The sequence below is a fragment of the Pseudomonas putida genome, assembly GCF_004357765.1.
Lineage (GTDB): Bacteria > Pseudomonadota > Gammaproteobacteria > Pseudomonadales > Pseudomonadaceae > Aquipseudomonas > Aquipseudomonas putida_U.
In genome coordinates this window covers 55,711-167,278 of sequence record NZ_SMTE01000003.1, presented here as the reverse complement: position 1 = coordinate 167,278, position 111,568 = coordinate 55,711, and the positions used below count along the sequence as shown (strand labels likewise).

Here is a 111,568-nt window from a genome sequence, read left to right as displayed (position 1 = left end):
CATCGAGCGGGCCAGTCTGCACAAGGTGTTCGAGAAAGGCATCAACCTGCCGGCGTCGTTGTTCGCCCTGGATATCAACGGCTCGACCGTGGAAAGCACTGGCCTGGGCCTGGACATCGGCGATGCCGATCGCATCTGCTTCCCGATCCCTGGAACGTTGTCGGACGAACCCTGGCAGAAGCGCCCCACCGCCCAGTTGCTGATGACCATGCACGAACTGGACGGCGCACCGTTCTTCGCCGATCCGCGCGAAGTGCTGCGCCAGGTGGTGAGCAAGTTCGACGACCTGGGCCTGGACATCTGCGCGGCGTTCGAGCTGGAGTTCTATCTGATCGACCAGGACAACCTCAACGGGCGTCCGCAGCCGCCGCGCTCGCCGATTTCCGGCAAGCGCCCGCAGTCGACCCAGGTCTACCTGATCGACGATCTCGACGAATATGCCGACTGCCTTCAGGACATGCTCGAAGCGGCCAAGGAGCAAGGCCTGCCAGCCGACGCCATCGTCAAGGAAAGCGCCCCGGCGCAGTTCGAAGTGAACCTTCATCACGTGGCCGACCCGCTGAAGGCCTGCGACTACGCGATCCTGCTCAAGCGGCTGATCAAGAACGTCGCCTACGACCATGAGATGGACACCACCTTCATGGCCAAACCCTATCCGGGCCAAGCTGGCAACGGCCTGCACGTGCACATCTCGCTGCTCGACAAGAAAACCGGCAAGAACATCTTCGCCAGTGCCGACCCGCTGCAGAGCGATGCACTGCGCCACGCTATCGGCGGCGTGCTGGAAACCATGCCGGCGTCGATGGCGTTCCTCTGCCCGAACATCAATTCGTACCGTCGTTTTGGCGCGCAGTTCTATGTCCCCAATGCGCCGAGCTGGGGCCTGGACAACCGCACCGTGGCCGTACGTGTGCCGACCGACAGCAGCGACAACGTGCGCATCGAGCACCGCGTGGCCGGTGCCGACGCCAACCCGTACCTGATGCTCGCCTCGATCCTCGCCGGTATCCATCACGGTCTTACCAGCAAGATCGAGCCGGGTGCGCCGATCGAAGGCAATTCCTACGAGCAATTGGAGCAGAGCCTGCCGAACAACCTGCGCGACGCCCTGCGTGCATTGGACGACAGCGAAGTGCTCAACCAATACATCAGCCCGGACTACATCGACATCTTCGTGGCCTGCAAGGAGAGTGAGCTGGCCGAGTTCGAAGTGTCTATCTCCGACCTCGAGTACAACTGGTACCTGCACACGGTGTAAGCCCATGAGCGCAATTGCGGTCCCCTTGATCGGTGTCAGCGCCTGCCGTCAGCAGGTCGGCAAGAACCCGTCGCACACGGTGGGCGACAAGTATGTGGAAGCGGCGGCGTTCGCCGGATTGCCGGTGATCCTGCCGGCCCGCGATGGCGGCAGCGATACCCAGGCGTTGCTGGCGCGGCTCGATGGCATTCTTTTCACCGGTTCGCCTTCCAATGTCGAACCGCATCACTACAATGGCGCCCCTAGCGCGCAAGGCACCCGGCACGATCAGGCGCGTGACCTGCTGACCCTGCCGCTGCTGCGTGCCGCCATTGCCGCCGGCGTGCCGGTGATGTGTATCTGCCGTGGTTTCCAGGAACTCAATGTGGCCCTTGGCGGCAGTTTGCACCAACGCGTGCAGGCGCTACCGGACTTCTTGGACCATCGCGAACCTGAGGATGCACCCCTGGAGGTGCAATATGGCCCTCGTCATGCCGTCAGCGTCGAAGCTGGCGGCCTGTTCGAGAGCCTTGGCCTGTCTGAGCGGTTCGAGGTCAACTCGCTGCACAGCCAGGGCATCGACCGTTTGGCCCCAGGCCTGCGCGTCGAGGCGAGGGCCCCGGATGGCCTGATCGAAGCGGTGTCGATGCCGGATGCGCCGGGCCTGGTGCTCGGCGTGCAGTGGCACCCGGAATGGCGTTTTGCCGACAACCCGGTCTCGTTGCGCCTGTTCCAGGCGTTTCGCGAGGCCTGCATTGCCCATGCTGCGCGGGTCGACCGGGCAGCGAGCCATCAATGAGTGGAAGCGGGTCTCCTCGTCGAGGTCCGTGAAAACAATTCTAATAGTTACGGTTTACTCATGAGCGATTACACAGAAGCCGGCCGCCCACCCGATGCGGCCGACTCGGGCACTGTCCCGCGCAGCAAAGGCCTGGCCAAAGGACGTCTCGGCCTGCTGGCCAGCGTGGTGCTGGGCATTTCCACGATTGCCCCGGTCTATACCCTGACCGGCGCCCTTGGCCCCACCGTGCGCGAGGTCGGAGCGCACCTGCCGGCGGTATTCATCGTCGGCTTCCTGCCCATGCTGTTGGTCGCCCTCGGCTACCGCGAGCTGAACGCGGCGGAGCCTGACAGCGGCACCTCCTTCACGTGGTCGGCGCGGGCCTTTGGCCCAATGATCGGCTGGATCGGCGGCTGGGGTTTGGTGGTCGCCACCACCATCGTGCTATCCAATTTGGCGGGCGTCGCCGTCGACTTCTTCTACCTCTTCATTGCCCAGATCACGGGGCAACACGAACTGGCGGCGCTGGCCGATAACCTGTTGATCAACATCATCACCTGTTGCGTGTTCATCGCCATGGCGGTGTGGATCTGTTGCCGCGGCATGGCCACCACCATGACCGTGCAATATGGTCTGGTCGCCTTGCAGTTGCTGGTGCTGATCGGCTTCTCCTTTGCCGCTTTCAGCGAAACCACCGCGCCGCCGCCGTTGGCCTTCGACCTGGCCTGGTTCAACCCATTTGGCGTCGAGTCGTTCTCGGCCTTCGCTGCTGGACTGTCCTTGTCGATCTTCATTTTCTGGGGTTGGGATGTGTGCCTGACGGTCAGCGAAGAGTCGATCGGTAGCGACGAGGTACCAGGCAAGGCAGCCACCTGGACGGTGCTGCTGATCCTCGGCCTGTACCTGGTGACCGCTATTGCCACCTTGCAATTCGCAGGTATCAGCGAGGACGGCCTGGGCTTGAACAACCCACGTATCCAGGAAAACGTCTTTGCCCATCTGGCCGGCCCGGTCATGGGGCCGTTGGCGATCCTGATGTCCATCGCGGTGCTGGCCAGCACCGCAGCCTCGCTGCAGTCGACCTTCGTCTCGCCGGCCCGTACCCTGCTGGCGATGGGTTACTACGGCGCCGTGCCTCAGCGTTTCGCCGAGGTTTGCCCGCGCTCGCAGACGCCACGCTACGCGACGATCTGCGCCGGTGTGGCAGCAGGCCTGTTCTACGTGACCATGCGTACCCTCAGCGAAAACGTGCTGGCTGACACCATCACCGCATTGGGCATGATGATCTGCTTCTACTATTCGCTGACGGCGTTCGCCTGCGTCTGGTATTTCCGTCACAGCCTGTTCGACAGCGTGCGCCATTTCTTCATGCGCGGATTGTGTCCGCTGCTGGGTGGGGTGATCCTGTCGGTGATCTTCGTGCGTACGGCGATCGACAGCGCCTCGCCGGAGTTCGGCAGCGGTTCGCACGTGGCGGGCGTGGGGCTGGTGTTCGTGATCGCGGCGATCATCTCGGCGCTGGGGATCGTGCTGATGATGCTTTCGCGGATGCGGGCGCCGGCGTATTTCCTCGGGGCTACCTTGCGCCAGCAGGCGACCTTGCAGTTGCAGGAGTGAAGCTTGGGGCTGCGTTGCCGCCCTTCGCGGGACAAGCCCGCTCCCACAGGTACAGCGCCGGTTTCGGATTCAGCGCTGTACCTGTAGGAGCGGGCTTGTCCCGCGAAGGGCCGCAACACGGCCTCATACGATGCCTCAGGAAAGCAGTTCCTTGAGCAGCGCCCCATGGCGCTGCTGCTGCTTCTTCAGCAGCAACCGATTGGCCACGAAAACCGCCTTCAACTCCTCAAGCGCTGTGCCGAAGTCGTCGTTGACGATGACGTAGTCATATTCGTCGTAGTGCACCATCTCGCTGACCGCTTCCTTCATGCGCCCGGCAATGATCTCGTCACTGTCCTGGCCGCGGTTGTCCAGGCGCTCGCGCAGGGCCTGCTGGCTCGGCGGCAGGATGAACACCGACAGTGCCTCGGGCATCAGCTCGCGCACCTGCTGGGCGCCTTGCCAGTCGATTTCCAGGATCAGGTCATAGCCCTGGTCGAGGGTCTGCTGCATCGCGCTGCGCGAGGTGCCGTAGAAATTGCCGAAGACCTCGGCATGCTCGAGGAAATCGCCTTGCTGGATCAGGCTCTTGAATTCCTCGTGCACGACGAAGTGGTAATTCACCCCGTGCTGTTCGCCTGGGCGCATGGCGCGCGTGGTGTGCGAGACCGACACGCGGATCTGCGGGTCGGCCTTGGTCAGTGCCGTCACCAGGCTGGTCTTGCCGGCGCCAGAGGGGGCCGAAACGATGTAGAGGGTGCCGCTGCTGTGGTTCATGGTAGGGGTGGCCTTACTCGATGTTCTGTACTTGTTCACGCATCTGTTCGATCAACACCTTGAGGTTGACCGCCGCTTGCGTGCTGCGCGGGTCGAATGCCTTGGAGCCCAGGGTGTTGGCTTCGCGGTTGAGTTCCTGCATCAGGAAGTCCAGGCGCCGGCCGGCGGCGCCACCGGACTTGAGCACCCGGCGGACCTCGGTGACATGGGTGCTCAGGCGGTCGAGCTCCTCGGCCACATCGCTCTTCTGCGCCAGTAGGACCATCTCCTGCTCCAGGCGTTGCGGGTCGAGCTCGGCCTGCATGTCGCCGAAGCGGTCGAGGATCTTCTGCCGATGGGCGGCGAGCATCTGCGGCACCAGGGCGCGCAGGGTGGTGACCTCGGTGGCCATCGCGTCGAGGCGTTCGTTGATCAGTCGAGCCAGCTCCTGACCTTCGCGCAGACGGCCAGCCTTGAGCTCGGCCAGAGCCTCGTCGAACAGCGCCATGGCTTCGGCATTGAGGGCCTGCGGGTCGCTGGCGTCGGCCACCAGCACGCCGGGCCAGGACAGCACCTCCAGCGGGTTCAGCGGCGCCGGCTGCTTGATCAGGCCAGCGACTTCCTCGGCAGCGGCCACCAATTGCGCGGCGCGCTCGCGGTCGACCTTGAGCGGCTTGCCGTTGCTGTCCTCGTGCAGGCGCAGGGTGCATTCCACCTTGCCGCGCGACAGGCCCTGGCGCAGCCCTTCGCGCACCGGCCCTTCGAGGTCGCGCAGGGCATCGTGCAGGCGCAGGTGCGGCTCAAGGTAGCGATGGTTGACCGAACGCAGCTCCCAGACCAGGGTGCCTTGGCTGCCGGCGCGCTCGACTCGAGCAAAAGCGGTCATGCTGTGCACCATGGGGAGTACCTCGCGTTGGATGATGTGAACGGGGGCAGCCTCAAGGCTGCGAGGCGCAGGATTGTAGCGCAGTGGCTGCGTCACGCCCAATCCGCCCATGTTACAGATACGTCCGAAGGTGTAGGGAAAAGTCGACAGGCGTGGCCGGCTACGACGATAGGCATGTCTTCATGAAGCCACGGGCTTTATAATGCTCGGCAGATTCGAAATCCCGGTACAGGTATCCCAGATGAAACGTCCAAGTGGTCGCGCCGCCGATCAGCTCCGCTCGATCCGCATCACCCGCAACTACACCAAGCACGCCGAAGGGTCGGTACTGGTCGAGTTCGGTGACACCAAGGTCATCTGCACGGTCAGTGTGGAAAACGGCGTCCCGCGCTTCCTCAAGGGTCAGGGCCAAGGCTGGTTGACCGCCGAATACGGCATGCTGCCGCGCTCCACTGGCGAGCGTAACCAGCGTGAAGCCAGCCGTGGCAAGCAAGGGGGGCGCACCCTCGAAATCCAACGTCTGATCGGCCGTTCGTTGCGCGCCGCGTTGGACATGAGCAAGCTCGGCGACATCACCCTGTACGTCGACTGCGACGTGATCCAGGCCGATGGCGGCACCCGCACTGCCTCGATCACCGGCGCCATGGTCGCCCTGTGCGATGCCCTGGCGGTGATCAAGAAGCGCGGCGGCCTGAAGGGCGGCAACCCGCTCAAGCACATGATCGCCGCTGTGTCGGTGGGCATGTACCAGGCCGAGGCGGTGCTCGACCTCGACTACCTGGAAGACTCCGCGGCAGAGACCGACCTCAACGTGGTCATGACCAGCGCTGGCGGTTTCATCGAAGTGCAGGGCACTGCCGAAGGTGCGCCTTTCCAGCCGGAAGACTTCAACGCCATGCTGGCCTTGGCGCAAAAAGGCATGAACGAAATCTTCGAGCTGCAACAGGCGGCACTCGCCGACTGACCCAATCAAGGAGGTGCGGGGCATGAGCGATTCGAACCTGTCGATCACCCCGCCCAACGCCGACGTGCGGCAATGGGCGATGTTCTGTCACCTTGCCGCGCTGCTCGGCCTGGTAGTGCCCCTAGGGCACCTGCTGGGCCCGCTGGTGCTGTGGCACCTCAAGCGTGAGCAAGATCCCTTCATCGATGTCCAGGGCAAGGAGGCGCTGAACTTTCAGATCAGCGTGACCCTCGCCGGGTTCGTCTGCTTTCTGCTGATGTTCGTGTTCATCGGGCTGGTGCTATTCGCCATGCTGATGGTGGCGGTGCTGGTCCTGATCATCATCGCAGCGGTGCGCGTCAATGAAGGCAAGCCATATCGGTATCCGCTGATCTGGCGGCCCATCAAATAGCATTGGGGCCGCTGGGTGCCCATTCGCGGGACAAGCCCGCTCCCACAAGATGTATGCATGGCTGGAAAGGTGCACAAATCTTGTGGGAGCGGGCTTGTCCCGCGAATGGGCTGCGCAGCGCCCCAATGCTTTAGATGGTCAACGTCCAGTCATAGTCGACAATCAGCGGCGCATGCTGCGAGAAGCGCGGCTGACGCGGCAGACGGGCGTTGCGCACGAAGCGACGCAGGCCCGGGGTGAGGATCTGGTAGTCGAAGCGATAGCCAAGGTTGAGCATCTCGGCCTGCTCGTTGTCCGGCCACCAGCTGTACTGGTCGCCCTCGCGGCTGACTTCGCGCAAGGCATCCACGTAGCCCATGTCGCCGGTGATCGCATCCATCCAGGCACGCTCTGGAGGCAGGAAGCCCGGGGACTGCTGGCTGTCACGCCAGTTCTTGATGTCGAGTTTCTGCTGCGCCACGTAGAACGAGCCGCAGTAGATGTATTCGCGACGCTTGCGACGCTGTTTGTCCAGGTACTTGGCGAAGTCGTCCATCAACTTGAATTTCTGATTCAAGTCTTCGTCGCCGTTCATGCCCGAAGGCAGCAGCAGGCTGGCAATACTGACTTTGTCGAAATCTGCTTGCAGATAACGCCCGTAGCGATCGGCTGTCTCGAAACCCAGGCCGGTGATGACTGCCTTGGGCTGCATGCGCGAATAGAGGGCCACGCCACCTTGGGCGGGAACCTCCGCGTCGCAGGCATAAAGGAAATAGCCATCGAGCTGGAAAGCTGGGTCGTCGAGTTCAAAGGCCGAGGCGCGGGTGTCCTGAAGACAGATGACGTCGGCATTCTGGGCTTGCAACCAGCTGAGCAAACCACGCTCGGCCGCAGCCTGAATGCCATTTACGTTCACACTGATGATCCGCATAAATGGCCCCATAAATCTCGTGCGTGTATGATACCCGAGCTCAACCCATTTAGCTAAATCCGTGGTGTCCGGGACTTTCCATGCAGCCGTATCAGCGCGACTTTATCCGTTTTGCCATCGATCGCGGGGTCCTGCGTTTCGGTGAATTCACCCTGAAATCGGGGCGTACCAGCCCGTATTTCTTCAATGCCGGCCTGTTCAACACCGGTTCCGCCCTGGCCCAGCTGGGGCGTTGCTACGCGGCAGCCATCGTCGACAGCAAGATCCCGTTCGACGTGCTGTTCGGCCCCGCCTACAAGGGCATTCCCCTGGCGGCGGCGACAGCGGTGGCGCTGGCCGAGCAGCATCAGCTCGACGTGCCATGGTGCTTCAACCGCAAGGAAGCCAAGGATCACGGCGAAGGCGGCAGCCTGGTCGGCGCTCCGCTGGCCGGTGACGTGTTGATCATCGACGACGTGATCACCGCTGGCACCGCCATCCGTGAGGTCATGCAGATCATCGATGCCCAGCAGGCCAAGGCCGCTGGCGTGCTGATCGCGCTGAACCGCGAGGAACGCGGTAACGGCGAGCTGTCGGCGATCCAGGAAGTGGAGCGCGACTTCGGCATTCCGGTGGTCAGCATCGTCTCGCTGACCCAGGTGTTGGAGTTCCTCGCCGACGATCCGCAGCTCAAGCAGCACCTGCCGGCCGTTGAGGCCTATCGGGCGCAGTACGGGATCTGATCCTGGCCCGGTAATGAAAAAGGCGACCTCTGCAGGTCGCCTTTTTCGTATCGTCTGTCCTGGCCTCTTCGCGGGCAAGCCCGCTCCCACAGGGTCATCCCTGCCCTTGAGTGCGGCGATGTCTCTGTGGAAGAGGTCTTGCTCAGTCGGTGCCGTACTTCGGCGATCGTGGGCCATACAGCAGCCCGCCGTTGGCATGGGGCGTCAGCAGTCGGGCGCTGGTCACGCCCGCGATCGGGTAGCCCGCGTCATCCTGCACGCTGCTGATGATCTGGTTCACCGCCGCAGTGATCAGCATGCCGATGATGCCGCCCTGGTTCTGCTGGTTCTCCTGGCTGGAGGCCGTGGCACTGCCGGTCCACAGGGTGGTGCCGGTCTTGAGGTCGATCAGCTTGGCGTTGGCAGTAACGATCGTGGCGCTGCTCAGCACCATGTAGCGCGTGCCATAGTCCGATACCGTCACGTACAGCCCGGCGTCGGCACCGAAGATCTCGCGCAGCTTGGCCGTTGGCAGCTGGTGGATGTCAGCCGGGGTGGTCATGCCGTTCTGGCGGAAGGTTTCATCCACCAGCGCCACGGGCATCACGTAATAGCCCGCTTCGGCCAGTGGGTAGGTGACCTGCGACAGCATGCTGTAGGTCGCCTTGACGTCCGGCGACTCGTTGAGCGGTGGCAGGATCAGGATCGATTTGGGGCGGGCCTGCTTGTAGGCCGAATAATCGATGGTCTTGCGCTCGGCGCAGCCCGCGAACAGAGCCAGCACGCAGGCGCCGACCAGCAATTGGGTGAGGCGTTTGATCATTGCTTGGCCCCTTTGCTGGCGTTGCTCATCAGAAAGTCCATGTACGCCGCCGATTCCGGGAACAGGGCTTTTTCGGTGCGAAACTGCTGCATCATCTGGTCATCCTTGCCCAAGCTGGAATACAGCAGGCCCAGTTGTGCGTGGTAGCCCGGCGGTACGGCGCCATTCTTGGCCTTGATCTTCTCCAGATCGCGCTCCAGCGCTGTGACCTGTTCCTCTTTCGACTCGCCCTTGAGGTAGCCATAGACCTGGGGCTGATAGCTTTCCCACTGGTACAGGGGTTTGGGCGCGTTGCAGCCGGCCAGCAGCAGGCTGCCCAGCAGGAGGCCGGCGCAGGCGCGCTTGGCCGGGAGGGTAATGCTCATGGGATGTCTTCCTTGAACAGGTGACTTAGTGCAGTTGCGGTTTCCATTGGCCGCTTTCCACGGCGCCGACCAGCTTGTTCACCGCCTCGCGCATGGCCAGGTCGAGGACCTTGCCATTGAGGGTCGAGTCATAGCTGGCGGTACCGCCGAAGCCGATGATCTCGCGGTTGGAGAGGGCATACTCGCCAGCACCCTGACTCGAATAGACGACCTCGGAGGTGCTGATGTTGACGATGTTCAGTGCCACCTTGGCATAGGCGATCTGGGTCTTGCCGCGGCCGAGGATACCGAACAGCTGATGGTCGCCGACTTCCTTGCGACCGAATTCGGTGACATCGCCGGTGACCACGAAGTCGGCGCCTTTGAGGCGTTGAGCCTGACCTTTGATGGCGGCTTCCTGCTGGATCTCGCTCATGTTGTCGCGGTCGAGCACGTTGAAGCGGTTGGTCTGCTGCAGGTGGGTGATCAGGATGGTCTTGGCCTGGCCGCCGAGGCGGTCGACGCCATCGGAGAAGATCCCACGCATGTAGCTGGAACGGTTGTCGAACTTGCCCACGGCGATGGGGGCACGCACGCCGCTGTAAGGGCGGTTGACGCTTTCGACCTGTTGCACCGCGACGGCAGTGGAGGTTTCGGTAGCACAGCCGGCGATCGACCCGAACGCAACGGCAGCTGCCAGCACGAGTCCTTGTGAAGCGTATTTCACGCGATATCTCCAATTAGGTAGATCTGGGTGTTGCGGGCAGGCATTTTGCCATGTTTGGAGCAAAAAAAACGCCGACAAGCCAACTCCGGTTTGTAGGAGTCGTCTTGCCGGCGATTGGGAATGGTGTCAGCTCGAGGGGTCAGCGCGGCTTGCGGTTGGTGATCAGAGTGCCCACGCCGCTGTCGGTGAAGATCTCCAGCAGCACCGCGTTGGGGACGCGACCGTCGATGATGTGCGAGCTGTTCACGCCGCCCTGGACGGCTTCCAGTGCGCACTTGATCTTCGGCAGCATGCCGCCGTAGATGGTGCCGTCGGCGATCAACTCGTTGACCTGCTCGGTGGTCAGGCCGGTCAGGACCTGGCCCTGCTTGTCCATCAGGCCGGCGATGTTGGTCAGCAGCATCAGTTTTTCGGCCTTCAGTGCCTCGGCCACCTTGCCCGCTACCAGGTCGGCGTTGATGTTGTACGACTCGCCGTCGGCACCCACGCCAATCGGCGCGATCACCGGGATGAAGTCGCCCTTGACCAGCATGTTGATCAGGTCGGTGTTGACGCTGACGACCTCGCCGACGTGACCGATATCGATGATTTCCGGTTGGGTCATCTCCGGGGTCTGACGGCTGACGGTGAGCTTGCGCGCACGGATCAGCTCGGCGTCCTTGCCGGTCAGGCCGATGGCGCTGCCGCCGTGGCGATTGATCAGGTTGACGATGTCCTTGTTGACCTGGCCGCCGAGGACCATCTCCACCACGTCCATGGTCGCGGCGTCGGTGACGCGCATGCCATCGATGAAGTGGCTCTCGATCGACAGACGGTTGAGCAGGTCACCGATCTGTGGGCCGCCGCCATGCACCACCACCGGGTTGATGCCCACGGCCTTCATCAGCACGATGTCGCGGGCGAAGCCGGTCTTGAGCTCCTCGCTCTCCATCGCGTTGCCGCCATACTTGATCACCAAGGTCTTGCCGACAAAGCGGCGAATGTAAGGCAGTGCTTCGGACAATACCTCGGCTACATGGGAGGCGGCATCGCGATCGAGGGTCATGCAGGGGCTCCTGTAAGGAACAGATAGTCGGTCAGAACGGCAGTTGCAGATCAGGGGCGACCCGCAGCAGCTGTGCGCGGAAAACATCCTGGATACGTTGCAATTCGGCGTCGCTGTCGGCCTCGAAGCGCAGCACCAGCACCGGCGTGGTGTTGGAGGCGCGTACCAGACCCCAGCCATGGGCATAGTCGACCCGCACACCGTCGATGGTGGTCAGGTTGGCATCGCCCCAGTCGGCGTCGCGTTGCAGTGCATCAATGATGCTGAATTTACCCTCGTCGGTCACATCAATGTTGATTTCCGGCGTGGAAATGTCGTTCGGGAACGCGGCGAACAGGCTTTCGGCGTCCTGGCTGGCCTTGCTGAGGATCTCCAGCAGGCGTGCGGCGCTGTAGATGCCGTCGTCGAAACCGTACCAGCGTTCCTTGATGAAGATATGGCCGCTCATCTCGCCGGCCAGCAGCGAGCCGGTCTGCTTCATCTTCTTCTTGATCAGCGAGTGACCTGTCTTCCACATCAGCGCGCGGCCGCCATGCTGCTCGATCAGCGGCGTGAGGCGACGGGTGCATTTGACGTCGAAGATGATTTCCGCGCCTGGGTTGCGAGCCAGCACGTCCTGGGCGAACAGCATCAGCAGGCGATCGGGGTAGACGATGCTGCCGGTGTTGGTCACGACGCCGACGCGGTCACCGTCGCCATCGAAGGCCAGGCCGATATCGGCGCTGGTTTCCTTGACCTTGGCGATCAGGTCTTCGAGGTTTTCCGGCTTGCCCGGGTCCGGGTGGTGGTTGGGGAAGTTGCCGTCCACCTCGCAGAACAGCGGGATGACTTCGCAACCCAGAGCCTCGATCAGCTGCGGGGCGATGACGCCAGCGGCGCCGTTGCCGCAGTCGACCACGACCTTGAGCTTCCTGGCCAGCTTGACGTCACCGACGATCTGCTGGAAGTAGCGGTCGAGGATCTCGACCTTTTCCACGCGGCCTTCGCCACGCGGCACGTCGTTGGTCTTGAGCCGGGTCAGCAGTGCCTGGATCTGCTCGTTGGCCAGGGTGTCGCCGGCGATGACGATCTTGAAGCCGTTGTAGTCCGACGGGTTGTGACTACCGGTGAGCATCACCCCGGACTTGCCGGCCAGCACGTTGGCTGCGTAGTACAGCGCGGGAGTCGGTACCAGGCCGACATCGCTGACCTGGCAACCGGCATCGGCCAGGCCCTTGATCAGTTGTTCGACCAGCATCGGGCCGGACAGGCGGCCGTCTCGGCCTACAGACACCTGAGGCTCACCCTGGGCCAGGCTTTGCGCGCCGATGGCGCGGCCGATCCAGTAGGCGGTTTCGCCATGCAGCGTCTTGCCGACCACGCCGCGGATGTCATATGCGCGGAAAATGCTGTCAGGCAGTGCGGGTACCAGCTGGGCCATGTCGTTCATCTCTTGGGGAGCTCCATTAGTCAAGGGCTGTCTGGGCAGGCGCAAACTGCACGCTTGGACGATGGTTTCGCCAGAGAGTTCGCCATCCATGACCCGAACGGTCGCTCGATCGGCTCAGTGGCTGCCGGAGTGACCGAAGCCGCCGGTGCCGCGTTGGCTCTCGTCGAACTGCTCGACGATGTCGAAGTGCGCTTGTACCACCGGTACCAGCACCAGCTGGGCGATGCGCTCGCCGACGGCGATGGTGAACGGCGTGGTCCCACGGTTCCAGCACGACACCATCAGTTCGCCCTGGTAGTCCGAGTCGATCAGGCCGACCAGGTTGCCGAGCACGATGCCGTGCTTGTGGCCCAGTCCCGAGCGCGGCAGGATCATGGCGGCCAGGCCCGGGTCGCCGATGTAGATCGACAGGCCGGTGGGGATCAGCAGGGTCTGGCCTGGCTCGAGAACGGTGTCTTCCTTGAGCAGGGCGCGCAGGTCTAGGCCTGCCGAGCCTGGCGTGGCGTACTGCGGCAGGGGGAATTCGGTACCCAGGCGCGGGTCGAGGATCTTGGCTTGAAGAGCGTGCATGTAACTATTGAACCTGGTTGAGCCGTTCGGCGATGAAGGCAACCAGCTGGCGGGCGATCTTGCCCTTGCTGGTCTGCGCAAAGAGGGTCTGGTGTTGCTCGCGGTCGATCACGGTCAGGGCGTTTTCCTCGCTGTTGAAGCCGATGCTGGGGTTGGCCACATCGTTGGCGACGATCAGGTCGAGGTTCTTGTCCTTGAGCTTGCGCGTAGCGTAATCGAGCAAGTGTTCGGTCTCGGCGGCGAAGCCGACGCTGAACGGGCGATCGGCACGGCCGGCAATGGTGGCAAGGATATCGGGATTGCGCACCATCTGCAGCAACATACCGTCACCGGTCGTAGGGTCTTTCTTGAGCTTTTGCGGGGCGACTACCTCGGGTCGGTAGTCCGCGACCGCCGCCGAAGCGATGAACAGGTCGCACGGCATGGCGGCTTCGCAGGCCGCGAGCATGTCCCGCGCGCTGACCACGTCGATACGGTTGACCCGATCGGGTGTCGGCAGGTGCACCGGGCCGGTGACCAGGGTCACCCGAGCACCGGCCTCGGCGGCCGCCTCGGCCAGGGCGAAGCCCATCTTTCCGGAGCTATGATTGGTGATGTAGCGCACCGGGTCGATGTTTTCCTGGGTCGGCCCGGCAGTGATCAGCACGTGCTTGCCGGTGAGTGCCTGGCGCTTGAAGCTTTCCGCAGCGCACCAGGCCAGGTCGGTGGCTTCGAGCATACGCCCCAGGCCGACGTCGCCACAGGCTTGGCTGCCGGACGCCGGGCCGAACACCTCAATACCACGGCTTTTCAGCAGATCGAGGTTGGCCTGGGTGGCCGGGTCGCGCCACATCGCCTGGTTCATCGCCGGGGCTATGGCCACGGTGGCGTCGGTCGCCAGCACCAGGGTGGTCAGCAGGTCATCGGCCATGCCTTGGGCAAGGCGCGCCATAAGGTCGGCGGTGGCGGGGGCGATGAGCACCAGGTCGGCCCACTTGGCCAGTTCGATGTGACCCATGGCCGCCTCGGCGGCAGGGTCGAGCAGGTCCATGTGCACCGGGTGACCGGACAACGCCTGCAGGGTCAGCGGGGTGATGAACTCGGCACCACCGCGGGTCATGACGACGCGCACCTGCGCGCCGTGCTCCAGGAGTCGGCGGATCAGCTCGGCGCTCTTGTAGGCGGCAATGCCACCCCCTACGCCGAGAACGATGCGCTTGCGATACAGCCGCTGCATAGGCTTGCCTTTTTCCAGTGAGAGCGGGCGGCGACGAAAGAACTGCCTGCGGCAGAACGTCGCATGTACGAGGCGAAATAGATTAACACAGGGCCCAAACGTGCCGCAGCAGGACCAGGGAGCAGGGGATGAATATCAGAGAATGGCCGGTTGAAGAGCGGCCGAGGGAGAAGTTGTTGCAGCGTGGGGTGGCGAGTCTTTCGGACGCGGAGTTGTTGGCGGTGTTTCTTGGCTCAGGAGTGCGCGGTCGCAATGTGGTGGAGCTGGCGCGAGGGCTGCTGGTGAAGTTCGGTGGCCTGCGCCAGCTGCTCGAGGCCGATCGGCAAGCCTTTCTCGGCGAGCTTGGCCTGGGGCCGGTGAGGTACGGCCAATTGCAGGCATTGCTTGAGATCGGGCGCAGGCACCTTGCGACCACCATCGAGCGCGAGTCGGTCATGGACAGTCCCGAGGCCGTGCGGCGGTATCTGAAGGCGATGTTGCGACACGAGGCCAGCGAGGTATTCGGCTGCCTGTTTCTCGACACCAAGCACAGGCCGCTGACGTTCGAAATCCTGTTCAGAGGCACCATAGACCGGGCCAGCGTCTATCCACGGGAGGTGGTGCGGCGTGCGCTGCTGCATAACGCGGCGGCACTGATCCTGTGTCACAACCATCCCTCGGGCAATAGCGAGCCGAGCCAGGATGACGTGCAACTGACACTGTCGTTGAAACGGGGGTTGGGGTTGATCGATGTGCGGGTGCTCGATCACATCATCATTGGGGATGGGGAGCCGTTGTCGATGGTCGAGCAAGGGTGGGTGGTGGCCTAGGATCTTACGCGATCTGAGCCGGCCTCTTCGCGGGCAAGCCCGCTCCCACAGGGACAGCAAGGCGGGTGCGGTACCTGGGGGAGCGGGCTTGCCCGCGAAGAGGCCGGTGCAGGTTTCAGCGGGTTGTCGAAACCTTGCTCAAATCCAACCGCCCGAACGGACTCACCTGATACCCCTCGACCCCCTTGCGCAGCAACGTCGCGGCAGTCGGGTGCGCCAGCGGCACCCACAGCGCCTGCTGCTGGATCAGCGTCTGGGCTTGCTGGTACAGCCGGCTGCGCACGCTCTGGTCATTGGTCGTACGCCCGGCGCTGATCAACTGATCCAGGCGACTGTCGCAGAACCGTGCGAAGTTGGTCCCCGACTTCACCGCTGCGCAGGAAAACTGCGGGCTGAGGAAGTTGTCCGGGTCGCCGTTGTCACCGGCCCAGCCCATGAACAGCAGGTCATGCTCGCCGGCCTTGGCGCGGCGGATCAGCTCGCCCCATTCGATCACACGGATTTCAGCCTTGATACCGATCTTGTCCAGGTCCGCCTGAAGCATCTGCGCGCCCAGGCTAGGGTTGGGGTTGAGCAGGCTACCCGATGGGCGGGTCCAGATCGTGGTACTGAAGCCATCGGGCAGACCGGCCTTGGCCAGCAAGGCCTTGGCCTTGGTCAGATTCAGCGGGTAACCAGGCAGGTCCTTGGCGTAACTCCAGGTGTTGGGCGGATAGGGGCCGTTGGCTGCAATGGCCTTGCCCTGAAACACGGCCTTGAGGTAGGCGTCCTTGTCGAAGGCGAGGTTGATCGCCTGGCGTACCTCGGGCTTGTCCAAGGGTGGATGTTCGCTGTTGATGGCGACGAAGGCCGTCATGAAGGCCGGGGTCTGGGCGACCTTCAGGTCGCTGTCCTTGGCGGCCTCCGCGATGTCCAGCGGCTTGGGCGAAAGGGCCAGGTCGCATTCGCCGCGCTTGAGCTTCTGCAGGCGTACATTGGCGTCGGTGGTGATGGCGAAGATCAGGGGGTCGACCGCCGGCTTGCCGGCGAAATAGTCCGGGTTGGCGCGGTAGCGCACTACCGCGTCCTTCTGGAAGCGCTGGAAGACGAACGGCCCGGTGCCCACTGGCTGGCTGTTGAGCTTTTCCGGAGTGCCGGCCTTGAGCAACTTGTCGGCGTACTCGGCCGAGTAGATCGAGGCGAAGCCCATGCTCAGGGTGGCGAGGAAGGTGGCGTCGGCATGGTTCAGGGTGAATCGCACGGTCTGCGGGTCCGGCGCTTCGATCGCCTTGATCAGGCTGCCGAGTTGCAGCGACTGGGCATGGGGATAGCCACCGGGTGCGGTCTTGTGCCAGGCGTGGGCCGGGTAGAGCATGCGCTGGAAGCTGAACAGCACGTCGTCGGCGTTCAGTTCACGGGTCGGCTTGAAATAGCCGGTGGTGTGGAATTTCACCCCGTCGCGTAGCTTGAAATCATAGGTCAGGCCGTCGGCGGAGACGCTCCAGCTCTGTGCCAGGCTCGGCACCACCTTGCCTTGGGCGGCATCGAACTCGACCAGGCGGTTCATCAAGACGTCCGCCGAGGCGTTGGTGGTGGTCAGCGAGTTGTACTGGACCACGTCGAAGCCCTCGGGGCTGGCTTCGCTGCACACTTTCAGGGGGGCGGCCTGGGCGATGCCTGCGGCGAGCAACGAGGTGAACAATAAGGAAAGGGCGGCGGCGCGCATCGGAGCTCCTTGGTGGGTCAGTGACCTATCTGACCGGTGCAGTCGGTAAACGTCCTACCCTAGTGTGGGATAAGGCAAATGACCACATCCTTTTTTACGAAACTGGCGACGAGTGGTCGACTCTTGGGGAGGCCTGCCGCTATGCTGGGCGGCGCGTTCGACCTGCGGGCCGGGATGCCGGAAATGGCAACGGGCAATATCACGACATGTTGTTGTGGCGTAGTCTTTCTGGTATAAAGCAGCGCTCTTTTCTAGGGGCTCGGCCTGTCGCATCAGCGGATCCGGTCGGTAAGACCTCCAGAATCACGGCGCCTGGCGCCAAAGACTGAGAGATTAAGCGGCCAACCCATGCCGGGTTGGGCATGTGGTTTTAGAGGGCTGAGTCATGTCGAGAGTCTGTCAAGTTACTGGTAAGGGTCCAGTAACCGGGAACAACATTTCCCACGCAAACAACAAAACCCGTCGTCGTTTCCTGCCGAACCTGCAGCACCACCGTTTCTGGGTTGAGTCCGAGAAGCGTTTCGTGCGTCTGCGCGTTTCTGCCAAAGGCATGCGCGTCATTGACAAGCGTGGTATCGACGTAGTGCTGGCCGAGCTGCGTGCTCGCGGCGAAAAGTTCTAAGGAGAACGTCATGCGTGAATTGATCCGTCTGGTTTCGAGTGCTGGCACTGGCCACTTCTACACCACCGACAAGAACAAGCGCACCACTCCGGACAAAATCGAGATCAAGAAATACGATCCCGTTGTTCGTAAGCACGTGGTGTACAAGGAAGCCAAGATCAAGTAATTGATCGGCGACCTAAAAAAAGCCCGCATCCGCAAGGACGCGGGTTTTTTTTTGCGCATGAAAAAGGCGCCTCGAAAGGCGCCTCTTCGTCCCGGCGGGGACTTATTGGATTTTCAGGCCGGTGATGATGCCATTGTCATCGACGATGATCATCACGCGATCCCCGCGGATGTCACGGGTGGTGATGTCGTTCGGGCCTGCAGCCGTGGCCAGCCCGGTCAGCTCGAGAATGTAAGGCTTGACGGTTTCGACGTAGCAGCTGGCAATGACGTGACGGGCTGGGGCGAGGATATCGGTGGTCATGGTGTTTCTCCTTGAGTGGTGTCCGAGATGGACGCCACGATGATCCAGTGACTGCCTCGCTGCCTGGCGTTAACCGGATACCGCCCCGCCGATCGATCATTTGCTCTCGAACATCACATAGATCTTGCGGCAAGGCTCCAGCACCTCCCAGGTGCCCTTGAAGCCGGCCGGGATGACAAATCGATCGCCCGCGCGCAAGGTCTTGGCGTTGTCCTGCTCGTCGCGCAGCACGGAGACGCCCTGGACGATCTCGCAATACTCATGCTCGGTGTAGTTCACCGTCCATTGGCCCACCTCGCCTTCCCACACGCCTGCAGCAAACTGACCGCAGGGGCTCGAGTAGTGGTTGTAGACGGCCTGGTCAGGTTCGCCCTTGAGGATTTTTTCTGCCGCCGGCCGGTAGCGTTCGGCTTGTGTCAGGACCTGGGCGAAGTCGATGATGCTGTCGATACTCATGGTGCGGCTCCTGTTGATTGTTTAATAAAATGCACATCAGTAGGCTTTTGAGCCGTTCGTGTCAAATATATTGATAGTTTACACAGGCTGGTTTAGGGTATCGCGTGCCAGTGTGCGCTCGTCGCCCGGCCAGAATTCTGACAACGCCTGTGAGTCCTCAGTGCGGCGTTGCACCTAAACAAGAGGAGGAGTTTCGTATGACCACCCTGACTCGTGCAGACTGGGAACAGCGTGCCCAGCAACTGAAGATCGAAGGCCGTGCCTTCATCAACGGCGAATACACCGATGCCGTCTCCGGTGAAACCTTCGACTGCCTGAGCCCGGTCGACGGACGCTTCCTGGCCAAGGTCGCCAGCTGCGACCTGGCCGATGCCAACCGGGCCGTGGAAAACGCCCGTGCCACCTTCGACTCCGGCGTCTGGTCGCAACTGGCACCCGCTAAACGCAAGGCCAAGCTGATTCGTTTCGCCGACCTGCTGCGCAAGAACGTCGAAGAGCTGGCGCTGCTCGAGACCCTGGACATGGGCAAGCCGATCAGCGACTCCTCCAGCATCGACGTTCCGGGCGCGGCCAACGCCATTCACTGGACCGCCGAAGCCATCGACAAAGTCTACGACGAAGTCGCCCCGACCCCACACGACCAGCTGGGCCTGGTCACCCGTGAAGCGGTCGGCGTGGTCGGTGCCATCGTACCGTGGAACTTCCCACTGCTGATGGCCTGCTGGAAACTCGGCCCGGCCCTGGCCACGGGTAACTCCGTGGTGCTCAAACCGTCCGAGAAATCCCCGCTGACCGCCATTCGCATCGCCCAGCTGGCCATCGAAGCCGGCATCCCGGCGGGCGTGCTGAACGTGCTGCCAGGCTACGGCCACACTGTCGGCAAGGCCCTGGCCCTGCACATGGACGTCGATACCCTGGTGTTCACCGGCTCGACCAAGATCGCCAAGCAACTGATGGTCTACGCCGGCGAATCGAACATGAAGCGCATCTGGCTGGAAGCCGGCGGCAAGAGCCCGAACATCGTCTTCGCCGACGCGCCGGACCTGCAGGCCGCTGCCGAAGCCGCTGCCAGCGCCATCGCCTTCAACCAGGGCGAAGTGTGCACCGCCGGTTCCCGCCTGCTGGTCGAGCGCTCGATCAAGGACAAGTTCCTGCCCATGGTGGTCGAGGCCCTGAAAGGCTGGAAGCCAGGCAACCCGCTGGATCCACAGACCACCGTCGGTGCTCTGGTCGACACCCAGCAGATGAACACCGTGCTGTCGTACATCGACGCCGGCCACAAGGATGGCGCCAAACTGCTGGCCGGTGGCAAGCGCACCCTGGAAGAAACCGGTGGCACCTACGTCGAACCGACCATCTTCGACGGTGTGACCAACGCCATGAAGATCGCCCAGGAAGAAATCTTCGGCCCAGTGCTGTCGGTGATCGCCTTCGACACCGCCGAAGAAGCCATCGCCATTGCCAACGATACCCCGTATGGTCTGGCCGCAGGCATCTGGACTTCGGACATCTCCAAAGCCCACAAGACTGCGCGTGCCGTGCGCGCGGGCAGCGTCTGGGTCAACCAGTACGACGGCGGCGACATGACCGCGCCGTTCGGCGGCTTCAAGCAGTCGGGCAACGGCCGTGACAAGTCGCTGCACGCCCTGGAGAAGTACACCGAGCTGAAGGCGACCTGGATCAAGCTGTAAGTCGCTGGGGCCGCTTTGCGGCCCATTCGCGGGACAAGCCCGCTCCCACAGGTTCTCCACGACTTTCGATGCCGGTGGTAAATCTGTGGGAGCGGGCTTGTCCCGCGAATGGACCTGGAAAAATCTGCCTGGGAGGCCGCTATGCGTTGGGGAACCTACTTTGCCGTGCTGGCGTCGGTGCTCAGTGTCGGGCTCGCGCTCGGCGTGAGCATGCCGCTGGTGTCCTTGCGCCTGGAGGGGTGGGGCTACGGCGGGTTCGCCATTGGCGTGATGGCGGCGATGCCGGCCATCGGCGTGCTGGTCGGTGCCAGCCTGGCCAGCCGCCTGGCAGGTTGGGTCGGCGTGCCTGCCGCGATGCGCCTGTGCCTGTGGGGCGGGGCGCTGTCGATCGGCCTGCTGGCGTTGCTGCCGAGCTACCCGCTGTGGTTGGCGCTGCGCCTGCTGATCGGTATGTCGCTGACCGTCGTGTTCATCCTCGGCGAGAGCTGGATCAACCAGCTGGTGGTCGAGCAATGGCGCGGGCGCCTGGTGGCGCTCTACGGCAGCAGTTACGCCCTGAGCCAACTGGCCGGACCTTTGGTGCTGGGCTTTCTCGGCTCCGACGATGACTTCGGCTTCTGGGCAGCGACCGGCCTGCTGATGCTGGCCCCCTTGCTGTTGCTGGGCCGCGGCGGGGCACCGAGCACGGAAGCGTGCAGCGTGACCTTCGGCGACCTGTTCGGCTTCTGCCGACGGCTGCCGGTGATCGCCTGGGCCATCGCCCTGTTCGCCGCGTTCGAGGCGATGATCCTCACCCTGCTGCCGGTGTACTGCCTGCAACAGGGCTTCAGCACGGAAATCGCGCTGTTCATGGTCAGTACCGTGGTGGTCGGCGATGCGGTACTGCAGTTACCGATCGGTGCCCTGGCCGACCGCATGTCGCGGCGCACCTTGTTCACAGGCTGCGCGGTAGCGTTGCTGGGCTCCAGTCTGGCGATCCCGTTGTTACTGCACACGCTGGTGATCTGGCCGCTATGGGTGCTGTTCGGGGCCAGTGCCGGCGGCCTGTTCACCTTGTCGCTGGTGTTGATCGGCGAGCGTTACCGGGATGATGCGCTGGTGCGCGCCAACGCCCATGTGGCGCAGCTGTGGGGCATCGGTTGCCTGCTCGGGCCGCTGCTGGCCGGGGCTGGCAGCCAGTGGATCAGCGGCCATGCGCTGCTGTGGCTGATGGCGGCTGGGGCTGCGGGATTGGTGGTTTTGACCCAGCGGCGCGGAGCGTTCGAGCCAGTATCAGCCTGACGGCCCATGGGGCCGCTATGCGTACCCCCGGCTACAGCATCTTCTCCAGGCCGACCGCCTTGCTCACCCAGGCGTTGAACCGACGCCACAGCCCGCCCGGTTCGGACGTCAGCATGTGACGGTGGCCATCGTCCTCGGTGACCCAGACCAACTTGCCTTCCACCAGCTTCACTTGGTAGCTACGCGCCGGGGCCATGCCCTGCAGTGCCAGCTCGCGGGTGTATTCGGCCAGCTCCGGGCTGTCTACCATCACCCCCACCTCGGTGTTCCACAGTACCGAACGCGGGTCGAAGTTGAAGGAGCCGATGAAGGTCTTGCGTCGATCCAGCACGATGGCCTTGCTGTGCAGGCTCGAATCGGAGCTTCCGTGCCAGCTCAGTCGCCCTGCGCTGGGGTCACCGGGTTGGCGGCGCAGCTCGAACAACTGCACGCCATGTTTGAGCAGTGCCCGCCGATACGGCGCGTAGCCACCGTGTACGGCCGGCACGTCGGTCGCTTCCAGCGAGTTGGTCAGCAGCTTCACCGAGGTGCCCCGGTCGGCGCGGCCGGTGAGATACAGCAACCCCGATTCACCAGGAACGAAATAAGCGGAGACCATGATCAGTTCCCGGTTGACGCTGTTCAGGTCCGGCGCCAATTGTCGGGTCATCAGCAGCGCAGGGTCCGGCTCATCCTCGGCCAGGACCTTGCTGGGCGCATCCCACAAGGCCTGGCTGTGCGCCCAGATCAGTTCGTTGCGCCAGACATCCAGATGGGGTCGCGACTGGTAAGCCATCAACCGATCGTACAGGGCCTTGCGCTGGGTACGCGCCTCGGCCAGGGAGACCTCCAGTCGACGACGACTGTCGTGCAGGTCGGCAAGGGTGGGTTTGTGCCAGAGAAATTCACCGATCGGACGGCTCAGGGCGCTGTTCCAGTACTGATCGAAGCTGTGTCCGAGCTGCTCGGCCACCGGGCCTACACCCAGCAGGTCGATGTCGGTGAAGTTGAGGTTGGGTTCTGCGTCGAAATACTCGTCACCGAGGTTGCGTCCGCCGACGATGGCCATGGCGCTGTCCACCAGGAACAACTTGTTGTGCATGCGCCGATGCTGGCGCGAGAGGTTGAACAACCGGCCCATGGCCCGTGTGGCGCCGGTGCTGCGGCCCAGATGCAGCGGGTTGAACAGGCGGATATGGATGTTGGGGTGGGCATCGAGGGTGCCGATCAGGGTGTCCAGGCCGTCGCTGGTGGTGTCGTCGAGCAGGATACGGATGCGCACGCCACGGTCGGCGGCGCGCAGCAGCTCATGGACCAGGGCCCGGGTACTGAGGCCGTCGTGGACGATGTAGTACTGCAGGTCGATGCTCGACTGGGCGTTGCGGATCAGCTCGGCCCTTGCGCGGAATGCTTCGTTGCTGTTGGGCAGCAGGCGAAACCCCGATTGCCCTTGGTAAGGGGCGGCCTGGCGCAATACCGAGCGACCAAGGGACGAGTCACTGGCGGCCAGGGCCTGGCTGACCGTGCGCGGGCCGTCGGTGCTGGCGCAGCCGCCCAGGGCAAGCAGCAGTGCCAGCAGAAGAGGCAGAGCTCGCTGGAATCTCAAGGTTTCATGGTCCTGTGCGGCACGGTCTTGGGAGGTTGGACTGTCGGGAGGGGCGCAAAGTTACGCCTGGTTTGCATCTTGCTCCAGTAGACGAAGGGCGGTTTCGCCGACCTTGCGCACCGCATCCTCGATCTGCGCGCTGGGCCGTGCCGCGAAATTCATGCGCAGGCAATGGCGGAACTTGCCCGAAGCCGAGAAGATGCTGCCCACGGCGACCTGCACACCTTGCTCAAGTAAAGCGCGGTTCAGGCGCAGCGTGTCGAAATGTTCAGGTAGTTCCACCCACAGCATGAACCCGCCCTGGGGCCGACTCATGCGGGTACCGGCAGGAAAGTAACGTGTCACCCAGTCGCTCATCAGGTCACGGCTGCGTTGGTATTGGCTGCGCATGCGGCGCACGTGCGGTTGGTAGTGCCCGCCCTGGATGAAGTCGGCGATCGCCAGTTGTGGCTGGCTGGCAGTGCTGCCGGTGCTGATGTACTTCATGTGCAGCACTCGCTCCAGGTAGCGACCGGGGGCGACCCAGCCGATGCGCAAACCGGGAGCCAAGGTCTTGGAGAACGAACTGCAGAGCAGCACGCGGCCGTCTTCGTCGAACGACTTCAGGGTACGTGGGCGCGGGTAGGTATAGGCCAGGTCGCCATACACATCGTCCTCTAGAATCGCCACGTCGTAGCGTTGCGCCAGGTTGAGCAGGGCCTTCTTGCGAGCCTCGGGCATGATGTAGCCCAGGGGGTTGTTGCAGCTCGGAGTGATCTGGATGAGCTTGATCGGCCACTGCTCGAGCGCCAGTTCCAAGGCCTCGAGACTGACCCCGGTGACCGGGTCGGTGGGGATCTCCAGGGCCTTCATGCCCAGTCCCTTGAGGGTCTGCATGGCACCGTGGAAGCTGGGCGAATCCACCGCGACGATATCGCCTGGCTCGCACACCGCGCGGATGCTGCACGACAGCGCTTCGTGGCAGCCGGTGGTCACCACCAGATCGGCCGCACCCAGGCGGCAGCCGGAGTCGAGCATCAAGCGGGCGATCTGTTCGCGCAGGGCCAGGTTGCCGTGGATGTTGTCGTAGTACAGGCCAGGCATGTCCTGACGCCGGCTGAGTTGGGCCAGGCTGCGCAGCAGCGGCTTGAGGGTAGGGCTGTCGATATCGGGCATGCCGCGGCCGAGCTGGATCACGTCCTGGCGCGGGGTGCTGCGTACCAGGTCCAGCACCTGTTCCCACTGGGAGATGTCCACCGGGCGCTGGACCGGGCGGCTGACCGCGGGCAGGGCGGGCAGGTGTCGATGCTCGCAGACGAAGTAGCCGGACTTCGGCCGGGGCGCGACCATGCCGCTGTCCTCGAGCATGCGGTAGGCCTGCTGCACGGTGCTCAGGCTGACGCCGTGCTCGACGCTCAGGGCACGTACCGATGGCAGGCGCTGGCCGGGGCGGTAGAGACCTTGCTCGATACGGGCGCCGAGCAGCTCGGCGAGGTTGAGATAGAGCGTCACGGCAGACTCCTGCGCGGTATGTGGGTGTCGACCAGTACAGATACGCTGAAAATCCGCCATTCAGCTGTTAGATAGCCCGTTCTGTATGGGAATAATAGGCTGATTTTGGATCTGTATTGAAGCATCTGTCGGCGGCATGCTTTCCCCACGGTATCAACTGAACGTGAGGATGCAGTGATGGGTGGCATGAGTGATGTGCGCTTGCAGCTGTTGGCCAAGGAACTGGAGGCCGGACAGCGGAATCAGGTCTTCGACGCGCCGGCCGGGTTCGGACGCTGGGCCCTCATGCTGCACCGCTGGCACACCCGCAGGGCATTGTTGGAGCTCACGGAAGACCAACTGCGTGATATCGGAATCACCCGTGAGCGTGCCTGGGAGGAGGGGCGTAAGCCGTTCTGGAAAGAATGAGGGCCAAGAGGCCCTAGGCCAGTTCCTTGAGCCGGTGCCAGAGCATGCCCAGCGCCAGCAGCGGCGAGCGCAGGTGCTTGCCGCCGGGGAAGGTGATGTGCGGCACCTTGGCGAACAGGTCGAAGCGCCCGCTTTCCTGGCCGCTGATCGCCTCGCCGAGCAGCCGTGCGGCCAGGTGCGTGGCGTTCAGTCCGTGGCCCGCGTAGGCCTGGGCGTAATAGACGTTGGGCTGGCTGGCCAGGCGGCCGATCTGCGGCAGGCGATTGGCGCCGATGCCGATCATGCCGCCCCACTGGTAGTCGATGCGCACGTCGGCCAGTTGCGGGAACACCTTGAGCATCTTCGGTCGCATGTAGCTGGCGATGTCCTTCGGGTCACGGCCCGAATAATGGCAGGCACCGCCGAACAGCAATCGGTGGTCGGCAGACAGGCGATAGTAGTCCAGGGCCACGCGCTGGTCACACACTGCCATGTTCTGCGGCAGCAGTTGGCGTGCACGTTCCTCGCCCAGTGGCTCGGTGGCGATGATGTAGCTGCCGGCTGGCAGCACCTTGCCGCCCAGTTCGCGGTCGAGGCCATTGAGGTAGGCGTTGCAGCACAGCACCAGGGTCTGGGCCCGCACCCGGCCCTGGGCGGTATGCACCTGCACTTGCGGGCCGTGGTCGATACGCGTGACCTCGGACTGCTCGAACAGCTTCACGCCCAGGCGGCTGGCCAGGGCCGCTTCGCCCAGGGCCAGGTTGAGCGGGTGCAGGTGGCCCGAGCCCATGTCGATCAGGCCGCCGACATAACGGTCAGAGCCGACCACGCTGTGAATGTCGTCCTGGCCGACCAGCCGCACTTCGTGGCGATAGCCCAGGCTGCGCAGTTCCTCTGCATCCTCGGCGAAGCCTTTCAGTTCGGCGGGCTTGTTGGCAAGGTCGCAGTAGCCCCAGGTCAGGTCGCAGGCGATGGCGTGGCGTTCGACGCGCTCACGCACGATGTCCACGGCTTCCAGGCCCATCCGCTTCAGGCTGTGCACGCCTTGCTCGCCGATCACCGGCAGGAACTGCTCAAGGCCGTGGCCTACGCCACGGATCAGTTGCCCGCCATTGCGCCCGCTGGCACCCCAGCCGAGCTTGCGGGCTTCCAGCAGCACGACCGAGAAGCCGCGCTCGGCCAGTTCGATGGCGGTGTTCAGGCCGGAATAGCCGCCGCCGACGATGCACACGTCGGCGACGTGTTCGCCTTGCAGGAAGGAATGGTCCGGGTGTGGCGCGCTGCTGGCGGCGTAGTAGGAGGCGGCGTGCTGCGCGCTGTGGGTCATGGGGCGGACCTGCTGGCTGTGGGCTGAGGGAGGGAGGATAAGCCGGGGTTGGGAGAGCGGCAACCGGCGAGCGCTGCGTCCTCGTTCGCGGGCTCATCGGGGCGCCGGACCACCGCGAATGGGCCTATAATCCAGGCAAATTCCCAGCGCTGTACCTGCCATGCCCTGCAACCGCCACAAGATCCACTTCCTGCGCGAGCTCATTCCCTCCTTCGAGTGCGAGCCCGGCTGCCACGACTGCTGCGGCCCGGTCACCACTTCTGCCGAGGAAATGGCCCGATTGCCGCGCAAATCGCAGGCCGAACAGGACGCGGCCCTGGAACGTCTGGACTGCGTACACCTGGGGGCCAACGGCTGCACGGTGTACGAAGAGCGCCCGATGATCTGCCGTCTGTTCGGCACCACCCCGCGCCTGGCCTGCCCACGTGGCCGTGGCCCGGAGCAGCCGATCGAGCCCGAGGCCGAACAGCTGGTGCACCAGTTCATCGCCAGCACTCGCCAAGTGCTGGTCTGAATCAGTCCGGAATCGGCAGGCAGAGGCTTTCCTTGACCTCTTCCATGACGATGTAGCTCTTCGATTCGCGCACGTGCGGCAGCTTCAGCAGGATGTCGCCGAGCAGCTTGCGGTACGACGCCATCTCCGAAATGCGCGCTTTCACCAGGTAGTCGAAGTCGCCCGACACCAGGTGGCATTCCAGTACATGGGGCAGCTTGAGCACCGCGCGGCGGAATTCCTCGAAGGTATCGCCCGACTTGTAGTCCAGGCTGATTTCCACGAACACCAACAGGCTGCCCTTGAGGTGCTGGGGGTTCAGCCGGGCGTTGTAGCCCATGATGATGCCCTCGCGTTCCAGGCGGCGGACGCGCTCGGTGCAGGGGGTGGTGGACAGCCCAACTTTCTCGCCCAGTTCGGTGAAGGAAATACGCCCGTCGTTCTGCAGGATGCGCAGGATGTTGCGGTCGATCTTGTCCAGTTCACGCTTGCTCTGGTGCTGGGTTCTCATAGGGGATGCCCCTCCGTGAAAGGCGATTTTGCCGAGAATTCTCGCCAATAATAGGCTTTTATATAGTGAATTGCACTGGGCCTGTCTTTTTATACTGCGCCCATCCATGCCATTTCAATAAACAGGCCGTGTAGCCGGTGCGAGGATTAGACGATGCGAGTTCTGGTATTAGGTAGCGGTGTCATCGGGACCGCCAGTGCCTATTATCTGGCGCGACAAGGTTTCGAAGTCACGGTGGTCGACCGTCAGCCAGCGGTCGCCATGGAAACCAGCTTTGCCAACGCCGGCCAGATCTCGCCCGGCTACGCCTCGCCCTGGGCTGCACCGGGTGTGCCGCTCAAGGCCATCAAGTGGCTGCTCGAGCGCCATGCGCCACTGGCCATCAAGCTCACCGGCGACGTCGACCAGTACCTGTGGATGGCGCAGATGCTGCGCAACTGCACCGCCAGCCGCTACGCGGTGAACAAGGAGCGCATGGTGCGCCTGTCCGAGTACAGCCGCGACTGCCTCGACGAACTGCGCCGCGAAACCGGTATCGCCTACGAAAGCCGCACCCTGGGCACCACCCAGCTGTTCCGTACCCAGGCGCAAGTGGATGCCGCGGCCAAGGACATCGCCGTGCTCGAACAGTCCGGCGTGCCCTACGAACTGCTCGACCGTGACGGCATCGCCCGCGTCGAACCGGCCTTGGCCGGGGTCAAGGATATCCTCGCCGGCGCTCTGCGGCTGCCCAACGACCAGACCGGCGACTGCCAGATGTTCACCACAAAGCTGGCTGAAATGGCCATCAAGCTGGGTGTCGAGTTCCGTTTCGGCCAGGACATCCAACGCCTGGACTTCGCCGGTGATCGCATCAATGGCGTCTGGATCGACGGCAAGCTGGAAACCGCCGACCGCTACGTGCTGGCGTTGGGCAGCTACTCGCCGCAGATGCTCAAGCCCCTGGGCATCCGTGCGCCGGTGTACCCGCTCAAGGGCTACTCGCTGACCGTGCCGATCACCAATGCCGACATGGCACCGACCTCGACCATTCTCGACGAGACCTACAAGGTTGCCATCACCCGTTTCGACAACCGCATCCGCGTCGGCGGCATGGCCGAGATCGCGGGCTTCGACCTTTCGCTGAACCCGCGTCGGCGCGAAACGCTGGAGATGATCGTCAACGACCTTTATCCTCGCGGCGGCGATCTGAGTCAGGCCAGTTTCTGGACCGGCTTGCGTCCCGCCACCCCGGACGGCACGCCGATCGTGGGCGCAACCGCGTTCCGCAACCTGTTCCTCAACACCGGTCACGGCACGTTGGGTTGGACCATGGCGTGCGGTTCCGGTCGCCTGCTGGCGGACCTGATTGCGCGCAAGAAGCCGCAGATCAGTGCCCAAGGGCTGGACATCTCGCGGTATGGCAATGAGCGGGAAGTGGCCAAGCACGGTCGGACCGAGCCTGCCCACCAGCAGTAAGGTCGTCTGTACCGGCCTCTTCGCGGGCAAGCCCGCTCCCACAGGTACCGCGCAACCTGTGGGTCTGCGCAAACCCTGTGGGAGCGGGCTTGCCCGCGAAGAGGCCAATACCGTTTTCAACTTGTGAACCAGCATAAGGCAGCCCCCATGCGCCCCGCCCGCGCCCTGATCGACTTGCAAGCCCTCCGCCACAACTACCGCCTGGCCCGAGAACTGTCCGGTGCCAAGGCCCTTGCCGTGGTCAAGGCCGACGCCTATGGCCACGGCGCCGTGCGTTGCGCCCTGGCCCTGGAGCCCGAAGCCGACGGCTTCGCCGTGGCGTGCATCGAGGAGGCGCTGGAGCTGCGTGCCGCAGGCATCAAGGCACCGGTCTTGCTGCTGGAGGGCTTCTTCGAGTCCAGCGAGCTGGCACTGATCGCCGAACACGACCTGTGGTGCGTGGTGCATTCGCTGTGGCAGCTCGAGGCCATCGAAGCGACCGCCGTGCGCAAGCCGCTGACCATTTGGCTCAAGCTCGACAGCGGCATGCACCGCGTCGGCCTGCACCCCAAGGACTATCACGAGGCCTATCAGCGTCTGCTCGCCAGCGGCAAGGTCGCTCGCATCGTGTTGATGAGCCACTTCGCCCGGGCCGATGAGCCGGACGTCGATGCCACCGAGCAACAGATCGCATTGTTCCAGGCCGCCCGCCAAGGCCTCAGCGCCGAATGCAGCCTGCGTAATTCCCCTGGCGTGCTGGCCTGGCCGCAGGCCCCCAGCGACTGGGTCCGCCCTGGCATCATGCTGTATGGCGCCTCACCGTTCGAGACACCCCAGGCCCAGGCCGAGCGCCTGCAGCCGGTGATGACCCTGCAATCGCGGGTGATCAGCGTGCGTGAGCTGCCCGCCGGCGAGCCTGTGGGCTACGGCGGCAAATTCATCGGCCAGCGTCCGACCCGGGTGGGTGTGGTCGCCATGGGCTACGCCGACGGCTATCCACGTCATGCTCCCACGGGCACGCCAGTGGTGGTGGCCGGCAAGCGCGCATCGTTGATTGGCCGGGTCTCGATGGACATGCTGTGCATCGACCTTACCGACGTGCCTGAAGCCACTGTCGGCAGCCCGGTCGAGCTGTGGGGCAAGCAGGTGCTGGCCAGCGATGTGGCCCAGCGCGCCGGGACGATTCCCTACCAGATCTTCTGCAATCTCAAGCGGGTGCCGCTGGACTATTTCGGCGAATGAGCCGCTGAAGCGGTCAGGTTGAGGCGTGGTGTGTTGTAAATACTGAACGGCGTTGCCATGATATCGTTCACATCCACCCCGCCCATCCCTACCGATTCAGGAGGCTCCAGCTTTGGACGTCGGCGAACGACTGCAAGCCATCCGCAAGCTCAAGGGCCTGTCCCAGCGTGAGCTGGCCAAGCGTGCGGGTGTCACCAACAGCACCATCTCGATGATCGAGAAGAACAGCGTGAGCCCGTCGATCAGCTCATTGCGCAAGGTGCTGAGCGGCATTCCCATGTCCATGGTCGAGTTCTTCTCCGTAGAGCTGCAGGCCGAAAGCCCCGCGCAGATCGTCTACAAGGCCCACGAGCTGATCGACATCTCCGACGGTGCCGTGACCATGAAACTGGTCGGTAAATCGCACCCCAATCGCGCCATCGCCTTTCTCAACGAGGTCTATCCACCCGGCGCGGATACTGGCGAGGAGATGCTCACCCACGACGGCGAAGAAACCGGCATTCTGCTCGAAGGCCGTCTTGAACTGGTGGTCGGTACCGAAACCTTCATCCTCGAAGAGGGTGACAGCTACTACTTCGAAAGCACCCGACCGCACCGATTCCGCAATCCTTTCGATGAGCCGGCACGGTTGATCAGCGCGGCCACCCCCTCGAACTTTTGATCCAGCGCAGTGCATTGATTCGGCAATACCCCTTTCCGGTGTAGGGTCGTATCCACGGGTTCCGGGTTCCCGCTATACTTTTCAACGCTCGCATTACCGTGGCCGCGGGCGTGATTAGCCACCATGAGGGTGTACGCGTGAACCAAATCAAGAAGATGCTGGCCGTACCAGCAGCCGTTTTCGCCCTCTGGGCACTGGGCGCATCCGCCGCCACCAACGATGACCTCGCCAAGCGCCTCGAGCCGGTTGGGCAGGTGTGTGTGCAGGGCCAGGAGTGCAAGGGGATGGAAGTGGCCGCCGCCGCAGGTGGTGGCGGTGCCAAGACCCCCGATGAAATCATTGCCAAGCACTGCAACGCCTGCCATGGCAGCGGGCTGCTGGGTGCACCGAAGATCGGTGACACCGCCGCGTGGAAAGAACGCGCCGATCATCAAGGTGGCCTCGATGGGATTCTCGCCAAGGCCATCACCGGGCTGAACGCCATGCCGCCGAAAGGGACCTGTGCGGATTGCACGGACGAAGAACTCAAAGGGGCGATCCAGAAGATGTCGGGGTTGTGAGTCAAAGCTGAATTGCACCAAGCCCGCCATCGATGGCGGGCTTTTGTTTTTGGGTTGCCAATACCGGCCATTTCGCGGGCAACCAACCGCCCAACCTCGTGTCCAACCCCTGAACCCACGGATGTTTCAGGAGGCCCGGATGCACCTCTGCTCCCTCGACCAGGCCGTCGAGCAGGTCCTGGCACGATTGCCGGCCCATATTCACATGGGCCTGCCGCTGGGCCTGGGCAAACCCAATGCCTTCGTCAACGCCCTCTTTGCCCGTGTGCGCGAACTGCCCGAGCGCCGTCTGACCCTCTACACCGCGCTATCCCTCGGCCGTCCATCCTTGGGCGATGGTCTGCAACGACGCTTTCTCGAACCCTTCGTGGAGCGGGTGTTCGCCGATTACGAAGAACTCACCTACCTCACCGACCTGCGCAACGACAACCTGCCGCCCAATATCCGCGTCGAGCAGTTCTTCATGCAGCCCGGCAGCCTGCTGCACAGCGAAACCGCGCAGCAGGACTACGTCAGTAGCAATTACAGCCACGCCGCTCGTGACATCAATGCCAAGGGCCTCAACCTGATCGCCCAACTGGTGGCCGCTACCCCGGAGAAACCCATTCACCTGAGCCTGGCCTGCAACCCCGATATCACCCTCGACCTCTTGCCGATGATCGCCAAGCGCCGCGCCGCCGGGGAAACCATCCTGATGCTCGGCCAAGTGCATAGCGAGCTGCCTTACATGCCAGGTGATGCTGAGTTGCCCATCGATGCCTTCGACCTGCTGATCGACGAGGCCGAGCAACGCCGGCTGTTCTCCACGCCGAACATGCCGGTGACCCTTCAGGATCATTGCATCGGCCTGCATGCCAGCGCCTTGGTACGTGATGGCGGCACCCTGCAGATCGGAATAGGCGCCATGGGCGATGCACTGGCTGCGGCGCTGCTGGCGCGTGAACGCGACAACGCCGCCTACCAGGCGCTGCTCTCGACACTGGGCATCGCAGCCTGGCAGACCCTGATCGAGCGTGAGGGTGGCCTGGACGGCTTTGCCGAAGGCCTTTATGGCTGCAGCGAGATGTTCGTCAACGGCCTGTTGGCTTTGGTCGAGGCCGGGGTGGTGCGGCGTCCGGCCGATGAGCACGGTGCTCTGGTGCATGGCGGGTTCTTCCTGGGGCCTCAGGCGTTCTACCAGCACCTGCGCGATATGCCGCTGGAGCAGCGGGCGCGCTTCGCCATGACCCGCATCAGCTTCATCAACGAGTTGTACGGCGACGAGCAACTCAAGCGCCGCCAGCGCCGCGACGCACGCTTCGTCAATACCGTGTTCGGCATGACCCTGCTCGGTGCCGGGGTGGCAGATCAGCTCGAAGACGGCCGGGTACTCAGCGGGGTGGGCGGGCAGTACAACTTCGTTGCCCAAGGCCACGCTCTGGAAGGCGGGCGCTCGATCCTGCTATTGCGCAGTTGGCGCGAGGCGGGAGGCGAGGTGACTTCCAATCTGTTCTGGCAGTACGGCCACTGCACCATTCCCCGGCACCTGCGCGACATCGTGGTGACCGAATACGGCATCGCCGACCTGCGTGGGCAGACCGATAGCGAAGTGATCGCGCGGTTGTTGGCGATCAGCGATTCGCGCTTCCAGGGCGAGCTGATGGCGCAGGCCAAGGACGCGGGCAAGCTGGCCAGGGATTTCCAGCTCGATTCACGGTTCACCGACAACACACCGCAGCGTCTGGAGGCGCTGCGTGCTGAGCACGGACGGATGTTCCCCGAGTATCCACTGGGGACCGATTTCACGACGCAGGAGCAGGATCTGTTGCGCGCGCTGAACTGGTTGAAGAGCAAGCTCAAGCTGAGCGAGGTGCTGGAGTTGGGCAAGGCCACGCTGGAGGCGCCGGGGCCGCAAGGGTACGAAGCCCATCTGCTGCGGATGGGGCTGGAAAATCCGCAGGGGCTCAAGGAGGAACTGTATCAGCGGTTGCTGCTGGCGGGGTTGGCTGCGAGCAGGCATTCGTAAACGCCGGGCCCGCTCCCACAGGTGCTGCAGAGAGCCCTGTGGGAGCGGGCTTGCCCGCGAAGCAGACGACTCGATCAGTCGATGAAGCTGACCACACCGCCTTCCAGCGATTTCACCCGGGCCAGCGATTCGACGCGATAGCCCTGGCTGTCCAGCTCGGCGCGGCCGCCCTGGAACGACTTCTCGATGACGATCCCCAGGCCGGCCACGGTGGCGCCGGCTTGCTTGATGATCGAGATCAGCGCCTGGGACGCCTTGCCGTTGGCCAGGAAGTCGTCGATCACCAGGACGCGGTCGCTGCTGTTGAGGTGACGCGGCGAGATGGCCACGGTGTTCTCGGTCTGCTTGGTGAAGGAATACACCGTGGCAGTCAGCAGGTTCTCGGTCAGGGTCAGCGACTGGTGCTTGCGTGCGAAGATCACCGGTACGCCCAGTTTCAGGCCGGTCATCACTGCCGGGGCGATGCCCGAGGCTTCGATGGTGACGATCTTGGTCACGCCGGCATCGGCGAACAGACGGGCGAATTCGTCACCGATCTTTTGCATCAGCGCCGGGTCGATCTGATGGTTGAGAAACGCGTCGACTTTGAGAACCTGATCGGAAAGCACGATGCCTTCTTCGCGAATCTTCTGCTGCAGTGCTTCCACTGTGTATCTCCGATGTAGCTAGGTGGCCGCACGAAGCGGCAAAGTTAAAGAGTAATGGTTGATCAGCGTTTGAGCATTGCCCGGATATCGGCCAGGGCGTTGTTGCCGCGTGCGGCTTTGACTTCCACTGGCGCATCGTCCAAGCCTTCCCAGGCCAGGTCTTCCGGCGGTAGTTCATCGAGGAAGCGGCTGGGCGTGCAGTCGATGATCTCGCCGTACTGCTTGCGCTTGGCGGCGAAGGTGAACGCCAGGGTCTGGCGTGCGCGGGTGATGCCCACGTAGGCCAGGCGGCGCTCTTCCTCGATGGTGTCGGCCTCGATGCTGGAGCGGTGGGGGAGGATTTCCTCCTCCATGCCCATGATGAACACGTAAGGGAATTCCAGGCCCTTGGAGGCATGCAGGGTCATCATCTGCACACCTTCGGCGTTCTCTTCCTCTTCCTGCTGGCGCTCGAGCATGTCGCGCAACACCAGCTTGCCGATGGCGTCCTCGATGGTCATGTCACCCTCTTCGTCCTTCTCGAGGGTGTTCTTCAGCGCTTCGACCAGGAACCAGACGTTGCTGATGCGGAACTCGGCAGCCTTGTCGCTGGCGGTCTGCTGGCGAATCCAGTTCTCGTAGTCGATGTCGCGGATCATCTCGTGCAGCGCGGCGATCGGGTCTTCCAGGGCGACCTTGTGGCGTACCCCATCGAGCCAGTGCTTGAAGCGCTGCAGACGTTCGGTGTAGCGGGCATCGAGGTGCTCGCCCAAACCCAGCTCCTCGCTGGCGGCGTACATCGAGATGCGTCGCTCGGTGGCGTAGTTGCCGAGTTTTTCCAGGGTGGTCGAGCCGATTTCCCGGCGGGGCACGTTGATCACCCGCAGGTAGGCGTTGTCATCGTCCGGGTTCACCAACAGGCGCAAGTAGGCCATCAGGTCCTTGACCTCCTGGCGACCGAAGAAGCTGTTGCCGCCCGACAGGCGATACGGCACCTGGTGGTGCTGCAGCTTCAGTTCGATCAGCTTGGCCTGGTAGTTGCCGCGGTAGAGGATGGCGAAGTCGCTGTACGGTCGGTTGGTGCGCAGGTGCAGGGTGAGGATTTCCATCGCCACGCGTTCGGCCTCGGCTTCCTCGTTCTTGCAGCGGATCACGCGGATCTCGTCGCCTACGCCCATTTCGCTCCACAGCTGCTTTTCGAAGGCGTGCGGGTTGTTGGCGATGAGCACGTTGGCGCAACGCAGGATGCGGCTGGTCGAGCGGTAGTTCTGCTCCAGCATCACCACCTTAAGGGAGGGATAGTCCTCCTTGAGCAGCATCAGGTTCTCGGGCCGCGCGCCGCGCCAGGCGTAGATCGACTGGTCGTCGTCGCCGACCACGGTGAACTGGTTGCGCATGCCGATCAGCATTTTCACCAGCAGGTACTGGCTGGCGTTGGTGTCCTGGTATTCGTCGACCAACAGGTAGCGCACGCGGTTCTGCCAGCGTTCGAGCACGTCGGGGTGCTCCTGGAACAGCTTGACCGGCAGTAGGATCAGGTCGTCGAAGTCCACCGCGTTGAACGCCTTGAGCGTACGCTGGTAGTGGGTGTAGACGATGGCGGCGGTCTGCTCGCGCGGGTTGCGTGCATTCTCCAGCGCCTGGGCGGGCAGGATCAGGTCGTTCTTCCAGGCACCGATCATGTTCTTGATCTCGTCGATGCCGTCGTCGCCGGAATATTCCTTCTGCATGATGTCCGACAGCAGCGCCTTGATGTCGGATTCGTCGAAGATCGAGAAGCCCGGCTTGTAGCCCAGGCGCTCGTGCTCCTTGCGGATGATGTTCAGGCCCAGGTTGTGGAAGGTGCATACGGTCAGGCCACGGCCTTCCCCGGGACGCAGCAGGGTGCCGACCCGTTCCTTCATCTCGCGCGCGGCCTTGTTGGTGAAGGTCATTGCGACGATGTACTGGGCACGAATACCGCAGTTCTGGATCAGGTGGGCAATCTTGCGCGTGATCACGCTGGTCTTGCCCGAGCCGGCACCGGCGAGCACCAAAAGAGGGCCGCCGACGTAGTCACGGGCTTCCTGCTGCCGGGGATTGAGTCGGGACATGCTAGAAACCGGGGGTCGCCAGAAAATAGCCGCGCATTCTAACAGGCATGGGGCGGTTATGGCGCGACCGTCTGACGCGTGAGTCAGACTTTTGCAAGCCAAGGGCTATTACTGACGCTTCGCAGAAGTGGCAAAATCGCATTGCCGGTTGGCCCCGATTCGCGCAGGATGCACGACAGAATGCGTCGGGAGCCATTGTTGCGCTAGCATGCCCCCGGCTAGAACGTTTCCGTCCACGCCCCTAAGGAGCCCGCTTGTCCACGCCTGTCGAACCTGTGCGTTTGCTGCTGTTGGCTGATGAGCCGGAATGGGCTGCCCTGTTGCGCCAATGCCTGTTGCCCCTGGAGGGCAGCGCGGTGCTGTTGACCGCGCCGAACTGGGAGGCGGTGGACAGCATCTTCAGCCATGACCGCCAAGCGGTGATTCTTGCCACCCCGGCTTTGCAGCCGGCACCTGGCCGTTGCGAGCTGCCGACCATCCTGTTGCTCGAACACGAGCCGGAAAAATCACCGACCGCAGTCAGCGACTGGCTGGTGCGCGAGCAACTGACGGCCGACTCCTTGCGCCGCTCGCTGCGCCATGTGCGTGAGCGCGGCGTGCTGGTGGCCACCCTGCAGCGTCTGGCCGAACAGGACCCTCTCACCGGCATCGCCAATCGCCAGGGCTTCCAGGCCCTGCTCAGCGCACGTTTGGCCGAACACGATGGCCGCGGCGTTGCGCTCGGCCACCTGGACCTGGACAACTTTCGCCACGTCAACGATGCCCTCGGCCATCAGGGCGGCGACCGCCTGATCCTGCAGGTGGTGGCGCGTCTGAAACAGCAGTTGGAACCCGGCGACCAGCTGGCGCGCCTGGGCAGCGATGAGTTCGCCCTGCTGATCGACACCCGCCGCGATGTCAACCGCGCCGAGTCCGTGGCCGAGCGCATCGTCGAGGTGCTCACCGAGCCCTACTGGATCGATGGCGAGAGCCTGCTGCTCGGCTGCAGTCTGGGCCTGGCCCATGCTCGCGCTCAGGCCGGCCCCGACCCGTTGATGTGGCATGCGCACATTGCCATGCGCCAGGCCAAGGCCAATCAGGGCTGTACCTTCCATGTCTACGACGAGCGCATCAACCGCAACGCCCGCAGCCTGGCCGATCTCGAAGGTGAGTTGCGCCGCGCATTGCGTCGCGATGAACTGGAACTGCACTATCAACCGAGACTGAACCTGGCCGACGGCGCCATCGTTGGCCTCGAGGCGCTGGTGCGCTGGCGCCATGCCGAGCGCGGCCTGTTGCCGCCCAGCGAGTTCGTGCCCTTGGCCGAGCAGAGCGGGTTGATCGTGCCACTGGGCTACTGGGTGATCTCCCGTGCCCTGCGCGATATGCAGGCGCTGCGCGAAAGCGGCCTGGAACCGCTGCACATGGCGGTGAACCTGAGCTTCCGCCAGTTCCAGGATAGCCAGCTGCTGGCGACCCTGAGCCGACTGATCATCGAACATGGGGTGGATGCCCGCTGGCTGGAGTTCGAACTGACCGAAACCGCCGTGATGCGTCGCAACGAGCTGGTGCGCCAGACCATGGACGCGCTAGGGCGGCTCGGCGTGCGATTCTCGCTCGACGATTTCGGCACCGGGTTCTCGTCGTTCGTGCACCTGAACAGCCTGCCGATCGCCTTGCTCAAGGTCGACCGCAGCTTCGTCGCCGAGATGGAGATGCGCGAGGAGAACCGCAAGCTGGTTCACGCCATGATCAACCTGGCCCACAACCTCAACCTGGAGGTGGTGGCCGAAGGCGTCGAGAGCCCCGAGCAGATGGCCTTGCTGCGCGAGTTCGGCTGTGACCAGGTGCAGGGCTTCCTGGTTAGCAAACCGCTGCCGGTGGAGGAACTGGTGGAGTATTTGCGGCAGGTGCCCGAGCGGGATTTGGTGGCTGCGCTCTAGGGCCCTTTCGCGGGCAAGTCGGGGCGCCGAACCGCCGCTCCCACAGGTACTCCACGGTTTTCAAGCACTGTGGAGTACCTGTGGGAGCGGGCTTGTCCCGCGAAGAGGCCATGACGTCAGGCCGAAACCGCAGCTCCGGCACGGTTCTGTGCCTTGCGCATCATCCGCTTCACCCGCCACTCGAAGCCAAACGTCAGCGCCACGGCCGCGCACGCCAGGCCCAGCGCCAAACCCCACCAAACGCCCAGCGCGCCGCCGCCGAGGGTGAAGGTGAACAGCCAGGCACTCGGGGCGCCCACCAGCCAGTAGCAGACCAAGCCGATCAGGAAGGTGGTCCTGGCGTCCTTGAGCCCGCGAATCGAGCCCATGGCGATGGTCTGCATACCGTCGAACAGCTCGAACCAGGCGGCCACCATCAGCAATTGCACCGCCAGCTGGAAGATCGCCGCGAAAGCCGGGTCATTGCGGTCGATGAACAGCCCCACGAGCGCTTCCGGAAGCAGCCAGAACAGCGCGGCGAAGCCGAACATGATCGTCGCGCCGAACGCGATTCCCACCCGCCCGGCGCTGCGCGCCGCCAGCAGGTTGCCGCCGCCGTAGTAGAGGCCTACGCGCATGGTCACCGCGTAGGAAAGGCCGGTTGGTACCATGAATGCGGTCGAAACGATCTGCAAGGCGATCTGGTGCGCTGCCAATTGCGTGCTACCGAGCACACCCATGCACAGTGCCGCGAAAGCGAACAGGCCGACCTCCACCATGTAGGTGCCGCCGATCGGCAGGCCCAGCCGCCACAACTCACGCAGCGCCGTGAGCGAAGGGCGCCACAGCCCCTGGCGCAATGGATAGGCGTCGTAGGTGGGGTGCCAGCGGATGTACAGTGCCAGGGCAATGGCCATGCCCAGCGAGACGATCGCGGTCACCAGGCCGATGCCCATCAGGCCGAGCTTGGGCAGCCCGAACATGCCTTCGATCAGGGCATGGTTGAACAGGTAGTTGAGCACCGTGCCGACCAGGCTGATGACCATCACCGGGGTCGAGTGACCCAGCGCACTGGTGAAACCGCGCAGGGCCATGAAGGTCAGGTAGCTGGGCAATGCCAGCGGCAACAGGGTGAGAAACTCTGCCGCCGCGGCGACGTTGTCCGGTTGCTGGCCGAACAGCAACAGCACCGGTTCGAGGTTCCACAGCACCAGCGCCGCCATCAGTGCCAGGCCCCAGGCCAGCCACACACCGTTCTGCGCAAGACGGGTCGCTCCGGCGATGTCGTTGGCGCCCTTGCGGATGGCCACCAGGGTGCCGACGGCGGCGATCACGCCGAGGCAGAAGATCGACACGAACGAATAGCTCGCCGCACCCAGCCCCCCGCCGGCCAGCGCCTGCGGACTGATGCGTGCCATCATCAAGGTGTCGGTGAGCACCATCAGCATGTGCGCCAGCTGCGAGGCGACCAGTGGCCCGGCCAGGCGCAGCAGGGCCTTGAGTTCCGTGGTGGGCGCGACATGCATGGGGCGATCCTTGTTCCAAAGGTGAGCGAGGCGACGATTCTGAGGCTTCGGTCAACATTGCACAAAAGGATAAAAGCGATGATTGGCATGAGTTGAACTCATGCATATATGATTCTCGGCATTGCTCCCACCTCCCGCTGTTCAGGTGCCACATGTCCAGACAGTTACCTCCGTTGTATGCGTTGCGCGCATTCGAAGCTGCCGCACGGCTAAGCTCGTTCACCCGCGCCGGGGAAGAGCTGTCGATCACCCAGAGCGCGGTCAGCCGGCACATCCGCACACTCGAGGATCACTTCGCTTGCCGCTTGTTCGTGCGCAGCGGTCGTAGCCTGCAACTGACCGAAGCGGCGCGGACACTGTTGCCAGGCGTGCGCGAAGGCTTCGCCGCTCTGGAGCGGGCCTGCGACACATTGCGCGGCGAAGACGACATCCTGCGCATGAAGGCGCCTTCGACCCTGACCATGCGCTGGCTGCTGGCGCGCCTGAGCCGCTTTCGTCACTTGCAACCGGGCAACGAAGTGCAATTGACCAGCGCCTGGATGGACGTCGACCACGTCGATTTCAACCAAGAGCCGTTCGACTGCGCGGTACTGCTCAGCGATGGCGTGTTCCCGTCGGACTGGGAAGTGCGGCGGTTGTTTGCCGAACTGCTGATCCCGGTCGGTGCACCGGACCTGCTCGACCATGGCCCATGGGACGAGCGCCGGCTGGCCGGTATCGAGTTGCTGCACCCGACCCCGGACAAGCGCGACTGGCGCGAATGGCTGGAACGCATGGGCCTTACCGACAAGGTCTCGCTCAAGGGCGGGCAGGTGTTCGATACCCTGGAGTTGGGCATGATCGCGGCGGCACGGGGATACGGCATTTCCATGGGTGACTTGTTGATGGTGGCCGAGGATGTGGCCCAGGGACGGTTGAGCTTGCCGTGGCCCACGGCGGTACCCAGCGGCATGGACTACTACATGGTGTGGCCCCGGACTCGACCCGGTGGTGAGCGCCTGCGGCGACTGAGCCTGTTTCTGCAGGAAGAGGCCGCAGCCGTGGCACTGCCGGACGTGAGCATCCTGTCTCGGGCTTGAGTGTCTTTCGCAAAGGTTTGCGAATACCCACATTCAGCACTCAAGTATTGGTCTGCGGCGCCGATCTAATGGCACCAGCGTCCCGAAAGAGGACGTGATTTTCCCGTCCAAGAAAAGTGGGTGGTCAGCGTGATCAGGACGATCCCGGCCTCTTGCCAGGAGCTTCTAAATGTCTAAACCGCGTGCCCGAATCGCCTCCCAGCTCGGTGTCGCCCTTGCCATCGTGCTGGCGCTGGTGATCACCGGCAGTACCCTGTTCGCCCTGCGTGCGCTGGACGACGCCAACTTCGCCACGCGCCAGCAACACCTGGGCAGCGAGGCACGGCTGCTGGCCGACCAGTTAGCGACCTTCCACAGCTCGCTCAAGGACAACACCCAGCGCCTGAGCGGGCTTTTCGAGCGCCGTTTCGCCTCGGGTCTGGCGTTGCATGCCGATGAGCTGATCGATGTGGCGGGAGTGGCGACACCGGCGCTGTACCAGGGCGATCACCTGCTCAACAACGACTTCCACCAGGTCGACGAATTCCAACAGATGACGGCCGGTATCGCGACGCTGTTCGTCCGCAAGGGCGATGACTTCGTGCGCATCAGCACCAACCTGAAGAAACAGGATGGTACCCGCGCCATCGGCACCCAGCTCGACCGCCAGCATCCAGCTTATGCCAAGCTGATGGCCGGGCAGATGTACGTGGGCCGCGCGGTCCTGTTCGAGCGCAACTACATGACCCGCTATGTGCCGGTCAGCGACGCTGCCGGGCGGGTGATTGCCGTGCTGTTCGTCGGCTTCGACTACACCGATGCTCAGAATGCGCAGTTCACCAATCTCAAGCGCTTCCGCATCGGCCAGACCGGCTCGTTGGCCTTGCGCGACGAGCAGGGTCAGTGGCTGGTGCCGCCGGCCAACGCCGAGCAGGACCTCTTCAGTGTCTCCGCGCCGTTCGCCGAAGGCCCCTGGACCGTGGTGGCGAGCATGCCCAAGGCCGAGATCCGCGAGGTGACCTGGAGCGTCGGCGTGCGCCTGGCCATCGGCAGCCTGCTGGCGATGCTCCTGGCGGTGGCCGCCACGCTGTGGCTGCTACGGCGCAAGTTGCGTCCGCTGGACGATCTGGTGCGCCAGGCCGAGGCCCTGGGCGCCGGCGACTTGAATGCACGCCTGGTGGTGACCAGTCATGACGAGATCGGCCAGCTGGCAGGCAGCTTCAACAAGATGGGTGAAGCCCTGGCGACCATGGTCGAGCACATTCGCAGTGCCTCCGAGCAGGTCAGTGGCCGCGCCCGCTCTCTGTCCGGGCTGTCGGCCGGCGCCTGCGAGGGCATGGATCAGCAATCCGGTGAGATCACCAGCATGGCGGGTGCCGTGGAGGAGTTCAGCGCCACCTCGATGAACATCGCCGACAACATGGCCGGCACCGAGCGCATGGCCCGCGACAATGCCCAGCAGACCCGTATTGGCCGCAGCGCCATGGACGAGGCGTCGCGTTCGCTGCACCAGATCGCCGAGGCGCTGGGCGGCACGGCGACAGTGATGGACAGCCTGGGTGCACGTTCCCAGGAGATCGGTGGGATCATCAGCGTGATCACGGCGATTGCCGAGCAGACCAATCTGCTGGCGCTCAACGCGGCTATCGAGGCAGCGCGGGCAGGTGAGCAGGGCCGAGGGTTCGCCGTGGTCGCCGATGAAGTGCGTGGTCTGGCAGCGCGCACCCGCCAAGCGACGGATGAGATTTCCGGAATGATCACCAGCATTCAGCAGCAGACCGGGCATGCGATCACCACCTTGGAGCAAGGTAACCAGTTGATGCGTGAAGGGCTGGAGCGCAACGACAAAGTGGCCGAGGCGCTGGCGCGCATCGATGAGCAGAGCCGGGCGGCGGGGGAGCAGTTCGCCGTGATCAGTACCGCGACCCAGGAGCAGAGCAGTACCGCCACGGTGCTCAGCCGCAACCTGCAGAGCATCGCCCAGGCCAACAGCGAACAACGCGACGTGGCCAATGAGCTGGCCTTTACTGCGCGGGAGTTGGAAGGGTTGGCGGCGCAGTTGCGTCAGGAAGTGGATCGGTTCCGGGTGTAGCAGGTTGCAGCCTGTACTGGCCCTTTCGCGGGGCGAGCCCGCTCCCACAGGATCTCCACCGTTTTTCAGCCGGTGGTGTTCCTGTGGGAGCGGGCTCGCCCCGCGAAGAGGGCAGCGTGGTAGTCCTGGTTAAATACCTGGCAGCCCCAGCGCCTGCGCACAGGCTTGCACCGACCGCTGCTCGCTCTGCGCATACAATGTCAGCTCATCCTGCACCTGCAGTCCCAATGCCGCCTCGAAGGCCTCGCGGTTGGCATTGCTGCCGTATTCGGCCTGGGCGTCATCGCCCAGATTGGACTGGAAGATCCCCGCTGCACTGACCGGCAGGAAGTCTTCGTACACCAACGCTTCGAAATGCACGTGGCCGGCTTCGATCAGGCCTTCCAGGGTTGCCGGACGGTCTTGCTGACCACGGGCCGCCAGGCCTTTGTCGGTGGGGAAGTAGCGGAAGTACGCCAGGCCCTGTTCACGCATCTGCGCGAGGTCGTCGGGGAAGGTGGCGAAGCTTTCCTGCAGCAGTGCCATGTAGCGCTCGGCATTGGCCTCGGCGGGTGCGCCACCGAGGGCGGCGCGGGTAGCGTCCAGCAGCTGGTCGTAGAGCTGACGGCCCTTGGGCGTCAGCGCTGCGCCGCGTTGCTCGATCTCGCCGAAGCGTGCTGTGTGGCTGCCTTCGTTACCGTGCTGGCCGCTGAAGGCGACCTTTTCCTGCAGGGCCTTGAAGCTGGTCTGGCGTAACAGGATCGGGTGACGGCGGGTGGGGGGGCCTTCGACTACCGCTTTGGGTGGAATGCCCTTGGCCGGCATGCCGCGCTGAATGGCGTCGATGTCCAGGGTGCGCGGGGTCAGATGGTTGATGTGCGGGCCTTTGAAGGCTACCACGTCGGCGATCAGGCGGTGCTGGTCGTGCAATTGCTGGTACTGCTCGGCGGTGACCGTGGCGTCCTGGTGCCAGCGGAAGGTGTGCAGGGCCTCCTGCACGAATGCGTCGGCATCTTCGGCGTTCAGGCCACCGTCACGTTCGGCTTGGACGATCAGCTCGAGCGCACGGGGGGTGAAGATCTTGCGTTTGGCCAGAATGTCCTCGGCCAGGGCCCGCAATTGCGGGCTGTCGATCAGTTCCAGGCGCAACAACGAGGTGAACACGCGGAACGGGCTGACATGCAGCGATTGCTCGTGCACGGCGCGGAAGGCGGTGGAGTGCACTGGCACGCCGGCCGAGCTCAAGTCGTAGTAGCCGACCGGCTGCATGCCCATGACCGCGAACAGACGGGCGATGGTCGCCAGTTCTTCGGGTGTGCCGACGCGGATGGCGCCGTGGCGTTCCTGGTCGAGGCGTTCTATTTCGCCGGTCCAGCGCAGGGCCTGGGCAACCTGGGGTTGCTCGGCCATGACCTGCTGGTTGATTTCGCTCACCAACTCCAGCAGCGTGCCGTACAGCGGCACTTCCTGTTTGTACATGAGCGACATGGCGGCAGAGAACTGCGCGCGGATGCTGTCGGGGCTGACGAAATCGTGGGCGGGCATCGCTAGCTTCCTGGTTGGGTTCGGACACTTACATGAAAGCTGGGAATGCACTCTGGCCACAAGCGAAAAAAAGTGCGTGAGTCATTCCTTTTATGATCGACCTTGATGCCTCTTCGCGGGACAAGCCCGCTCCTACAGGTACCCCACAGTCTTTGAAAACCATGGGGTACCTGTGGGAGCGGGCTTGTCCCGCGAAGAGGCCATCAAGCCGGGAACTGCTCGCGAATCCACTCCACCAATGCCCGAACCTTCGGCACCTCGGCCGCATGCTCGGCATACGCCAGGTAATGAGCCCCCGCGCTGCGCATCGGATGATTCCAGGGAATGACCAGGCTGCCTTCTGCCAGCTCCTTGGCTGCCAGATAGCGCGGCACCAAGGCCACCCCGCAGCCGGACTGCGCCGCGCTCAAGGCCATGTAGAAGGTGTCGAAGCGCGGCCCGTGGTAAGCGCTGACGCTGTGCAGCTCCAGCTCCAGAAACCACTCGTGCCAGGCCTCGGGCCGTGAGGTGCTCTGCAGCAGCACCAGCTCGGCCAGCTCTGCGGCGCTGCCAAGCTCACGCCCGGCCAGCAGTTCCGGCGCGCACACCGGCACCACTTCTTCACCGAACAGTTCCACGCAGGTGGCGCCCGGCCAGGTGCCCTGGCCATAGAAGAACACCACGTCCGCCGAGCCCTGCAACAACGCGAACGGCTCCATCTCGTTGCGGATGTCCAGATGAATGTTCGGGTGGCGCTTGCCGAAGCCCTTCAGGTGCGGGATCAACCAGCGCACGCCGAAACTCGGCTGGGTGGCTACCTTCAATATCTCGGTCTGCTCGCCATACGTCAGCACATAGCGACTGGACATGTCGACCTGGGTGAGGATCTTGTTGACCTCGGCCAGGTACAGGCTGCCGGCCGGGGTCAGTTGCAGGCGCCGACGGATGCGCAGGAACAGGTGATGGCGCAGCATCTCTTCAAGCTGCGCCACCTGTTTGCTGACTGCGCTCTGGGTCAGGTGCAGTTCTTCGGCGGCACGGGTAAAACTCAGGTGGCGGGCTGCGGCCTCGAAGCATTGCAGCGCGGTCATGGAGGGCACCAGGCGTTTGGACATAGCGGTCTCTGTGGCTCGAATCATTACCTGACGGAATGATATGCGGAATAAAGGTCGTTTGTTGCACCAGAGTGATCGGATTAATACTGATCCCCATCAATTTTCCACCCCATCACCCGATGTAGGAGATGCACAAATGGTTGCTGGATTGCTCGAGCGCCTTGGCGTTGCCGCCGAGGCTTACACCCAGGGCGACTACCCTGTTCACACGCCGATCGACGGCAGCCAGATCGCCTCGGTGAAACTGCTTGGCAAGGCCGAGACCACTGCTTGCATCGATCAGGCCCACAGCGCTTTCGAAGCCTGGCGCAGCGTGCCGGCTCCACGCCGGGGCGAACTGGTGCGCCTGTTCGGTGAAGTGCTGCGCGCCCACAAGGCCGATCTTGGCGAGCTGGTCTCGATCGAAGCCGGCAAGATCACCCAGGAAGGCCTGGGTGAAGTGCAGGAAATGATCGACATCTGCGACTTCGCCGTCGGCCTGTCACGTCAGCTCTATGGTCTGACGATCGCCTCCGAGCGCCCGGGCCACCACATGCGTGAAACCTGGCACCCGCTGGGCGTGGTCGGTGTGATCAGCGCGTTCAACTTCCCGGTGGCCGTATGGGCCTGGAACACCGCCCTGGCGCTGGTGGCCGGCAACGCGGTGGTGTGGAAACCGTCGGAAAAGACGCCATTGACCGCGTTGGCTTGCCAGGCGCTGTTCGAAAAGGCCCTGAAGGCCTTCGGCGATGCTCCTGCAGGCTTGGCGCAGTTGGTGATCGGTGGCCGTGAGGCCGGCGAAGCCCTGGTCGACGACCCGCGTGTTCCGCTGGTCAGCGCCACCGGCAGCACCCGCATGGGCCGTGAAGTCGGCCCACGGGTGGCAGCACGCTTCGGCCGCAGCATCCTCGAATTGGGCGGCAACAACGCCATGATCCTGGCGCCGAGCGCCGACCTTGACCTGGCCGTGCGTGGCATCCTGTTCTCCGCCGTCGGCACCGCCGGTCAGCGCTGTACCACCCTGCGTCGTCTCATCGTGCACCGCTCGATCAAAGACGAGGTAGTGGCTCGGGTCAAAGCCGCCTACGGCAAGGTACGCATCGGCGACCCACGCAAGGACAACTTGGTCGGCCCGCTGATCGACAAGCAGTCGTTCGACGCCATGCAAGGCGCACTGGCCAAGGCCCGTGACGAAGGTGGCCAGGTGTTCGGCGGCGAGCGCCAACTGGCCGAGCAATACCCGAACGCCTATTACGTGTCGCCGGCCATCGCCGAGATGCCCGGGCAGAGCGACGTGGTACGCCACGAGACGTTTGCGCCGATCCTCTACGTGCTGGCCTACGACGATTTCGAAGAGGCCCTGCGCCTGAACAACGAGGTGCCCCAAGGCCTGTCGTCGTGCATCTTCACCACCGACATTCGCGAGGCCGAGCGCTTCCAGAGCGCCTCGGGCAGTGACTGCGGTATCGCCAACGTCAACATCGGCACCAGCGGTGCCGAGATCGGTGGTGCGTTCGGTGGCGAGAAGGAAACCGGCGGTGGGCGTGAGTCCGGCTCCGATGCCTGGAAAGGTTACATGCGTCGTCAGACCAACACCGTGAACTACTCGCGTGAGTTGCCGCTGGCGCAGGGGATCGTGTTCGACTGATGCTGCATGGCCGGGGGCATTGCCCCCGGTTCGCGGGTAAGCCCGCTCCCACAGGCGCCACACAGGCCTCAAGGGCAGTGGAGGTCCTGTGGGAGCGGGCTTGCCCGCGAATGGGCTGCAAAGCAGCCCCAACAAGAACAAATTGCTGGAGCCGGGCCATGGCCGAACTGCGTCAACAATGCTTGTGGGAATTCGTCAGTAAACCTGCCGTCGCCGTTCAGGCCCTGGCCGGTGAACACAAAACCGACGTATGCGTCATCGGCGGGGGCATCACTGGCCTGTCGGCGGCCATCCACCTGCTCGAACAGGGCAAGTCGGTGATCCTGCTGGAGGCCTGGCAGATTGGCCATGGCGGCTCCGGGCGCAACGTCGGGCTGGTCAATGCCGGTACCTGGATCCGTCCCGACGATGTCGAGGCGACCCTGGGCCACAAGCAAGGCGGTCGTCTGAACAAGGTGCTTGGCGAAGCCCCTGGTGAAGTGTTCGCCATGATCGAGCGTCTTGGCATCGACTGCCAGGCGCAGAACAAGGGCACCCTGCACATGGCGCACAACGCCACTGGCATCGCCGACCTCGAGGCGCGTCACACCCAGTGGAGCCGTCGCGGTGCCGACGTCGAGCTGCTGACTGGCGCCCAGTGCCAGGAATACTGCGGCACCGACAAGATCTCCGCCGCGCTGCTCGACCGCCGCGCCGGTACCATCAACCCCATGGGTTATACCCAAGGCCTGGCGGCTGCCGTGGTACGCCTGGGCGGTAAGCTGTTCCAGCAGTCCTCGGTCGAAGGCCTTTCACGTGAAGGCGATGCCTGGCGAGTGAAGACCGCTCACGGCTCGGTGCGTGCCGAGAAGGTGGTGATTTCCACGGGGGCCTACACCGAAGGCGACTGGAGCAACCTGCAAAAGCAGTTCTTCCGAGGTTACTACTACCAAGTGGCCTCCAAGCCGCTGCAAGGCGCCGCCGCCGACAAGGTCCTGCCCCATGGGCAAGGTTCGTGGGACACGCGCACGGTGCTCAGCAGCATCCGCCGCGATGACCAAGGGCGCTTGCTGCTCGGCAGCCTCGGCCGGGTCGACAACAAGCCGGCGTGGTTCGTGCGTAGCTGGGCTGACCGGATCCAGCGCCATTACTATCCTGAATTGGGCAAGGTCGAGTGGGAAATGCACTGGACCGGCTGCATCGACTTCACGCCGGATCACCTGATGCGCTTGTTCGAGCCGGCGCCGGGGCTGGTGGCGGTGACTGGCTACAATGGTCGCGGCAATACCACCGGGACCGTGATCGGGCGAGCATTCGCGGAGTTTCTGCTCAAGGATCAGCCGGACAGTCTGCCGATCCCGTTCTCGCCGATGAAGGGTGTGAGTGCGCCTTCGCTGCGCACTGCGTTCTATGAATCGGGGTTCTCGCTGTATCACGCGGGGCAGTGTTTGCGGGTGGTGTTGTAGCGGCGGGCGTCATCGCCGGCAAGCCGGCTTCTGCAGATCCGCGTTGGCCGGTCCAGGCTATCTATGCAACCAGCTGAGAAAGCCGCCTTTCTTGATTGAAGGCGGCTTCTGCAACAGCAACGACTCCCGGCTCTGTCGGCGAAACCGTTGCAGCTTGGTCAGCGCCACCTGCACCTCGCCTCGCTGCTCCAGGCAGCTCTTTACCTGGGCCTTGTCGATGCGGTACAGCACGCAGCTGGTCAGTGTCCTGAATTCGGCCAGCGAGTCGTCCTCGTCGACGATGCCCTCGATCCCCAGCACCTCCCCCGGCCCCATGCGCCCCGCTTCGAGCAGTTTGTCGCCATCGCGCACCGAGGCTGATACCACGCCGCTACCGATCACCAGCAGATAGTCGGAGTGCGCTCCCACTTCGAGGATCACCTGGTCGGCCAGGTATTCCACGGTGGTCATGCGCTGGCTCAAGGCATCGCGCTCGTCCTCGCTCAGCGAGCGGAACACCCGCACCTCGTCCAGCACGTCGCGTTGGCGGCTGCGCGGCGGCATCGCCAGGTCGGCGTTCCACACCACGCCGCTGGCCTCCAGGTGGCGGTGCGCCAGGTCGAACAGCTGATTGCGTGCCTCGCCCTTGCCGGCCATGTCGGCGATGAAACCGCTGGCCTCGTATTCCACCGCGCCGAGGGATGACGTCTTCACCGAGACTCTGGGCGGCGGAGAGGGGAGGATCGCCCGGGTGCCCTGCAGAGCCTTTTCCAGGGCATCGAACACCCGCCGGGGGCGTACCTTGGCCGGCACCACCACGCTGATCGACACCCCGTGCACATCCGGCGGGCGGCTGTGGTTGAGCAACCGCGCCTTGGCCGCCACCGAGTTGGGGATCACCGCCAGACTGCCGGTGCCGGTGAGCAGGCGCGTGGCGCGCCAGTCGATGTCCAGCACCTTGCCCTCGGTGCCGTCGATGGCGATCGAGTCACCGATCTGGTAGGGCCGCGTGGTGTTCAGCACGATGCCGCTGAACACATCGGCCAGGGTGCTCTGCAACGCCAGACCGATGACGATGGCCATCACTCCGGAGGTGGCCAACAGGCCCTTGACCGGCAGCTGCATCACGTAGCCAGCGGCGGCGACCACCGCCGCCAGGAATATCAATGCCCCCAGGACGTCCTGCAGCAAGCGCCCGCCATGGCTGCCGCGGGCCCCGAGCAACAGTCCGAACACCACCGTCACCGTGCGCGCGCCGAACAACCACCAGCCGATGGCCAGCACCGTGGCCATGAGATTGCGCGCCAGGTCGTCTGGCCAGGGGGGTGGCTGCAGCGGGCTCATCCCGGCAGCCAGCAGCACCGCGCTGAACAGCAGGAAGATCGCCAGCCGTGCGCCGATGCGCCAGAGCCTTCGGTGGATGGGGATCAGCTGCCAGAGGATGAGGTCGAGCAGGATCAAGGTAGCGCCGAGCAACAACGGGGAAGACTGGATGAACGCCAGCATGATCGTCTCGGTACAGGGGAGGGCTGTGGGTAGTAATAGAGCAGGTTCGTGCGCCAGGCAATGGGCTTGGTCGCGAAAAAACCGCCGCCGATCTATCGTTCACAAAATAGAACGCTAAAGCCAAAAAAAGCAGTCTACCGCTCCAAAGGTCCTGGTTTTAATCTTCTCCCATCAACGCGAAACACCCAACTACTGAAAATCGACACCTTAGGAGCTACGACCATGAGCAACTTCAAATACAACCGCCTGAACAAAGACGACGCCGCTGTTCTGCTGGTCGACCACCAGGCTGGCCTGCTGTCGCTGGTCCGTGACATCGAGCCGGATGCATTCAAGAACAACGTGCTGGCCCTGGCCGATCTTGCCAAGTTCTTCAACCTGCCGACCATCCTCACCACCAGCTTCGAGCAAGGCCCCAACGGCCCGCTGGTGCCCGAACTGAAAGCGCTGTTCCCGGATGCCCCGTACATCGCCCGCCCAGGCCAGATCAACGCCTGGGACAACGAAGACTTCGTCAAGGCGGTGAAGGCCACCGGCAAGAAGCAACTGATCATCGCTGGTGTAGTGACCGAAGTGTGCGTGGCCTTCCCGGCCCTGGCAGCCCTGGAAGAAGAGTTCGATGTGTTCGTGGTCACCGATGCTTCCGGCACCTTCAACGAAATGACCCGCGACGCCGCGCACAACCGCATGAGCCAGGCCGGTGCGCAACTGATGACCTGGTTCGGCGTGGCCTGTGAGCTGCACCGCGACTGGCGCAACGACATCGAAGGTCTGGCAACGCTGTGCTCGAATCACATCCCGGATTACCGGAATCTGATGACCAGCTACAACGCCTTCAACGCCGGCAAGTGAGCCGACCCTGCCCCGGGCTCGTCCGGGGCAGCATTCTCCATTGATCACTACGCCCGTCTGCCGTTGCACAGTGGATGCGGGCACGCTCATCCAAGGAACGCCGATGAACACCGCACTCCAGAACAACCGCGAAGTGGTAACCGTCTGTCTGCAACAGCAGATCCTTGAAAGCCCGCCCGGCACCACGGCCACGCAGCCCCCACGCTGGAAGCAGGCGCTGCTGACCTACCTGGTGATCTGCCCGATGACCATGATCATCCCGCAACTGCTGGCGCCGTTGTTCGCCCGCTTTCCACAGCTCGGGGGCCTGATTGTCGGCAACCTGATCGTCAACTTGTTCGTCATCTTGCCCGTGGTCTTCTACATCATGCCCTGGGTGACCCGACGCAGCGCCAAGTGGTTGCAGGGCTAAGCTTCCTCCACCTGCACCGCACATCCATTCAATCCATGGCTGCACCGCAACCGGCATGATCCGCGGATGCAGCAGCCGCCGGCGCCACACGGAGATGACCATGACCCAGGACCCCAACGACAAGAGCCGTCGCCAGTTCCTCGCCACCAGCACCGTGCTCGGTGCCGCCGGCGCGCTCTGGTCCGCTTTGCCCTTCGCCGGCGCTGCCGGTTCCGCCCATGCATCCACCCAAGGAGGCTCCATGACCGCCGACCTCATCCTGTTCAACGGTAAACTGCACACCGTCGACCGCGAAAAGCCCACCGCCACCGCCGCTGCCATCAAGGACGGGCGTTTCATCGCCGTGGGCAACGATGCCGAGGCCATGGCCCACAAGGGTGCGGCTACGCAGATCATCGATCTCAAGCAGCGCACGGTCATTCCTGGCCTCAACGATTCGCACCTGCACTTGATCCGCGGCGGCCTCAACTACAACCTGGAGCTGCGCTGGGAAGGCGTGCCATCGGTGGCCGATGCCCTGCGCATGCTCAAGGACCAGGCGGCACGTACGCCAACCCCGCAGTGGGTCCGTGTGGTGGGTGGCTGGAACGAGTTCCAGTTCGCCGAAAAGCGCATGCCGACCCTGGAAGAAATCAACCAGGCCGCCCCCGACACCCCGGTGTTTCTGCTGCACCTGTATGACCGCGCGTTGCTCAATCGCGCCGCTCTCAAGGCCGTGGGCTATGACAAGAGCACCCCGAACCCACCGGGGGGCGAGATCCAGCGTGACAAGTTCGGCAATCCGACCGGCATGCTGATCGCCCGTCCCAACGCGATGATCCTCTACGCCACCTTGGCCAAAGGGCCGAAACTGCCGCTGGAATATCAGGTCAACTCCACCCGCCAGTTCATGCGTGAACTCAATCGTCTGGGTTTGACCAGCGCCATCGATGCTGGCGGCGGCTACCAGAACTTCCCTGACGATTACTCGGTGATCCAGGAACTGGCCGACAAGGACCAGCTGACCGTGCGCATCGCTTACAACCTGTTCACCCAGAAGCCAAAGGAAGAGCTGGACGATTTCCGCAAGTGGACCGCCAGCGTCAAGCTGCACAGCGGTACCGACTTCCTGCGCCACAATGGCGCTGGCGAGATGCTGGTGTTCTCTGCCGCTGACTTCGAAGACTTCCTCGAACCGCGTCCGGACCTGCCGCAGACCATGGAGCAGGAACTGGAGCCGGTAGTGCGCCACTTGGTCGAGCAGCGCTGGCCGTTCCGCCTGCATGCCACCTACAACGAATCGATCACGCGCATGCTCGACGTGTTCGAGAAGGTCAACCGTGACATTCCGTTCAATGGCCTGCCGTGGTTCTTCGATCACGCCGAAACCATCAGCCCGGAGAACATCGAGCGCGTACGTGCCTTGGGCGGCGGTATCGCCATCCAGGACCGTATGGCCTTCCAGGGTGAATACTTCGTCGACCGTTACGGCGCCAAGGCTGCCGAGCAAACGCCGCCGATCAAGCGCATGCTCGAGATGGGCGTACCGGTGGGCGCCGGTACCGATGCTACCCGCGTGTCGAGCTACAACCCCTGGACTTCGCTGTACTGGTTGGTCAGCGGCAAGACCGTGGGTGGCATGGAGCTGTACCCGGAAGGCTTGGACCGTGCTACCGCGCTGCAGTTGTTCACCCAGGGCAGTGCCTGGTTCTCCAGCGAGCAGGGCAAGAAAGGCCAGATCAAGGTAGGTCAGTTGGCCGACCTGGCGGCGCTGTCGCTGGACTTCTTCAGCGTCGAGGAAGAAGCGATCAAGGGCATCGAGTCGGTGCTGACCATCGTCGATGGCAAGGTGGTGTATGCAGCAGCCGAGTTCGACCGCCTCGGCCCACCCCAGGTGCCGGTGCTGCCCGAGTGGTCGCCGGTGACCAAGGTGCCAGGGCACTGGCGTGTGGGCACGCCGTCGCTGGCGGCAGTGGCGCACCAGTGCGTCGGGCCTTGCGGGGTGCATGCACACAGCCATGAGAAGGCGCGGCATTCGAGCGTGCCGGTGAACGACTTCCAGGGCTTCTGGGGCGCGTTGGGTTGTTCGTGCTTCGCCTTCTGACCTGAGCTGTCAGTCGTCTGTGCGGGTCTCTTCGCGGCGGTTCGGCGCGAAGAGGCCAGCATAGCCACCCCAAGCCTTCTGGAAACACCTCTAAAACCGGACGCCCGCCATGACCCCCACCCTACAAGGCCCAGGTCGTGCCCTGTTAGCCACCGTGGCCCTATGTCCGGTGCTTGGCCATGCACAGGATGCCGAATGGTCTCTGCTCAGCCGTAACTACTTCCTGCACAGCGACTTCCGTTCCCCGGCGGGTGCCCGGCAGAACTACCGCCAGGAATGGGCCCAGGGCTTCATCGGCGAAATCCGCTCCGGCTTCACCCAAGGCAGCGTGGGCCTGGGGCTGGATGCCCATGGCTTCATCGGCATCAAGCTCGATGGTGGCCGCGGCCATGCAGGCGCTGGTCTGCTGCCGCGTGACAGCGAGGGGCGGGCCGAGTCGAATTATTCAAGTGCAGGCGCTGCGCTGAAGCTGCGCTTGGGTGAGACCCAGTTGCGCTTGGGCGAAATGACCGTGGAAACACCCGTGTTCGACACTGGTGACAAGCGCCTGCATCCCGAATACGCCACCGGCTGGCTGCTGGAGAACACCAGCCTGCCTGGCTGGCGCTTGCAGGCCGGGCGATTCACTGCCTTCAACAACCAGGACAACAGCGCCACCCACGGCGATTTCAGCGGCTACGGCGCCACCACCGAAGGTCGCGCCATGAGCCTGGTCGGAGCCACCTTCGCACCTGGGGGCCGGTTCGGCGGGGCGCTGTACGCCGGGCAGTTGCAGGACACCTGGCGCCAGGCCTATCTCAACTTGAACTGGACCCAGGGGCCCTGGCGTCTCGATGGCAACCTGTACCAGACCCGCGACACCGGCGCCGCCCGCGCTGGTGCCATCGACACCTTGGCCTACAGCGTCGCCGCCAAATACCTGGCCGGTGCTCAGGCATTTACCCTGGCCTACCAGAAGATCGAAGGCGATACGCCGTTCGACTTCGTCGGTGGCGACTCCATCTACCTGGCCAACTCCATCAAGTATGCCGACTTCAACGGCCCCGGCGAGCGCTCGTGGCAACTGCGCTATGACCTCGACTTCGCCACTCTGGGCGTGCCCGGCCTCAGTCTGATGGGGCGTTACGTCAGCGGCAGTGGCATCGACGGCACCCATGCCCCGGCCAGTGGGGCGTACGTAGGGCAGCAAGGGCAGGGTGGGCGGCATTGGGAGCGTGATATCGACCTCAAGTACGTGGTCCAGGCTGGTGCCGCCAAGGACCTCAGCCTGTCGTTCTCCCACGTCAGCCACCGTGCCAACCAGGCTCAGGCGGGTGACGATATCGACCGTATCTACCTGATCGTCGAATACCCGCTCAAGGGGCGCTTTTGAGCAGCGCCCGGGCCTGGTCAGGCCATGTCGCTGACGACGAACTCCTCGGCGAGATGGTCGATCAGCGAACGTACCGAGGGCAACAAGCCGCGGCGCGACGGGAAGATCGCATGGACGATGCCACAGCGCGGATGCCAGTCGGGCAGCAATTCGACCAACCGGCCTGCCGCCAGGTCGTCGCGTACCGCGACCCGCGGCAAGTGGGCGATGCCCAGGCCGGCGACCACGAAGTGGCGCAGCGCGAACAGATCGTCGGTCACCACGCGCGGCGTGTGCGCGATGACGATGCTGCGGCTGGTGTCCTCGCCTTGGAACAGCTCCCACTGATACTCACGCTGAGCGCCGCCCCAATGCAGGCTGGGCAGTTGGCCGAGCTGCTGCGGGTCGAAGCCCTCGGGCAACTGCTCCAGGTACTGCGGGTGGCCGACCAGGCACTGGGTACTGTTGCTCAGCACCTTCATCACCATGTCGGTGTTTTCCAAGGGTGGAAAGCGCACACGCAAGGCCACGTCGAAGCCTTCATGGAGCAAGTCGACGCGGCGGTTGGTACTTTCGATGAACAGCTCGACCTGAGGGTACTTGGCCATGTAACGCGCCAGCATGGGGCCGACCCAGGCATTGAGCAGCGTGGTCGGGCAACTGATGCGCACCAACCCACGCGGTTCGCTGCGATTGCGTTCGATGATTTCCGCGGCGCCTTCGGCCTCGACGCGCATGGCCAGGCAGCGGTTGTAGTAGGCCTGACCGATCTCGGTGAGCGAACACAGCCGACTGGTGCGGTGCAGCAAGCGGACGCCGAGACGTTCCTCGAGGTCGGCGATACGCCGACTAAGCTTCGACTTGGGCATGTTCAGGGCCCGACCCGCAGGGGCGAAGCCCCCGTGTTCTACCACTTGGGTGAAGTAGTACAGGGAGTTGAGGTCTTCCAATGATCGCTCTCCGGATCGTTCACGAAATAGAACGCTAAGGACAAATTCTGCCGTCTACCGCCCAAATGTTCCAGGTTTTAATCTTCTCCCATCAACGCGAAACACCAACTTACTGAAAATCGACACCTGAGGAGCTACGACCATGAGCAACTTCAAATACAACCGCCTGAACAAAGACGACGCCGCTGTTCTGCTGGTTGACCACCAGGCTGGCCTGCTGTCGCTGGTCCGTGACATCGAGCCGGATGCATTCAAGAACAACGTGCTGGCCCTGGCCGATCTTGCCAAGTTCTTCAACCTGCCGACCATCCTCACCACCAGCTTCGAGCAAGGCCCCAACGGCCCGCTGGTGCCTGAACTGAAAGCACTGTTCCCGGATGCCCCGTACATCGCCCGCCCAGGCCAGATCAACGCCTGGGACAACGAAGACTTCGTCAAGGCGGTGAAGGCCACCGGCAAGAAGCAGCTGATCATCGCTGGTGTAGTGACCGAAGTGTGCGTGGCCTTCCCGGCCCTGGCAGCCCTGGAAGAAGAGTTCGATGTGTTCGTGGTCACCGATGCTTCCGGCACCTTCAACGAAATGACCCGCGACGCCGCGCACAACCGCATGAGCCAGGCCGGTGCGCAACTGATGACCTGGTTCGGCGTGGCCTGTGAGCTGCACCGCGACTGGCGCAACGACATCGAAGGGCTGGCAACGCTGTGCTCGAATCACATCCCGGATTACCGGAATCTGATGACCAGCTACAACGCGCTGACGGCTGGGAAGTAACACTCTGTAAAGCGATGGGTGGCTTCGACCGGGGGCCACCGTTGACTTGGCCGGGGAGTGTTGTTAGCGTTTCAACTGAGCGCGAAACCAGCAGCCATTCAGCGGCGATTGCTGGTGGAGGAACCCCGTCGATGGCTGAATCATCAGCGTAGGGTGAGACCTCCACACCCCGGCTTGAGGGTGTGTATACGAATATCAAGCGTGCTTTCGGGGCCACTGGTGACAGTGGCCTTTTTCTTTGCTTGGCAAAAATGTGTAGCGTTTGTAGAGCAGCTCCCCGTGCCGATGCTTGTTGAGTGTTTTTGCTTCGCACTGCATGAAATTCCAAAGCATCCTGCCTTTTTCGAGCGTGACGATCACCAGCATCTGCCGCTTGGTTTCGTAGACGCCTATGAACGCCAATCTGTAGGTCTCGTTGTTGTAGGCAACTTTCATCGAGCGCCGCGTGCGCTGGAGATTTGCAGTGCCGCACAAATCGAGCGCCGCCCGCGCGGCGCATCGCGGCACAAGGCCGCTCCTACATTTGTTGCAACGTGCCTATGTCTGTCAGGCCATGGTTGCTCGCCTTTGGTGGCACCACGGAATAGCGTGGTGCGCCCTGCGCCAACACGAACATCGCGCCGGGCCAACAAGGCTGACAACGATGGTCTACCAGACATGATTGGCCCGAAACAAATGTAGGAGCGGCCTTGTGCCGCGATGCGCCGCGCGGGCGGCGCTCGATCTTGAGGGCGCCGTAGGCCTCCCGGCATGCGCCTGGAGGCCTCAAATAGGATTCACGTCATACATCAAACCGAGCAGGCCGGTCTGCACGCCCTGCCCAGCGAACCTGTGTCACAACCTCACGTTACGGGTTGTGACTCAATGCCATCCAACAGCACCTCGACCCATACATCTGCCAATTCCACTGCGTGCGGATTGACCTGCATCGCAGCGGTCGAGGGCGTTTTGGGTGGTTGGGGGAAGCGGTGGATCTGGAACGATTTTTTTCAAGGTCAAACTCCGATAGATGATGTTGACCGGCAACTTTCGTTTCCACACGAAGGGTGGCGGCTGTACGCGGAGTGGAAAGCCGGGCTATCGGAACCCCGGCAGGCCATTTGGCCTCCCGCATACAGCTGCCATAGCGACAACCGTTCCGATTAGTACTCGGGTTTCCACACCCAATCGCTGAACCGACAGCGACCGGGTCAGCCTAGAGATCAGGCTTCCCCTGGACAATCAGACGGGCGTCGACACGGTTTGTAGGGTAAATCGCGGGGCAAATCGATTCCGTAAGAAAGTGTGCGTGGTTATGTAGGATGCTGCTGAACGAGTGGCGAACTGGGCCGATGCAGATGGGCCTGACCGGAAATCGGGCTGGGCGGGCATGTGCATGGCTCAGGTGATGTGGACAGGCAGACATCGAGCGCCGCCCGCGCAGCGCATCGCGGCACAAGGCCGCTCCTACATTTTTTGCAACGTGCCTATGTCTGTCAGGCCACGGTTGTTCGCCATTGGGCGCACCACGGAATATCGTGGTGCGCCCTGCGCCAACACAAATATCGCGCCGGGGCCACCAGGCTGACAACCATGGCCTACCAGACATGATTGGCCCGAAACAGATGTAGGAGCGGCCTTGTGCCGCGATGCGCCGCGCGGGCGGTGCTCGATCTTGAGGCCGCTAAAAATCTACCGCCATGCCCCCTCAATCCACATCCGCCTCGAACAACCGCTCCAACTCCACCCGCGCCTCCTTGGCCGTCTGCATCACCTTGGCGCGGTCATCGCGCACCTGCCCCTGGGCCGCCAGCACTTCTTCATCGTGCTGGGTGAAGCGCGCGATGCGGTCAGCCGCCTGCTCATCGCTCAAGCCCAATCCAACCAAGGCACGGCGGGTCAGCTCCAGGCTGGAATAGAACGTCTCGCGAATCGGCTCGGCGCCGACGTCCACCAGCTTGTGCACATGCTGGCGGTTACGCGCACGGGCCAGTACCTTCAGGTGCGGGTACTGGCGCTTGACCTGCTCGGCGGTGCGCGTGGTCAGCTCGGGGTCGTCGGTGGTGATGACGAAATACTCCGCCTCGCCGACCTTGGCCGCATGCAGCACCTCCGGACGTAGCGGGTCGCCGTAGAACACCGGTACCTGTTCGAACATGCGCGTCATTTCAATGTTGTCGACCGAGGTTTCCAGGGCAATGAACGGAATTTTTTGCGCCCGCAGGATCCGTGCGACGATCTGGCCCATGCGGCCCATGCCGACGATCACCACCCGCGGCGTATCGGTCTGGATCTGCTTGTACTGCTCGGGTACTTCACGCGGCGCCGGCTGCGGGCGTTTGAGGGCGCGGGCGCAACCGAGCATCAGCAACGGCGTGATGGCCATCGACAAGGTGATGGTCATCAGCAGCAGGTCATAGGTCTCGGTGTCGAACAGCCCCTGGTCCTTGCCCAGCTTGAACACCACGAAGGCAAACTCACCTCCTGCCGCCAACACCATGCCCAGGCGCAGCGCGCTGGCCTTGTTCAGGCCTCCGGCCAGGCGCCCCACCAGAATCAGCAGGGTCAGCTTGACCAGGATCAGCAGCAGCGTCAGGCCCAGCAATACCAGTGGCATTTCCAGCAGCAGACGCAGGTTGGCGCCCATGCCGACACTGATGAAGAACAACCCCAGCAGCAGCCCCTTGAATGGCTCGATCTGCGATTCGAGCTCGTGGCGGTACTCCGAATCGGCCAACAGCAAACCAGCCAGAAACGCCCCCAGCGCCATGGAAATACCAGCCTCTTCCATCAGCCAGGCCGTGCCGATCACCACCAGCAGCGCGGTGGCGGTGGACACCTCCGGCAGGCCAGTGCGGGCCACGGTGCGGAATACCGGACGCAGCAGATAACGACCGCCGACGATCACCACGGCGATGCTGGCGAAGACCTTCAGGCCATGTTGCAGGCCGTCGCCATGGCTGGTGTCCGGACCGTTCGCCGCCAACAGAGGCACCAGGGCGATCAGCGGAATCGCGGCGATGTCCTGAAACAACAGGATGGCGAAGGCCAGGCGGCCATGGGGCGCATTGAGCTGCTTGCCTTCGGCCAGGCTCTGCAAGCCCAGGGCGGTGGACGATAGCGCCAGGCCCAGGCCCAGCACGAGGGCTGCTGGTAGGGACTGGGCGAAGCCGAATAAAGCGATGGCGCCGATGACCGCACCGGTCAGCAACACCTGCGCGCTACCGACGCCGAACACCGACTTGCGCATCAGCCACAGGCGCTTGGGCGACAACTCCAGGCCGATGATGAACAGCAGCAGGACCACCCCCAGCTCGGAGATATGCGCGACGCTTTCGGTATCGCGAATCAGGCCCAGGGCCTGGGGGCCGATGGCGACGCCCGCCAACAGGTAGCCGATCACGGCACCCAACTGAAGGCGCTTGGCCAGAGGGACGGCAAGGACCGCGGCGACCAGAAAGATCACCGCGGTTTGCAGAAGGCTGCCTTCGTGTGGCATTGGCTCTTACTCCATGAGCTGCCGGGGCAGCGGTTGAACAATGGGGAGGACCATTCTGGGGATGGCGGCAGTCTTAGACAATCTGTTGGTCGGTAGACACATTGTCCTAGCAGAGGTGACAGTCAGTGCCGACCTGCTCGCCAACGTCGATCAGCTGGTTCCACCGAATTGAGCTCGGTATTGGGCAGGCGTCATACCGATCCGCTCACAGAATACCTTGCGCATGTGCCGGTCACTGCCGAATCCACATTGCGCCGCCACCACCTTCAAGGGCAAGTCACTGCTCTCGAGTAGTTTGCGTGCCTGGTCTATGCGTGCGTTCTGCAAGTACTGCAACGGTGTGATGCCAACCTCACGTTGGAAGATCCGTGCAAAGTTGCGGCTGCTCATCGCCACCAGCCCGGCCATTTTCTGCACGGTGAAGGCCTGGTCGATGTGATCGACGATGTAGGCCTGGACCCGCGCCACCGGCGAGCCATCGCGTGGCACCGCGGCCAGCAGCGGGCCGTACGGCGTCTGGCCACCCTGGCGGTGGCGGGCGACCAGCAATACCTTGGCGACTTCCAGGGCGAGGGACTTGCCGTGATCTTCGGCAATCACCGCCAAGGCCAAGTCGATGCCTGCAGTGATGCCGCCGGAGGTGATCAGATTGCGGTCGATCACGTAGATGTGCTCGGTCTCGACCTTCGCTTGCGGAAAGCTGCTCGCCAGGCGCTGCACGTAATTCCAGTGGGTGGTGCAACGGTAACCGTCCAACAGCCCGGCCCGACCCAGCAGGAACACCCCGGTACAAATGGCTCCGAACCGTTTCGCCGAGCGCGCCGCCGGGCCGAGCCAGCTTTCCAGTGCGGGCAGGGCGACGTTATAGGCCCCTGGCCCGCCCGGTACCAGCAGCAGGTCGACAGCCGCAGGCAAGTTGTCCAGGCATTGGTCGGCCAAGACTCTCAGCCCGCATGAACTGCGGATCGCCTTGGCTTCTTCGGCGAAAGTCAGCAGCTGGTACTGCCGTTCGGGGGGCAAAAAGCGGTTGGCGATGGTGAAGGCGTCCATCGGCCCGGTCACATCCAGCAACAGCACATCGTTGAACAGCACCATGGCCACGGTGCGGTGTGCGCGACTCATATTTCTCTCGCCTTGGCGTTGGCCGTTTCAGCGGCACGAAGCGGAACACGTCGGACATCTTACGGCACAGCGCGTCGCAATTAAGAACTTTTCAGCTTTCGCTCAGGACTTCGTCACTGCCCGCGCGGCAGACTGCGGGCATTCGACAGGAGGACCGCGATGACTACAGGTATGGCCCTGGAGCGCTCGCCCGTACCTGGTGGGCTTACCTCTGTGCGACTGCGGCGGGCCAAGGCATTGATGCTTCATGGCAGCTTTTCGATCATCGAAATCGCCGCCATGTGCAACCTCACACGCAGTCATTTCTCGCGCGCGTTCAAGGTCGCGACGGGTTTGTCGCCGCAAGCGTGGCGACTATTGGCGCGCATGGAAAAGGCCAAGCGGTTGCTGACAACCGATACGCCGCTCACCGACATCGGACTCGAATGTGGGTTCTGCGACCAGGCCCACTTCACCCGGGCTTTCAGCCGACTGGTCGGCCAGCCACCCAAGGCTTGGCGTCTGGCAGCACGCGCCAGCGCTTGAGCGCTTGCGGGATCGGCGCCAGGGCCAGGTGTCGAGAACGGTCAAGATGGTTCCCGTTTCTGCCAAGCCGCCGGTGCCTGGGCCGGGTATGGAGTGTCGCTGCTTATACTGACAGGCCATGAAGCCCGCGGCAGAGCAGCCCGACGCTGCGGGGTGCCAACCTGGAAGGTGTGAGAAGCATGATCGAATCAGGCAATGTCCGGGTGTCGCTGGAGCGCCGAGAAGCCTTTCTCGATGGCCGGCCGGTGGCGTTGGGGGGAAGGGCATTCGAAGTGTTGGCGGCGTTGATTCGGGCCAACGGCCAGGTTGTCGGTAAGGAGCAGTTGTTGCGCGAAGTCTGGGCCGGCACGGTGGTGGAGGACAACAACCTGCAGGTGCAGGTGTCGTCGCTGCGCAAGGCCTTCGGTGATCGTGGCTTCATCCAGACCGTGGCGCGGCGCGGTTATCGACTGGCAGGCGCGGTATCGCTGGAGCCCCCTGGCCATGGCCTGGCAGTTGAAAGTGAGGCCAAGGTGGAAGTCACGATCAAGGTACGCGATCGGGAGCTCGTCACCACGTTGCAGGCGCGCGTGCTGCTGGAGCTGCTGGCTCACTGTCAGGTCGAGTAACCGTCGTTCAGCTCCCGGGCCGATACTGCAGGGCCTCAGCCAGATGCGCCCGGGTGATCGATTCAGTGCGCTCCAGGTCAGCAAGCGTGCGCGCTACCTTGAGTAGCCTGTGGGCAGCACGCAGGGACAGGGTCAGGCGCTCGCAGGCGTTTTCCAGCCAGGTTTGGTCCGCTTGCGTGAGTGCGCAATGCTTGCGCAGCCCGTGCAGGTCGAGAAAGGCATTGGCGCAGCCCTGGCGGCGCTGCTGCAGCTCCCGTGCCTCGGCTACACGGGCACCGACGGCGGCGCTGGTATCGCCGCTGGGATCGCTGGTCAAGGTGGTGCTTTCGCGGGCGACGGTCAGGTGCAGGTCGATGCGGTCGAGCAGCGGACCAGACAGCTTGTTGCGGTAGCGCTGGATCTGTTCGGTGCTGCAGCGGCAACGCCCGGAGGGATCGCCCAGGTAGCCACAGGGGCAGGGGTTCATCGCTGCTACCAGTTGGAAGCGGGCCGGGAAGCGCACCTTGTCACGAGCCCTCGCGATAACGATCTCACCCGATTCCATGGGTTCGCGCAGCACCTCAAGCACCCGCCTCTCGAACTCGGGCAGTTCGTCGAGAAACAGTACGCCATGGTGGGCGAGGGTGATTTCGCCGGGTTGCGGTCGGCTGCTGCCGCCCACCAGTGCAGGCCCCGAAGCCGAATGATGCGGGTGACGAAACGGTCGCTGGGGCCAGCTGCGCAATGGCGCGCCACCGCACACCGAGCGGATGGCCGCTACTTCCAACGCCTCGTTCTCGTCCAGCGGCGGCAACAGCCCTGGCAACCGGCTGGCCAGCAAGGTCTTGCCGGTGCCCGGTGGTCCGGTGAACAACAGGTTATGTGCTCCAGCTGCCGCCAGCAGCAGCGCACGCTTGGCGGCTACCTGGCCCTGGACCTCGCTGAGATCGGGATAGGGCCGTTGTTGCAGCAGCAGGCCGTTGGCCGCATAAGGTGCCAACGGCACCTGGCCGTTGAGGTGGGCCACCAGTTCCAGCAAGTGGCCCACGGCGTAGACCACCAGCCCTCCGGCCAGACTCGCTTCCTCGGCGTTTTCTGTGGGCACCACCAAGGCGCGTCCGGCCTCCCGTGCTGCCAGTGCCGCCGGAAGCACGCCCTGCACGGGTCGTAACTTCCCGGACAGCGCCAGTTCACCGAGGCATTCGAGGTCGTTCAGCCCGGCCACCGGGACTTGTCCGCTGGCAGCGAGAATGCCCAGGGCAATGGCCAGGTCGTAGCGTCCGCCGTCTTTCGGCAGGTCGGCGGGGGCGAGGTTCTGGGTGATGCGCCGGGCAGGGTAGTCCAGCTTCGAGTTGACGATGGCACTGCGTACCCGGTCCTTGCTTTCTTTGACCGTGGTTTCCGGCAAGCCGACCAGGGTGAGATTGGGCAGGCCGTTGGCTAGGTGAGTTTCGACGCTGACAGCCGGCGCCTGCACGCCTACCTGGGCGCGGCTGTGGACGAGGGCGAGGGACATGGACGCTCCGTTGTCGCTGTTGGGGGACCGCTTCCTGCGGCTTGCTCCCAAGCTTAGTTGCCGGCTGCTGGAGGGCCGGCAGAAGAGTGCGTCAACGTTTTGCAGACTGCTGGCAAGCTGTTGTCGTCACTCGATCGGAGCGACCCAGTCCTCGATTCGCAAACCCGGCACACGGTCGAATTCGCGCCGGTTGTTGGTTACGACTATCAATCCATGGAAGTGGGCATGGCCGCCAATCATCTGGTCATAAGGGCCAGTTTGTTTGGTAGTCGGAGCTCATGAACGGCTTGAGGCCGGTGAGCAACGGGTTGGTCTTGATCAGGTACTTTTGTACATGCAGCAGCAGGCGCTCGGATTTTTCCGATTTCAAAATGTCGTAGGGTTGATTGAAGTGGTTTTCATCGAGATTTATTCGGTAGATAATCGGCCGGTCTAATGCCTTTAATAATTACATGCAGCCAGTCATGCAACACCCTTGGAATATCACGCCAACCGAAGCTTTAAATTTGCAGTTGCGACTTTCCAGCCTGGTAGTTAAAGAAGACCAGCTTGGGCCGATTGTTCGTATCGCGGGAATCGATGTTGCCTATCACAAAGACAGTGACACTCTAGTCGCTTCCGCCGTCGTAGTTGATGCTGAGAGTCTGGAAGTCATTGAAGAGCAGGCATTGGCAGGGAAGGCGTCGTTTCCTTACGTGCCAGGGCTTTTTTCGTTTCGCGAACTGCCCTCGATTTCAACGCTTTTAGCGAACTTGAAGTGCCGCCCCGACCTGATCATCTGCGATGGGCAAGGGATCGCCCATCCTCGCCGGTTCGGCCTGGCATCGCACCTGGGGGTACTTTATGACATACCTACCATTGGCTGTGGGAAAAGTCGCTACATCGGTGAATATGATATGCCGCTCGAAGCAAGAGGATGCCAAACAGGGCTTTACGATGGTGTCGAGCAGATAGGCGCAGTACTCAGGACTCAGCAAAATATTAAACCAGTATTCGTTTCAATTGGTCATCGGATATCCTTAAAAACTGCTTGCCAGTGGATATTGAAAACCACACGAAAATATCGATTACCGGAAACCACTCGTCTAGCCGACCGATATGGAAGGCAACTCTATGAAAACAGGCCGTCTATCGAGAGGCTTGGCTAATTTCGCGGCCATTTAGATGGACATTACATCCTGCATGAAAAAGCTTAAATTCGGCACACCATTTACTCCAATCACCATAATTCCCTTTATCTGCATCAACTTTCAGCTCAGTTATTTGATGAAGAGCACTCAAATACTCGAATAATTGAGGGGAGCCGGGAACGCGATCCAAATGGAGCGACCTAACAAGCCTCCCACTATCGCCAATGAGTAAATATTTGACCACCTCCGCATCAACACCACTACCACCCAGTGAAAATTGCGCACTGCACAAAAAGGTCGAGAGTTCTTGCTTCGCTTGCAAGATAGGGAATATTATGGGTTCAGCGACAGCAGGCACTCGCCCGAAGTAATCGCGCATTAATGTCAGCCGTTCCAACAGTCCTCTTGAAAATAGTAAAGAAAGCATGAAAGCATCGTTTTGACACAACATGACCCTCCGTAAGTCACCATTCTCAAACCACTCATAATTTTGCGTGACATCTTCTCCAATCTCTACAGTGCGAAGCTTCCCGCTTGGATAATAGGTAACTTCTGCAACAATCCACCCATATTCAAACAACCTTTCACTGACACAAATGTCGCCTGAAAACTCATAGGCAAAACCATTATAAGCTTCACCTCGCCAAAAAAATTGCTCCCCAGTGTAATCACGCTCCGACTCAACACCGCCAACTCCGCCTCCGGAAATAAATTCACTGCGATAAGCATCTATATAGCGTCCACAGTCGAATCGTTCGCCCGACACAAGCGTTCCATTGAGGAATTCTAATGCGGCACCAGAGTAGAGCGCATTCCGAAAAGTCCATGTCCCATCCCGCTCTACTAATGCCATTTTTTTGACAATCATCAGTTTTTCCTCCCGGTGATAACATCCACATTCTCCATGACACCACTGCAATTCGAACACGCTTCGAACTTATCGCCCTGACCATTTTTAGGCGCCAGCTTATATGTTGCAACTTTCACATCATCGATCAGCACACCTGGATAACGGGTCAGCACACTGTTCACGGCCCTAACCTCCGCGTGCAATCCTGGAATACCGTTTTGCACGTCAAACCGCTTTCCTCCGCCAACAAGCCCCTCGATCATCTGTCTAACACTGAGGTGTCAGTGGCGTTCCTGCCTTAGCATACAGCTCACTGACCTCTGTCATGAACAAGTCCGTGTTAGTCACTGTGAAGTATTCCTTGGCCTCACCGAATCGTTCGATGCCCGGAAAATTCGGTACTCTCGCGTTGATGTTGGTGAACGCGTCACTTATGTAATCCCGGCCCGGCACCCCTGCCCTTGACAACGCCACCCAGTAATGTTCCCAGCCTTGATGAGAGCGTCTGCTTCGGCCCCCACCTTTTCAAATAGCAAGCGATCAAACTCGGTACTGTTCAACGGATCAAGGTGGCCAAACTCCCCATCCACCCAAGGCCCCTTGCCTGATCCGCCAGCCGCTCCACTTTTCCCAGTTAAGGGCTCAGCCGTATCAATCACCTTACCGCCACCACCTGCCTCAGCCATGGCAGCGCTGACCCGCTTGGCCAGCAACTCTCGTAACACAGCTGGCGCGCCTGTCATCGCCAATGCGACATCGAGGTCCCACGTCACATCCTTCCGGCCTCCCGTGCTGCCAGTGCCGCCGGAAGCACGCCCTGCACGGGTCGTAACTTCCCGGACAGCGCCAGTTCACCGAGGCATTCGAGGTCGTTCAGCCCGGCCACCGGGACTTGTCCGCTGGCAGCGAGAATGCCCAGGGCAATGGCCAGGTCGTAGCGTCCGCCGTCTTTCGGCAGGTCGGCGGGGGCGAGGTTCTGGGTGATGCGCCGGGCAGGGTAGTCCAGCTTCGAGTTGACGATGGCACTGCGCACCCGGTCTTTGCTTTCTTTGACCGTGGTTTCCGGCAAGCCGACCAGGGTGAGATTGGGCAGGCCGTTGGCCAGGTGAGTTTCGACGCTGACAGCCGGCGCCTGCACGCCTACCTGGGCGCGGCTGTGGACGAGGGCGAGGGACATGGACGCTCCGTTGTCGCTGTTGGGGGACCGCTTCCTGCGGCTTGCTCCCAAGCTTAGTTGCCGGCTGCTGGAGGGCCGGCAGAAGAGTGCGTCAACGTTTTGCAGGCATACGGGGGATGCTTGTCGTAAGGTGTTTGGCGCCTGTGAGATCGAGCGCCGCACGCGTGGTTGTGGTTATTCCTCGGTGCTCGGCCGCAACCGGGCTTCCAGCTCGGCGACCTGCTTTTCCAGCGCTTCGAGGCGTGCCCGGGTACGGGCCAGTACGACCATCTGGCTGTCGAATTCTTCCCGGCTGACCAGGTCCAGCTTGCTGAAGGCCCCTTGCATCAGCACCTTGAACTGGCTCTCCAGTTCGGCGCGAGGCTGGGCGGTATCGTTGCTGAACAGGCGCGAGGCCTGGTCGCTGAGGGCGTCGAGTAGGGCTTTTGGCGCGAGCATGTTCGGCGGTCCAGGGCAAATGAGAAATGGCCCGCAGTGTAGCACGGACGCCCTTTGGCTTCGTGGCGCCCGGGTCGGACCACCGTTGCACGTTTTTCGAGCAGTGCAGCGGCTGGGTACGCACCGAAATCGTGCATCTTTTCAATGCTGGCGACTGGCCAATGCCGACAAATGCGCTCAACTAGTTGTTTTTTCGGGGCTTCACCAACCTGGCAAGGTTTCTGCAATGACCTTCGCGAGCCATGCACTGATGCAGTTCCTTGTGACCAGGCAGTGCGCACGCGGAGCCGGATGCCGACGACGCGTTACAAAGCCAACCGCTGCGCTTAGACTTGAGACGGGTTTGTTTTCCTGGGGCAAGTCCACCAAATCGGGAGAGAGTTTCATGAAGCTAGTCACAGCCATCATCAAGCCGTTCAAGCTGGACGACGTGCGCGAGTCGCTGTCGGAAATCGGCGTGCAGGGCATCACCGTTACCGAAGTCAAAGGCTTCGGCCGGCAGAAGGGCCATACCGAGCTGTATCGCGGCGCGGAATACGTGGTCGACTTCCTGCCAAAGGTCAAGATCGATGTCGCCATCGATGACAAGGACCTCGATCGGGTGATCGAAGCCATTACCAAAGCGGCCAACACCGGCAAGATCGGTGACGGCAAGATCTTCGTGGTGAATCTGGAGCAGGCGATCCGCATCCGTACCGGCGAGACCGATACCGACGCGATCTAAGCGACAACCAAAGCCTCACCAAACCCAACGCCCCAGGAGAAAACAACATGACTCTGCGTCAGATCGCAGGGCTAGGAGCCCTATTGTCCCTCGTAACGCCTGGGCTCGCCCTGGCAGAGGAAGCTGCCCCAGCGCTGAACTCCGGCGACACCGCCTGGATGCTGACTTCTACGGCGCTCGTGCTGTTCATGACCATCCCCGGTCTTGCCTTGTTCTACGGCGGCATGGTGCGTTCCAAGAACGTACTGTCGGTGATGATGCAATGCTTCGCCATTACCGGCCTGATGAGCATCCTGTGGATGGTCTACGGCTACAGCATGGCCTTCGATACCACCGGTATGGAAAAAGGCGTGCTGAACTTCAATTCCTTCGTCGGTGGCTTCTCCAAAGCCTTCCTCAGCGGTGTCACGCCTGACAGCCTGACCTCGGCCGCCGCGCTGTTCCCCGAGGCGGTGTTCATCACCTTCCAGATGACCTTCGCCATCATCACGCCGGCGCTGATCGTCGGTGCTTTCGCCGAGCGCATGAAGTTCTCCGCGATGCTGGTGTTCATGGGCATCTGGTTCACTCTGGTCTACGCGCCGATCGCACACATGGTCTGGAGCGGTGACGGTGCTCTGATGTGGGACTGGGGCGTGCTGGACTTCGCTGGCGGCACCGTGGTGCACATCAACGCCGGTATCGCGGGTCTGGTCTGCTGCCTGGTGCTGGGCAAGCGCAAGGGCTACCCGACCACCCCGATGGCGCCGCACAACCTGGGCTACACCCTGATGGGCGCCGCCATGCTGTGGGTCGGCTGGTTCGGCTTCAACGCCGGTTCCGCCGCCGCGGCCAACGGCACTGCCGGCATGGCCATGCTGGTCACCCAGATCGCCACCGCTGCCGCCGCCCTGGGTTGGATGTTCGCCGAGTGGATCGGTCACGGTAAGCCGAGCGCTCTGGGCATCGCCTCCGGAGTGGTCGCCGGCCTGGTCGCCATCACCCCGGCAGCCGGCACCGTCGGCCCGATGGGCGCGCTGGTGATCGGCCTGGTCTCGGGTGTGGTCTGCTACTTCTGCGCCACTACCCTCAAGCGCAAGCTCGGCTATGACGACTCGCTGGACGCCTTCGGCGTGCACGGCATCGGCGGCATCATCGGTGCGATCCTCACCGGCGTGTTCGCAGCCCCGGCCCTGGGTGGCTTCGGCGCAGTCACCGACATCGGTGCACAGGTCTGGATCCAGGCCAAGGGCGTGATCTTCACCGTGGTCTACACCGCCATCGTCACCTACGTGATCCTCAAGGTGCTGGACGTGGTGATGGGCCTGCGGGTCAACGAAGAAGAAGAGTCGGTCGGCCTCGACCTGGCTCAACACAACGAACGCGGCTACAACCTGTAACTGCGACGCTGGAAAAACTTGCCCGGTTCGCCGGGCATTTTTTTGCCTGAAATTCGCCTTTTGCCGACGCGCAAACGGTTGATCACATCTGTTCGTGACGTAGGTTGAAAACTTACAACTATTGGCGCGTTTATGGAGCTTTGCTTTTTCTGCAAGCGCGCTAGAATGCGCGCCGAAGGTGTTTTAGAAGCAGTCCACACGCTTCGCCAGCCTTTGCTAGGCTTGCCAATGGCGCGTGGCCAGCAAGGTATCAAGGATTTCGTCAGGCTCTGCCAGGAGCAGGGCCTGCAGGGCGGCAGCTCCCACCAGGAGCGCGGCTCAAGGGCAGTGGCCTAACCCACGGCCAGTTGAATTTTCACTGGTGGTCGCCGGTCTACGGCACCACTGGTCTATAACTAACCTGCTTTTCGCAAGTCATGAGGTAGAACATGAGCGACGACGATCTGGAAAATGATGACCTCGAAGTAGGCGACGAAGACGAGGGTGATGAAGGCCTCGAAGCCGCCGCTGACGACAGCGTCGAAGACGCCGGCGATGACGACAGCAGTCCTGCTCCGGCTGCCAAGGGCAAATCCAAGGCGGCAGTCTCGGTAGACGAGATGCCGAGCATGGAAGCCAAGCAGAAGGAGCGTGACGCCCTGGCCAAGGCCATGGAAGAGTTCCTGGCCCGTGGCGGCAAGGTTCAGGAAGTCGAGGCCAACGTGGTCGCCGACCCGCCCAAGAAACCGGACAACAAGTACGGTAGCCGCCCTATCTGAGGGGTGGCATGCAAAGAAGCCCGCCGTCGCTGCGGGCTTTTTTGTGGGTGTTCGAGGTGAGTGTTGTGGGGGTGCATAGATCGAGCGCCGCCCCACCGCAAACCCCCAGCCAGCCCCCTGTCAGCGCCAGCGCGCAATCACCTCGGGCAATTGCGACAGCCTTTGGATCTCGGCATCCGGGGCCTGCTCGCCGTTCCAGTCCTTGCCCTGGGGGTTGAACCACACTGCGCGCAGGCCAGCGCGCTGCGCCCCGGCGATGTCGTCGCCGGGGTGGTCGCCAATGTGCACGGCCGCGCTGGCCTCGGCCTCGCCGCGCTTGAGCGCTTCCATGAACGGCGCCGGGTCTGGCTTGCCGATGCCGAGGTCTTCGGCGCACAGGGCGAACTTGAAATAGTCCGCCAGTCCCAGGCGACTCACATCTGCGTTGCCATTGGTGACCACGCCCAAGGTGTAGCGATGGCGCAAGATCTCCAATACTGGCTGCACCTCAGGGAACACCTCGACCTGATGTCGGGCATGGAGAAACACTTCGAAGCCCTCGTTGGCCAGCTCCTGCGCGTGTTTCTCGCTGTAGCCGACCTCTTCCAGGGCGTGGAACAACACCCGTCGGCGCAGGGCGCTGATGCGATGCTTGAGGCCAGGCTCGTCCTGTACCAGACGCTCGCGGATGGCGAACAGGTGCTCGACCGGTACGCCGCCGAGTAGGGGGGCGTTGGCCTCGAGCCAGTCGCGCAGGACGACCTCGGCACTGGCGATGACCGGCGCGGTATCCCACAGGGTGTCGTCGAGGTCGAAGGTGATCAGCTTGATGCTCATGATTCTGTGCCTTTGCTGCGTTTGGCCCGAGGATGGGCGCTGTCGTACACCTTGGCCAGGTGCTGGAAGTCCAGGTGGGTGTAGATCTGCGTGGTGCCGATGTCGGCATGGCCGAGCATCTCCTGCACGGCGCGCAGGTCCTGGGATGATTCCAGCACATGGCTGGCGAAGGAGTGGCGAAGCATGTGCGGGTGCAGGTGTTGTCCCAGCTCCCGCTCGCCGGCGGTCTTGACCCGCAGTTGGATGGCCCGTGGGCTCATGCGCTTGCCCTGGCGGGTGATGAACACCGCGCCATCACGCGGGCTACCGATGCCGCGGAGCTTGAACCACGCCTGCAGTGCCTCGCGGGCCTTGCGTCCGACCGGCAGCACCCGAGCCTTGCCGCCTTTGCCGAGCACCTGGACCAGGCCGGCAGTGAGGTCGAGCTGCTCGATGTCGAGGTTGTTCAGCTCGGAAAGGCGCAGGCCGGAGGAATAGAACAGCTCGAGGATGGCCTGGTCGCGACGGGCGATGAAGTCGTCGTCGACGCCGCCATCGAGCAGTTGCAAGGCGCGGTCGGTGTCCAGCACCTTGGGCAGCCTGCGTTCGCCCCGTGGAGCGCTCAGGCCGGTAGCGGGGTCGTGCTGACAGAGACCTTCACGATTGAGGTAGCGGTACAGGCCGCGCACCGCCGACAGCAGGCGGGCCAGGCTGCGTGGCGATTGGCCGTGGTGATGCTGCCGGGCGACCAACTGGCGCAGTTGCTGGATTTGCAGCTCGCTCCAGCCGGCGATGCCCTGGCTGTCACAGTATTCGATGACTTTGGTCAGGTCGCGTCGGTACGCCAGCAGGGTGTGTTCGGACACCTGGCGCTCGTTGCGCAGGTGCGCGCAATAAGCGTCCAGTTGGCGCTCCATCAGCGGACCGGGCGCAGGGTCTGGGTCACCCGCGGGACGACACGCCCGAGCACTTCGGCAATGTAGCCGAGGAACAACGTACCGACGCTGCTCTTATAGTGCTGCGGGTCGCGGCTGCCGATCGCCAGCACACCGTGCAGTCCCTGGTGTTCCAGGGCGGCAACGGCGCTGGAGCCGACCTCGTGGCGCTCCTGCTCGCCGAACAGGAAGGCCAGCTCGTGCTCGCGCAGGTTGCCACTGACCGTCTTGCCGCCACCGAGCAACCCGCCGATGGCTTGTTGCGCCTCGGCGCCGCTGACCCAGCGACCCACTGGCGCCGCGTTGTCGCCAAACAGGATCAGGCTGACGAAAGGCACCTGGAACTCCTGGCGCAGGCTGTCTTCGACGGCCATCACCACTTCTTCCAAGGTAGCGGCATCGAGCAGGTCGAGGATCAGCCGGCGGGTCTTGTCGAATAGCCGGTCATTGTCCCGGGCCACGTCCATCAGCTGCGACAGACGATGGCGCATCTCGATATTTCGCTCACGCAGCAGCGTGAGCTGGCGCTCCACCAGCGACACACTGTCGCCGCGCTGGTGGGGGATGCGTTGTTCGACGAGCAGTTCGTCGTGCTCGGCGAAGAAGGTCGGGTGGGCGCGCAGGTAGGCGACCACCGCCTCGTCATCGAGGGCATCGGTCTGCGGTACAACCTTTGGCTGATCGGTCATGGCGGATACTCGCTTAGAGACGAACCTGTCCTTCGTAGACGCGCACGGCTGGGCCGGTCATCAGCACGGGCTTGCCGGGGCCGGCCCATTCGATGTTCAGGCGCCCGCCAGGCAGGTCGAGGGAAACCGGGGAATCCATCCAGCCCTGGCTGATTGCCGCCACGGCCGCGGCGCAGGCACCGGTGCCGCAAGCCTGGGTCTCACCCGCGCCGCGCTCCCACACCCGCAGGTTGGCGCGGTGGCGGTCGATGACCTGAAGGAAACCGGCGTTCACCCGCTGTGGGAAGCGTGGGTGGTTTTCGATTTTCGGGCCGAGGGTGTGTACCGGAGCGCTGTGCACGTCATCGACGCGCAGCACCGCATGGGGGTTGCCCATGGACAAGGCGGCGATCGGGTAGACCTGGCCGTCGACCTCCAGCGGATAACTGGTGGCCTGGGCGTCGGCGACGAACGGGATGTCGGCCGGGACGAAGCGCGGCGGGCCCATGTCGACACACACCTGGCCGTCGTTCTGCACGTCCAGCTCGATGATGCCGCCCTTGGTTTCGACGCGGATACGCTTCTTCGCGGTCAGGCGCTTGTCGAGCACGAACCGGGCGAAGCAGCGTGCGCCATTGCCGCACTGTTCCACTTCGGATCCGTCAGCGTTGAAGATCCGGTAGCGGAAGTCCACCTCCGGATTGCTCGGTGCCTCGACGATCAGCAGTTGGTCGAAACCGATGCCGGTATGCCGGTCGCCCCATTGCTTGGCGTGCTTGGGCTGGATATGCGCGTGCTGGCTGACCAGGTCGAGGACCATGAAGTCGTTGCCCAGCCCATGCATCTTGGTAAAGCGCAGCAGCATGGGTTCACTCCGGCAGCAGGCTTTCGCCGGCGAACAGTTCGGCAATGGTCTCGCGGCGGCGTACTTCGAAGGCCTGGTCGCCGTCGACCAGCACCTCGGCGCAGCGGCCACGGGTGTTGTAGTTCGAGCTCATGACGAAACCATAGGCGCCAGCGGACTGCACGGCCAGCAGATCGCCTTCGGCCAGGTTCAGTTGACGGTCCTTGGCCAGGAAGTCGCCGGTCTCGCAGATCGGCCCGACCAGGTCGTAGGGACGGCCTTCACCTTCGCGCGGGGTAACGGCGCTGACGCCCATCCAGGCTTGGTACAGGGCCGGGCGGATCAGGTCGTTCATCGCTGCATCGACGATGGCGAAGTCCTTGTGTTCGGTGTGCTTGAGGTATTCCACGCGGGTCAGCAGCACGCCGCCGTTGGCCACGATGTAACGGCCTGGCTCGAACACCAGGGCCAGGTCGCGCTCGCCGACGCGCTCACGAATGGCCTGAATGTAGTCGGCCACCAGGGGCGGTTCTTCGTCGCGGTAGCGCACGCCGACTCCGCCGCCCAGGTCCAGGTGGCGCAGGTGGATGCCGCATTCGGCGAGGCGGTCGACCAGGGCCAGCAGGCGGTCGAGGGCATCGAGGAACGGCGCGACGGTGGTCAGCTGCGAACCGATGTGGCAGTCGACGCCGACCACGTCCAGGTTAGGCAGTTGCGCGGCACGCACGTAGATGGCCTCGGCGTCGGCGATGGCGATGCCGAACTTGTTTTCCTTGAGGCCGGTGGAGATGTACGGGTGGGTACCTGCATCGACGTCCGGGTTGACCCGCAGCGAGACCGGCGCGACCTTGCCCATCTCGGCAGCCACGACTTGCAGGCGCTCCAGCTCGTCGGTGGACTCGACGTTGAAGCAGTGCACGCCCACTTCCAGAGCACGGCGCATGTCTTCGCGGGTCTTGCCGACGCCGGAGAAGACCACGCGATCGGCACGCCCGCCGGCGGCCAGCACACGCTCCAGCTCACCGCCGGAGACGATGTCGAAGCCCGCCCCCAGGCGTGCCAGCAGGTTCAGCACGCCGAGGTTGGAGTTGGCCTTGACCGCGAAGCATACCAGGTGCTCGGTGCCTTGCAGGGCGTCGGTGTAGCTGCGGTACTGGGCTTCGATGTGTGCGCGCGAGTACACGTAGGTCGGGGTGCCGAAGCGTTCGGCGATGGCCGACAGGGCCACGCCTTCCGCGAACAGTTGGCCGTCGCGGTAGTTGAAAGCGTTCATCTGATTTCCTTACTGCGCTGGCGACTGCTCGGGCTCGGCATCGAGCTCAGGCTGCTGGTCTTGCGGCTCGGCCTGTTGTACAGGTTGGGCGTGCTGATGCTGGTGCGACGAATGGCTGCCTTTGCCGTCCTTGCCGTCTTCAGGCAGGTACAGCGGGCCTTTCTGGCCGCAGGCCGAGACGAGGCAGGCAACAGCGACCAGCGCCGCGAAGGAGGAAATCAGGCGCTTCATTGGTGAAATCCTTTGAAATAAGCAGTATTGCGCCCGAGTATACCGAGCGACCGGCGGATTGCCTACGCAAGAGCCGGTCCGTCGGGCGGGGTAGCCGGGAGCGCAAGTTGCAAGCTACAAGCGGCAAGCAAAAGCTGAGCGGTGTACGCTGGGCTTTTTCTAGCCGCTTGTAGCTCGCGGCTTGCGGCGGGTGCCTTGCGCCCGTATCTTGCCCGGCTTGCCAGTCACGCAGTCAATATCGAGGTTCTTGCAATGAGTTTGAGCGAAGCGCGTTTTCATGACTTGGTCGACGCTACCCAGCAGGCACTGGAAGACCTGTTCGACGAAAGCGACCTGGACCTGGACATGGAGAACTCCGCCGGTGTCCTGACCGTCAAGTTCGATAACGGCGCTCAGCTGATCTTCAGCCGCCAGGAACCCCTGCGTCAGCTGTGGTTGGCCGACCGCTCCGGTGGCTTCCACTTCGATTACGACGAAGAAAGCGGCAAGTGGGTCTGCGAGAAAAGCGAGGAACTGCTCGGCGAGATGCTCGAGCGGATCGTCTGGGAGCGGGCCGGCGAGAAGCTGGACTTCGACGAGATCTGACATGAGCACCCAGGCGCGGCCACCCAAGCCGCTTTACAGCAACGTCAGCCCGGCAGTGCCGTCGCCGTGCATCAGTGTCTGCCGGCTGGACGAGCAGCGGGTCTGCACCGGTTGCCACCGCCACGTCGAGCACATTCGCGAGTGGCGCTCGGCGGACGACCAGCGCCGCCGGCAGATCTGCGCCGAGGCTCGGGCATTGCGCGACAAGGCATCTGGTTGACGGCACAGGCTTGAGTATTTGCCTGGCTGTGTTAGTGTCGGGTTATGCGTCGGTGACGCCAAAAGCATTCACAAACCCCGCCCTTGGGCGGGGTTTTGCTTTATCTGCCCATAGAAAACCTTTCGAAGGAGCCTGACAGGATCATGAGCACCAAGCCTTCCCTCATCCTCACCCGCTTGGACGTGCAGCGTCTGGAGCGCCTGATCGACAGTCTCGACGAATCGACGCCGGGCGTGCTCGCCTTGCAGGAGGAGCTGGACCGCGCCGAGCAGGTGGTCGGCCATGAGGAAGTACCGGCGGGTGTGGTGACCATGAACTCCCGGGTGCACTGCCGCGAAGAAGCCAGTGGCAAGGACTACCACCTGACCCTGGTGTATCCGAAGGATGCCGGCGGCGACGGCAAGGTCTCGATCCTGGCGCCGATCGGCTGCGCGCTGCTAGGCCTGTCGGTGGGCGAGCAGATCGACTGGCCGGCGCCTGGGGGCAAGACCTTGAAGCTGAAGTTGCTCGAGGTGGAGTACCAGCCAGAAGCGGCGGGCGATTTCGATCTCTGACCGCCCGCACGGTGCTCAAGGAATGCTCAGCGACCTGACGTGGCAGGCGTGGATGCAATTGTCGACGATCCGGCTGCGCAGCGACCAGTCGGTATTGATGATGTGAAAGCCCTGGATGTAGCTCTGCAGATCCACTGATGCGAACCACTCATCGATCTTGTCGGAGAAATCGTCCGGGGTGAAGACGATCCTGTTGTACTTGGCGCACTGGATGGACCGCAGGACGTAGTCTGGTTTGTAGCTGCCGGCCAGCGTGTCCATGAAGGCCTTCAGCGCCTCGGTGGACGGCGTGTCCTCTCCGATCCAGTTTTGTCTCACCCCATCCCAGTGTTGGCCCCGCGCTGCGTTGTTGTACGCCACCACCACGGTTTTGCCGGGGTGGTCATGCCACAGTTGGTCCAAGGTCAGGCGGCGCAGCGCCCAGGGGATGATGCGCTGCCCCAGATGCCTTTCCACCAACTCAAGCAACCAGTGATGTTCCTGGGGGCTGAAATTGTCGAATTGATGGAAGTCGAGAATGACGATTTCCCGCGCATGGTCAGGTTCGTCATAGAAGCGCTGCAGCTCCAGTAGCACGTCACCCAGGACGGTGCGGCCGGATGTGCTCATGTGGTAGAGCTTGTATCTGTAGGGCGAGGCGGGTGGGTATTCGCGGTTGGCCCGCACGCGCAGATCGAGCACGCGGATGCCACCGCGGATCTGCTCGATGCAGGAGACGTCCTGGGTGACTTCCTGCGGCGGGACGATATTGTCTGCCTGTTTATCCATGCCGGAGTCGTGGCTGCCCGGAAGGACCAACTGATCGATGCGTAGGCGACCCAGTGCAGGCAGGGCGCCCATCCAGTTCTGCTTGTTCATGATGCGCTCCAAGGGTGGGTGGAGTGCAGAGCATGTTCGCGCGTCGACCGGAGGGGCAGGGGGAAGCGCCGGCCTGGGTCAGTGGGGGCGTAGGGCCTGCAGCCGCTCCAGCCCCAGGTTCAGGGCATGTTCGAGCTCGCGCTTGTAGCGCAGGTAGAGCAGGGTCGACCCCTGTTCGTCATCGAGCAGTTCGGACAGGTCCAGGTCGGTGATGTAGCAGCGGTAGTGACCGGCGCTGCGCCGCCGACCGAGGATCTGCCGGGCAACCGCTTCGTATAGCTGGTCGCCATGGTCCAGCTCGGAAAACTCCTGCTGGTCGCAGTACAGCGTGACGTGCACCTCGCCCTGCGCTCCGGCCTGCAGGATTGCCTGCACTTCGTAGTAGGGCTGATCGACGCCAGCGTTGGGGACCACCCGTGGCTCGATGCTGCGCGCCTTGCCTGGCCCCGAGGGGAGCAACTGGGCGTAGTGGATTTCCAATGACGCCTGCGGACTGTCCAGCGCCAGCCTGGCGTCGTGGCGCATCACCACCGAGCGCAGGAAGCGCTGCAGCGGCAGCAGCAGGTGGTTCTCGTCGTGCAGCGGCAGGCGTTGTTGCCACAGGGCATTGTGCTCGTCCAGCACGTACAGGTCGGCCCAGCCATCGAGCAGGCGATAGAACACCTGGATGCACTCGGGCAGCCCCTGCTCCAGCAGCAGCGGCAGGTCGTGGTCCTGCAGCGCCTGAGGGTCCAGGTGCAGGGGGCTGTAGCAGGTGCGCGGTAGACCCAGATGATCGAGCAGGGCATCGTGGTCGCCCAGGGTGGTCAGCGTGACCTGGCCGGGCAGCAGTTCCAGCACATGGGTATGCTGCGCGACCTGTACCAGGTATCGGTGGCCGGCCCCCTGGTCGAGCAACTGCCGGGCGGTGACGAACAGCTCCTCGACCCGCTGGCTGATGGCCTGTGCACGGTTATGGCAGAAGCAGCGAACCCGCAGCCGAGGTCGATGGCTGCGCTGGCCGAGGCTGTTGAGGTAGTCGCGCAGGCAACGCAACAACGCGTGCTCGCCGTCGAACCGCTGTACCAGGACCTCGTTCCAGCTGTTGAGGGTGACCTGGTCCACGGTCAGCACCAGGTTTTCCCGGACCCCGGCGTAGCTGAGCGAGTCGGTGCGCTCAGTGGTCATCAGGATGTTCAGGTCGCGGTGGTGGTGCAGAGGGTCGACCCCGACGTTGACCAGCAGCAGGATCTCGTCAGCCGCGCTCGGTTGCAGCAGGCGCGCCTCGCTGACCGGCTGCAAGGGCAGTGGGATACCTTGCTGCAGGCAGCCGAGCAGGCTGAACAACTCGAACTCGCTCAGATCGCTGGTGCCTGGGTGCAGGGCCAGTCGGGTGCTGCTGTCGATCACGCCGTTGCGGTGGGCCCAGGTCAGCAATTCGAGCAGCTCACGGCAGCGCTTGATCGGGCTGAAGTGCTCCCATTCGTGCACGCCCAGATTGCCGTGGTACAGGCCCCAGTGATGGCTGCCCGGCTCCTTGCGATTGGGCGACTGGACCAGGGTCAGGGTGTCTTCAGCGAGGTCGGGGGCGATGCCGGGATTGATCACTTCTATCTTGCCGGCGCGCCGCTCGAATGCGGCATACAAGCGCCGGCCCAGCACGTTGAGGTCGCGCTGGTCGGCGCAACTGCTGGCGCCCTGGTGCTGGGCGAACTGACCGAGAAAACGGTAGCTGTGGTTGAGTTCGGCAACCAACTCGCGGCGCTCGGCTGCCACCTGGGCGACCTTCCACTGGCTGCGGCTGTCGAGCAGGGCCAGTTGCCGTTCGTCCCAGCCCCACTCATCGGCCAGGCGCTGCAGCAACTGGCGCTGCCAACCGCTGGCGCGGGCATTGCCCCGCTCGCTGAGCTTCTTGTTGACCTTCAGGTACAGGCTGCGCCGCACCAGCTCCAGTCGTGCGGTCTCGCCGCGTTGCTGCAGGTAGCGCTCGATGCGTCGGTACACCATCACGTAGGGGTCCAGCTCGTCGAGGTCGAGCCGGTTGGCGAACACTGCCTGCTTGTAGTCCAGGCTCAGGCAGCGCACCCCAGGATGCTCGCTGGCGTAGACCTCGGTCAGCAACAACTTGAGCAGCGACTTGTAGGGCGAATCGATACCCTTGAACAATTGCCACAACCCCGCGCCCACATATTCGCCAGGCGGAATGTGCGCCAAGTGGCCCAGGTCCAGGTCGTCCTGGCTGCGGATGAAGCGCTTGGACAACAAGGTCTGGGTGTAAGCCTGGTAGTTGTGCTCCTGGTAGTCCGGCACCAGCCACCACAGCGGCGTGCGTCCGGCGAGCCAGATGGCGGTGCGGTAGAACTCGTCCAGCAGCAGGTAATGCTGGGTGGTGCCGCAGTCGTCGGAGCTGAGCTGGCTGTCGCGTTCGCCCTGGGCGAAGCCCTCGGTGTCGATCAGGAAGAAGTGCGCTTCGGCGCCCATGCTGTCGGCCCAGGCCTCGAGCAGTTGGCACTTGCGTCGTAGCTCGGCGAGCGGGCCTTCGCCCAGGCCTGGGCTGTGGCAGACCCACAGGTCCATGTCGCTTTGTTCGGCTTGGGCCAGCGAGCCCAGGCTGCCCATCAGAAATAGGCCATGGATCGGCCTTGGCGGGTTGCCCAGGCGGGTCTTGCAGGTAAACGAGCGGGCCAGTCGCTGGCCTTCAGCGATCAGCGCAGCGTCTGGCTCGAAGTTCGAAACCCCGGCTGGCGTGCTGCCCGAAACATAGCCGGGCAGCAGCGGGTGATTGACGTGGAACAGTAGCGGCAACAGGGTCAGTACCTGCTGCTGGCGTGTCGAAAGCCCTTCCATCGCCCGCTGCCGACGGCCTTGGTTGAGCTGCATGAAGCGCGCCCGCAGCTTGGTCAGCTCCTTGCGGTCGATGCCTTGGTCCAGGTCGGGGCGGATTTCATGGGGGTGGTTCATTACGCGCTCAGGTTGGCCACGGGGGAGCTGCGGCGAGTTTAGCCTGAGTGGGGCAGTCGGATAAGCACTATATGGCTTTTTGACGTCATTTTTTTAGCGCTGCGGACGGCCCTTTCGCGGGGCAAGCCCGCTCCCACAGGACATGCATTGTCATCAGAACCTGTGGGAGCGGGCTTGTCCCGCGAAACGGACCGTGCAAACTCACGCCGGCTGCGGCTCGCGCAGAATGCTCAGCAACAGCTGCACGCTTTCCACCGCATCATGGCCGAGGCTGGTCAGATAACCCCCGTCGGGCTGGTCGGTAAGCTGTTTGTCGTACAGGCGTTGTGCGGCGGCAACGAGGGCGGGCGAGGCGTTTTTGTGGATCTTGATGCCTTCCTGGCTGCTGTCCAGGTTGAACAGGGCAAGCACTTCAAGTTCGGCGATCAACTCGGGGGTGAAGGACATGGCGACTCCTGACGTCTGGACAAGGATGGCGGCACCGCCAAGGGTGCCTGATCCTGGAGTGTAGTCAGGCTTATTCGTTGTCGCCTTGATCTGCCTCAGGCGGCAGCTCGGGCAGGGCGCGCAGGGCCGCCTCGTACCACGCGCCGTCGAATGGGCGGTCCTCGTCGAGCATGTTGTCGATCTCGATGGCCAGCACGTGGGCCATCAGGTTAAGGATGTCCTCGCGCTCGTAGCCGACCAGCGTCAGCTTGTTGAACACGGCTTTGGCCGCAGCGGGCTCGCCGCTCTCGATCTGGTTCTCGATGGCTTGGGTCAGCGTTGCCTCGGCGAAGGCTTCGTCGTCGTTGTCGATGTCGGTGGGCTCGCTCATGGCGGTGCTCCTGAAAGGGGGCTCACAGTGTGCCACGCTGGCAATGGCGGGTCATCGACCGGGTGCATGAAGCTGGTCAGGGGCCTGGGATCGGTCTATAAAAGGGCGGCCATTCCTACACGGCCTGGAGGCTGTAACCCCATGCTCAAGCTTCACGGTTTTTCGGTCAGTAACTACTACAACATGGTCAAGCTGGCGCTGCTGGAAAAGGGCCTGCCGTTCGAGGAAGTGACTTTCTATGGCGGCCAGACGCCGAACGCACTGGAAGTCAGCCCGCGGGGCAAGGTGCCGGTGCTGGAGACCGAGCAGGGCTTTCTCAGCGAGACCAGCGTGATCCTCGACTACATCGAGCAGACCCAGGGCGGCAAGGCGTTGCTGCCGCCTGATGCCTTCGGCCAGGCCAAGGTCCGCGAGCTACTCAAGGAAATCGAGCTGTACATCGAACTGCCGGCGCGCACCTGCTACGCCGAGTCGTTCTTTGGCGCTGCGGTGGAGCCGCTGATCAAGGAACGTGCCCGCGCCGAATTGCTGGCCGGTTTCGCCACGCTCAAGCGCAACGGCCGATTCGCGCCGTATGTGGCCGGCGAGGAATTGACCCTGGCTGACCTGATGTTCTGCTTCTTGGTCGACCTGGCCCGTGCGGTAGGCAAGAAGGTGCTGAACATCGACTTCCTGGCGGACTTCCCCCAGGCCAAGGCCTTGCTCGACCTGATGGCGGAAAATCCGCACATGGCGCGCATCCGGGCAGACAGGGAGGCCGCGATGCCGGTGTTCATGGAGCTGATTCGCAGCGGCAAGCGCTGACACTGTGGGAGCGGGCTTGCCCGCGAACACCGGCGAAGCCGGTGCCATGCGCCGAGGTGTCTGCTTCGCGGGCAAGCCCGCACACAGGGGATCTTTGCGGGGTCGGGAACCCATAGGGTTCTGAAATCGTGGGGCTTTTCTGATCTTGAGACCAAATGCTTCAGCTCAGATTAGCAATCGAATTATCCTACGGCCCCTGTCGAATGCTGCTGACTATCTAGGCCAGTGCCTCGGGACTACTGTCGTCGGGTCGCCTTGAAAGGCGATCGGGCGTGAGACACCCGCTGGTACAGGAAGAGCATCGCTTCATGGCGGTCGTGCGCGGGCAGGCTTCGGTCTGGCCGGGTTCCTGTACCCCGGGTCTCACCCCGCGTATGACTGCCACCCAATTCCGTGAGACGAGAAGGATGGCGGGCCACCCTCAGTACAGGACCCCATCATGAAAAAGATAGTCCCCGATCCACCCGACCTTCTCCTGACCGACGCCCCCACGGTCACCCTCGCATTCCCCGACTCCATCACCGATGGCCCAGTTCTGCAAGACGCCCTGCTTCTGACCATCACCCAGACCGGCGAGGTGCTTCGCGAAACCGGGCCAGGCTTACGTCATGACGCCCTCTGCATGGCCATCCGCGTGATGTGCGCGGTGCTCGATGCCGTGACCGACCACTGCACCGCGATGCGCAGGAAGGAGCTGGCACCATGAGAGAGCCCAACCACGGCGTCACCGCCGGCAAGGAAACCTTCGACCTGTTCCGCCTGCAATCAGGCGTCCCCTTCGATCACGCCTTCTCGCAGCTATCGACGTTGCTCGGCTGCATCCGCCACCTGACCACCGAAGCGGAAATGGAAAACGACCGCATGGCCGGCAGCGCGGCGCGGATCCTCAGCGAGATGGCCAAGGCGCTGATCGATGACATGGAGCGGGGGATGGGTGTTGAAATCGAGTGCCGCCTGCGACCGTGAGGCGTGCGCTCGATATATGCGGCACCACAATCCTCCAGCGCACACTTCCCGCCGCACTGCATTCCCCCGGTCACCTCCTGCAAATTCATTTCAAAATTTTTCATGAAACCATCCCGCCCCCCTTGAGGGAAAGCAAGTGGAAGTGAACAATGTTCTCTTTCGCATTCCCTCCGAGACCGGCCATGAACTCCCATCCCCGTCCGTTCGCCTGGTTGCCGGCATTGTTGCTGGCCCAGGTACTGGCGCTGTGCAGCACCTTCGCCCAGGCCGAAGCACCCGCTGAGGCCGCCAAGGCCCTGCATCTGCTCGACTACATCGGCGCTGACTACCCACCGACCGTCCAGGGCGGCAAGGTCATCGACGAGGGTGAATACCGCGAGCAACTGGAGTTCAGCGCGGTCTTGGCCGACCTGGTCAAGCACCTGCCGGCGCACGCCGAGCAGGGCGCTCTGAGCCGGGGCGTCGAAGCCCTGCGTCAAGCCATCGATCAGCGCCAGGACGGTGCCAGCGTGGCCAAGCAGGCGCGCCAGCTGGGCGCTCGCCTGGCCGTGGCCTACGAGGTCAGCCAGGCTCCGGTGATTACCCCCGACCCTGCGCGCGGCGCCTCGCTGTATGCCCAGAACTGCGCCATCTGCCACGGCGACAGCGGTGCTGGCGATGGCCCGGCAGGTGTCGGCCTGGAGCCTGCGCCTGCCAACCTGCGCAACACCGAGCGCCTCGATCAGTTGAGTCTGTTCGACCTCTACAACACCTTGGGCCTGGGCATCGATGGCACCGAGATGCCGTCGTTCGCCGACCAGCTCGACGAACGCCAGCGCTGGGACGTGGCTGCCTACGTGGCGAGTTTCACCGCCAAGCCTGAAGCGGCCAAGGGCGAAAAGACCTGGAACATCGCCGACTTGGCCCGGCAGACGCCGGCCGAGGTGAGCGCCAGCGAGGGCGAGGCAGCGGTCGAGGCCTTCCGGGCCCAGCGTGCCCAACCGCCGCAGGTCAAGCGTGGCCCTGCGCAGTTGCTCGAATACACCGCAACTACCCTCGACAAGAGCCTGGCGGCCTACCGCCAGGGCGACCACGATCAGGCCTATGACCTGTCGGTTGCGGCCTATCTGGAAGGCTTCGAGCTGGTAGAAAGTTCGCTGGACAACATCGACACCGTGACCCGCAAGGACACCGAGAAAGCCCTCATGGCCTACCGCCAAGCGCTGCAGGATGGCCTGCCGACAGCGCAGGCCGAACAGCGTCTGGCTGATGCCAAGGCCAAGCTGGACCAGGCCGCCAAGCTGCTGGGCAGCGACGGCCTGAGCTGGTCGCTGAGCTATATCTCCGGGCTGTTGATCCTGCTCCGCGAAGGCCTCGAGGCGATCCTGGTGCTGGCAGCGATCCTCGCCTTCCTGCGCAACACTGGCCAGAAGTCGGCAGTGCGCAGCGTCAACATCGGTTGGGGCCTGGCCCTGGTCGCCGGTTTCGCCACCTGGGCGCTGGCGGCCTATGTGGTCGATGTCGGCGGTGCCCAGCGTGAACTGCTAGAGGGCTGCACCGCACTGTTCGCTGCGGTGATGGTGCTGTGGCTGGGGGTGTGGATGCACGATCGCCGCCATGCTGCGGCCTGGCAGGACTACATCAAGAGCAGCCTGGTCAGCGGCGGTGGGCGCTTTGGCTTTGCCGTGCTGGCGTTCTTCTCGGTGTACCGCGAGCTGTTCGAGGTAATCCTGTTCTACGAGACCCTGTGGCTGCAGGCCGGCCCAGCCGGGCACCAGGCTGTGCTGGCCGGCGGCGCCACCGCACTGGTGCTGCTGGTGGGCCTGGCCTGGGTGATCCTGCGCGGCTCGGCGAAACTGCCGTTGGCGTTGTTCTTCAGTATCAACGCGGGCTTACTGTGTGCCCTGTCGGTGGTGTTCGCCGGACATGGCGTCAAGGCGCTGCAGGAGGCTGGAGTGCTGGGTACGCGGCCGCTGGCGTTCTTCGAGTTCGACTGGCTGGGGATTCATGCCGATGCCTACTCGCTCGGCGCGCAAGCGGTGGCATTGTTGGCGATTGTGGTGTTGTATGGGCGCAGTCGCCTGGCCGAAAGACGCCGGGCCGCGATTTAAAGATTGAGGCTACCGGCCTCTTCGCGGGTAAACCCGCTCCTACAGAGACACCGCTAGATCCCAAACCAGCGTAAATCCTGTGGGAGCGGGCTTGCCCGCGAAAGGGCCGGTGCAGAAAAAAGAGAGAATTGCGACATGCGCATCTGGATCGACGCCGACGCCTGCCCCAAGGCCGCCAAGGATCTGATCGTCAAGTTCGCCCTCAAGCGCAAGCTGGAGGTGGTGATGGTCGCCGGTCAGGCCGTGGCCAAGCCGGCGTTCGCCATCGTACGCCTGATCGTGGTGCCTAGCGGCATGGACGCGGCTGACGATTACCTGGTCGAGCACGCCGAACCCGGCGAATTGGTGATCTGCAGCGATGTGCCATTGGCCGACCGTCTGATCAAAAAAGGTGTGGCTGCCCTCGACCCGCGTGGCAGAGAGTTCGATGAACGCAACATGGGCGAGCGGCTGGCGGTGCGCAACCTGTTCACCGAATTGCGCGAACAGGGTCAGGTCGGGGGAGGGCAGGCGCCTTATGGCGAACGCGAGAAGCAGGCATTCGCCAATGCGCTGGACCGGATCCTGACGCGCTTGTCGAAAGGATGACGGGCCTGGGTTACAGGCCCTGAAGCTTACTGTTCGCCTTCGTGGGTCAGTTCGAGCACACGGTCCACCAGCTTGTAGATACCGCTGGCTGCTTCGCTGATCGACTTGGCTTCCATGTAGGCCGGGGTGGTCACCAGCTTGCGCTGGGTATCCTCGACGATGTCGTGCACGTCGCAGTCTTCATGCTTGCCACCCATTTCGGTCACTGCCGCTGCGGTCGCGGCGTCGGTGCCGATGGTGCAGACCACTTCCGGGCCATAGATCTTGGCCGCCAATGCGGGCGAAATGCAGATCAGGCCGACCGGTTTGCAGGCCTCCGCGAAGGCTTCGGCCAAGGCCAGGACATCGGCTTGCACACTGCACTTGGCGCCTTCGGTGGCAAAGTTGGACAGGTTCTTGGCCGCGCCGAAGCCACCGGGAACGATCAGGGCGTCGAAATCCTCGACCTTGGCTTCCCGGATATCCTTGACCTCGCCGCGGGCGATGCGGGCCGACTCGACCAGCACGTTGCGCGACTCGGGCATTTCCTGGCCGGTCAGGTGGTCGATCACATGCATCTGGGCGATGTTCGGTGCAAAGCATTGCACCTGCGCACCGCGCTGATCGAGGCGCAGGAGGGTGATCACGCTTTCATGAATTTCCGCGCCGTCGTAAACGCCGCAGCCCGAAAGAATCACCGCTACTTTTTTGCTCATGCTCGTTACTCCTGTGTCGAGGCGCTAAAGCTTGGAACACAGCCAGGGCGGGGTGTTCACTTATCGGCCGTCTGGTCTGCCGCGGAAGCGGCCTTTCGTTCGGCGCGCAGGGCACGGAAGCGGCGGCGCAACCAGAGCAGGCCGCCCAGCACCAACAGGCCCCCTAGTACCCATAGCTCATAGCGCTTCACGTTGCCCAACAAGCCTTCGAGGATGGCGCCGAAATGGTAGGCCGCAGCACCCAGGGCAATCGCCCAGATAGCCGCGCCGATGCCGTTGAGCAGCAGATAGCGGCGCGGCGGGTAGCCGGACAGGCCGATCGCGACCGGCATCACGGTGCGCAGACCATAGACGAAACGGAAGCTCAGCACCCAGATGTCGGGGTGGCGTCGAATGTGCCCCAGGGCCTTGTCGCCCATGGCCTGCCAGCGCGGTTTGCGGGCGAGGATACGGCGTCCGTGACGACGACCCATGAAATACCACAACTGATCACCCGCGTAGCTACCGAAAAAGGCCACCAAACACACCAGGTTGATGTCCATATAGCCGCGAAACGCGAGGAAGCCTGCAAGCACCAGGATGGTCTCGCCTTCAAAAAAGGTGCCTAGAAAAAGGGCGAAGTAGCCGAAATCCTGCAGGAATTGTTGGAGCATTTTCTGAGATGCTGGCGAAATGAACGCGCAGCCTACCCCTTCGCGCGCATTCGTGAAAGTGTCCAAATGTGTCTCAGCATGAACAACGGCAGTCATGACAATAGCAACGGCTGTCAGACGCAGGCTTGCCACGGGGTGTAACACAGTCGTCATAATGGCCGCTTATCGTGCCGCTCAATTGTACAGAGAGCGTATCCGCCCTCCAGGAACGTCAGATGAATAATGAAGTGCTAACCCCTGTCGCGATCAAGGAAGCCCAGGCCATCCCCGAAGAAATGGTGCAGACTCCGCCGGATCTGCCGCCAGAGCCCGAGCCGGTAGCCGAGACACCTGCTCCCGCTCCGGCGCCGGCCATCGCCGTGCCGAGCCTGGACGACAGCAGCCTGTACATTCATCGCGAGCTTTCGCAGCTGCAGTTCAACATCCGCGTGCTGGAACAGGCGTTGGACGAATCCTATCCGCTGCTGGAGCGTTTGAAGTTCCTGCTGATCTTCTCCAGCAACCTCGACGAGTTCTTCGAGATCCGCGTCGCGGGGCTGAAGAAACAGATCAACTTCGCCCGCGAACAGGCCGGTGCCGACGGCCTGCAGCCGCATCAGGCGCTTGCACGCATCAGCGAGCTGGTGCACATCGAGGTGGAGCGTCAGTACGCCATCCTCAACGACGTGCTGCTGCCGGAGCTGGAAAAGCACGCCATCCGCTTCATCCGTCGGCGCTACTGGACGCCCAAGCTCAAGACCTGGGTACGCCGCTACTTCCGTGACGAGATCGCCCCGATCATCACCCCGATCGGTCTCGACCCGACCCACCCGTTCCCCTTGCTGGTGAACAAGAGCCTCAACTTCATCGTCGAGCTCGAGGGTGTCGATGCCTTCGGCCGCGACTCGGGTCTGGCGATCATTCCGGCGCCGCGTCTTTTGCCAAGGGTGATTCGCGTGCCGGAGGAGGTGGGGGGGGCCGGTGACAACTACGTCTTCCTGTCTTCGATGATCCATGCCCATGCCGACGATCTGTTCCAAGGCATGAAGGTCAAGGGTTGCTACCAGTTCCGGCTGACCCGCAACGCCGACCTGGCGCTGGACTCCGAGGAGGTCGACGACCTTGCCCGCGCTCTGCGTGGCGAGCTGTTCTCGCGTCGCTACGGCGATGCCGTACGTCTGGAAGTCGCCGATACCTGTCCCAAGCACCTTTCGGATTACCTGCTCAAGCAGTTCAGCCTGAGCGAGAGCGAGCTCTACCAGGTCAATGGCCCGGTCAACCTGACCCGTCTGTTCAGCATCACCGGCTTGGACAGTCATCCGGAGCTGCAGTACACGCCATTCACCCCGGCGATTCCCAAGCTGCTGCAGAATGCCGATAACATCTTCAGTGTGGTCAGCAAGCAGGATGTGCTGCTGATGCACCCGTTCGAATCCTTCACCCCGGTCGTCGACCTGTTGCGTCAGGCCGCCAAGGATCCGCACGTGCTCGCCGTGCGTCAGACGCTGTACCGCTCCGGGGCCAACTCGGAGATCGTCGACGCCTTGGTGGACGCTGCGCGTAACGGCAAGGAGGTCACCGCGGTGATCGAACTGCGTGCGCGTTTCGACGAAGAGTCCAACCTGCAGATGGCCAGCCGCTTGCAGGCAGCCGGTGCGGTTGTGATCTATGGCGTGGTCGGCTTCAAGACCCACGCCAAGATGATGCTGATCCTGCGCCGCGAGCAGGGCGAGATCGTCCGTTACGCACACCTGGGTACCGGCAACTACCACGCCGGCAACGCACGTTTGTACACCGACTACAGCCTGCTGACCTCCGACGATGCCCTCACCGAGGATGTCGGCAAGCTGTTCAGCCAGTTGATCGGCATGGGCAAGACGCTGCGCATGAAGAAGTTGCTGCATGCGCCATTCACTCTGAAGAAAGGCATGCTCGACATGATTGCCCGCGAGACCCAGTTCGCCCTGGAGGGCAAGCCGGCGCACATCATTGCCAAGTTCAACTCGCTGACCGATGCCAAGGTGATCAAGGCGCTGTACAAGGCCAGCCAATCGGGCGTGAAGATCGATCTGGTGGTGCGTGGCATGTGCTGCCTGCGTCCAGGCATCCCGGGGGTCTCGCACAACATCCAGGTGCGCTCGATCATCGGCCGCTTCCTGGAGCACACCCGGGTGTTCTACTTCCTCAATGGCGGTGAAGAACAGATCTACCTGTCCAGCGCTGACTGGATGGAGCGCAACCTCGACAAGCGCGTCGAGACCTGCTTCCCGGTAGAAGGCAAGAAGCTGCTGCTGCGGGTGAAGAAAGAGCTCGAAAGCTACCTGACCGACAATACCCACGCCTGGACCCTGCAGCCGGACGGGCGCTACGTGCGCAGCACGCCGACCGGCAACCAGAACCCTCGCAGTGCCCAGGCGACCCTGCTGGAGCGCCTGAGCAACCCGGTCCTCAACGTACGCTGAGGACGAAGCCGACCCGGGTCAGCCACTCCGCCTCGTTGGCGAAGTCGGCCTGGGTCAGCTGGTTCTGCTCCAACCACCCGTCAGGAAACACGACGTGCAGGCTGTCTTCGCCGGCCTGCAGTTCCACCTTGGGCATCTGCTGAGTGCCGCGGATGTGATGGAACAGGATGGCGAAGCGCAGCAATACGCACAGACGGATCAGCTGGCGACCCTCTGCACCGAACTCGGCAAAGCGGTCCTTGGGAATATTGCGGCGATGGCCGCGCACCAGTAGGGCCAGCATCTGCTGGTCTTCGCGGGAGAAGCCGGACAGATCGGAGTGTTCGACCAGGTAGGCGCCATGCTTGTGGTAGTGGTAATGCGCGATATCCAGGCCGATTTCATGAATTTTCGCTGCCCATCCTAGAAGGTCGCGCCAGTTGCCTTCGTTCAGTCCCCACGCATCGGCCACTTGGTCGAAGGCGTGCAGGGCCTTGCGTTCGACCCGTGCCGCCTGGCCCTGATCGACGTGGTAGCGCTCCATCAACGAGTTCAGGGTGCGCTCACGTACGTCCTCATGGTGGTGGCGACCGAGCAGGTCGAACAGCACGCCTTCGCGCAGGGCGCCGTCGCAGTGGTCCATGCGCTGCAGCTCGAGGGCATCGAAAATCGCTTCGAGGATCGCCAGGCCGGCTGGGAAGATGGTGCGGCGGTCGGCTTTGACGCCTTCGAAATCGATCTTGTCGACTTCACCCAGCTTGAACAGCTTGCGCTTGATCGTGGCCAGACCTTCGGCGTTGACCTCGCCATTGCCCAGGCCACAGGCCTTGATGGCGGCACCGATGGCGCGGATGGTGCCCGACGAGCCGATGGCTTCGTCCCAGGTCAGGCGGTGCAGGGCATGCTCGATGCTCATCAGTTCCAGACGTGCGGCGGTATAGGCCTGGGCGTAGCGCGCCGGGGTGATCTTGCCGTCGCGGAAATACCGCTGAGTGAAGCTCACGCAGCCCATCTGCAGGCTTTCGCGCAGTAGCGGCTCGAAGCGTTGGCCGATGATGAACTCGGTGCTGCCGCCGCCGATGTCGGCGACCAGGCGCTTGCCGGGGTTGTCGGCCAGGGTGTGCGAGACGCCGAGGTAGATCAGACGTGCTTCTTCACGGCCAGAGATGACCTCGACCGGGTGACCGAGGATGGCTTCGGCACGCTGGATGAATTCGTTACGGTTGCGCGCTTCACGCAAGGCGTTGGTGCCGACGATGCGCACGGCGCCTGCGGGCATGCCGTTGATCAGCTGGGCAAAGCGCTTGAGGCACTCCAGGCCCCGTTCCATGGCCTCTTCGCTGAGCATGCGGGCTTCGTCGATGCCGGCTGCCAGCTGCACCTTTTCCCCCAGTCGTTCGAGAATGCGGATCTCGGTATGATGGGCTTTGGCGACGACCATGTGGAAGCTGTTGGAGCCAAGGTCGATGGCAGCGATCAGAGACAGGTTCTTCGCGGTGGTTTGCGGCATGATCTGAGTGTTCTCGGTCGTTAACCCGGCAATCGTGCCACGATCCATGGCTGCCGCCAACGCGTGGCACTCCGGGGCTTGATGCAGGGCAATGTGCCATTCGATGCTATGACACTCGTGTGACACTTTCGATTCGCGGCGTCTTGCACAACTATAGTTACACTCAATCGTTCGTGACTTCCTGTAGGACGTAGGTGCGGCTATCATGGGCCACGTTTTTTTGCTTACGACCCTGGAGATATCCATGAGCAGCGATCTGATCAAACACGTCACCGACGCCACCTTCGACGCCGAAGTTCTTCAGGCTCAAGGCCCGGTGCTGGTCGACTACTGGGCTGAATGGTGCGGTCCATGCAAGATGATCGCTCCGGTTCTGGACGACATCGCTTCCACCTACGAAGGCAAACTGACCGTCGCCAAGCTGAACATCGACGAGAACCAGGAAACTCCGGCCAAGCACGGCGTGCGTGGTATCCCGACCCTCATGCTGTTCAAGAATGGCAACGTCGAAGCCACCAAGGTCGGCGCCCTGTCCAAATCGCAGTTGGCCGCCTTCCTCGACGCCAACCTGTGATGTGAAAAAGCCCCGCAAATGCGGGGCTTTTCTTTTTCAGAGCACTAGACGCAGAAAAAAGCAAGTGTTACATTCGGCCTCGCACTGCTTCTCCAGTGCCCTCTACACGCCGTCGCCGAAGCATCCCCAATTCGAATCAGTACGCGATCCTGTCGCCATCTAGCGGCGCGGCCTCATTAAGCCAGATGCTTAATTCTCCCTTCTTACATGATTACGTCACTCCCCTTATGAACCTGACTGAACTCAAGCAAAAGCCGATTACCGATCTGCTGGAAATGGCCGAACAGATGGGCATCGAAAACATGGCCCGTTCGCGCAAGCAGGACGTGATTTTCGCCCTGTTGAAGAAGCACGCGAAAAGCGGCGAAGAGATCTCGGGTGACGGCGTGCTGGAGATTCTCCAGGATGGATTCGGTTTCCTGCGTTCGGCTGATGCGTCCTACCTGGCCGGCCCCGACGACATCTACGTCTCGCCCAGCCAGATCCGCCGTTTCAACCTGCGTACCGGCGACACCATCGTCGGCAAGATTCGCCCGCCGAAGGAAGGGGAGCGTTACTTTGCCCTGCTGAAGGTCGATACCATCAACTTCGACCGTCCGGAAAACGCCAAGAACAAGATTCTGTTCGAGAACCTGACGCCGCTGTTCCCCAACGAGCGCCTGAAGATGGAAGCCGGTAACGGCTCCACCGAAGACCTCACCGGTCGCGTCATCGACCTGTGCGCTCCGATCGGCAAGGGCCAGCGTGGCCTGATCGTCGCTCCGCCGAAAGCGGGCAAGACCATCATGCTGCAGAACATCGCGGCCAACATCACCCGCAACAATCCCGAGTGCCACCTGATCGTCCTGCTGATCGACGAGCGCCCGGAAGAAGTGACCGAGATGCAGCGCACCGTGCGCGGCGAAGTGGTCGCCTCGACCTTCGACGAGCCGCCGACCCGTCACGTACAGGTTGCCGAGATGGTCATCGAAAAGGCCAAACGCCTGGTCGAGCACAAGAAGGACGTCGTCATCCTGCTCGACTCCATCACTCGTCTGGCCCGTGCCTACAACACCGTGATCCCCAGCTCCGGCAAGGTGCTGACCGGTGGTGTCGACGCCCATGCCCTGGAGAAGCCGAAGCGTTTCTTCGGTGCTGCGCGTAACATCGAGGAAGGCGGTTCGCTGACCATCATCGCTACCGCGCTGGTCGAAACCGGCTCGAAGATGGATGAAGTGATCTACGAAGAGTTCAAGGGCACCGGCAACATGGAGCTGCCCCTGGACCGTCGCATCGCCGAGAAACGTGTGTTCCCGGCCATCAACATCAACCGTTCCGGTACTCGCCGCGAAGAGCTGCTGACCGCCGATGACGAACTGCAGCGCATGTGGATCCTGCGCAAGTTGCTGCACCCGATGGATGAAGTCGCGGCCATCGAGTTCCTGGTCGACAAGCTCAAGCAGACCAAGACCAACGACGAGTTCTTCCTGTCGATGAAGCGTAAGTAAGCTTTCGGACAGGTCGTAATTGGGGCCGCTTCGCGTCCCTTCGCGGGCAAGCCCGCTCCCACAGGGATCACGCTGAACCTGTGGGAGCGGGCTTGCCCGCGAAGGGGTGCGAAGCGGCCCCAACGCATTTTTGCCCCCAACGACGCCCTGAACGGCGCTACACTCTGCATCCCGACCGATACGGCCAACACGAGGCTTTTGCATGCAGTATCGCGATTTGCGCGACTTCATCCGTGGCCTGGAGCAGCGCGGCGAACTCAAGCGCATCCAGGTTCCGATCTCCCCCATTCTGGAAATGACCGAGGTCTGCGACCGCACTCTGCGCGCCAAGGGCCCTGCGCTGCTGTTCGAAAAGCCCACGGGCTTCGACATCCCGGTGCTGGGCAACCTCTTCGGCACCCCGGAGCGGGTGGCCATGGGCATGGGCGCCGAGTCGGTCGATGAGCTGCGTGAAATCGGCAAGCTGCTGGCCTTCCTCAAGGAGCCCGAGCCTCCGAAAGGTCTGAAGGATGCCTGGTCGAAGCTGCCGATCTTCAAGAAGGTCGTGTCGATGGCGCCCAAGATGGTCAAGGACGCGGTGTGTCAAGAAGTCGTGGTCGAGGGTGAGGATGTCGACCTCAGCCAACTGCCGATCCAGCACTGCTGGCCGGGTGACGTCGCTCCGCTGATCACCTGGGGCCTGACCGTCACCCGTGGTCCGAACAAGGACCGCCAGAATCTGGGGATCTATCGCCAACAGGTGATTGGCCGCAACAAGGTCATCATGCGTTGGCTCAGCCACCGCGGCGGCGCGCTGGACTATCGCGAATGGTGCGAAAAGCATCCTGGCCAACCGTTCCCGGTCGCCGTGGCGCTCGGCGCCGATCCTGCGACCATCCTCGGAGCCGTGACCCCGGTGCCCGACACCCTGTCCGAATATGCCTTCGCCGGCCTGCTGCGCGGCAACCGCACCGAGCTGGTCAAGTGCCGTGGCAGCGACCTGCAGGTGCCGGCTACCGCCGAAATCATCCTCGAGGGCGTCATCCATCCGGGCGAGATGGCGCCGGAAGGGCCGTATGGCGACCACACCGGCTACTACAACGAGGTGGACAGTTTCCCGGTGTTCACCATCGAGCGCATCACCCACCGGCAAAAGCCGATCTACCACAGCACCTACACCGGCCGTCCGCCGGATGAGCCGGCGATTCTGGGCGTTGCGCTGAACGAGGTGTTCGTACCCATCCTGCAAAAGCAGTTCCCCGAGATCGTCGACTTCTACCTGCCGCCGGAAGGTTGCTCCTACCGCATGGCGGTAGTGACCATGAAGAAGCAGTATCCAGGCCACGCCAAGCGCGTAATGCTTGGGGTGTGGTCGTTCCTGCGACAGTTCATGTACACCAAGTTCGTTATCGTCACCGACGACGATATCAACGCCCGTGACTGGAACGACGTGATCTGGGCCATCACCACGCGCATGGACCCCAAGCGTGATACCGTGATGATCGACAACACGCCGATCGATTACCTGGATTTCGCTTCTCCAGTATCGGGCCTGGGGTCGAAGATGGGCCTGGATGCCACGCACAAGTGGCCGGGCGAGACTACACGCGAATGGGGTCGTGCCATCGTCAAGGACGAGGCCGTCACCCGCCGTATCGATGAGTTGTGGGATCAGTTGGGAATAGATTGATGCAGGTAACGTTGCAGCCGTCCGGGTCAGTGCTGACGCTTCAACCCGGGGAACGGATCCTCGATGGCGCCCGGCGCCTGGGTTATGACTGTCCCAACAGCTGCCGCAATGGCAACTGCCATGTTTGCGCCGCCTTGCTGGTCGAGGGGCGCGTGCGCCAGGATGGCGAGGTGCGGGACCATGGTGAACTGTTCACCTGCATCGCCGAACCGCTGGAGGACTGCGTGTTGCTCTGGGACGGTGTGCTGGCGCTCGGCGAACTGCCGGTGCGCAAGCTGACGTGCACGGTAAGCGAGTGCGTCGAGGTCGGTGGCGATGTCTGGCGCGTGCGCTTGTGCGCGCCGGCCGGCAAGCCCCTGCGGTATCACGCAGGGCAGTACCTGATGATCGAGCGCGAAGGCGGCAAGCCGGCGGCATTTTCGCTGGCGTCGGCGCCGCACAGCGGGCGTGACCTGGAACTGCACGTACTGGCCCGCGAACCCAGCGCACTGCAACTGATCGAGCAGTTGCGCCGGGATGGTCTGGCGCGTATCGAAATGCCTTTTGGCGATACCCATCTGGCTGAGCTGCCCGACGGCCCGCTGGTGCTGATCGCCGCAGGCACCGGCATGGGGCAGATGCACAGCCTGGTCGAGCACTGCCGTGCCCAGGGGTTCAAGCATCCGGTGCACCTCTACTGGGGCGTGCGGCGTCCGGAAGACTTCTACGCCATCGAGCATTGGGATCAATGGCAGCGTCTGCCGAATCTGTTCCTGCACCAGGTGGTCAGTGACCTGTGTGGCTGGGAAGGGCGTTGCGGTCTGCTGCACGAAGCGGTCTGCGAGGATGTGGCCAATCTCAATGCGGTACACGTCTATGCCAGCGGCTCGCCGAACATGGTCTACGCCACACTCGATGCGCTGGTCGAAGCGGGTATGGACGCGCACCGGATGCGCGCCGATGTATTCGCGTATGCGCCGCGAGGCTAATTACGCAAGTTGTCGGAAGTGGTGTTAGGGCGGTCATTGTTACCGCCTCGACTAATAACTTTATCCGTCCCTGACATAATCACTTCCAATCGTCGGAAGGCATTGTCCGATTCTGCGCATATACTTGTGATAAGTGTGCCGCTTGGCTTACGGTAGGCACCCATAGCCGCCTGCTGATGGCGGCACAGACAGCCTGGCACGGTTGTCTCTGGCGGTTTGAGCCACGTTCGTAGTTCATGGGAATAATGGCGGCAGCGTATGTCGGCAGTTGAAAATCTTTCCTTCGAAGTTTGCTATCCCCCCACGCTGGACTTCGGTCAGCAGCACACGCGTGAACAATTGTTGAGTTCGATGCAGATGACCATGTCGCGCCATCGAGGCGGGCCTGTGTGGTTGTTTGCTTATGGTTCGTTGATCTGGCGGCCTGAGTGCAACTCGGTCGAGCGCCAGCGGGCCCGTGTGCACGGTTATCACCGGGGGTTGTACCTGTGGTCGCACGAGCATCGCGGCACGCCGGAGACCCCTGGCCTGGTATTCGGCCTCGACCGCGGTGGTTCCTGCAGCGGCTTTGCCTACCGGCTCGATGACAGCGACCTCGAAGGGTCGTTGCTGGCATTGTGGCAGCGTGAGATGCCGTACCCGGCCTATCGGCCGCATTGGCTGAGTTGCAAGCTGGACGATGGCAGCCGTGTGCAGGCGCTGGGCTTCGTGCTGGAGCGCCACCTGCCGTGCTATGCCGGCAATCTGCCGGACCGGCTGCTCAGTCAGATCCTGGCCAGTGCCAAGGGCCGCTATGGCACTACACGCGATTACGTGGAACAGACCCTCAATGCCTTGCGCAGCCACCAGATGCCGGATCGCAACCTGGAGGCGCGCTTCAAACGCTGCCATAACCTGCGCGAGGTCTGAGCCATCGGTTGTGGCCTCTTCGCGGGCAAGCCCGCTCCCACAGGGTTTCTGCACCTCTTGATGACCGCAGAGTGCCCGCGAAGAGGTCGGAACAGCCGCGTTTATTTCACCAGCACCACCAACTTACCCACAGCCCGCCGTTGCCCCAGCGCCTCGATCGCCGCTCCGGCCTCGGCCAGTGGATACGTCTGCGATACCAATGGCTTGAGTTTCCCTTCGGCATGCCAGGCGAACAGTTGCTGGAAATTGGCCGCATTTTCCTGTGGCTGGCGCTGGGCAAATGCGCCCCAGAACACGCCCATCACTGCGGCGCCCTTGAGCAACACCAGGTTCGCTGCCATTTGCGGTATGTTGCCGCTGGCGAAGCCTACTACCAACAACCGGCCGTTCCAGGCCAGCCCGCGCACCGCCTGATCGAACAGTTCGCCACCGACCGGATCGAAGATCACGTCCACGCCTTGGCCATCGGTCAGGCGCTTGATCTCATCCTTGAGGCTCGCCTGACTGTAGTCGATCAGTTCGTCGGCCCCGGCGGCCTTGGCCACCGCCAGTTTGTCGGCATTGCTGGCCGCAGCGATCACCCGTGCGCCCATCGCCTTGCCGATTTCCACTGCCGCCAGGCCCACGCCACCAGAGGCGCCCAGTACCAGCAAGGTTTCCCCTGGCTGCAACTGGGCGCGTTGGTGCAGCGCATGCATTGAAGTGCCGTAGGTCATGGAGAAGGCGGCGGCGGTGGTGAAGTCCATGGTCGCGGGTATGGGCAGCACGTTGTAGCCAGGCACTGCCACCTGCTCGGCGAAAGCCCCCCAGCCGGTCAGGGCCATGACCCGGTCACCTACCTTGAATGACCCCGCCTTGTCGCCGACGGCAGCCACCACGCCGGCTGCCTCGCCGCCGGGCGAGAACGGCATGGGCGGCTTGAACTGGTACTTGCCTTCGATGATCAGGGTGTCGGGGAAGTTGACCCCTGCGGCGTGCACGTCGAGCAACAGCTCATTGATCTTCGGTACCGGACGGGGGACTTCGTCCAGCACCAGGTCGTGGGCCGGACCGAGGGTTTTGCACAACACAGCTTTCATCGGGGCTATTCCTTTGCGTGTAGTGGCCGATAAGTGTAGGAGGGTGGCCTGCCGGGTCAATCAGCATGGCCTGCCCTGATGGGGCGGCATAAGCCTGGGCTTGGGTTTGCACTACGCGCTGGTTAAGCTGGCGCCAATTCGTGTTGAGGAGTGAGTTCGTGAAAGCGTGGATCTTGATGGTGCTGGCCCTGATGTTGCCAGGCGTGGCGGCGGCCGAGGAAGGCAAGGAAGGCGAGCCGAAGGTGGCCTACATCAGCCTGAGCCCACCCTTCGTTGGCAACTACGCCCTCGACGGCAGCCCCAAGCTGCGCGTTTACAAGGCCGATGTGGCCCTGCGCGTGACCGGTGATGCTGCTGCCGCTGCGGTGAAGCACCACGAGCCGTTGATCCGCAACCAACTGGTGGCGCTGTTCGCTCAGCAGGGTGTGGATAACCTCAGCAACGTCGAGGCCAAGGAAAAGCTGCGCCAGGAAGCGTTGAAGCAGGTACAGCAGGTGCTGGAAGCCGAAGAGGGAAAGCCGATTGTCGAGGATCTGCTGTTTAACAATCTGATTGTGCAGTGAGTCGAGCCCTTTCTACAGGCACGCATCGAGTCTGTACGTGAATACTTGACGCTCACCATGGAGCCTCAACACTTTGCTGCGGTAAAGGGCGCAGTAGGTAGCTCTTTGGGCTTCAAACATCCTGCAACATAGCAGGAGGTTGCCACACGGAGGACCGATGTTAGATACTGACCCAGTTCCCGAAAGGGGCTTGTGAGACTCTGCAGATCCTGGTGCAACCAGCAATCACAGAGCTGGGCGGGTCGATAGCGATGACAAGCTGACCTGTCTGTGAGTGGGCGCCGCAAGGCGCCCTTTGTCATTATTGCGATAATTCCCCTGGATTTCTTGCCTCAGCGCACCAGCGCCACGATCGCCGTCCATTGCTCCGGCGTCACCGGCATCACCGACAACCGGCTGCCTTTCTGAACCAGCGGCAATTCCTCCAGGGCACTCTGCTGTTTCAACAAACCCAACCCCAGCACCTGGCCAAAGGTCTTCACATGGGCCACGTCCACCGCGCTCCAGGGATTTTTTTCGGTGCTGGCCTTGGCGTCGAAGTAATGGCTCTGCGGGTCCAGCGCAGTCGGGTCCGGATAGGCTGCTCGAATGATCTTCGCGACACCGGCAATCCCCGGTTGTGGGCAACTGGAGTGGTAGAAAAAGAATTCATCGCCTACGCTCATAGCCCTTAGGAAGTTACGCGCCTGATAATTGCGTACGCCATCCCAGCGGGCTTCGCCCAGCCGGTCCAATCCTTCGATCGAAAGCTCGTCTGGCTCGGATTTCATCAGCCAATAGGCCATGGAAAGGTGCTCCTGACAAAGTCTGAAATAACTAGTTGCATGAAACCGACATACGGCTGACGTCAACGTTTGCGTGTCGTCTCAGGTTGTCGGAAAATGCGCGCGTTTTGAAGCTTGATGCTCCGGCGACACCCTAAGAAGGTCACCGAGCCTGAACAATTGCCTAGGGGGGCAATCTTCGATGAATCAACGCAAACCGGACCTGCTTTGGGTCCTGGTCTTCATCTTTGGTCTTGGCGTGGTCACCACCGGTTACGCCCAGGGTTTCTGGGAACGCAAGCTCGACACCGCTGCCTACCAGGCGCCGGTCGAGGCGAGCGCACAGCAGCGCTGATCCGTCTTCATCTCGGCGCCAGGTACCACCCGCGGTCCGAGACCGTACCTTGCAAGGGTACGTCCCAACTCGCCTGCGCCAGCCGCTCTACCTTCTGGCATTCATGGGCCAGTCCCAGCAGCAAAGGCTTCTTCCAGGCCTTGCGCCGCGCCTGATAGGCCAGGCTGCGATCATAGAAGCCGCCGCCCATGCCCAGCCGGCCACCGACTTCGTCGAACCCCACCAGCGGCAGCAGGATCAGGTCCAGGGCCCAGATCGGCCGTTGGCGCTTGCGTTCGATCAGCGGTTCAGGGATGCGAAAGCGATTGCGGCGCAGTTTTTCGCCTTGCTCGAAACGCTGGAACACCATGCGCGTGCGCGGCCACGCGTGCAGGACCGGCAGGTAAGTGCGTTTACCCCGGCGCTGGGCCTCGCGCAGCAGCAGGCGGGGATCTATCTCGCCATCATTGGGCAGGTAGAGGGCTATGTGCCGGGCGCGACGGAACAGCGGATGCTGCGCCAGTTGCCGATACAGCCCCTGGGCGGCCCGGCGTTGCTGGGCAGGCGTGAGGGCGCGGCGGGCGTTGCGGAGCAGGCGGCGAAGCTGAGGGCGGGTGAGCGGCGCGGTGTCGGTCATGGCACGGGCGATCCCAGGTGTGCTGGCCGGTACTGCCGGCCAAACGAAATTGCCCGCCGGAAAGGCGGGCAAGAGCAATCAGGCTCCCCGATAAGACCGCTATCGGTGTAGCCCTTGAACCCGAAAGTTCAAGGTGGAGATTGCAGGGGGCGTTAAGGCTTTCCGTCGGGCGGACATGCACACCGGCCCCAGCGTGCAACCCCCGTGGTTGTGCGTATCGGCTCAGGGACATAACCGACTGGCGCATCCCCCAGGGAGTGGCGCCAGTATAACAACCTCAGCTGTTTTTGGTACCCGGATCGTCGGCCAATGCGCTATCGACTCTTTCCAGCAGGTCGCGGACCTGCTCACGGGTGGTGCCGGTGGCCGCAGTGGCCGGGGTTTCCTGGCGGTGCAGCATCTCGTGGGTGATGTTCAGCGCTGCCATCACGGCAATGCGGTCCGCGCCGATCACCTTGCCGCTGCTACGGATCTCGCGCATCTTGCCATCGAGGTAGCGCGCGGCGCTGACCAGGTTGTTGCGCTCTTCCGGCGGGCAGATGATCGAATACTCCTTGTCGAGGATCTGCACGGTGACGCTATTGCTTGAACTCATGAGTCTTGCTCCAGGGCCTTGAGGCGTAAAATCATCGACTCGACCTTGCGCCTCGCGATCTCGTTCTTTTCGATGAGGTGGGCGCGCTCCTCGCGCCAGGATTTTTCCTGAGCTACTAGGAGTGCATTTTGCCGTTTAAGTTGCTCGACGCGTTCGATCAGCAACTCGAATCGGCTCATCAGCGCTTGCAGGTCGTTCTCTTGCGTGGGTTGCACTCGATTCGCTCCGTCGTTGACTCACCCGGCAATGATGCCTGTCCCTGAACGGCAACGGCCAGTGCAGATGGTCTTGGCGCGCCTGCCGATGCTAGGATACAAGGTCTTCATTCTAGTCAAATGCGCCGTCTGGCGCCTAGCCGCCCATGCCCAATACCCAATCGCCTTACACCGCCTTCGCTGCGTTGCTCTCGAGCAATGGCCACCCTGTTTCCCCCGCCGAGCTGCATGGCCTGTTGATCGGCCGTAGCTGCGCCGGTGCCGGCTTCGATGCCGACGCCTGGCTGGCCGATGCCGCCGGGGTGCTGGAAAACGAGCCGCAGGACAACGTCCGCGCCGCCTTGGTCGGCCTGCAGGAAATGGTCAAGACCGAACTCACCGGTGAAGACATCGCCATCGTGCTGCTGCTGCCAAGCGACGACGCCCCGTTGGGCGAGCGCGCCACCGCCCTTGGCCAGTGGTGCCAGGGCTTCATCACCGGCTTCGGGCTGAACGCCGGGGGCAAGGACCTGTCCACCGAAGCGAAGGAAGTGCTGCAGGATCTGGTCGCCATCTCCCAGGTGCAAGACGCACTGGAAGAGTCCGAGGACGGCGAGAGCGACTACATGGAAGTCATGGAGTACCTGCGCGTCGCGCCGCTGTTGCTGTACACGGAGCTGGCCGCGCCGGTCGCGCCCGCGCCAAAACCATCGCTGCACTGATCAATCGGGGGTAAGTTCTGCCCATGAGCCACATACCCAAGGCCGAGTATGCCCGTCGGCGCAAGGCGCTGATGGCGCAGATGGTCCCCAACAGCATTGCCATCCTGCCGGCTGCCGCGGTTGCGATCCGCAACCGTGACGTCGAGCATGTCTATCGCCAGGACAGCGATTTCCAGTACCTCAGTGGCTTCCCCGAGCCTGAGGCTGTCATCGCGCTGATCCCGGGCCGTGAGCACGGCGAGTACGTACTGTTCTGCCGCGAACGCAATGCCGAACGCGAGCAGTGGGATGGCCTGCGTGCCGGTCAGGAAGGCGCGATCCGTGACTTCGGCGCCGACGATGCTTTTCCGATCACCGACATCGACGAGATACTGCCGGGTCTGATCGAAGGCCGCGAACGGGTCTACAGCGCCATGGGCAGCAATCCTGAGTTCGACCGGCGGCTGATGGACTGGATCAACCTGATCCGCTCCAAGGCGCGCCTGGGTGCCCAGCCGCCGAACGAATTCGTTGCCCTGGATCATCTGCTGCACGACATGCGGCTGTATAAATCGGCGGCAGAGGTCAAGGTGATGCGGGTGGCCGCGGAGATTTCCGCTCAGGCCCATGTGCGTGCCATGCAAGCCTGTCGAGCGGGGCTGCACGAGTACAGCCTGGAAGCCGAGTTGGACTATGTGTTTCGCAAAGGTGGGGCGAAGATGCCGGCCTACGGCTCGATCGTCGCGGCCGGGCGCAACGGCTGCATCCTGCACTACCAGCAGAACGACGCAGTGCTCAAGGACGGCGATCTGGTGCTGATCGACGCAGGCTGCGAGATCGACTGCTACGCCAGCGATATCACCCGCACCTTCCCGGTCAGCGGGCGTTTCTCGCCAGAGCAGAAGGCCATCTACGAACTGGTGCTCAAAGCCCAGGCCGCGGCCTTTGCCGAGATCGCGCCGGGCAAGCACTGGAACCACGCCCACGAAGCGACCGTTCGGGTCATCACCGAGGGCCTGGTGGAGTTGGGGCTGCTCAAGGGCGAGGTGCAGGCGCTGATCGACAGCGAAGCCTATCGCGCTTTCTACATGCACCGTGCCGGGCACTGGCTGGGCATGGATGTGCACGATGTCGGCGAGTACAAGGTCGGCGGCCAGTGGCGGGTGCTTGAGCCGGGCATGGCGTTGACCGTGGAACCCGGCATCTACATTGCCGCCGACAACCAAACCGTGGCCAAGAAGTGGCGCGGTATCGGCATCAGGATCGAGGACGATGTGGTGGTGACCAGGCAAGGCTGTGAAATTCTCACCTCGGGTGTGCCGCGGACCGTGGCCGAGATCGAGGCATTGATGCAGGCTGCGCGCCAGGACGCCGCATGAGTCGGGTCAACCTGGCGATCATCGGCGGCGGGCTGGTCGGTGCGAGCCTTGCCCTGGCCCTGCAGGCTGGCGCCAAGGCGCGCGGCTGGAAGATCCTGCTGATCGAACCGTTCGCACCCGGCGACAGCTTCCAGCCCAGCTACGATGCGCGTTCTTCGGCGTTGTCCTTCGGCACCCAGCAGATCTACCAGCAACTGGGTCTGTGGCAGGCCATTGGCCGCCGCGCCGAGCCTATTCGGCAGATCCACGTATCCGATCGCGGTCGTTTCGGCGCCACGCGCCTGGATGCTCTTGAAGAGGGCGTGCCGGCGCTCGGCTATGTGGTCGAGAACGCCTGGCTTGGCCAGTGCCTGTGGCAGGGTCTGGACAGCGAAGTGGTCAGCTGGCGCTGCCCGGCCGAAGTCGTGGCGATGCAGGCGATCGAAGGTGGCTACCGGCTGCAACTGGATGACGATACCCATGTGGAATGCGACCTGGCGGTGCTGGCCGACGGTGGTCGCTCGGGCCTGCGTGAGCAACTGGGCATTCACGTGCGCCGCACGCCGTACGAGCAAAGCGCGCTGATCGCCAACATCACTCCCGGCGAAGCCCACTGCGGGCAGGCCTTCGAGCGATTCACCGAACAGGGGCCGATGGCCTTGCTGCCGCTGCCTGACAATCGCTGCGCGCTGGTCTGGACCCGCCAGGGGATGGACGCCCAGCGCTTGGCGGAGATCGACGAGCGGGCCTTCCTGCGTGAGCTGCAAGCGGCCTTTGGCTATCGCCTCGGTGCGTTGCGCCAGGTCGGTGCGCGTCACCTGTACCCGCTGGCGCTGGTCGAGGCCGAAGAACAGATACGTCCGCACCTGGTGGTGCTGGGCAACGCGGCGCATAGCCTGCATCCGATCGCCGGCCAGGGTTTCAACCTGTCACTGCGGGACGTGCAGGTGCTGGCCGATGCCTTGCTTGCCGGCCCTCGGCATCCGGGCGACCTTGCGACCTTGCAGGCCTATCACCAGCGCCAGCGCCTGGACCAGGCCCTGACCATCGGCTTTTCCGACCAGGTCACCCGCCTGTTCGGTAGCGCCCAACCGGTGCTGGCCGCGGGTCGCAACATCGGCCTGCTCGGGCTTGACCTGTTGCCGCCGGCAAAAAGCTGGTTCGCCCGCCAGGCCATGGGCCTGGGTACTCGCCCCGATGCGCGGGGCAGGGTATGAGCAACCCACGTCGGCTGGCACGCCGGGCCCGCATGCTGCGGTGGCTGCTGAACCTCTATCCGCCCTACCTCGGTGCCGGTATCCGCATCCAGCATATCGGCGCGGACATGCGCACTGCCCGGGTGCGGATGAAACTGACACGCTGGAACCGCAACTACGTTGGCACCCAGTTCGGTGGCAGCTTGTACTCGATGGTCGACCCGTTCTACATGCTGTTGCTGATGGAGCAGTTGGGCCGCGACTACATCGTCTGGGACAAGGCTGCGAGCATCGACTTCATCGCCCCGGGCAAGGGCCCGGTGTACGCCGAGTTCCAACTCGACGACGCCTTGCTGGACGACATCCGCCAGCAGACCGCCCATGGCAAGAAGCACTTGCCGCGATTGCAGGTCGATATCCGCGACGGCGCCGGCGAGCTGGTGGCGCGGGTCGACAAAACCCTATACGTGCGGCTCAAGCCGCAAGCGAGGCAGGCGTAAGGCATGGAAATGCGCGCAGATCTGTTGATTGTCGGTGCCGGTATGGTCGGCAGCGCCCTGGCCCTGGCCTTGCGCCACAGCGGCCTGGAAGTCCTCCTGCTCGACGGCGGCCCGCTGGCGGTCAAGCCGTTCGATGCCCAGGCACCTTTCGAGCCGCGGGTCAGCGCCTTGTCGGCGGCCAGCCAGCGCATCCTCGAGCGCCTCGGTGCCTGGGACGGCATCGCCCAGCGGCGTTGCACGCCCTATTCGGACATGCAGGTCTGGGATGGCAGCGGCACTGGGCAGATTCACTTCTCCGCCGCCAGCGTGCACGCTCAAGTGCTGGGGCATATCGTCGAAAACCGTGTGGTGCAGGACGGCTTGCTCGAGCGCTTGCACGACAGTGATGTCGGCTTGCTGGCCAATGCCCGCGTCGAGCACCTGCGTCGTTCGGGGGACGAGTGGCTGCTGACCTTGGCGGATGGCCGGCGCCTGCGTGCGCCGCTGGTGGTGGCTGCCGACGGCGCCAATTCGGCGATACGGCGCCTGGCCGGGTGCGCGACCCGCGAATGGGATTACCTGCACCACGCCATCGTCACCAGCGTGCGCTGCAGTGCGCCGCACCAGGGCACTGCCTGGCAGCGCTTCACCGACGAGGGGCCGCTGGCTTTCCTGCCGCTGTCGCGAGATGGCCGGCAGGATTGGTGCTCGATCGTCTGGTCGACCACACCGGAACACGCCGAACAGCTCATGGGCTTGGACGATGTGGCCTTCTGCACGGCCCTGGAGCGTGCCTTCGAGGGCCGCCTGGGGCAGGTACTGCAAGCCGATCCGCGGCTCAGCGTGCCGTTGCGCCAACGCCATGCCAAGCGCTACGTGGACGAAGGCCTGGCGCTGATCGGCGACGCAGCGCACACCATTCACCCATTGGCCGGGCAGGGCGTCAACCTGGGCTTTCTCGATGCCGCGGTGCTGGCCGAGGTGCTGGTCAATGCCTGCGAGCGGGGAGAGCGTCTGGCCGATGTGAAGGTGCTCAGCCGATATGAGCGCAGGCGCATGCCGCATAACCTGGCATTGATGGCGGCGATGGAAGGCTTCGAGCGGTTGTTCCAGGCCAATCCGCTGCCGCTGCGTTGGTTGCGCAACAGTGGATTGAAGCTGGTGCAGCAGATGCCTGAGGCCAAGGCGTTGTTTGTACGTCAGGCGCTGGGGCTTTCCGGGGATCTGCCGGAGTTGGCCAAGGCTTGAGCTCGACGGGGCCGGTTTGCGGTCCGATCGCCGGATAAGCCGGCTCACACAGGTTCAGCGCGCGGCGTTGCAACATCCGGTAACGGCTCCGTGGGTGAGCCGGAAAATGGGATTCACTACCATTCGCACCTCTCTACGATCCCGAGGAGCGTTTCCGATGTTGCCACGCAAGCCCCTACTGGCCGCTTTGGCCCTGTCCCTGTTCGGCGGCGCTGCCCAGGCCGCTGACGAAGTGGTGGTGTATTCCTCGCGCATCGACGAGCTGATCAAGCCGGTGTTCGACGCCTACACGGCCAAGACTGGCGTCCAGATCAAGTTCATCACCGACAAAGAAGCGCCGCTGATGCAACGCATCAAGGCCGAGGGTGAAAACGGTGTGGCCGACCTGCTGCTCACCGTCGATGCCGGCAACCTCTGGCAGGCGGAGCAGATGGGCATCCTGCAACCGTTCCAGTCGAGTGTGATCGACCAGAACATTCCGCCACAGTATCGCGCCTCGTCCCACGCATGGACTGGCCTGAGCCTGCGCGCACGGACCATCATCTACGCCACCGACCGGGTCAAGCCAGAAGAACTGAGCACTTACGAAGCCCTGGCTGACAAGCAATGGGAAGGTCGTCTGTGCCTACGCACGGCGAAGAAGGTCTACAACCAGTCGCTGACCGCTACCCTGATCGAGACCCACGGCGAGGCCAAGGCCGAGCAGATCGTCAAGGGCTGGGTCAACAACCTGTCCACTGACGTGTTCTCTGACGACAACGCCGTGATCCAGGCGGTCGAGGCCGGCCAGTGCGACGTCGGGGTGGTCAACACCTATTACTATGGGCGCATGCACAAGGCCAACCCTGAACTCGCGGTGAAGCTCTTCTGGCCTAACCAGAACGACCGTGGCGTGCACGTCAATCTGTCGGGTATCGGCCTGACCAAGCATGCCCCGCACCCGGAGGCGGCCAAGGCTCTGGTCGAGTGGATGACTGGCGAGCAGGCGCAGAAGCTGTTCGCCGACATCAACCAGGAATTCCCGGCCAATCCGAAGGTAAAGCCCTCGGACGAGGTCGCGGCCTGGGGTAGCTTCAAGGCCGACAGCATCCCGGTGGAAATTGCCGGCAAGCGCCAGGCCGAGGCTATTCGCCTGATGGACCGGGCTGGCTGGAACTGAGTTAATCTTCGGGGCCTGTAAAGGCCCCATCGCCGGCGGTCGCATCCCATTACCGAGACCAAAGCATTGCCCCATACCCGCCAACGCCGCTGGTACCTCCCGGTCGGCTTGATCGCCGCCCTGGTGCTGCTACCGCTGAGCGTATTGCTGCTGGCCTGGCAGTCGATCGATACGCAGATCTGGTCGCACCTGCTCGACACCCAGATGAGCCGTCTACTGGGCAACACCCTGACCCTGGTGCTGGGCGTCGGCGTCGGCGTCACCGCGCTCGGAGTGAGCCTGGCTTGGCTCACCAGCCTCTGCCAGTTCCCTGGCCGGCGCTGGCTCGACTGGGCGCTCATGCTGCCGTTCGCCATCCCCGCCTATGTGCTGGCGTTCGTCTTCGTCGGGCTGCTGGATTTCGCCGGTCCCGTGCAGAGTGCCTTGCGCGAGGTGTTCGGCCCCATGCGCCTGCCGCGGGTGCGCTCCACGGGGGGCGTCATCGTGGTGCTGGTGCTGGTGTTCTACCCGTACGTCTACCTGTTGGCGCGTACCGCTTTCCTGGCCCAGGGCAAGGGTTTGATGGAAGCGGCGAGGGTGCTCGGTCTGTCACCGCTTCAGGCCTTCTGGCGGGTAGCCTTGCCCATGGCGCGCCCGGCCATCGGTGCCGGCATCGCCTTGGCGCTGATGGAAACCCTGGCCGACTTCGGCGCGGTAGCGGTGTTCAATTTCGATACCTTCACCACTGCCATCTACAAGACCTGGTATGGCTTCTTCAGCCTGTCCAGCGCGGCGCAGTTGGCGAGCCTGCTGCTGCTGGCCGTGATGCTGGTGCTGTATGGCGAGCGTCGCGCCCGTGGCGCCAGCCACAGCGGCAATGAACGCCCACGTGTCCAGGCGCTGTATCACCTGCGTGGCTACAAGGCCGTGCTGGCGAGCGGTTGGTGCTTGCTGGTGTTCGCCTGTGCGTTCGTCATCCCGCTGCTGCAACTGCTGGTGTGGTGTTGGCAGCGCGGTCGCCACGATCTGGACGAGCGCTACTTCGGATTGGTCATGCATACCCTGTATCTGGGCTGCCTGGCTGCACTGTTGACGGTGGGCGTGGCCCTGTTGCTGGCCTTTGCCAGGCGCCAGGCTCCCAGCGGGGCGATCCGCGCCGGTGTGGGCATCGCCAACCTGGGCTACGCCTTGCCCGGCTCGGTGCTGGCGGTGGCGATCATGCTGGCTTTCAGTTACCTCGACAATCATTGGGTAATCCCGCTGTCGAGCTGGCTGGGTGGTGCCGGCAAGCCGCTGTTGCTGGGCAGTATCGGCGCTTTGCTGTTGGCTTATCTGGTGCGTTTCATCGCCGTGGCCTACGGGCCGTTGGAAAGCAGCCTGGCGCGTATCCGCCCGTCACTGCCCGAGGCCTCGCGCAGCCTCGGCGTGGGCGGGACGAAGTTGTTCTTCAAGGTCTATCTGCCACTGCTGGTGCCCGGTGCGCTGAGCGCCGGGCTGCTGGTATTCGTCGATGTGCTCAAGGAAATGCCGGCCACCTTGCTGATGCGTCCGTTCGGCTGGGATACCCTGGCAGTGCGGGTGTTCGAGATGACCAGCGAGGGCGAATGGGCTCGCGCGTCGCTGCCGGCTCTGACCCTGGTGCTGGTAGGGCTGTTGCCGGTCATCGGCTTGATTCGCCGTTCCGCCAAGCAGCCCGGTCACAGTCACTAGAGGTGCCAGCCCGCGTCCTTGCGGCTACAATGCGCGGCATTCTCGCGGCGACACCTAACAACAACAGCTGATGACCACGGGTCATCACCCGCCGCCGCTTCGCCACGCCCGGAAGGAGAAACCCATGGGACAGCGCACGCTATTGTATGATCTGCACCTGGCACTTGGCGCCAAGACCGTCGATTTTGGCGGCTGGGACATGCCCTTGCACTATGGTTCGCAGGTCGAGGAGCACCACCAGGTGCGCAGCGATTGTGGCGTCTTCGATGTCTCCCACATGACCGTCATCGATATCACCGGCAGCGATGCGCGGCCCTGGCTGCAGTATCTGCTGGCCAACGATGTCGGCCGGCTCGACGACGTCGGTCAGGCGCTGTACAGCCCCTTGTTGAACGAACAAGGCGGAGTCATCGACGATCTCATCGCCTACAGTACTGAAACCGGCTATCGCCTGGTGACCAATGCCGCCACCCGGGCGAAAGTCCTGGCTTGGCTGGAGCAACAGCGCGCAGGTTTTGCCGTGGACGTCGAGGTGCGCCCGGACCTTGCCATCCTTGCCATCCAGGGCCCTCAAGCGCGTGACAAGGTGGCAGCATTGCTCAGTGCCTCGCGCGCTGCGCTGATTCGCGAGCTGCGCCCGTTCGAAGGTGTGCGCGAAGGTGACTGGTTCATCGCCCGCACCGGCTACACCGGTGAGGACGGTCTGGAGATCATCCTTCCTGGCGACGAGGCAGTGGGCTTCTTCAACGACCTGGTGGGCGCCGGTATCGCTCCCAGCGGCCTTGGCGCGCGCGACACGCTGCGCCTGGAGGCCGGTATGAATCTCTACGGCCAGGATATCGACGAGACCCACACCCCGCTCACCTCCAACCTGGGTTGGTGCATCGCCTGGGAACCCGCCGAGCGCGAGTTCATCGGTCGCGCTGCGCTGCTGGCGGAAATCGAGCAGGGAGTGCAGAGCAAACTGGTCGGTCTGGTGCTCGAAGAGCGTGGCGTGTTGCGTGCCCACCAGGTGGTGCGTGTCGCCGGGATTGGCGAAGGAGAGATCACCAGTGGTAGTTTCTCGCCTACGCTGAGCAAATCCATCGCCCTGGCGCGTGTGCCGATGGCCACCGGTGACCGTGCCGAGGTCGAAATACGCGGCAAGTGGTACCCGGTGCGGGTGGTCAAGCCGACCTTCGTGCGCCACGGCAAGATTTTGATCTGAACAACTAATCATTGGCGGGCCGACCGCTGACCCTATCGAGGAATTCAAGACATGAGCAATATCCCCGCCGATCTGCGTTTCGCCGAAAGCCACGAGTGGGCGCGCCTGGAGGCCGATGGCACGGTGACCGTGGGCATCAGCGACCACGCCCAGCAGGCTCTGGGTGACGTGGTGTTCGTCGAACTGGCAGAGGTTGGCAAGGTCTTCGCCGCTGGCGATGCCGCAGGTGTGGTCGAGTCGGTCAAGGCCGCTTCGGACATCTACGCGCCGGTTTCCGGTGAAGTGATCGCCGTCAACGATGAGCTGGCCGACAGCCCGGAGCTGCTCAACGACGAGCCCTACGATTCGTGGATCTTCAAACTGAAGCCGAGCGACAAGACTGAGCTGGAAAAACTGCTGGATGCCGCTGGCTACAAGGCTGCCATCGGCGAGTGAGACGGTGTCGCACTCTTCGCGGGCAAGCCCGCTCCCACAGGTACGGCGCAGGTTTTTGGCCTGTCGTTGATCTGTAGGAGCCGGCTTGCCGGCGATGGCATCGGGCCGGCAACAGCAAGTTTCCCCGCAGAATCGGCAATCCTTCCTAGACTTAAGAGTCTCCATGAGAGCTGGTCCAGGAAGAGATCGTCGCCATGTCCCAGTCGCCATCCCTGCATCAACTGCAAGAGCCCACCCCATTTCTGCGCCGCCACCTGGGGCCCGACGCCCAGGAGCAGCAGGCCATGCTCGGTACGCTGGGTCTGTCCAGCCGCGATGAGCTGATCGAGCAAACCGTCCCTCCTGGCATTCGTTTCAATCGCGCCCTCGATCTGCCGCCGGCCCTGGACGAACAGGCTGCCCTGGCCAAGCTGGCTGGCTACGCCGAGCAGAACCAGGTGTGGACCAGCCTGATCGGCATGGGTTACCACGGTACCATCACCCCTACGGTCATCCTGCGCAACGTGTTGGAAAACCCAGGCTGGTACACCGCCTATACGCCCTATCAACCGGAAATCGCCCAAGGCCGCCTGGAGGCGTTGCTGAATTTCCAGCAAATGGTCATCGACCTGACTGGCCTGGCCCTGGCCAATGCCTCGTTGCTCGATGAAGCCACCGCCGCCGCCGAGGCCATGGCTCTGGCCAAGCGGGTGGCGCGCAACAAGAGCAACGCCTTCTTCGCCGATGAGCACTGCCATCCGCAGACCCTTTCCGTGCTCAAGACCCGCGCCGAGGGCTTTGGCTTCGAGCTGATCGTCGACAGTGTCGACAACCTGGCCAAGCATTCGGTCTTCGGCGCTTTGCTGCAGTATCCGGATACCCACGGCGAGGTACGCGACCTGAGGCCGCTGATCGACCAGCTGCACGCCCAGCAGGCCTTGGCCTGCGTCGCCGCCGATCTGCTCAGCCTGGTGGTTCTGGCGCCTCCGGGCGAGCTGGGGGCGGACGTGGTGCTGGGTTCATCCCAACGCTTCGGGGTGCCGATGGGCTATGGCGGGCCCCATGCGGCTTATTTCGCCTGTCGAGACGACTACAAGCGGGCGATGCCCGGACGGATCATCGGCGTGTCCCGTGATGCGCGCGGCAATACCGCCCTGCGCATGGCCCTGCAGACCCGCGAGCAACACATTCGCCGCGAGAAAGCCAACTCCAATATCTGCACAGCCCAGGTACTGCTTGCCAATATCGCCGGTTTCTACGCGGTCTATCACGGTCCCGAGGGGCTACGGCGCATCGCCCAGCGTGTCCATCGGCTCACCTTCATCCTCGCCGCTGGCCTGCAAGCCAAGGGCATCAAAAGGCTCAACCAGCACTTCTTCGACACGCTCACCCTCGAGGTCGGCGGTGCTCAGGCGGCGATCATCGAGAGCGCCTCGGCAGCGCGGATCAACCTGCGGATTCTCGGCCGTGGCCACCTGGGCGTGAGCCTGGACGAAACCTGCACCGAACAGACCGTGCTGCGCTTGTTCGATATTTTCCTCGGCGTCGATCATGGACTGGACATCGCCGCTCTCGATCAGCAGGCCTTGCCAGAGGGCATACCGGCGGCGTTGGTCAGGCGCTCGGCGTTTCTCAGCCACCCTGTGTTCAACCTGCACCACAGCGAAACCGAGATGCTGCGCTACCTCAAGCAGCTGGAGAACAAGGACCTGGCGCTGAATCAGTCGATGATCCCGCTCGGCTCCTGCACCATGAAGCTCAACGCCACCAGCGAAATGATCCCCATCACCTGGCCCGGCTTCGCTTCATTGCATCCTTTCGCCCCGGCGTCCCAGGCGGTGGGGTACAGGGCGATGATCGACGAACTGGAGAGCTGGTTGTGCGCCATTACCGGATTCGACGCCATCTGCATGCAGCCCAACTCCGGTGCGCAGGGCGAGTATGCCGGGCTCATGGCGATCACCCGTTACCACCGTAGCCGGCATCAGTCCAAGCGCACGGTGTGCCTGATTCCAGCTTCGGCGCATGGCACCAATCCGGCCTCGGCGCAGATGGCCGGCATGGAGGTGGTCATCGTTGAATGCGATGAGGACGGCAACGTCGACCTCGACGATCTCAAGGCCAAGGCTCAGGCCGCCGGCGAGCGGCTGTCGTGCCTGATGGTGACCTATCCTTCGACCCATGGCGTGTATGAAGAGGGTATCCGGGAAATTTG

General features: G+C 63.1%; 108 protein-coding genes, 1 other RNA gene and 4 pseudogenes (2 of these 113 running past the window's edge). 61 read left to right on the top strand and 52 right to left on the bottom strand.

Annotation, left to right across the window (positions count from 1 at the left end; genetic code table 11):
• The 3 genes in view from E2H86_RS05350 to E2H86_RS05340 are tightly spaced (at most 60 nt apart) and all read left to right on the top strand, a layout consistent with a single transcriptional unit that may run on beyond the window.
• A protein-coding gene (locus E2H86_RS05350) for a glutamine synthetase family protein (RefSeq protein WP_133325473.1) crosses the window boundary here: on the top strand, window positions 1–1,258 show its 3' portion. 125 nt of this gene lie to the left of the window's left edge; the window shows 1,258 of its 1,383 coding nt (coding positions 126–1,383); the start codon falls outside the window, past its left edge; the stop codon is at window positions 1,256–1,258.
• 4 nt (window positions 1,259–1,262) lie between these two features.
• A complete protein-coding gene (locus E2H86_RS05345; protein WP_133325471.1) occupies window positions 1,263–2,036 on the top strand; it encodes a gamma-glutamyl-gamma-aminobutyrate hydrolase family protein in 774 nt (257 codons plus the stop codon).
• A 60-nt stretch (window positions 2,037–2,096) separates the two neighbouring features.
• Complete coding sequence (locus E2H86_RS05340) at window positions 2,097–3,635, top strand: APC family permease (RefSeq protein ID WP_133325469.1); 1,539 nt, start codon at window positions 2,097–2,099, stop codon at window positions 3,633–3,635.
• Between the two features lie 135 nt (window positions 3,636–3,770).
• Here the strand turns inward: E2H86_RS05340 and gmk are convergent, their stop codons facing one another.
• Together gmk and E2H86_RS05330 are read right to left on the bottom strand one after the other, a co-directional pair.
• Window positions 3,771–4,391 (bottom strand): guanylate kinase, encoded by a 621-nt coding sequence (gene gmk / locus E2H86_RS05335; protein WP_133325467.1) that lies wholly within the window; start codon window positions 4,389–4,391, stop codon window positions 3,771–3,773.
• Between the two features lie 13 nt (window positions 4,392–4,404).
• On the bottom strand, window positions 4,405–5,268 hold the full coding sequence (locus E2H86_RS05330; protein ID WP_133325896.1) for a YicC/YloC family endoribonuclease: 864 nt from the start codon (window positions 5,266–5,268) through the stop codon (window positions 4,405–4,407).
• Between the two features lie 229 nt (window positions 5,269–5,497).
• On the opposite strand from E2H86_RS05330, the gene rph reads away from it, so the two are divergent.
• On the top strand, window positions 5,498–6,220 hold the full coding sequence (rph, locus tag E2H86_RS05325) for a ribonuclease PH (protein ID WP_133325465.1): 723 nt from the start codon (window positions 5,498–5,500) through the stop codon (window positions 6,218–6,220).
• 22 nt (window positions 6,221–6,242) lie between these two features.
• The gene (locus E2H86_RS05320; protein WP_133325463.1) at window positions 6,243–6,611 is read left to right on the top strand and encodes a DUF4870 domain-containing protein; all 369 of its coding nucleotides are present in this window, start codon (window positions 6,243–6,245) and stop codon (window positions 6,609–6,611) included.
• Between the two features lie 130 nt (window positions 6,612–6,741).
• On the opposite strand, the gene E2H86_RS05315 is transcribed toward E2H86_RS05320, so the two are convergent.
• Window positions 6,742–7,521 carry an exodeoxyribonuclease III gene (locus E2H86_RS05315; protein WP_008091582.1) on the bottom strand — a complete coding sequence of 260 codons (780 nt, stop codon included), beginning with the start codon at window positions 7,519–7,521 and terminating at the stop codon, window positions 6,742–6,744.
• An 80-nt stretch (window positions 7,522–7,601) separates the two neighbouring features.
• Here E2H86_RS05315 and pyrE point away from each other — a divergent pair, with 80 nt between their 5' ends.
• Entirely contained in the window at window positions 7,602–8,243 is a 642-nt protein-coding gene (gene pyrE, locus E2H86_RS05310) for an orotate phosphoribosyltransferase (RefSeq protein ID WP_133325461.1), read from the top strand.
• 142 nt (window positions 8,244–8,385) lie between these two features.
• Here pyrE and E2H86_RS05305 read toward each other — a convergent pair whose 3' ends face one another.
• The 7 genes from E2H86_RS05305 to coaBC form a co-directional block, all read right to left on the bottom strand.
• Window positions 8,386–9,045, bottom strand: coding sequence for a DUF799 domain-containing protein (locus E2H86_RS05305; protein ID WP_133325459.1), 660 nt, complete (start codon window positions 9,043–9,045; stop codon window positions 8,386–8,388).
• Window positions 9,042–9,410, bottom strand: coding sequence for a DUF4810 domain-containing protein (locus E2H86_RS05300; RefSeq protein ID WP_133325457.1), 369 nt, complete (start codon window positions 9,408–9,410; stop codon window positions 9,042–9,044). Before E2H86_RS05300 ends, E2H86_RS05305 begins: the two co-directional genes overlap by 4 nt.
• A 25-nt stretch (window positions 9,411–9,435) precedes the next feature.
• Complete coding sequence (locus E2H86_RS05295) at window positions 9,436–10,116, bottom strand: CsgG/HfaB family protein (protein ID WP_133325455.1); 681 nt, start codon at window positions 10,114–10,116, stop codon at window positions 9,436–9,438.
• A gap of 139 nt (window positions 10,117–10,255) precedes the next feature.
• Window positions 10,256–11,161, bottom strand: a complete 906-nt coding sequence (gene argB, locus E2H86_RS05290; RefSeq protein WP_133325453.1) for an acetylglutamate kinase — start codon at window positions 11,159–11,161, stop codon at window positions 10,256–10,258.
• Window positions 11,162–11,192: 31 nt separating this feature from the next.
• Window positions 11,193–12,590, bottom strand: coding sequence for a phosphomannomutase/phosphoglucomutase (locus tag E2H86_RS05285; protein ID WP_133325451.1), 1,398 nt, complete (start codon window positions 12,588–12,590; stop codon window positions 11,193–11,195).
• 114 nt (window positions 12,591–12,704) lie between these two features.
• Entirely contained in the window at window positions 12,705–13,160 is a 456-nt protein-coding gene (gene dut / locus E2H86_RS05280; protein ID WP_133325449.1) for a dUTP diphosphatase, read from the bottom strand.
• 4 nt (window positions 13,161–13,164) lie between these two features.
• Entirely contained in the window at window positions 13,165–14,376 is a 1,212-nt protein-coding gene (gene coaBC, locus E2H86_RS05275) for a bifunctional phosphopantothenoylcysteine decarboxylase/phosphopantothenate--cysteine ligase CoaBC (RefSeq protein WP_133325447.1), read from the bottom strand.
• A 128-nt stretch (window positions 14,377–14,504) separates the two neighbouring features.
• On the opposite strand from coaBC, the gene radC reads away from it, so the two are divergent.
• On the top strand, window positions 14,505–15,185 hold the full coding sequence (gene radC, locus E2H86_RS05270) for a RadC family protein (RefSeq protein ID WP_133325445.1): 681 nt from the start codon (window positions 14,505–14,507) through the stop codon (window positions 15,183–15,185).
• Between the two features lie 115 nt (window positions 15,186–15,300).
• On the opposite strand, the gene E2H86_RS05265 is transcribed toward radC, so the two are convergent.
• Complete coding sequence (locus E2H86_RS05265; RefSeq protein WP_133325443.1) at window positions 15,301–16,890, bottom strand: ABC transporter substrate-binding protein; 1,590 nt, start codon at window positions 16,888–16,890, stop codon at window positions 15,301–15,303.
• A gap of 385 nt (window positions 16,891–17,275) precedes the next feature.
• Between E2H86_RS05265 and rpmB the strand changes: the two genes are divergently transcribed.
• The gene (gene rpmB / locus E2H86_RS05260; protein ID WP_003258972.1) at window positions 17,276–17,512 is read left to right on the top strand and encodes a 50S ribosomal protein L28; all 237 of its coding nucleotides are present in this window, start codon (window positions 17,276–17,278) and stop codon (window positions 17,510–17,512) included.
• 10 nt (window positions 17,513–17,522) lie between these two features.
• A complete protein-coding gene (gene rpmG / locus E2H86_RS05255) occupies window positions 17,523–17,678 on the top strand; it encodes a 50S ribosomal protein L33 (protein WP_003253507.1) in 156 nt (51 codons plus the stop codon).
• Window positions 17,679–17,780: 102 nt separating this feature from the next.
• Here rpmG and E2H86_RS05250 read toward each other — a convergent pair whose 3' ends face one another.
• Both E2H86_RS05250 and E2H86_RS05245 read right to left on the bottom strand, forming a co-directional pair.
• Window positions 17,781–17,981 (bottom strand): hypothetical protein, encoded by a 201-nt coding sequence (locus E2H86_RS05250; protein ID WP_133325441.1) that lies wholly within the window; start codon window positions 17,979–17,981, stop codon window positions 17,781–17,783.
• Between the two features lie 96 nt (window positions 17,982–18,077).
• Window positions 18,078–18,437: a cupin domain-containing protein gene (locus E2H86_RS05245; RefSeq protein WP_133325439.1), complete on the bottom strand. Its 360-nt coding sequence runs from the start codon at window positions 18,435–18,437 to the stop codon at window positions 18,078–18,080.
• Window positions 18,438–18,634: 197 nt separating this feature from the next.
• Between E2H86_RS05245 and E2H86_RS05240 the strand changes: the two genes are divergently transcribed.
• Both E2H86_RS05240 and E2H86_RS05235 read left to right on the top strand, forming a co-directional pair.
• Entirely contained in the window at window positions 18,635–20,128 is a 1,494-nt protein-coding gene (locus E2H86_RS05240; RefSeq protein ID WP_133325437.1) for an aldehyde dehydrogenase, read from the top strand.
• Window positions 20,129–20,269: 141 nt separating this feature from the next.
• On the top strand, window positions 20,270–21,409 hold the full coding sequence (locus tag E2H86_RS05235) for an MFS transporter (protein WP_133325435.1): 1,140 nt from the start codon (window positions 20,270–20,272) through the stop codon (window positions 21,407–21,409).
• A 31-nt stretch (window positions 21,410–21,440) separates the two neighbouring features.
• Here E2H86_RS05235 and E2H86_RS05230 read toward each other — a convergent pair whose 3' ends face one another.
• Both E2H86_RS05230 and E2H86_RS05225 read right to left on the bottom strand, forming a co-directional pair.
• Window positions 21,441–22,994: a phospholipase D family protein gene (locus E2H86_RS05230; RefSeq protein WP_133325433.1), complete on the bottom strand. Its 1,554-nt coding sequence runs from the start codon at window positions 22,992–22,994 to the stop codon at window positions 21,441–21,443.
• Between the two features lie 60 nt (window positions 22,995–23,054).
• A complete protein-coding gene (locus E2H86_RS05225) occupies window positions 23,055–24,485 on the bottom strand; it encodes an aminotransferase-like domain-containing protein (protein ID WP_165976033.1) in 1,431 nt (476 codons plus the stop codon).
• A 177-nt stretch (window positions 24,486–24,662) separates the two neighbouring features.
• Here E2H86_RS05225 and E2H86_RS05220 point away from each other — a divergent pair, with 177 nt between their 5' ends.
• The gene (locus E2H86_RS05220; RefSeq protein ID WP_133325429.1) at window positions 24,663–24,893 is read left to right on the top strand and encodes a DUF1127 domain-containing protein; all 231 of its coding nucleotides are present in this window, start codon (window positions 24,663–24,665) and stop codon (window positions 24,891–24,893) included.
• A 13-nt stretch (window positions 24,894–24,906) separates the two neighbouring features.
• Here the strand turns inward: E2H86_RS05220 and E2H86_RS05215 are convergent, their stop codons facing one another.
• On the bottom strand, window positions 24,907–26,199 hold the full coding sequence (locus E2H86_RS05215; RefSeq protein ID WP_133325427.1) for an NAD(P)/FAD-dependent oxidoreductase: 1,293 nt from the start codon (window positions 26,197–26,199) through the stop codon (window positions 24,907–24,909).
• Window positions 26,200–26,359: 160 nt separating this feature from the next.
• Between E2H86_RS05215 and E2H86_RS05210 the strand changes: the two genes are divergently transcribed.
• Window positions 26,360–26,713: a YkgJ family cysteine cluster protein gene (locus E2H86_RS05210; protein WP_133325425.1), complete on the top strand. Its 354-nt coding sequence runs from the start codon at window positions 26,360–26,362 to the stop codon at window positions 26,711–26,713.
• Window position 26,714: 1 nt separating this feature from the next.
• On the opposite strand, the gene dadR is transcribed toward E2H86_RS05210, so the two are convergent.
• Window positions 26,715–27,203 carry a transcriptional regulator DadR gene (gene dadR / locus E2H86_RS05205; RefSeq protein WP_003258963.1) on the bottom strand — a complete coding sequence of 163 codons (489 nt, stop codon included), beginning with the start codon at window positions 27,201–27,203 and terminating at the stop codon, window positions 26,715–26,717.
• A gap of 153 nt (window positions 27,204–27,356) precedes the next feature.
• On the opposite strand from dadR, the gene dadA reads away from it, so the two are divergent.
• The 5 genes from dadA to E2H86_RS05180 all read left to right on the top strand — a co-directional run bounded on the left by dadA (window position 27,357) and on the right by E2H86_RS05180 (window position 33,108).
• Window positions 27,357–28,661 (top strand): D-amino acid dehydrogenase, encoded by a 1,305-nt coding sequence (gene dadA / locus E2H86_RS05200; RefSeq protein WP_133325423.1) that lies wholly within the window; start codon window positions 27,357–27,359, stop codon window positions 28,659–28,661.
• Between the two features lie 147 nt (window positions 28,662–28,808).
• On the top strand, window positions 28,809–29,882 hold the full coding sequence (gene alr / locus E2H86_RS05195) for an alanine racemase (RefSeq protein ID WP_133325421.1): 1,074 nt from the start codon (window positions 28,809–28,811) through the stop codon (window positions 29,880–29,882).
• Window positions 29,883–29,994: 112 nt separating this feature from the next.
• Window positions 29,995–30,543, top strand: a complete 549-nt coding sequence (locus E2H86_RS05190) for a cupin domain-containing protein (protein ID WP_133325419.1) — start codon at window positions 29,995–29,997, stop codon at window positions 30,541–30,543.
• Window positions 30,544–30,680: 137 nt separating this feature from the next.
• Entirely contained in the window at window positions 30,681–31,103 is a 423-nt protein-coding gene (locus E2H86_RS05185) for a c-type cytochrome (protein ID WP_196171396.1), read from the top strand.
• 139 nt (window positions 31,104–31,242) lie between these two features.
• Complete coding sequence (locus E2H86_RS05180; RefSeq protein ID WP_133325417.1) at window positions 31,243–33,108, top strand: acetyl-CoA hydrolase/transferase C-terminal domain-containing protein; 1,866 nt, start codon at window positions 31,243–31,245, stop codon at window positions 33,106–33,108.
• Window positions 33,109–33,182: 74 nt separating this feature from the next.
• Here E2H86_RS05180 and E2H86_RS05175 read toward each other — a convergent pair whose 3' ends face one another.
• Window positions 33,183–33,755 (bottom strand): xanthine phosphoribosyltransferase, encoded by a 573-nt coding sequence (locus tag E2H86_RS05175; RefSeq protein ID WP_133325415.1) that lies wholly within the window; start codon window positions 33,753–33,755, stop codon window positions 33,183–33,185.
• 62 nt (window positions 33,756–33,817) lie between these two features.
• Window positions 33,818–35,827: a DNA helicase Rep gene (rep, locus tag E2H86_RS05170; protein ID WP_133325413.1), complete on the bottom strand. Its 2,010-nt coding sequence runs from the start codon at window positions 35,825–35,827 to the stop codon at window positions 33,818–33,820.
• A 254-nt stretch (window positions 35,828–36,081) separates the two neighbouring features.
• On the opposite strand from rep, the gene E2H86_RS05165 reads away from it, so the two are divergent.
• Window positions 36,082–37,749, top strand: coding sequence for a putative bifunctional diguanylate cyclase/phosphodiesterase (locus E2H86_RS05165; protein WP_133325411.1), 1,668 nt, complete (start codon window positions 36,082–36,084; stop codon window positions 37,747–37,749).
• A gap of 116 nt (window positions 37,750–37,865) precedes the next feature.
• On the opposite strand, the gene E2H86_RS05160 is transcribed toward E2H86_RS05165, so the two are convergent.
• Entirely contained in the window at window positions 37,866–39,254 is a 1,389-nt protein-coding gene (locus E2H86_RS05160) for a NorM family multidrug efflux MATE transporter (protein WP_133325409.1), read from the bottom strand.
• Window positions 39,255–39,406: 152 nt separating this feature from the next.
• Between E2H86_RS05160 and E2H86_RS05155 the strand changes: the two genes are divergently transcribed.
• From E2H86_RS05155 to E2H86_RS26750, 3 genes and pseudogenes are all read left to right on the top strand, one after another.
• Entirely contained in the window at window positions 39,407–40,333 is a 927-nt protein-coding gene (locus E2H86_RS05155) for a LysR substrate-binding domain-containing protein (protein ID WP_133325407.1), read from the top strand.
• Between the two features lie 169 nt (window positions 40,334–40,502).
• A pseudogene (locus E2H86_RS26755) lies at window positions 40,503–41,543 on the top strand (Cache 3/Cache 2 fusion domain-containing protein); the annotation flags it as partial.
• Window positions 41,541–42,404, top strand: coding sequence for a methyl-accepting chemotaxis protein (locus E2H86_RS26750; RefSeq protein WP_397466254.1), 864 nt, complete (start codon window positions 41,541–41,543; stop codon window positions 42,402–42,404). The pseudogene E2H86_RS26755 and the gene E2H86_RS26750, both read left to right, overlap by 3 nt.
• Window positions 42,405–42,533: 129 nt before the next feature.
• On the opposite strand, the gene hglS is transcribed toward E2H86_RS26750, so the two are convergent.
• Both hglS and E2H86_RS05135 read right to left on the bottom strand, forming a co-directional pair.
• Window positions 42,534–43,928 (bottom strand): 2-oxoadipate dioxygenase/decarboxylase HglS, encoded by a 1,395-nt coding sequence (gene hglS / locus E2H86_RS05145; RefSeq protein WP_133325403.1) that lies wholly within the window; start codon window positions 43,926–43,928, stop codon window positions 42,534–42,536.
• Window positions 43,929–44,131: 203 nt separating this feature from the next.
• Window positions 44,132–45,022, bottom strand: coding sequence for a LysR family transcriptional regulator (locus E2H86_RS05135; RefSeq protein ID WP_133325399.1), 891 nt, complete (start codon window positions 45,020–45,022; stop codon window positions 44,132–44,134).
• A 136-nt stretch (window positions 45,023–45,158) separates the two neighbouring features.
• Here E2H86_RS05135 and amaB point away from each other — a divergent pair, with 136 nt between their 5' ends.
• Window positions 45,159–46,649 carry an L-piperidine-6-carboxylate dehydrogenase gene (gene amaB, locus E2H86_RS05130; protein ID WP_133325397.1) on the top strand — a complete coding sequence of 497 codons (1,491 nt, stop codon included), beginning with the start codon at window positions 45,159–45,161 and terminating at the stop codon, window positions 46,647–46,649.
• 158 nt (window positions 46,650–46,807) lie between these two features.
• Window positions 46,808–48,094, top strand: a complete 1,287-nt coding sequence (amaA, locus tag E2H86_RS05125) for an L-pipecolate oxidase (protein ID WP_133325395.1) — start codon at window positions 46,808–46,810, stop codon at window positions 48,092–48,094.
• A 57-nt stretch (window positions 48,095–48,151) separates the two neighbouring features.
• On the opposite strand, the gene E2H86_RS05120 is transcribed toward amaA, so the two are convergent.
• Window positions 48,152–49,579, bottom strand: coding sequence for a mechanosensitive ion channel family protein (locus E2H86_RS05120; RefSeq protein ID WP_133325393.1), 1,428 nt, complete (start codon window positions 49,577–49,579; stop codon window positions 48,152–48,154).
• A gap of 222 nt (window positions 49,580–49,801) precedes the next feature.
• Between E2H86_RS05120 and ycaC (E2H86_RS05115) the strand changes: the two genes are divergently transcribed.
• The 4 genes from ycaC (E2H86_RS05115) to E2H86_RS05100 all read left to right on the top strand — a co-directional run bounded on the left by ycaC (E2H86_RS05115) (window position 49,802) and on the right by E2H86_RS05100 (window position 54,298).
• Complete coding sequence (gene ycaC / locus E2H86_RS05115; protein ID WP_133325391.1) at window positions 49,802–50,431, top strand: isochorismate family cysteine hydrolase YcaC; 630 nt, start codon at window positions 49,802–49,804, stop codon at window positions 50,429–50,431.
• Window positions 50,432–50,534: 103 nt separating this feature from the next.
• Window positions 50,535–50,843: a hypothetical protein gene (locus tag E2H86_RS05110; RefSeq protein ID WP_133325389.1), complete on the top strand. Its 309-nt coding sequence runs from the start codon at window positions 50,535–50,537 to the stop codon at window positions 50,841–50,843.
• 241 nt (window positions 50,844–51,084) lie between these two features.
• Window positions 51,085–52,926 (top strand): amidohydrolase, encoded by a 1,842-nt coding sequence (locus E2H86_RS05105; RefSeq protein WP_165976037.1) that lies wholly within the window; start codon window positions 51,085–51,087, stop codon window positions 52,924–52,926.
• Between the two features lie 109 nt (window positions 52,927–53,035).
• Window positions 53,036–54,298 carry an OprD family porin gene (locus E2H86_RS05100; protein ID WP_133325385.1) on the top strand — a complete coding sequence of 421 codons (1,263 nt, stop codon included), beginning with the start codon at window positions 53,036–53,038 and terminating at the stop codon, window positions 54,296–54,298.
• A gap of 17 nt (window positions 54,299–54,315) precedes the next feature.
• Here E2H86_RS05100 and E2H86_RS05095 read toward each other — a convergent pair whose 3' ends face one another.
• On the bottom strand, window positions 54,316–55,227 hold the full coding sequence (locus tag E2H86_RS05095; protein ID WP_133325383.1) for a LysR substrate-binding domain-containing protein: 912 nt from the start codon (window positions 55,225–55,227) through the stop codon (window positions 54,316–54,318).
• A gap of 142 nt (window positions 55,228–55,369) precedes the next feature.
• Here E2H86_RS05095 and ycaC (E2H86_RS05090) point away from each other — a divergent pair, with 142 nt between their 5' ends.
• Entirely contained in the window at window positions 55,370–55,999 is a 630-nt protein-coding gene (gene ycaC / locus E2H86_RS05090) for an isochorismate family cysteine hydrolase YcaC (protein ID WP_133325381.1), read from the top strand.
• A gap of 195 nt (window positions 56,000–56,194) precedes the next feature.
• Here the strand turns inward: ycaC (E2H86_RS05090) and E2H86_RS05085 are convergent, their stop codons facing one another.
• From E2H86_RS05085 to E2H86_RS05075, 3 genes are all read right to left on the bottom strand, one after another.
• Entirely contained in the window at window positions 56,195–56,506 is a 312-nt protein-coding gene (locus tag E2H86_RS05085; protein ID WP_207955614.1) for a hypothetical protein, read from the bottom strand.
• 1,180 nt (window positions 56,507–57,686) lie between these two features.
• Window positions 57,687–59,477, bottom strand: a complete 1,791-nt coding sequence (locus E2H86_RS05080; RefSeq protein WP_133325379.1) for a monovalent cation:proton antiporter-2 (CPA2) family protein — start codon at window positions 59,475–59,477, stop codon at window positions 57,687–57,689.
• A gap of 150 nt (window positions 59,478–59,627) precedes the next feature.
• Window positions 59,628–60,599: a GlxA family transcriptional regulator gene (locus E2H86_RS05075; RefSeq protein ID WP_133325377.1), complete on the bottom strand. Its 972-nt coding sequence runs from the start codon at window positions 60,597–60,599 to the stop codon at window positions 59,628–59,630.
• Between the two features lie 159 nt (window positions 60,600–60,758).
• Between E2H86_RS05075 and E2H86_RS05070 the strand changes: the two genes are divergently transcribed.
• Entirely contained in the window at window positions 60,759–61,124 is a 366-nt protein-coding gene (locus E2H86_RS05070) for a helix-turn-helix domain-containing protein (RefSeq protein WP_133325375.1), read from the top strand.
• A 179-nt stretch (window positions 61,125–61,303) separates the two neighbouring features.
• A pseudogene (locus E2H86_RS05065) lies at window positions 61,304–61,672 on the top strand (winged helix-turn-helix domain-containing protein); the annotation flags it as partial.
• 67 nt (window positions 61,673–61,739) lie between these two features.
• Here the strand turns inward: E2H86_RS05065 and E2H86_RS05060 are convergent.
• Both E2H86_RS05060 and E2H86_RS05055 read right to left on the bottom strand, forming a co-directional pair.
• Window positions 61,740–63,227, bottom strand: a complete 1,488-nt coding sequence (locus tag E2H86_RS05060; protein WP_133325371.1) for a YifB family Mg chelatase-like AAA ATPase — start codon at window positions 63,225–63,227, stop codon at window positions 61,740–61,742.
• 126 nt (window positions 63,228–63,353) lie between these two features.
• Window positions 63,354–63,491, bottom strand: a pseudogene (locus tag E2H86_RS05055) (VapC toxin family PIN domain ribonuclease); the annotation flags it as partial.
• A gap of 200 nt (window positions 63,492–63,691) precedes the next feature.
• On the opposite strand from E2H86_RS05055, the gene nfi reads away from it, so the two are divergent.
• Window positions 63,692–64,375, top strand: coding sequence for a deoxyribonuclease V (gene nfi, locus E2H86_RS05050; protein ID WP_207955613.1), 684 nt, complete (start codon window positions 63,692–63,694; stop codon window positions 64,373–64,375).
• Here nfi and E2H86_RS05045 read toward each other — a convergent pair.
• The 4 genes and pseudogenes from E2H86_RS05045 to E2H86_RS05030 form a co-directional block, all read right to left on the bottom strand.
• A complete protein-coding gene (locus E2H86_RS05045) occupies window positions 64,356–65,225 on the bottom strand; it encodes a hypothetical protein (RefSeq protein ID WP_133325367.1) in 870 nt (289 codons plus the stop codon). The two genes, nfi and E2H86_RS05045, sit on opposite strands and share 20 nt — an antisense overlap.
• Window positions 65,225–65,470 carry a YwqJ-related putative deaminase gene (locus tag E2H86_RS05040; RefSeq protein ID WP_133325365.1) on the bottom strand — a complete coding sequence of 82 codons (246 nt, stop codon included), beginning with the start codon at window positions 65,468–65,470 and terminating at the stop codon, window positions 65,225–65,227. Before E2H86_RS05040 ends, E2H86_RS05045 begins: the two co-directional genes overlap by 1 nt.
• A gap of 509 nt (window positions 65,471–65,979) precedes the next feature.
• Window positions 65,980–66,384: pseudogene (locus E2H86_RS05035) on the bottom strand (magnesium chelatase domain-containing protein); the annotation flags it as partial.
• Window positions 66,385–66,558: 174 nt separating this feature from the next.
• The gene (locus E2H86_RS05030) at window positions 66,559–66,822 is read right to left on the bottom strand and encodes an accessory factor UbiK family protein (protein ID WP_133325363.1); all 264 of its coding nucleotides are present in this window, start codon (window positions 66,820–66,822) and stop codon (window positions 66,559–66,561) included.
• Between the two features lie 385 nt (window positions 66,823–67,207).
• Here E2H86_RS05030 and glnK point away from each other — a divergent pair, with 385 nt between their 5' ends.
• From glnK to sutA, 3 genes are all read left to right on the top strand, one after another.
• Window positions 67,208–67,546 carry a P-II family nitrogen regulator gene (glnK, locus tag E2H86_RS05025; protein WP_002555808.1) on the top strand — a complete coding sequence of 113 codons (339 nt, stop codon included), beginning with the start codon at window positions 67,208–67,210 and terminating at the stop codon, window positions 67,544–67,546.
• A 47-nt stretch (window positions 67,547–67,593) separates the two neighbouring features.
• Window positions 67,594–68,925, top strand: a complete 1,332-nt coding sequence (locus tag E2H86_RS05020; RefSeq protein ID WP_133325361.1) for an ammonium transporter — start codon at window positions 67,594–67,596, stop codon at window positions 68,923–68,925.
• Window positions 68,926–69,353: 428 nt separating this feature from the next.
• Window positions 69,354–69,683 carry a transcriptional regulator SutA gene (sutA, locus tag E2H86_RS05015; protein WP_133325359.1) on the top strand — a complete coding sequence of 110 codons (330 nt, stop codon included), beginning with the start codon at window positions 69,354–69,356 and terminating at the stop codon, window positions 69,681–69,683.
• A gap of 120 nt (window positions 69,684–69,803) precedes the next feature.
• On the opposite strand, the gene E2H86_RS05010 is transcribed toward sutA, so the two are convergent.
• Genes E2H86_RS05010 through lptM form a run of 6 tightly spaced genes read right to left on the bottom strand, consistent with a single transcriptional unit; the run spans window position 69,804 to window position 74,429 of the window.
• A complete protein-coding gene (locus E2H86_RS05010; protein ID WP_133325357.1) occupies window positions 69,804–70,499 on the bottom strand; it encodes an HAD family hydrolase in 696 nt (231 codons plus the stop codon).
• On the bottom strand, window positions 70,496–71,395 hold the full coding sequence (gene xerC, locus E2H86_RS05005) for a tyrosine recombinase XerC (RefSeq protein WP_133325355.1): 900 nt from the start codon (window positions 71,393–71,395) through the stop codon (window positions 70,496–70,498). Before xerC ends, E2H86_RS05010 begins: the two co-directional genes overlap by 4 nt.
• Window positions 71,395–72,102 (bottom strand): DUF484 family protein, encoded by a 708-nt coding sequence (locus E2H86_RS05000; RefSeq protein WP_133325353.1) that lies wholly within the window; start codon window positions 72,100–72,102, stop codon window positions 71,395–71,397. Before E2H86_RS05000 ends, xerC begins: the two co-directional genes overlap by 1 nt.
• A 13-nt stretch (window positions 72,103–72,115) precedes the next feature.
• Window positions 72,116–72,946, bottom strand: coding sequence for a diaminopimelate epimerase (gene dapF, locus E2H86_RS04995; RefSeq protein WP_133325350.1), 831 nt, complete (start codon window positions 72,944–72,946; stop codon window positions 72,116–72,118).
• 4 nt (window positions 72,947–72,950) lie between these two features.
• On the bottom strand, window positions 72,951–74,198 hold the full coding sequence (gene lysA, locus E2H86_RS04990; RefSeq protein ID WP_133325348.1) for a diaminopimelate decarboxylase: 1,248 nt from the start codon (window positions 74,196–74,198) through the stop codon (window positions 72,951–72,953).
• Between the two features lie 9 nt (window positions 74,199–74,207).
• The gene (lptM, locus tag E2H86_RS04985; RefSeq protein WP_133325346.1) at window positions 74,208–74,429 is read right to left on the bottom strand and encodes an LPS translocon maturation chaperone LptM; all 222 of its coding nucleotides are present in this window, start codon (window positions 74,427–74,429) and stop codon (window positions 74,208–74,210) included.
• Between the two features lie 252 nt (window positions 74,430–74,681).
• Between lptM and cyaY the strand changes: the two genes are divergently transcribed.
• The 3 genes from cyaY (at window position 74,682) to rnk (ending at window position 75,788) form a co-directional block, all read left to right on the top strand.
• Complete coding sequence (gene cyaY / locus E2H86_RS04980) at window positions 74,682–75,014, top strand: iron donor protein CyaY (protein ID WP_133325343.1); 333 nt, start codon at window positions 74,682–74,684, stop codon at window positions 75,012–75,014.
• Window position 75,015: 1 nt separating this feature from the next.
• Window positions 75,016–75,234: a DUF1289 domain-containing protein gene (locus tag E2H86_RS04975; RefSeq protein ID WP_133325341.1), complete on the top strand. Its 219-nt coding sequence runs from the start codon at window positions 75,016–75,018 to the stop codon at window positions 75,232–75,234.
• A 143-nt stretch (window positions 75,235–75,377) separates the two neighbouring features.
• On the top strand, window positions 75,378–75,788 hold the full coding sequence (gene rnk / locus E2H86_RS04970; RefSeq protein WP_133325339.1) for a nucleoside diphosphate kinase regulator: 411 nt from the start codon (window positions 75,378–75,380) through the stop codon (window positions 75,786–75,788).
• 15 nt (window positions 75,789–75,803) lie between these two features.
• Here the strand turns inward: rnk and E2H86_RS04965 are convergent, their stop codons facing one another.
• From E2H86_RS04965 to E2H86_RS04950, 4 genes are all read right to left on the bottom strand, one after another.
• Window positions 75,804–76,646 carry a hypothetical protein gene (locus E2H86_RS04965; RefSeq protein ID WP_133325337.1) on the bottom strand — a complete coding sequence of 281 codons (843 nt, stop codon included), beginning with the start codon at window positions 76,644–76,646 and terminating at the stop codon, window positions 75,804–75,806.
• A 78-nt stretch (window positions 76,647–76,724) separates the two neighbouring features.
• Window positions 76,725–79,586, bottom strand: a complete 2,862-nt coding sequence (locus E2H86_RS04960; RefSeq protein WP_133325335.1) for a class I adenylate cyclase — start codon at window positions 79,584–79,586, stop codon at window positions 76,725–76,727.
• A 201-nt stretch (window positions 79,587–79,787) separates the two neighbouring features.
• Window positions 79,788–80,033, bottom strand: a complete 246-nt coding sequence (locus tag E2H86_RS04955) for a TIGR02647 family protein (protein WP_133325333.1) — start codon at window positions 80,031–80,033, stop codon at window positions 79,788–79,790.
• A gap of 70 nt (window positions 80,034–80,103) precedes the next feature.
• A complete protein-coding gene (locus tag E2H86_RS04950; protein ID WP_133325331.1) occupies window positions 80,104–80,403 on the bottom strand; it encodes a hypothetical protein in 300 nt (99 codons plus the stop codon).
• Between the two features lie 141 nt (window positions 80,404–80,544).
• Here E2H86_RS04950 and E2H86_RS04945 point away from each other — a divergent pair, with 141 nt between their 5' ends.
• From E2H86_RS04945 to E2H86_RS04925, 5 genes are all read left to right on the top strand, one after another.
• Window positions 80,545–81,207, top strand: a complete 663-nt coding sequence (locus E2H86_RS04945; RefSeq protein ID WP_133325329.1) for a glutathione S-transferase — start codon at window positions 80,545–80,547, stop codon at window positions 81,205–81,207.
• A 439-nt stretch (window positions 81,208–81,646) separates the two neighbouring features.
• Window positions 81,647–81,913 carry a hypothetical protein gene (locus E2H86_RS04940; protein WP_133325327.1) on the top strand — a complete coding sequence of 89 codons (267 nt, stop codon included), beginning with the start codon at window positions 81,647–81,649 and terminating at the stop codon, window positions 81,911–81,913.
• Window positions 81,910–82,173: a DUF3077 domain-containing protein gene (locus E2H86_RS04935; RefSeq protein WP_133325324.1), complete on the top strand. Its 264-nt coding sequence runs from the start codon at window positions 81,910–81,912 to the stop codon at window positions 82,171–82,173. Before E2H86_RS04940 ends, E2H86_RS04935 begins: the two co-directional genes overlap by 4 nt.
• Window positions 82,174–82,322: 149 nt before the next feature.
• Window positions 82,323–84,263 carry an FTR1 family protein gene (locus E2H86_RS04930; RefSeq protein WP_133325322.1) on the top strand — a complete coding sequence of 647 codons (1,941 nt, stop codon included), beginning with the start codon at window positions 82,323–82,325 and terminating at the stop codon, window positions 84,261–84,263.
• A 135-nt stretch (window positions 84,264–84,398) separates the two neighbouring features.
• The gene (locus E2H86_RS04925) at window positions 84,399–84,851 is read left to right on the top strand and encodes a YaiI/YqxD family protein (protein ID WP_133325320.1); all 453 of its coding nucleotides are present in this window, start codon (window positions 84,399–84,401) and stop codon (window positions 84,849–84,851) included.
• Window positions 84,852–84,877: 26 nt separating this feature from the next.
• On the opposite strand, the gene elbB is transcribed toward E2H86_RS04925, so the two are convergent.
• Together elbB and E2H86_RS04915 are read right to left on the bottom strand one after the other, a co-directional pair.
• Window positions 84,878–85,546 carry an isoprenoid biosynthesis glyoxalase ElbB gene (gene elbB / locus E2H86_RS04920; RefSeq protein WP_133325318.1) on the bottom strand — a complete coding sequence of 223 codons (669 nt, stop codon included), beginning with the start codon at window positions 85,544–85,546 and terminating at the stop codon, window positions 84,878–84,880.
• Window positions 85,547–85,602: 56 nt separating this feature from the next.
• Window positions 85,603–86,199, bottom strand: coding sequence for a DedA family protein (locus tag E2H86_RS04915; RefSeq protein ID WP_133325316.1), 597 nt, complete (start codon window positions 86,197–86,199; stop codon window positions 85,603–85,605).
• Between the two features lie 215 nt (window positions 86,200–86,414).
• Here E2H86_RS04915 and ppk1 point away from each other — a divergent pair, with 215 nt between their 5' ends.
• Window positions 86,415–88,640: a polyphosphate kinase 1 gene (gene ppk1 / locus E2H86_RS04910; protein WP_133325314.1), complete on the top strand. Its 2,226-nt coding sequence runs from the start codon at window positions 86,415–86,417 to the stop codon at window positions 88,638–88,640.
• Here the strand turns inward: ppk1 and ppx are convergent.
• Complete coding sequence (gene ppx, locus E2H86_RS04905) at window positions 88,627–90,129, bottom strand: exopolyphosphatase (protein ID WP_133325890.1); 1,503 nt, start codon at window positions 90,127–90,129, stop codon at window positions 88,627–88,629. The two genes, ppk1 and ppx, sit on opposite strands and share 14 nt — an antisense overlap.
• A 244-nt stretch (window positions 90,130–90,373) precedes the next feature.
• Between ppx and trxA the strand changes: the two genes are divergently transcribed.
• The 5 genes from trxA to E2H86_RS04880 all read left to right on the top strand — a co-directional run bounded on the left by trxA (window position 90,374) and on the right by E2H86_RS04880 (window position 95,736).
• Entirely contained in the window at window positions 90,374–90,703 is a 330-nt protein-coding gene (gene trxA / locus E2H86_RS04900) for a thioredoxin TrxA (protein WP_133325312.1), read from the top strand.
• 227 nt (window positions 90,704–90,930) lie between these two features.
• A complete protein-coding gene (gene rho / locus E2H86_RS04895; RefSeq protein WP_023382978.1) occupies window positions 90,931–92,190 on the top strand; it encodes a transcription termination factor Rho in 1,260 nt (419 codons plus the stop codon).
• A gap of 202 nt (window positions 92,191–92,392) precedes the next feature.
• Window positions 92,393–93,859, top strand: coding sequence for a 4-hydroxy-3-polyprenylbenzoate decarboxylase (gene ubiD / locus E2H86_RS04890; protein WP_133325310.1), 1,467 nt, complete (start codon window positions 92,393–92,395; stop codon window positions 93,857–93,859).
• Window positions 93,859–94,827: a CDP-6-deoxy-delta-3,4-glucoseen reductase gene (locus E2H86_RS04885; RefSeq protein WP_133325308.1), complete on the top strand. Its 969-nt coding sequence runs from the start codon at window positions 93,859–93,861 to the stop codon at window positions 94,825–94,827. Before ubiD ends, E2H86_RS04885 begins: the two co-directional genes overlap by 1 nt.
• 258 nt (window positions 94,828–95,085) lie before the next feature.
• Window positions 95,086–95,736, top strand: a complete 651-nt coding sequence (locus E2H86_RS04880; protein ID WP_133325306.1) for a gamma-glutamylcyclotransferase — start codon at window positions 95,086–95,088, stop codon at window positions 95,734–95,736.
• A 101-nt stretch (window positions 95,737–95,837) separates the two neighbouring features.
• Here E2H86_RS04880 and E2H86_RS04875 read toward each other — a convergent pair whose 3' ends face one another.
• Window positions 95,838–96,815: an NADPH:quinone oxidoreductase family protein gene (locus E2H86_RS04875; RefSeq protein WP_133325304.1), complete on the bottom strand. Its 978-nt coding sequence runs from the start codon at window positions 96,813–96,815 to the stop codon at window positions 95,838–95,840.
• A gap of 158 nt (window positions 96,816–96,973) precedes the next feature.
• Here E2H86_RS04875 and E2H86_RS04870 point away from each other — a divergent pair, with 158 nt between their 5' ends.
• Window positions 96,974–97,378, top strand: coding sequence for a flagellar basal body-associated protein FliL (locus tag E2H86_RS04870; protein WP_133325302.1), 405 nt, complete (start codon window positions 96,974–96,976; stop codon window positions 97,376–97,378).
• Between the two features lie 332 nt (window positions 97,379–97,710).
• On the opposite strand, the gene E2H86_RS04865 is transcribed toward E2H86_RS04870, so the two are convergent.
• Window positions 97,711–98,163 (bottom strand): EVE domain-containing protein, encoded by a 453-nt coding sequence (locus E2H86_RS04865; protein WP_133325300.1) that lies wholly within the window; start codon window positions 98,161–98,163, stop codon window positions 97,711–97,713.
• Between the two features lie 181 nt (window positions 98,164–98,344).
• On the opposite strand from E2H86_RS04865, the gene E2H86_RS25920 reads away from it, so the two are divergent.
• Window positions 98,345–98,497 carry a hypothetical protein gene (locus tag E2H86_RS25920; protein ID WP_165976032.1) on the top strand — a complete coding sequence of 51 codons (153 nt, stop codon included), beginning with the start codon at window positions 98,345–98,347 and terminating at the stop codon, window positions 98,495–98,497.
• 7 nt (window positions 98,498–98,504) lie between these two features.
• Here the strand turns inward: E2H86_RS25920 and E2H86_RS04860 are convergent, their stop codons facing one another.
• The 4 genes from E2H86_RS04860 to E2H86_RS04845 all read right to left on the bottom strand — a co-directional run bounded on the left by E2H86_RS04860 (window position 98,505) and on the right by E2H86_RS04845 (window position 99,887).
• Window positions 98,505–99,113 (bottom strand): 5-formyltetrahydrofolate cyclo-ligase, encoded by a 609-nt coding sequence (locus E2H86_RS04860; protein ID WP_133325888.1) that lies wholly within the window; start codon window positions 99,111–99,113, stop codon window positions 98,505–98,507.
• A gap of 80 nt (window positions 99,114–99,193) precedes the next feature.
• Window positions 99,194–99,373, bottom strand: a non-coding RNA gene (gene ssrS / locus E2H86_RS04855) — 6S RNA.
• A gap of 17 nt (window positions 99,374–99,390) precedes the next feature.
• Complete coding sequence (locus E2H86_RS04850) at window positions 99,391–99,708, bottom strand: cell division protein ZapA (RefSeq protein WP_133325298.1); 318 nt, start codon at window positions 99,706–99,708, stop codon at window positions 99,391–99,393.
• Window positions 99,705–99,887, bottom strand: a complete 183-nt coding sequence (locus E2H86_RS04845; protein WP_033693939.1) for a TIGR02449 family protein — start codon at window positions 99,885–99,887, stop codon at window positions 99,705–99,707. The genes E2H86_RS04850 and E2H86_RS04845 overlap by 4 nt, the downstream gene beginning before the upstream one ends.
• Before the next feature lie 182 nt (window positions 99,888–100,069).
• On the opposite strand from E2H86_RS04845, the gene E2H86_RS04840 reads away from it, so the two are divergent.
• The 10 genes from E2H86_RS04840 to gcvP form a co-directional block, all read left to right on the top strand.
• Window positions 100,070–100,624: a YecA/YgfB family protein gene (locus tag E2H86_RS04840; protein WP_133325296.1), complete on the top strand. Its 555-nt coding sequence runs from the start codon at window positions 100,070–100,072 to the stop codon at window positions 100,622–100,624.
• Between the two features lie 23 nt (window positions 100,625–100,647).
• Window positions 100,648–101,982: a Xaa-Pro aminopeptidase gene (pepP, locus tag E2H86_RS04835; RefSeq protein WP_133325294.1), complete on the top strand. Its 1,335-nt coding sequence runs from the start codon at window positions 100,648–100,650 to the stop codon at window positions 101,980–101,982.
• Entirely contained in the window at window positions 101,979–103,178 is a 1,200-nt protein-coding gene (ubiH, locus tag E2H86_RS04830) for a 2-octaprenyl-6-methoxyphenyl hydroxylase (protein ID WP_133325292.1), read from the top strand. The genes pepP and ubiH overlap by 4 nt, the downstream gene beginning before the upstream one ends.
• Window positions 103,175–103,657 (top strand): DUF4442 domain-containing protein, encoded by a 483-nt coding sequence (locus tag E2H86_RS04825; RefSeq protein WP_133325290.1) that lies wholly within the window; start codon window positions 103,175–103,177, stop codon window positions 103,655–103,657. Before ubiH ends, E2H86_RS04825 begins: the two co-directional genes overlap by 4 nt.
• A 9-nt stretch (window positions 103,658–103,666) precedes the next feature.
• A complete protein-coding gene (locus E2H86_RS04820; protein ID WP_165976036.1) occupies window positions 103,667–104,884 on the top strand; it encodes a 2-octaprenyl-3-methyl-6-methoxy-1,4-benzoquinol hydroxylase in 1,218 nt (405 codons plus the stop codon).
• A gap of 157 nt (window positions 104,885–105,041) precedes the next feature.
• Complete coding sequence (locus tag E2H86_RS04815) at window positions 105,042–106,043, top strand: extracellular solute-binding protein (RefSeq protein ID WP_133325286.1); 1,002 nt, start codon at window positions 105,042–105,044, stop codon at window positions 106,041–106,043.
• 66 nt (window positions 106,044–106,109) lie between these two features.
• Window positions 106,110–107,732, top strand: coding sequence for an ABC transporter permease (locus E2H86_RS04810; protein ID WP_133325284.1), 1,623 nt, complete (start codon window positions 106,110–106,112; stop codon window positions 107,730–107,732).
• Between the two features lie 124 nt (window positions 107,733–107,856).
• On the top strand, window positions 107,857–108,939 hold the full coding sequence (gene gcvT / locus E2H86_RS04805; RefSeq protein ID WP_133325282.1) for a glycine cleavage system aminomethyltransferase GcvT: 1,083 nt from the start codon (window positions 107,857–107,859) through the stop codon (window positions 108,937–108,939).
• A gap of 51 nt (window positions 108,940–108,990) precedes the next feature.
• Window positions 108,991–109,374 (top strand): glycine cleavage system protein GcvH, encoded by a 384-nt coding sequence (gene gcvH, locus E2H86_RS04800; RefSeq protein ID WP_133325280.1) that lies wholly within the window; start codon window positions 108,991–108,993, stop codon window positions 109,372–109,374.
• A gap of 194 nt (window positions 109,375–109,568) precedes the next feature.
• On the top strand, window positions 109,569–111,568 hold the 5' portion of the coding sequence (gcvP, locus tag E2H86_RS04795; RefSeq protein WP_133325278.1) for an aminomethyl-transferring glycine dehydrogenase. 874 nt of this gene lie beyond the right edge of the window; the window shows 2,000 of its 2,874 coding nt (coding positions 1–2,000); the start codon lies at window positions 109,569–109,571; the stop codon falls past the right edge of the window.

Bases quoted from the DNA above. Each gene is read 5' to 3' on its own strand.
- E2H86_RS05345 (WP_133325471.1), top strand. From the start codon at position 1,263: ATGAGCGCAATTGCGGTCCCCTTGATCGGTGTCAGCGCCTGCCGTCAG.
- E2H86_RS05340 (WP_133325469.1), top strand. From the start codon at position 2,097: ATGAGCGATTACACAGAAGCCGGCCGCCCACCCGATGCGGCCGACTCG.
- gmk (WP_133325467.1), bottom strand. From the start codon at position 4,391: ATGAACCACAGCAGCGGCACCCTCTACATCGTTTCGGCCCCCTCTGGC.
- E2H86_RS05330 (WP_133325896.1), bottom strand. From the start codon at position 5,268: ATGGTGCACAGCATGACCGCTTTTGCTCGAGTCGAGCGCGCCGGCAGC.
- rph (WP_133325465.1), top strand. From the start codon at position 5,498: ATGAAACGTCCAAGTGGTCGCGCCGCCGATCAGCTCCGCTCGATCCGC.
- E2H86_RS05320 (WP_133325463.1), top strand. From the start codon at position 6,243: ATGAGCGATTCGAACCTGTCGATCACCCCGCCCAACGCCGACGTGCGG.
- E2H86_RS05315 (WP_008091582.1), bottom strand. From the start codon at position 7,521: ATGCGGATCATCAGTGTGAACGTAAATGGCATTCAGGCTGCGGCCGAG.
- pyrE (WP_133325461.1), top strand. From the start codon at position 7,602: ATGCAGCCGTATCAGCGCGACTTTATCCGTTTTGCCATCGATCGCGGG.
- E2H86_RS05305 (WP_133325459.1), bottom strand. From the start codon at position 9,045: ATGATCAAACGCCTCACCCAATTGCTGGTCGGCGCCTGCGTGCTGGCT.
- E2H86_RS05300 (WP_133325457.1), bottom strand. From the start codon at position 9,410: ATGAGCATTACCCTCCCGGCCAAGCGCGCCTGCGCCGGCCTCCTGCTG.
- argB (WP_133325453.1), bottom strand. From the start codon at position 11,161: ATGACCCTCGATCGCGATGCCGCCTCCCATGTAGCCGAGGTATTGTCC.
- E2H86_RS05285 (WP_133325451.1), bottom strand. From the start codon at position 12,590: ATGAACGACATGGCCCAGCTGGTACCCGCACTGCCTGACAGCATTTTC.
- dut (WP_133325449.1), bottom strand. From the start codon at position 13,160: ATGCACGCTCTTCAAGCCAAGATCCTCGACCCGCGCCTGGGTACCGAA.
- coaBC (WP_133325447.1), bottom strand. From the start codon at position 14,376: ATGCAGCGGCTGTATCGCAAGCGCATCGTTCTCGGCGTAGGGGGTGGC.
- radC (WP_133325445.1), top strand. From the start codon at position 14,505: ATGAATATCAGAGAATGGCCGGTTGAAGAGCGGCCGAGGGAGAAGTTG.
- E2H86_RS05265 (WP_133325443.1), bottom strand. From the start codon at position 16,890: ATGCGCGCCGCCGCCCTTTCCTTATTGTTCACCTCGTTGCTCGCCGCA.
- rpmB (WP_003258972.1), top strand. From the start codon at position 17,276: ATGTCGAGAGTCTGTCAAGTTACTGGTAAGGGTCCAGTAACCGGGAAC.
- rpmG (WP_003253507.1), top strand. From the start codon at position 17,523: ATGCGTGAATTGATCCGTCTGGTTTCGAGTGCTGGCACTGGCCACTTC.
- E2H86_RS05250 (WP_133325441.1), bottom strand. From the start codon at position 17,981: ATGACCACCGATATCCTCGCCCCAGCCCGTCACGTCATTGCCAGCTGC.
- E2H86_RS05245 (WP_133325439.1), bottom strand. From the start codon at position 18,437: ATGAGTATCGACAGCATCATCGACTTCGCCCAGGTCCTGACACAAGCC.
- E2H86_RS05240 (WP_133325437.1), top strand. From the start codon at position 18,635: ATGACCACCCTGACTCGTGCAGACTGGGAACAGCGTGCCCAGCAACTG.
- E2H86_RS05235 (WP_133325435.1), top strand. From the start codon at position 20,270: ATGCGTTGGGGAACCTACTTTGCCGTGCTGGCGTCGGTGCTCAGTGTC.
- E2H86_RS05220 (WP_133325429.1), top strand. From the start codon at position 24,663: ATGGGTGGCATGAGTGATGTGCGCTTGCAGCTGTTGGCCAAGGAACTG.
- E2H86_RS05215 (WP_133325427.1), bottom strand. From the start codon at position 26,199: ATGACCCACAGCGCGCAGCACGCCGCCTCCTACTACGCCGCCAGCAGC.
- E2H86_RS05210 (WP_133325425.1), top strand. From the start codon at position 26,360: ATGCCCTGCAACCGCCACAAGATCCACTTCCTGCGCGAGCTCATTCCC.
- dadR (WP_003258963.1), bottom strand. From the start codon at position 27,203: ATGAGAACCCAGCACCAGAGCAAGCGTGAACTGGACAAGATCGACCGC.
- dadA (WP_133325423.1), top strand. From the start codon at position 27,357: ATGCGAGTTCTGGTATTAGGTAGCGGTGTCATCGGGACCGCCAGTGCC.
- alr (WP_133325421.1), top strand. From the start codon at position 28,809: ATGCGCCCCGCCCGCGCCCTGATCGACTTGCAAGCCCTCCGCCACAAC.
- E2H86_RS05180 (WP_133325417.1), top strand. From the start codon at position 31,243: ATGCACCTCTGCTCCCTCGACCAGGCCGTCGAGCAGGTCCTGGCACGA.
- rep (WP_133325413.1), bottom strand. From the start codon at position 35,827: ATGTCCCGACTCAATCCCCGGCAGCAGGAAGCCCGTGACTACGTCGGC.
- E2H86_RS05160 (WP_133325409.1), bottom strand. From the start codon at position 39,254: ATGCATGTCGCGCCCACCACGGAACTCAAGGCCCTGCTGCGCCTGGCC.
- E2H86_RS05155 (WP_133325407.1), top strand. From the start codon at position 39,407: ATGTCCAGACAGTTACCTCCGTTGTATGCGTTGCGCGCATTCGAAGCT.
- E2H86_RS26750 (WP_397466254.1), top strand. From the start codon at position 41,541: ATGGGTGAAGCCCTGGCGACCATGGTCGAGCACATTCGCAGTGCCTCC.
- hglS (WP_133325403.1), bottom strand. From the start codon at position 43,928: ATGCCCGCCCACGATTTCGTCAGCCCCGACAGCATCCGCGCGCAGTTC.
- E2H86_RS05135 (WP_133325399.1), bottom strand. From the start codon at position 45,022: ATGTCCAAACGCCTGGTGCCCTCCATGACCGCGCTGCAATGCTTCGAG.
- amaB (WP_133325397.1), top strand. From the start codon at position 45,159: ATGGTTGCTGGATTGCTCGAGCGCCTTGGCGTTGCCGCCGAGGCTTAC.
- amaA (WP_133325395.1), top strand. From the start codon at position 46,808: ATGGCCGAACTGCGTCAACAATGCTTGTGGGAATTCGTCAGTAAACCT.
- E2H86_RS05120 (WP_133325393.1), bottom strand. From the start codon at position 49,579: ATGCTGGCGTTCATCCAGTCTTCCCCGTTGTTGCTCGGCGCTACCTTG.
- ycaC (WP_133325391.1), top strand. From the start codon at position 49,802: ATGAGCAACTTCAAATACAACCGCCTGAACAAAGACGACGCCGCTGTT.
- E2H86_RS05110 (WP_133325389.1), top strand. From the start codon at position 50,535: ATGAACACCGCACTCCAGAACAACCGCGAAGTGGTAACCGTCTGTCTG.
- E2H86_RS05105 (WP_165976037.1), top strand. From the start codon at position 51,085: ATGACCGCCGACCTCATCCTGTTCAACGGTAAACTGCACACCGTCGAC.
- E2H86_RS05100 (WP_133325385.1), top strand. From the start codon at position 53,036: ATGACCCCCACCCTACAAGGCCCAGGTCGTGCCCTGTTAGCCACCGTG.
- ycaC (WP_133325381.1), top strand. From the start codon at position 55,370: ATGAGCAACTTCAAATACAACCGCCTGAACAAAGACGACGCCGCTGTT.
- E2H86_RS05080 (WP_133325379.1), bottom strand. From the start codon at position 59,477: ATGCCACACGAAGGCAGCCTTCTGCAAACCGCGGTGATCTTTCTGGTC.
- E2H86_RS05075 (WP_133325377.1), bottom strand. From the start codon at position 60,599: ATGAGTCGCGCACACCGCACCGTGGCCATGGTGCTGTTCAACGATGTG.
- E2H86_RS05070 (WP_133325375.1), top strand. From the start codon at position 60,759: ATGACTACAGGTATGGCCCTGGAGCGCTCGCCCGTACCTGGTGGGCTT.
- E2H86_RS05060 (WP_133325371.1), bottom strand. From the start codon at position 63,227: ATGTCCCTCGCCCTCGTCCACAGCCGCGCCCAGGTAGGCGTGCAGGCG.
- nfi (WP_207955613.1), top strand. From the start codon at position 63,692: ATGCAACACCCTTGGAATATCACGCCAACCGAAGCTTTAAATTTGCAG.
- E2H86_RS05045 (WP_133325367.1), bottom strand. From the start codon at position 65,225: ATGATTGTCAAAAAAATGGCATTAGTAGAGCGGGATGGGACATGGACT.
- E2H86_RS05040 (WP_133325365.1), bottom strand. From the start codon at position 65,470: ATGATCGAGGGGCTTGTTGGCGGAGGAAAGCGGTTTGACGTGCAAAAC.
- E2H86_RS05030 (WP_133325363.1), bottom strand. From the start codon at position 66,822: ATGCTCGCGCCAAAAGCCCTACTCGACGCCCTCAGCGACCAGGCCTCG.
- glnK (WP_002555808.1), top strand. From the start codon at position 67,208: ATGAAGCTAGTCACAGCCATCATCAAGCCGTTCAAGCTGGACGACGTG.
- E2H86_RS05020 (WP_133325361.1), top strand. From the start codon at position 67,594: ATGACTCTGCGTCAGATCGCAGGGCTAGGAGCCCTATTGTCCCTCGTA.
- sutA (WP_133325359.1), top strand. From the start codon at position 69,354: ATGAGCGACGACGATCTGGAAAATGATGACCTCGAAGTAGGCGACGAA.
- E2H86_RS05010 (WP_133325357.1), bottom strand. From the start codon at position 70,499: ATGAGCATCAAGCTGATCACCTTCGACCTCGACGACACCCTGTGGGAT.
- xerC (WP_133325355.1), bottom strand. From the start codon at position 71,395: ATGGAGCGCCAACTGGACGCTTATTGCGCGCACCTGCGCAACGAGCGC.
- E2H86_RS05000 (WP_133325353.1), bottom strand. From the start codon at position 72,102: ATGACCGATCAGCCAAAGGTTGTACCGCAGACCGATGCCCTCGATGAC.
- dapF (WP_133325350.1), bottom strand. From the start codon at position 72,946: ATGCTGCTGCGCTTTACCAAGATGCATGGGCTGGGCAACGACTTCATG.
- lysA (WP_133325348.1), bottom strand. From the start codon at position 74,198: ATGAACGCTTTCAACTACCGCGACGGCCAACTGTTCGCGGAAGGCGTG.
- lptM (WP_133325346.1), bottom strand. From the start codon at position 74,429: ATGAAGCGCCTGATTTCCTCCTTCGCGGCGCTGGTCGCTGTTGCCTGC.
- cyaY (WP_133325343.1), top strand. From the start codon at position 74,682: ATGAGTTTGAGCGAAGCGCGTTTTCATGACTTGGTCGACGCTACCCAG.
- E2H86_RS04975 (WP_133325341.1), top strand. From the start codon at position 75,016: ATGAGCACCCAGGCGCGGCCACCCAAGCCGCTTTACAGCAACGTCAGC.
- rnk (WP_133325339.1), top strand. From the start codon at position 75,378: ATGAGCACCAAGCCTTCCCTCATCCTCACCCGCTTGGACGTGCAGCGT.
- E2H86_RS04965 (WP_133325337.1), bottom strand. From the start codon at position 76,646: ATGAACAAGCAGAACTGGATGGGCGCCCTGCCTGCACTGGGTCGCCTA.
- E2H86_RS04960 (WP_133325335.1), bottom strand. From the start codon at position 79,586: ATGAACCACCCCCATGAAATCCGCCCCGACCTGGACCAAGGCATCGAC.
- E2H86_RS04955 (WP_133325333.1), bottom strand. From the start codon at position 80,033: ATGTCCTTCACCCCCGAGTTGATCGCCGAACTTGAAGTGCTTGCCCTG.
- E2H86_RS04950 (WP_133325331.1), bottom strand. From the start codon at position 80,403: ATGAGCGAGCCCACCGACATCGACAACGACGACGAAGCCTTCGCCGAG.
- E2H86_RS04945 (WP_133325329.1), top strand. From the start codon at position 80,545: ATGCTCAAGCTTCACGGTTTTTCGGTCAGTAACTACTACAACATGGTC.
- E2H86_RS04940 (WP_133325327.1), top strand. From the start codon at position 81,647: ATGAAAAAGATAGTCCCCGATCCACCCGACCTTCTCCTGACCGACGCC.
- E2H86_RS04935 (WP_133325324.1), top strand. From the start codon at position 81,910: ATGAGAGAGCCCAACCACGGCGTCACCGCCGGCAAGGAAACCTTCGAC.
- E2H86_RS04930 (WP_133325322.1), top strand. From the start codon at position 82,323: ATGTTCTCTTTCGCATTCCCTCCGAGACCGGCCATGAACTCCCATCCC.
- E2H86_RS04925 (WP_133325320.1), top strand. From the start codon at position 84,399: ATGCGCATCTGGATCGACGCCGACGCCTGCCCCAAGGCCGCCAAGGAT.
- elbB (WP_133325318.1), bottom strand. From the start codon at position 85,546: ATGAGCAAAAAAGTAGCGGTGATTCTTTCGGGCTGCGGCGTTTACGAC.
- E2H86_RS04915 (WP_133325316.1), bottom strand. From the start codon at position 86,199: ATGCTCCAACAATTCCTGCAGGATTTCGGCTACTTCGCCCTTTTTCTA.
- ppk1 (WP_133325314.1), top strand. From the start codon at position 86,415: ATGAATAATGAAGTGCTAACCCCTGTCGCGATCAAGGAAGCCCAGGCC.
- ppx (WP_133325890.1), bottom strand. From the start codon at position 90,129: ATGCCGCAAACCACCGCGAAGAACCTGTCTCTGATCGCTGCCATCGAC.
- trxA (WP_133325312.1), top strand. From the start codon at position 90,374: ATGAGCAGCGATCTGATCAAACACGTCACCGACGCCACCTTCGACGCC.
- rho (WP_023382978.1), top strand. From the start codon at position 90,931: ATGAACCTGACTGAACTCAAGCAAAAGCCGATTACCGATCTGCTGGAA.
- ubiD (WP_133325310.1), top strand. From the start codon at position 92,393: ATGCAGTATCGCGATTTGCGCGACTTCATCCGTGGCCTGGAGCAGCGC.
- E2H86_RS04885 (WP_133325308.1), top strand. From the start codon at position 93,859: ATGCAGGTAACGTTGCAGCCGTCCGGGTCAGTGCTGACGCTTCAACCC.
- E2H86_RS04880 (WP_133325306.1), top strand. From the start codon at position 95,086: ATGTCGGCAGTTGAAAATCTTTCCTTCGAAGTTTGCTATCCCCCCACG.
- E2H86_RS04875 (WP_133325304.1), bottom strand. From the start codon at position 96,815: ATGAAAGCTGTGTTGTGCAAAACCCTCGGTCCGGCCCACGACCTGGTG.
- E2H86_RS04865 (WP_133325300.1), bottom strand. From the start codon at position 98,163: ATGGCCTATTGGCTGATGAAATCCGAGCCAGACGAGCTTTCGATCGAA.
- E2H86_RS25920 (WP_165976032.1), top strand. From the start codon at position 98,345: ATGAATCAACGCAAACCGGACCTGCTTTGGGTCCTGGTCTTCATCTTT.
- E2H86_RS04860 (WP_133325888.1), bottom strand. From the start codon at position 99,113: ATGACCGACACCGCGCCGCTCACCCGCCCTCAGCTTCGCCGCCTGCTC.
- E2H86_RS04850 (WP_133325298.1), bottom strand. From the start codon at position 99,708: ATGAGTTCAAGCAATAGCGTCACCGTGCAGATCCTCGACAAGGAGTAT.
- E2H86_RS04845 (WP_033693939.1), bottom strand. From the start codon at position 99,887: ATGAGCCGATTCGAGTTGCTGATCGAACGCGTCGAGCAACTTAAACGG.
- E2H86_RS04840 (WP_133325296.1), top strand. From the start codon at position 100,070: ATGCCCAATACCCAATCGCCTTACACCGCCTTCGCTGCGTTGCTCTCG.
- pepP (WP_133325294.1), top strand. From the start codon at position 100,648: ATGAGCCACATACCCAAGGCCGAGTATGCCCGTCGGCGCAAGGCGCTG.
- ubiH (WP_133325292.1), top strand. From the start codon at position 101,979: ATGAGTCGGGTCAACCTGGCGATCATCGGCGGCGGGCTGGTCGGTGCG.
- E2H86_RS04825 (WP_133325290.1), top strand. From the start codon at position 103,175: ATGAGCAACCCACGTCGGCTGGCACGCCGGGCCCGCATGCTGCGGTGG.
- E2H86_RS04820 (WP_165976036.1), top strand. From the start codon at position 103,667: ATGCGCGCAGATCTGTTGATTGTCGGTGCCGGTATGGTCGGCAGCGCC.
- E2H86_RS04815 (WP_133325286.1), top strand. From the start codon at position 105,042: ATGTTGCCACGCAAGCCCCTACTGGCCGCTTTGGCCCTGTCCCTGTTC.
- gcvT (WP_133325282.1), top strand. From the start codon at position 107,857: ATGGGACAGCGCACGCTATTGTATGATCTGCACCTGGCACTTGGCGCC.
- gcvH (WP_133325280.1), top strand. From the start codon at position 108,991: ATGAGCAATATCCCCGCCGATCTGCGTTTCGCCGAAAGCCACGAGTGG.